General features: G+C 72.6%; 78 protein-coding genes, 2 pseudogenes and 1 riboswitch. Of the genes and pseudogenes, 33 read left to right on the forward strand and 47 right to left on the reverse strand.

Annotated features, from left to right (window positions below; translation table 11 throughout):
* Window positions 1-23: 23 nt before the first annotated feature.
* Both rimI and ACE3UN_RS06335 read left to right on the forward strand, forming a co-directional pair.
* Complete coding sequence (rimI, locus tag ACE3UN_RS06330; protein WP_374674066.1) at window positions 24-473, forward strand: ribosomal protein S18-alanine N-acetyltransferase; 450 nt, start codon at window positions 24-26, stop codon at window positions 471-473.
* Complete coding sequence (locus tag ACE3UN_RS06335; RefSeq protein WP_374674067.1) at window positions 470-1297, forward strand: uracil-DNA glycosylase family protein; 828 nt, start codon at window positions 470-472, stop codon at window positions 1295-1297. Before rimI ends, ACE3UN_RS06335 begins: the two co-directional genes overlap by 4 nt.
* A gap of 85 nt (window positions 1298-1382) precedes the next feature.
* Here ACE3UN_RS06335 and ACE3UN_RS06340 read toward each other — a convergent pair whose 3' ends face one another.
* Together ACE3UN_RS06340 and ACE3UN_RS06345 are read right to left on the reverse strand one after the other, a co-directional pair.
* Window positions 1383-1874, reverse strand: coding sequence for a GNAT family N-acetyltransferase (locus ACE3UN_RS06340; RefSeq protein ID WP_374674068.1), 492 nt, complete (start codon window positions 1872-1874; stop codon window positions 1383-1385).
* 57 nt (window positions 1875-1931) lie between these two features.
* Window positions 1932-2666, reverse strand: coding sequence for a cytochrome b/b6 domain-containing protein (locus ACE3UN_RS06345; RefSeq protein WP_374674069.1), 735 nt, complete (start codon window positions 2664-2666; stop codon window positions 1932-1934).
* A gap of 146 nt (window positions 2667-2812) precedes the next feature.
* Between ACE3UN_RS06345 and ACE3UN_RS06350 the strand changes: the two genes are divergently transcribed.
* Window positions 2813-3265 (forward strand): cytochrome c, encoded by a 453-nt coding sequence (locus ACE3UN_RS06350; RefSeq protein ID WP_374674070.1) that lies wholly within the window; start codon window positions 2813-2815, stop codon window positions 3263-3265.
* On the opposite strand, the gene egtD is transcribed toward ACE3UN_RS06350, so the two are convergent.
* The 7 genes from egtD to ACE3UN_RS06385 form a co-directional block, all read right to left on the reverse strand.
* Window positions 3266-4216, reverse strand: coding sequence for an L-histidine N(alpha)-methyltransferase (egtD, locus tag ACE3UN_RS06355; protein WP_374674071.1), 951 nt, complete (start codon window positions 4214-4216; stop codon window positions 3266-3268).
* The gene (egtB, locus tag ACE3UN_RS06360) at window positions 4213-5556 is read right to left on the reverse strand and encodes an ergothioneine biosynthesis protein EgtB (RefSeq protein WP_374674072.1); all 1344 of its coding nucleotides are present in this window, start codon (window positions 5554-5556) and stop codon (window positions 4213-4215) included. Before egtB ends, egtD begins: the two co-directional genes overlap by 4 nt.
* Window positions 5557-5620: 64 nt before the next feature.
* The gene (locus tag ACE3UN_RS06365) at window positions 5621-6334 is read right to left on the reverse strand and encodes an alanyl-tRNA editing protein (protein ID WP_374674073.1); all 714 of its coding nucleotides are present in this window, start codon (window positions 6332-6334) and stop codon (window positions 5621-5623) included.
* Window positions 6335-6344: 10 nt separating this feature from the next.
* Window positions 6345-6983: a superoxide dismutase family protein gene (locus ACE3UN_RS06370; protein WP_374674074.1), complete on the reverse strand. Its 639-nt coding sequence runs from the start codon at window positions 6981-6983 to the stop codon at window positions 6345-6347.
* A gap of 104 nt (window positions 6984-7087) precedes the next feature.
* Entirely contained in the window at window positions 7088-7933 is an 846-nt protein-coding gene (locus ACE3UN_RS06375; protein WP_374674075.1) for a PhzF family phenazine biosynthesis protein, read from the reverse strand.
* Window positions 7930-9162 carry a PLP-dependent aminotransferase family protein gene (locus ACE3UN_RS06380; RefSeq protein WP_374674076.1) on the reverse strand — a complete coding sequence of 411 codons (1233 nt, stop codon included), beginning with the start codon at window positions 9160-9162 and terminating at the stop codon, window positions 7930-7932. Before ACE3UN_RS06380 ends, ACE3UN_RS06375 begins: the two co-directional genes overlap by 4 nt.
* Window positions 9159-10166 (reverse strand): DMT family transporter, encoded by a 1008-nt coding sequence (locus ACE3UN_RS06385; protein WP_374674077.1) that lies wholly within the window; start codon window positions 10164-10166, stop codon window positions 9159-9161. Before ACE3UN_RS06385 ends, ACE3UN_RS06380 begins: the two co-directional genes overlap by 4 nt.
* Before the next feature lie 117 nt (window positions 10167-10283).
* Between ACE3UN_RS06385 and ACE3UN_RS06390 the strand changes: the two genes are divergently transcribed.
* Together ACE3UN_RS06390 and ACE3UN_RS06395 are read left to right on the forward strand one after the other, a co-directional pair.
* Window positions 10284-11744, forward strand: a complete 1461-nt coding sequence (locus tag ACE3UN_RS06390; RefSeq protein WP_374674078.1) for a PLP-dependent aminotransferase family protein — start codon at window positions 10284-10286, stop codon at window positions 11742-11744.
* Between the two features lie 67 nt (window positions 11745-11811).
* The gene (locus ACE3UN_RS06395; RefSeq protein ID WP_374674079.1) at window positions 11812-12591 is read left to right on the forward strand and encodes a hypothetical protein; all 780 of its coding nucleotides are present in this window, start codon (window positions 11812-11814) and stop codon (window positions 12589-12591) included.
* A gap of 3 nt (window positions 12592-12594) precedes the next feature.
* Here the strand turns inward: ACE3UN_RS06395 and ACE3UN_RS06400 are convergent, their stop codons facing one another.
* Entirely contained in the window at window positions 12595-14067 is a 1473-nt protein-coding gene (locus ACE3UN_RS06400; RefSeq protein WP_374674080.1) for a GSCFA domain-containing protein, read from the reverse strand.
* A gap of 261 nt (window positions 14068-14328) precedes the next feature.
* On the opposite strand from ACE3UN_RS06400, the gene ACE3UN_RS06405 reads away from it, so the two are divergent.
* Window positions 14329-14967 carry a dockerin type I domain-containing protein gene (locus ACE3UN_RS06405; protein WP_374674081.1) on the forward strand — a complete coding sequence of 213 codons (639 nt, stop codon included), beginning with the start codon at window positions 14329-14331 and terminating at the stop codon, window positions 14965-14967.
* Window positions 14968-15013: 46 nt separating this feature from the next.
* Here ACE3UN_RS06405 and ACE3UN_RS06410 read toward each other — a convergent pair whose 3' ends face one another.
* The 4 genes from ACE3UN_RS06410 to ACE3UN_RS06425 form a co-directional block, all read right to left on the reverse strand.
* Window positions 15014-16978 carry an aminotransferase class I/II-fold pyridoxal phosphate-dependent enzyme gene (locus tag ACE3UN_RS06410; protein WP_374674082.1) on the reverse strand — a complete coding sequence of 655 codons (1965 nt, stop codon included), beginning with the start codon at window positions 16976-16978 and terminating at the stop codon, window positions 15014-15016.
* A gap of 130 nt (window positions 16979-17108) precedes the next feature.
* Window positions 17109-17507, reverse strand: a complete 399-nt coding sequence (locus ACE3UN_RS06415) for a response regulator (RefSeq protein WP_374674083.1) — start codon at window positions 17505-17507, stop codon at window positions 17109-17111.
* A 15-nt stretch (window positions 17508-17522) separates the two neighbouring features.
* Window positions 17523-18107, reverse strand: a complete 585-nt coding sequence (locus tag ACE3UN_RS06420; protein WP_374674084.1) for a hemerythrin domain-containing protein — start codon at window positions 18105-18107, stop codon at window positions 17523-17525.
* An 85-nt stretch (window positions 18108-18192) separates the two neighbouring features.
* Window positions 18193-19371, reverse strand: coding sequence for a benzoate/H(+) symporter BenE family transporter (locus ACE3UN_RS06425; protein ID WP_374674085.1), 1179 nt, complete (start codon window positions 19369-19371; stop codon window positions 18193-18195).
* An 85-nt stretch (window positions 19372-19456) separates the two neighbouring features.
* Between ACE3UN_RS06425 and ACE3UN_RS06430 the strand changes: the two genes are divergently transcribed.
* A complete protein-coding gene (locus ACE3UN_RS06430) occupies window positions 19457-20749 on the forward strand; it encodes a M16 family metallopeptidase (RefSeq protein ID WP_374674086.1) in 1293 nt (430 codons plus the stop codon).
* A 122-nt stretch (window positions 20750-20871) separates the two neighbouring features.
* On the opposite strand, the gene ACE3UN_RS06435 is transcribed toward ACE3UN_RS06430, so the two are convergent.
* Window positions 20872-22758, reverse strand: coding sequence for a potassium transporter Kup (locus ACE3UN_RS06435; protein ID WP_374674087.1), 1887 nt, complete (start codon window positions 22756-22758; stop codon window positions 20872-20874).
* A gap of 167 nt (window positions 22759-22925) precedes the next feature.
* On the opposite strand from ACE3UN_RS06435, the gene ACE3UN_RS06440 reads away from it, so the two are divergent.
* Window positions 22926-26168 carry a glycosyltransferase gene (locus ACE3UN_RS06440; protein ID WP_374674088.1) on the forward strand — a complete coding sequence of 1081 codons (3243 nt, stop codon included), beginning with the start codon at window positions 22926-22928 and terminating at the stop codon, window positions 26166-26168.
* 31 nt (window positions 26169-26199) lie between these two features.
* Here ACE3UN_RS06440 and glmU read toward each other — a convergent pair whose 3' ends face one another.
* From glmU to ACE3UN_RS06465, 5 genes and pseudogenes are all read right to left on the reverse strand, one after another.
* Window positions 26200-27615 (reverse strand): bifunctional UDP-N-acetylglucosamine diphosphorylase/glucosamine-1-phosphate N-acetyltransferase GlmU, encoded by a 1416-nt coding sequence (gene glmU / locus ACE3UN_RS06445; protein ID WP_374674089.1) that lies wholly within the window; start codon window positions 27613-27615, stop codon window positions 26200-26202.
* A 55-nt stretch (window positions 27616-27670) separates the two neighbouring features.
* The gene (locus tag ACE3UN_RS06450; RefSeq protein ID WP_374674090.1) at window positions 27671-28309 is read right to left on the reverse strand and encodes a DUF4136 domain-containing protein; all 639 of its coding nucleotides are present in this window, start codon (window positions 28307-28309) and stop codon (window positions 27671-27673) included.
* 20 nt (window positions 28310-28329) lie between these two features.
* Window positions 28330-29292: a tRNA 2-thiocytidine(32) synthetase TtcA gene (ttcA, locus tag ACE3UN_RS06455; protein WP_374674091.1), complete on the reverse strand. Its 963-nt coding sequence runs from the start codon at window positions 29290-29292 to the stop codon at window positions 28330-28332.
* Window positions 29293-29303: 11 nt separating this feature from the next.
* The gene (locus ACE3UN_RS06460) at window positions 29304-29663 is read right to left on the reverse strand and encodes a dihydroneopterin aldolase (RefSeq protein WP_374674150.1); all 360 of its coding nucleotides are present in this window, start codon (window positions 29661-29663) and stop codon (window positions 29304-29306) included.
* 243 nt (window positions 29664-29906) lie between these two features.
* Window positions 29907-30710 (reverse strand): annotated as a pseudogene (locus tag ACE3UN_RS06465) (FAD-dependent oxidoreductase); the annotation flags it as partial.
* A gap of 35 nt (window positions 30711-30745) precedes the next feature.
* On the opposite strand from ACE3UN_RS06465, the gene ACE3UN_RS06470 reads away from it, so the two are divergent.
* A complete protein-coding gene (locus ACE3UN_RS06470; protein WP_374674092.1) occupies window positions 30746-31855 on the forward strand; it encodes a class I SAM-dependent methyltransferase in 1110 nt (369 codons plus the stop codon).
* Window positions 31856-31885: 30 nt separating this feature from the next.
* Here ACE3UN_RS06470 and ACE3UN_RS06475 read toward each other — a convergent pair whose 3' ends face one another.
* From ACE3UN_RS06475 to ACE3UN_RS06495, 5 genes are all read right to left on the reverse strand, one after another.
* Window positions 31886-33121 carry a multifunctional CCA addition/repair protein gene (locus tag ACE3UN_RS06475; RefSeq protein ID WP_374674093.1) on the reverse strand — a complete coding sequence of 412 codons (1236 nt, stop codon included), beginning with the start codon at window positions 33119-33121 and terminating at the stop codon, window positions 31886-31888.
* Between the two features lie 14 nt (window positions 33122-33135).
* Window positions 33136-34122, reverse strand: a complete 987-nt coding sequence (locus ACE3UN_RS06480; protein ID WP_374674094.1) for a complex I NDUFA9 subunit family protein — start codon at window positions 34120-34122, stop codon at window positions 33136-33138.
* A gap of 17 nt (window positions 34123-34139) precedes the next feature.
* Window positions 34140-36218, reverse strand: coding sequence for a transglycosylase SLT domain-containing protein (locus ACE3UN_RS06485; protein WP_374674095.1), 2079 nt, complete (start codon window positions 36216-36218; stop codon window positions 34140-34142).
* Window positions 36219-36313: 95 nt separating this feature from the next.
* On the reverse strand, window positions 36314-37000 hold the full coding sequence (locus tag ACE3UN_RS06490) for a glutathione S-transferase family protein (protein WP_374674096.1): 687 nt from the start codon (window positions 36998-37000) through the stop codon (window positions 36314-36316).
* Between the two features lie 110 nt (window positions 37001-37110).
* On the reverse strand, window positions 37111-38169 hold the full coding sequence (locus ACE3UN_RS06495) for a LysR family transcriptional regulator (RefSeq protein WP_374674097.1): 1059 nt from the start codon (window positions 38167-38169) through the stop codon (window positions 37111-37113).
* A 104-nt stretch (window positions 38170-38273) separates the two neighbouring features.
* Between ACE3UN_RS06495 and ACE3UN_RS06500 the strand changes: the two are divergent.
* Window positions 38274-38492 (forward strand): annotated as a pseudogene (locus ACE3UN_RS06500) (DUF2917 domain-containing protein); the annotation flags it as partial.
* A gap of 53 nt (window positions 38493-38545) precedes the next feature.
* On the opposite strand, the gene ACE3UN_RS06505 reads toward ACE3UN_RS06500, so the two are convergent.
* A complete protein-coding gene (locus tag ACE3UN_RS06505) occupies window positions 38546-38980 on the reverse strand; it encodes a TfoX/Sxy family protein (protein ID WP_374674098.1) in 435 nt (144 codons plus the stop codon).
* Window positions 38981-39144: 164 nt separating this feature from the next.
* Window positions 39145-40110, reverse strand: coding sequence for a porin (locus ACE3UN_RS06510; RefSeq protein WP_374674099.1), 966 nt, complete (start codon window positions 40108-40110; stop codon window positions 39145-39147).
* 228 nt (window positions 40111-40338) lie between these two features.
* On the opposite strand from ACE3UN_RS06510, the gene ACE3UN_RS06515 reads away from it, so the two are divergent.
* A complete protein-coding gene (locus tag ACE3UN_RS06515) occupies window positions 40339-40935 on the forward strand; it encodes a 5-formyltetrahydrofolate cyclo-ligase (RefSeq protein ID WP_374674100.1) in 597 nt (198 codons plus the stop codon).
* 134 nt (window positions 40936-41069) lie between these two features.
* Here the strand turns inward: ACE3UN_RS06515 and ACE3UN_RS06520 are convergent, their stop codons facing one another.
* The 5 genes from ACE3UN_RS06520 to ppk2 all read right to left on the reverse strand — a co-directional run bounded on the left by ACE3UN_RS06520 (window position 41070) and on the right by ppk2 (window position 46540).
* On the reverse strand, window positions 41070-41681 hold the full coding sequence (locus ACE3UN_RS06520) for an OmpW family protein (RefSeq protein ID WP_374674101.1): 612 nt from the start codon (window positions 41679-41681) through the stop codon (window positions 41070-41072).
* Window positions 41682-41877: 196 nt separating this feature from the next.
* On the reverse strand, window positions 41878-42729 hold the full coding sequence (gene metF / locus ACE3UN_RS06525; protein ID WP_374674102.1) for a methylenetetrahydrofolate reductase [NAD(P)H]: 852 nt from the start codon (window positions 42727-42729) through the stop codon (window positions 41878-41880).
* Window positions 42726-43511 (reverse strand): TlyA family RNA methyltransferase, encoded by a 786-nt coding sequence (locus ACE3UN_RS06530; RefSeq protein WP_374674103.1) that lies wholly within the window; start codon window positions 43509-43511, stop codon window positions 42726-42728. Before ACE3UN_RS06530 ends, metF begins: the two co-directional genes overlap by 4 nt.
* Window positions 43512-43620: 109 nt before the next feature.
* Entirely contained in the window at window positions 43621-45066 is a 1446-nt protein-coding gene (gene ahcY, locus ACE3UN_RS06535; protein ID WP_374674104.1) for an adenosylhomocysteinase, read from the reverse strand.
* A 101-nt stretch (window positions 45067-45167) separates the two neighbouring features.
* A riboswitch (S-adenosyl-L-homocysteine riboswitch) is annotated at window positions 45168-45247 on the reverse strand.
* 72 nt (window positions 45248-45319) lie between these two features.
* On the reverse strand, window positions 45320-46540 hold the full coding sequence (gene ppk2, locus ACE3UN_RS06540) for a polyphosphate kinase 2 (protein WP_374674105.1): 1221 nt from the start codon (window positions 46538-46540) through the stop codon (window positions 45320-45322).
* Window positions 46541-46695: 155 nt separating this feature from the next.
* Here ppk2 and ACE3UN_RS06545 point away from each other — a divergent pair, with 155 nt between their 5' ends.
* Window positions 46696-47547: an HAD-IIB family hydrolase gene (locus ACE3UN_RS06545; protein WP_374674106.1), complete on the forward strand. Its 852-nt coding sequence runs from the start codon at window positions 46696-46698 to the stop codon at window positions 47545-47547.
* Window positions 47538-48746, forward strand: a complete 1209-nt coding sequence (locus ACE3UN_RS06550) for a YbfB/YjiJ family MFS transporter (protein ID WP_374674107.1) — start codon at window positions 47538-47540, stop codon at window positions 48744-48746. The genes ACE3UN_RS06545 and ACE3UN_RS06550 overlap by 10 nt, the downstream gene beginning before the upstream one ends.
* Before the next feature lie 7 nt (window positions 48747-48753).
* Here the strand turns inward: ACE3UN_RS06550 and ACE3UN_RS06555 are convergent, their stop codons facing one another.
* Both ACE3UN_RS06555 and metK read right to left on the reverse strand, forming a co-directional pair.
* Window positions 48754-49854, reverse strand: a complete 1101-nt coding sequence (locus ACE3UN_RS06555) for a DNA glycosylase AlkZ-like family protein (protein ID WP_374674108.1) — start codon at window positions 49852-49854, stop codon at window positions 48754-48756.
* A gap of 108 nt (window positions 49855-49962) precedes the next feature.
* Window positions 49963-51141 carry a methionine adenosyltransferase gene (metK, locus tag ACE3UN_RS06560; RefSeq protein ID WP_374674109.1) on the reverse strand — a complete coding sequence of 393 codons (1179 nt, stop codon included), beginning with the start codon at window positions 51139-51141 and terminating at the stop codon, window positions 49963-49965.
* Between the two features lie 225 nt (window positions 51142-51366).
* On the opposite strand from metK, the gene ACE3UN_RS06565 reads away from it, so the two are divergent.
* Complete coding sequence (locus tag ACE3UN_RS06565; protein WP_374674110.1) at window positions 51367-52227, forward strand: lysophospholipid acyltransferase family protein; 861 nt, start codon at window positions 51367-51369, stop codon at window positions 52225-52227.
* Window positions 52224-53123 (forward strand): lipid A biosynthesis acyltransferase, encoded by a 900-nt coding sequence (locus ACE3UN_RS06570; protein ID WP_374674111.1) that lies wholly within the window; start codon window positions 52224-52226, stop codon window positions 53121-53123. The genes ACE3UN_RS06565 and ACE3UN_RS06570 overlap by 4 nt, the downstream gene beginning before the upstream one ends.
* A gap of 21 nt (window positions 53124-53144) precedes the next feature.
* Here ACE3UN_RS06570 and ACE3UN_RS06575 read toward each other — a convergent pair whose 3' ends face one another.
* The gene (locus tag ACE3UN_RS06575) at window positions 53145-53585 is read right to left on the reverse strand and encodes a hypothetical protein (protein ID WP_374674112.1); all 441 of its coding nucleotides are present in this window, start codon (window positions 53583-53585) and stop codon (window positions 53145-53147) included.
* A 141-nt stretch (window positions 53586-53726) separates the two neighbouring features.
* Between ACE3UN_RS06575 and dapF the strand changes: the two genes are divergently transcribed.
* The 3 genes from dapF to ACE3UN_RS06590 all read left to right on the forward strand — a co-directional run bounded on the left by dapF (window position 53727) and on the right by ACE3UN_RS06590 (window position 56438).
* On the forward strand, window positions 53727-54623 hold the full coding sequence (dapF, locus tag ACE3UN_RS06580; protein WP_374674113.1) for a diaminopimelate epimerase: 897 nt from the start codon (window positions 53727-53729) through the stop codon (window positions 54621-54623).
* On the forward strand, window positions 54620-55312 hold the full coding sequence (locus ACE3UN_RS06585; RefSeq protein WP_374674114.1) for a DUF484 family protein: 693 nt from the start codon (window positions 54620-54622) through the stop codon (window positions 55310-55312). Before dapF ends, ACE3UN_RS06585 begins: the two co-directional genes overlap by 4 nt.
* 217 nt (window positions 55313-55529) lie before the next feature.
* Window positions 55530-56438 carry a tyrosine-type recombinase/integrase gene (locus ACE3UN_RS06590; protein ID WP_374674115.1) on the forward strand — a complete coding sequence of 303 codons (909 nt, stop codon included), beginning with the start codon at window positions 55530-55532 and terminating at the stop codon, window positions 56436-56438.
* Window positions 56439-56486: 48 nt separating this feature from the next.
* Here ACE3UN_RS06590 and ACE3UN_RS06595 read toward each other — a convergent pair whose 3' ends face one another.
* Window positions 56487-57074 carry a hypothetical protein gene (locus ACE3UN_RS06595; protein ID WP_374674116.1) on the reverse strand — a complete coding sequence of 196 codons (588 nt, stop codon included), beginning with the start codon at window positions 57072-57074 and terminating at the stop codon, window positions 56487-56489.
* 211 nt (window positions 57075-57285) lie between these two features.
* Between ACE3UN_RS06595 and ACE3UN_RS06600 the strand changes: the two genes are divergently transcribed.
* Window positions 57286-58656 (forward strand): M48 family metallopeptidase, encoded by a 1371-nt coding sequence (locus ACE3UN_RS06600; RefSeq protein ID WP_374674117.1) that lies wholly within the window; start codon window positions 57286-57288, stop codon window positions 58654-58656.
* Window positions 58657-58683: 27 nt separating this feature from the next.
* On the opposite strand, the gene ACE3UN_RS06605 is transcribed toward ACE3UN_RS06600, so the two are convergent.
* Window positions 58684-60138, reverse strand: coding sequence for an FG-GAP-like repeat-containing protein (locus ACE3UN_RS06605; RefSeq protein WP_374674118.1), 1455 nt, complete (start codon window positions 60136-60138; stop codon window positions 58684-58686).
* A 715-nt stretch (window positions 60139-60853) separates the two neighbouring features.
* Here ACE3UN_RS06605 and ACE3UN_RS06610 point away from each other — a divergent pair.
* The 5 genes from ACE3UN_RS06610 (at window position 60854) to cfa (ending at window position 65745) form a co-directional block, all read left to right on the forward strand.
* Window positions 60854-61246, forward strand: a complete 393-nt coding sequence (locus ACE3UN_RS06610; protein ID WP_374674119.1) for a GntR family transcriptional regulator — start codon at window positions 60854-60856, stop codon at window positions 61244-61246.
* Entirely contained in the window at window positions 61246-62127 is an 882-nt protein-coding gene (locus tag ACE3UN_RS06615) for an ABC transporter ATP-binding protein (RefSeq protein WP_374674120.1), read from the forward strand. The genes ACE3UN_RS06610 and ACE3UN_RS06615 overlap by 1 nt, the downstream gene beginning before the upstream one ends.
* An 11-nt stretch (window positions 62128-62138) precedes the next feature.
* The gene (locus ACE3UN_RS06620; protein ID WP_374674121.1) at window positions 62139-63032 is read left to right on the forward strand and encodes a hypothetical protein; all 894 of its coding nucleotides are present in this window, start codon (window positions 62139-62141) and stop codon (window positions 63030-63032) included.
* A 135-nt stretch (window positions 63033-63167) separates the two neighbouring features.
* Window positions 63168-64361, forward strand: a complete 1194-nt coding sequence (locus tag ACE3UN_RS06625) for a class I SAM-dependent rRNA methyltransferase (protein WP_374674122.1) — start codon at window positions 63168-63170, stop codon at window positions 64359-64361.
* A 142-nt stretch (window positions 64362-64503) separates the two neighbouring features.
* Entirely contained in the window at window positions 64504-65745 is a 1242-nt protein-coding gene (cfa, locus tag ACE3UN_RS06630; protein ID WP_374674123.1) for a cyclopropane fatty acyl phospholipid synthase, read from the forward strand.
* Window positions 65746-65764: 19 nt separating this feature from the next.
* Here cfa and ACE3UN_RS06635 read toward each other — a convergent pair whose 3' ends face one another.
* The gene (locus ACE3UN_RS06635; RefSeq protein ID WP_374674124.1) at window positions 65765-66268 is read right to left on the reverse strand and encodes an Lrp/AsnC family transcriptional regulator; all 504 of its coding nucleotides are present in this window, start codon (window positions 66266-66268) and stop codon (window positions 65765-65767) included.
* A gap of 107 nt (window positions 66269-66375) precedes the next feature.
* On the opposite strand from ACE3UN_RS06635, the gene glmS reads away from it, so the two are divergent.
* Window positions 66376-68229 (forward strand): glutamine--fructose-6-phosphate transaminase (isomerizing), encoded by a 1854-nt coding sequence (gene glmS, locus ACE3UN_RS06640; RefSeq protein WP_374674125.1) that lies wholly within the window; start codon window positions 66376-66378, stop codon window positions 68227-68229.
* A gap of 208 nt (window positions 68230-68437) precedes the next feature.
* Here the strand turns inward: glmS and ACE3UN_RS06645 are convergent, their stop codons facing one another.
* Window positions 68438-68806, reverse strand: coding sequence for a hypothetical protein (locus ACE3UN_RS06645; protein WP_374674126.1), 369 nt, complete (start codon window positions 68804-68806; stop codon window positions 68438-68440).
* A 128-nt stretch (window positions 68807-68934) separates the two neighbouring features.
* Here ACE3UN_RS06645 and ACE3UN_RS06650 point away from each other — a divergent pair, with 128 nt between their 5' ends.
* Window positions 68935-69507 (forward strand): hypothetical protein, encoded by a 573-nt coding sequence (locus tag ACE3UN_RS06650; protein WP_374674127.1) that lies wholly within the window; start codon window positions 68935-68937, stop codon window positions 69505-69507.
* Between the two features lie 93 nt (window positions 69508-69600).
* On the opposite strand, the gene ACE3UN_RS06655 is transcribed toward ACE3UN_RS06650, so the two are convergent.
* From ACE3UN_RS06655 to ACE3UN_RS06665, 3 genes are all read right to left on the reverse strand, one after another.
* Complete coding sequence (locus ACE3UN_RS06655; protein ID WP_374674128.1) at window positions 69601-70203, reverse strand: hypothetical protein; 603 nt, start codon at window positions 70201-70203, stop codon at window positions 69601-69603.
* A 19-nt stretch (window positions 70204-70222) separates the two neighbouring features.
* Window positions 70223-70486, reverse strand: a complete 264-nt coding sequence (locus ACE3UN_RS06660; RefSeq protein ID WP_374674129.1) for a hypothetical protein — start codon at window positions 70484-70486, stop codon at window positions 70223-70225.
* A 244-nt stretch (window positions 70487-70730) separates the two neighbouring features.
* Window positions 70731-71243, reverse strand: coding sequence for a hypothetical protein (locus ACE3UN_RS06665; protein WP_374674130.1), 513 nt, complete (start codon window positions 71241-71243; stop codon window positions 70731-70733).
* A 137-nt stretch (window positions 71244-71380) separates the two neighbouring features.
* Between ACE3UN_RS06665 and ACE3UN_RS06670 the strand changes: the two genes are divergently transcribed.
* The 4 genes from ACE3UN_RS06670 to ACE3UN_RS06685 all read left to right on the forward strand — a co-directional run bounded on the left by ACE3UN_RS06670 (window position 71381) and on the right by ACE3UN_RS06685 (window position 77911).
* On the forward strand, window positions 71381-72001 hold the full coding sequence (locus ACE3UN_RS06670; protein WP_374674131.1) for a DUF4124 domain-containing protein: 621 nt from the start codon (window positions 71381-71383) through the stop codon (window positions 71999-72001).
* 415 nt (window positions 72002-72416) lie between these two features.
* Window positions 72417-73088, forward strand: coding sequence for a hypothetical protein (locus ACE3UN_RS06675; protein WP_374674132.1), 672 nt, complete (start codon window positions 72417-72419; stop codon window positions 73086-73088).
* Between the two features lie 49 nt (window positions 73089-73137).
* The gene (locus tag ACE3UN_RS06680; protein WP_374674133.1) at window positions 73138-76536 is read left to right on the forward strand and encodes an AAA family ATPase; all 3399 of its coding nucleotides are present in this window, start codon (window positions 73138-73140) and stop codon (window positions 76534-76536) included.
* Window positions 76537-76672: 136 nt separating this feature from the next.
* Window positions 76673-77911, forward strand: coding sequence for a diguanylate cyclase domain-containing protein (locus ACE3UN_RS06685; RefSeq protein ID WP_374674134.1), 1239 nt, complete (start codon window positions 76673-76675; stop codon window positions 77909-77911).
* 52 nt (window positions 77912-77963) lie between these two features.
* Here the strand turns inward: ACE3UN_RS06685 and ACE3UN_RS06690 are convergent, their stop codons facing one another.
* Window positions 77964-78665: a DUF899 family protein gene (locus tag ACE3UN_RS06690; protein WP_374674135.1), complete on the reverse strand. Its 702-nt coding sequence runs from the start codon at window positions 78663-78665 to the stop codon at window positions 77964-77966.
* A gap of 94 nt (window positions 78666-78759) precedes the next feature.
* The gene (locus ACE3UN_RS06695; RefSeq protein WP_374674136.1) at window positions 78760-79203 is read right to left on the reverse strand and encodes a VOC family protein; all 444 of its coding nucleotides are present in this window, start codon (window positions 79201-79203) and stop codon (window positions 78760-78762) included.
* A gap of 144 nt (window positions 79204-79347) precedes the next feature.
* On the opposite strand from ACE3UN_RS06695, the gene ACE3UN_RS06700 reads away from it, so the two are divergent.
* Together ACE3UN_RS06700 and ACE3UN_RS06705 are read left to right on the forward strand one after the other, a co-directional pair.
* A complete protein-coding gene (locus ACE3UN_RS06700; protein ID WP_374674137.1) occupies window positions 79348-79806 on the forward strand; it encodes a MarR family winged helix-turn-helix transcriptional regulator in 459 nt (152 codons plus the stop codon).
* A gap of 4 nt (window positions 79807-79810) precedes the next feature.
* Window positions 79811-80740 (forward strand): alpha/beta fold hydrolase, encoded by a 930-nt coding sequence (locus ACE3UN_RS06705; protein ID WP_374674138.1) that lies wholly within the window; start codon window positions 79811-79813, stop codon window positions 80738-80740.
* 30 nt (window positions 80741-80770) lie between these two features.
* Here ACE3UN_RS06705 and ACE3UN_RS06710 read toward each other — a convergent pair whose 3' ends face one another.
* Window positions 80771-81595 carry an arginase family protein gene (locus ACE3UN_RS06710; RefSeq protein ID WP_374674139.1) on the reverse strand — a complete coding sequence of 275 codons (825 nt, stop codon included), beginning with the start codon at window positions 81593-81595 and terminating at the stop codon, window positions 80771-80773.
* Between the two features lie 126 nt (window positions 81596-81721).
* Here ACE3UN_RS06710 and ACE3UN_RS06715 point away from each other — a divergent pair, with 126 nt between their 5' ends.
* Complete coding sequence (locus ACE3UN_RS06715; protein WP_374674140.1) at window positions 81722-82189, forward strand: Lrp/AsnC family transcriptional regulator; 468 nt, start codon at window positions 81722-81724, stop codon at window positions 82187-82189.
* A 32-nt stretch (window positions 82190-82221) separates the two neighbouring features.
* Here the strand turns inward: ACE3UN_RS06715 and ACE3UN_RS06720 are convergent, their stop codons facing one another.
* Together ACE3UN_RS06720 and ACE3UN_RS06725 are read right to left on the reverse strand one after the other, a co-directional pair.
* Entirely contained in the window at window positions 82222-83397 is a 1176-nt protein-coding gene (locus ACE3UN_RS06720) for a DUF1566 domain-containing protein (RefSeq protein ID WP_374674141.1), read from the reverse strand.
* 173 nt (window positions 83398-83570) lie between these two features.
* The coding region (locus ACE3UN_RS06725) for a hypothetical protein (protein ID WP_374674142.1) at window positions 83571-84030 on the reverse strand (460 nt) is incomplete at its 5' end.

An 84030-nucleotide genomic window follows, 5' to 3' on the forward strand; every position in this document is an offset into this window, starting at 1 on the left:
CGGCCGGCCCCCACTTCCGCCCGATGCAGGTGAGCGACCTGGACCGGGTGATGGCGGTCGAGCTGCAGGCCTACCCGTTCCCCTGGACGCGTGGCCACTTCGTCGATTCGCTGGCGGCGGGCTACCGGGCGCAGCTGCGGGTGGACGACCGCGACGGCCTGTTGGGCTACAGCGTGGCCATGGCCGGCGTGGAGGAGATGCACCTGCTCAACCTGACCGTGGCGCCGCCCTCCCAGGGGCAGGGCCATGCGCGCGCGCTGCTGGCCGAGCTCGGCCAGGCGGCGCGCGCCGCCGGCGCGGCGACGGTCTGGCTGGAGGTGCGCGAGAGCAACACCCGCGCGCGCACCCTCTACGAGCGCTGGGGCTTCGCGTCGGTGGGCCGCCGCAAGGGCTACTACCCTGCCGGCGAGGGCCGGCGCGAGGACGCCGTGGTGATGCGCTGGACGCTGGACGGTGCGGAGGCGCGCGCATGAGCTGGACCGATCGCCAGCGCGCCATGCTGCGCGTGATGGGCGTGCCGCTGTGGCAGCCGCCCGCCCACGTGAGCGAGGCGGCCTCCGACAGGGCCGACGCGTTGCCCGACGCCGGCGTCGGCACCGCCCCGGCCCCGGCCCCGGCCCCGGCCCCCCGGCCGGCCCCCGGGCCGGCACGCGCGCCGGTGCCCGTCGCCACGGCGGCGGCAGCCGCGCCGCCGTCCGCGGCCGTTCGGCCGTCCCCCGACGACCCGGTGGCCGCCCTCGGGTGGGACGACCTGCGCGCCGCGGTGGCGGCCTGCCAGGCCTGCACGCTGGCCGGCACCCGCACCCAGACGGTGTTCGGCGTCGGGCACCCCCAGGCGCCATGGATGATCGTGGGCGAGGCGCCGGGCGAGCAGGAGGACCTGCAGGGCGAGCCCTTCGTGGGCGCCGCCGGCCAGCTGCTCGACGCCATGCTGCACGCCGTCGGCCTCAGCCGGGGCGAGGCGCCGCCCGAGCGGCAGGTGTACATCGCCAACACCCTGAAGTGCCGGCCGCCGCGCAACCGCAACCCGGAAGCCGAGGAGCTGGCCCGCTGCGAGCCCTTCCTGCAGCGGCAGATCGCGCTCGTGCAGCCGCGCATCCTGCTGGCCATGGGCCGCTTCGCGGTGCAGGCGCTGCTGCGCTCGGACGAGCCCATCGGCCGCCTGCGCGGGCGGGTGCACCACTACCAGGGCGTGCCGCTGGTCGTCACCTACCACCCCGCCTACCTGCTGCGCCAGCCGCAGGACAAGGCCAAGGCCTGGGAAGACCTCTGTCTCGCGGCCAGCCTGCTGGAGTGATCCGCTGCGGCCGAGCGCCGAGCCGTCCCCAGCCGGCCGCGCAGCCTCTCGGAGGGTGGCGCCGGTACACCGGCGACGGGTGCGCCTACAACTCTGCCTTGAGGTAGTGCGCCCCGGGGATGGGGTTGTAGTAGTACGGCGGAACTTCCTCGAAGCCCAGCGTGGCGTAGAGCTCGCGCGCGGCCTCCATGTCGTCCAGGGTGTCGAGCAGCATGACCGAGTAGCCCAGCTGCACCGCGGTGTCCATCAGCGCCTGCGCGATCTGCCGGCCCAGGCCGAAGCGGCGGAAGGCGCGGCGCACGTACAGCCGCTTCATCTCGCAGGCATTGGCGTAGTCGGAATCCGCCAGTGGCCGCACCGCGCCGCAGCCCGCCAGCTCGCCGTCCACCCAGGCCAGCAGCAGCGCACCACCGGGCGCAGCGTAGTCGCCGGGCAGGGCCGCCAGTTCCTGCTCGAAGCCCTGGAAGCACAGGTCGATGCCCAGCGCGTCGGCGTACTCGCGGAAGATCTGCCGGGCAGCGTCCAGCGCCTCGGGCGTGTCGGCCGGCAGCAGGCGTATCTCGGGGGGAAGGCCCATGGTGGGGGCAGGGCACGCGCGTGGTGGCGGGGTCGACAGTCTAGCCAAACCGCGCGCTCAGCCCAGGCGCCACACCGCCCAGGCGCCCGCTGCGCATGCCGCGGCGAGCACAAGGGCCAGTCCGCGCTGTGCGACGCCGTCCTGGCTGGCCGGCGTGCCCGGCGGCAGCGGCTTGTCGCCATGCAGCATCGGTCCGACGAGGTTCTGGCGCCGGCCCAGCCGGTACCACGCGATGGCGCCCAGGTGCAGCACCACCAGCGCGATCACCACCGCCTTGCCCCATCCGGTGTGCCACGAGGTGGCCAGCGACGACGTGGCGCCGCTCACGAAACGGTACAGCGGGCCGGTGGTGAAGATCTCGTCGTCGGCCACCAGGCCGGTGGCCACCTGGGCCGCCAGCGCGAGCAGCATGGCCAGCACCGACAGGCTGCCCAGCGGGCTGTGGCCGATGTCGAACCGCTCGCCCGCCGCAGGCCGGCCGCGCAGGTAGCGCCAGGTGGCCGTGGGCGCCCACAGGATGTGCGAGAAGCGCGACCAGCGCCCGCCCACCAGCCCCCACACCAGCCGGAACGCCAGCAGCGCACCCACCGCGCAGCCCAGGCCCATGTGCCAGGCCAGGGCATCGCCCCCCACGTTGCCGGTGACCACCAGCGCCACCACGGCCATGGCCAGCAGGGCGTGGAACAGGCGCGTGGGCAGATCCCAGATGCGCACCGGCTGCAGCGGCGGCGACACCGGCTCGGGGGCGCCGGGCGGGATGGGCAGGACGGGCGGGGGGACATCGGCGGGCATGCGCGAGACCATACCCCGAGGGGCTTGCGGAATCCAGGGGGTGCACCGCCGCGGCCCGGTGTGGAATAGCGGCCGCCGGCGGCGCGTATACCGCCGGCATGCCTTGCCACCGCCGCCGAGCGCGGCCCACTTCAGGAGTCCTGCCGATGAACCGATCTGCCCTGGCGCTGCTGGCCGCTGCCGGCCTGGCCACCGCGCTGCCCGCCGCCGCCCAGTTCCAGAAACCCGAGGACGCGATCAAGTACCGCCAGTCCGCCTTCACCGTGATGGCCAGCCACTTCGGCCGCATCGCCGCCATGGCGCAGGGCAAGGCCCCGTTCGACGCCGCGGCGGCCAAGGCCAACGCCGACATCGTGGCGACCATGTCGCGCCTGCCGTTCGCCGCCTTCCCGGCCGGCACCGACAGCGGCCAGACCAAGGCGAAGGCCGAGATCTGGAGCGAGCCGGACAAGTTCCGCCAGGGCGCCACCACCATGCAGGAGGCCGTGGGCCGGCTGCAGGCGGCGGCCGGCACGGGCAACCTCGACCAGATCAAGGCCGCCGTGGGTGACGTGGGCAAGAGCTGCAAGGCCTGCCACGACAACTACCGCAAGGACTGATCAGCCGGGCCCGCCGGGCGGCGCGGGCACCAGCCAGTGCACCGCGAACCACCGGCGCGCGTCCAGCCACACCGCCTCGGGCCGCCAGCCGGCGGCCCGGGCCAGGCGCTGGAAGCCCGCCACGGTGTACTTGCACGAATTCTCCGTGTGCAGGCTCTCGCCTTCCTCCAGGCTGAAGCGCTGCCCGCACAGCTGCACCACCTGATCGCGCCGCGCCACCAGGTGCATCTCCACGCGCTGCTGCGCGGGCTGGTAGAAGGCGCAGTGCGCCCAGTCGTCCAGCACGAAGTCGGCCCCCAGCTCGGTGTTGGCGCGCGCCAGCAGGTGGCGATTGAAGGCCGCCGTCACGCCGCGCCGGTCGTTGTAGGCGGCGTGCAGCACGGCCGGGTCCTTGACCAGGTCCACGCCGATCAGCAGGCCGCCGTCCAGCCACGCCGCCCAGCGCGCCAGCAGGGCGCGTGCGTGCTCGGGTTCGAAATTGCCGATCGAGCTGCCCGGGAAGAAGCCCACGCGCCGGCCGCGTGCCGGGGGCAGCTGCAGCTCGGTGGTGAAGTCGCCCCCCACGGGGGTGACGGACAGCCCGGGGTGCGCCGCACGCAGGGCCGCGGCGCTGTGCTGCAGGTGGTCCGCCGAGATGTCCACCGGCAGGAAGCCCGCCGGCTGCCGCAGCGCGGGCAGCAGCAGCCGCACCTTCTGCAGGCTGCCGGCGCCGAACTCCACCAGCTCGGCGTCCGGGCCGATGGCCTCGGCCATCTCCGGGGCGTGGCGGGCCAGCAGGGCCGTCTCGGTGCGCGTGGGGTAGTACTCGGGCAGCTCGCAGATGGTGTCGAACAGGCGCGAGCCCTCGGCGTCGTAGAACCACTTGGGCGAGATGGTGTGCGGGCGTTCGGCCAGCGCGCGCTGCAGATCGTGCGCGAAGCCGCCGGCGCAGGTGTCGGGTGCCGGTTTCATGCGCCGGGTGCCTCCAGGTCGCGCGCCAGGCGCAGGCCGCTGAACTGCCAGCGTGCCCCGGGCGGGAAGAAGTTGCGGTAGCTCACCCGCGCGTGACCGGGCGGGGTGGCGACGCTGCTGCCGCGCAGCACCAGCTGCCCGACCATGAACTTGCCGTTGTATTCCTCCACCGTGCCGGCCCAGGGCCGGAAGCCGGGGTAGGGGTCGTAGCTGGAGCGTGTCCATTGCCACACGGCGCCGAAGCACTGCAGATCGGCCTCGCTGCGGCGCACGGGGGGGCGCAGCACCGCCGGTGCGAGGGCCGCGTCGCCGGGGGGGGCCACGCCGAGCGCACGCGCCGCCGATTCCCACTCGAACTCGGTGGGCAGCCGCGCGCCGGCCCAGGCCGCGTAGGCGGCCGCCTCGTAGAAGCTCAGGTGGCACACCGGCGCGTCGGGAACCAGTGGCTGCTGGCCGTCCAGTCCGAAGGCGCACCAGCCGCCCTCGTCGCGCCGCCAGTACAGCGGCGCCTCCCAGCCGCCGGCCTGCACGGCGGCCCAGCCGTCGGACAGCCACCAGCGGGGCTGGCGGTAGCCGCCCTCGTCGATGAAGGCTTGCCATTGCCGGTTCGTCACCAGCCCGCGTGCGATCGAGAAGGGGGCGAGGCGCACACGGTGCCGTGGGCTTTCGTTGTCGAAGCCGAAGCCCTCGCGCGGATCGTGGCCCAGCTCCACCTCGCCGCCGGGGCAGTCCCACCAGCCCGGCGGGCCCCAGCGCGGGTCGGCGGCGCCCGTGTCGGCCGCGGCGGGCGGGGCAGAGGCCGGGGCGCGGTAGGCGGGCGCCAGCGGGTGCATGGCCAGCAGGGCCAGGATGTCGGTGAGGATGAGCTCCTGGTGCTGCTGCTCGTGCTGCAGGCCCAGCTCCAGCAGGGCCGCCACCTCCGGCCAGGCGGCGTCGCCGCAGCCGGCCACCAGGGCATCGAGTGCCGCATCGACCTCCTCGCGCCAGGCCAGCACCTCGGCCAGCGGCGGGCGTGTCAGCAGGCCGCGCTGCGGCCGCGGGTGCCGCGGGCCGAGGCTCTCGTAGTAGGAGTTGAACAGCCGGCCCAGGCGCTCGTCACGCGGGCGGTAGCCCGGGGCATGCGGCTGCAGCACCACCACCTCGAAGAACCAGGTCGTGTGGGCCAGGTGCCACTTGGTCGGGCTGGCGTCGGGCATGGCCTGCGCCACCTGGTCCTCGGCCGACAGCGGCCGCGCCAGGGCAAGCGTGTGGGCCCGCGTGGCGCGCAGCCGGCGGGCCAGGTCCTCGCGGGCGACGGGTGCGCCGGCGGGCCGGGGCGGGGCAGCGGAAGGGCTGGGCATGGGGCGCCGGCCGGCAATCGGCGTTCCGGCACCCCCGCGCGCGCAGGCGCGGCCTGCGGGGACCTCAGGCGAAGCCCAGCACCACGCGCCGGGTGGACGCGCTCTTCTTCTCGATCTTGGTGACCACGACGCGGCCGATGTCGGCGGTGTTGCCCACATGGGTGCCGCCGCAGGGCTGCAGGTCCACGCCGGCGATCTCCACCAGCCGCACCCGCCCGGAGCCACGGGGCGGCTGCACGCTCATGCTGCGCACCAGCTGGGGCTGCGCGTCCAGCTCGGCGTCGCTGATCCAGCGCGTGGCCACCGGGTGGGCCGCGTCCACCAGCCGGGCCAGGCCGGCGGTGAGCGCCTCCTTGTCCAGCGGCTCGGTCATGTGGAAATCGAGCCGGGCGTAGCCAGCGGTGATGGAGCAGCCGTCCACCGGGTGCGGCACCAGGGCGCACAGCAGGTGGGTGGCGGTGTGGAAGCGCCGATGCGCCTGGCGGCGCGGCCCGTCCAGGCGGGCCGTGACGGTGTCACCCACGGCCAGCGCCGCGGCATCCGCCGGGTCGGCCAGCAGGTGCAGGATGCGGCCCGCCTCCGGCCCCTTGCGCGTGTCGGCCACCCGCAGCACCCGGCCCGCGGCGGTCAGCAGCTCGCCCGCGTCGCCCGCCTGCCCGCCGCCTTGCGGGTAGAACACCGTGCGGTCCAGCTCCACCACGCCGTCGCCGACGCCTACCACCGTGGCGGTGCACTCGGCCAGGTCGGCATCGTCGCGGAAGAGCTCGATCGTGGGCATGCGAAAACGCTCAATGTCCGGCAATGACACCGCAGGCCAGGCGGCCGCCGGCGTTGCCGGTGGGCTGGGTGGCGTAGTCGTCGGGGTTGGCATGCACGATGACCGAGCGGCCCACCACGCTGGCGGCGCCGGCGGCCACGCTGGGCCCGCCGGACAGGGTGAACTTCTGGTCGGCCATGCCGTTGGCGTCGGCCTTCAGCGACGGCATGTCGCCCGCATGGTGGGCCGCGGTCTGCGGGCCGTGCGGCTTGCCGTCGGGGTTGAAGTGGCCGCCGGCGCTGGTGCCGTCGGTGCTGGCGCAGTCGCCCTTCTCGTGGATGTGGAAGCCATGTTCACCGTTGGGCTTCAGGCCGCTGACGCGTGCATGCACCATCACCTGGCCGTCCGCCATCTGGTGGAAGACGACCAGACCGCGCACGGTGTTGCCCTGGGTGGGGCCGAGGCTGGCCATGGCCATGCGGCCCGCACCCATGCCCATGCCCATGCCCTTGCCATCGCCACCCATGCCGGGACCCTGGGCGTGGCCGTGCATGCCGGCGGCGGGCCCCGCGCCCGGGCCGGCGCCGTGGCGGTGCGCCTCGGGGCCGGCGCAGCCGGCGAGGGCGAGGGTCAGGCCGGCGGCCAGCAAGGATAGGCGAGCGGTGTGCATGAGGGTCTCCTTCTCGGTCGGATGGACGGGGTCGGGCCGCCGACTGTAGGCGCGAAGCGCTTGCCGGCCAAGCCCTCGCGCGCCGGGGGGGGCAAGGCGACGGGCTACAGGCGCAGCTCGCCGCGGATGCAGGCCGCCACGTCGCCGCCGATCCACAGGCCGTCGGCCTCGCGCCGCACATGCACCCGGCCGTGGCGGCCCAGGGCCGTGCCCTGCGCCGCCACGTAGGCCGGCGGTGCCACGCCTTCGCCGATCAGCCATTCGGCCAGGCTGGCGTTGAGGCTGCCCGTCACCGGGTCTTCCTCCACGCCGATGGGGGCGGCGAAACCACGCACCTCGAACTGCGTGCCCTCGGCACCGCCTGCGTCCTGTGCCGCCACCAGGCCCACCTTGGCGAGGGTCTTCAGGCGCCCATGGTCGGGCGACAGCGCGCGCAGCCGCGTGGCGTTCGCCACCCGCAGGCCCAGCCACTGCGGACCGTTGTCCAGCCAGCAGGCAGCGAGCAGGTCGGCAGGGGGCAGACCCAGCGCGTCCACCACCTCGGCCAGCAGCCGGTCGTCCACCGGCGTGCGCGTCAGCGGCGGTGCGGCGAAGGCGAGCCGGTCGCCTTGGGCGCGCACCGTCACGCAGCCCACGCCGCACTGCTGCACGATGCGGCCCGCTTGGCGCGGCCGGCCGCCCGCGTCCAGCCACGCTCGGCAGCTGCCCAGGGTGGGGTGGCCGGCGAAGGGCAGCTCGCCGCCCGGGGTGAAGATGCGCACCCGGTAGTCGGCGGTGGCGTCCGTGGGCGGCAGCAGGAAGGTGGTCTCCGACAGGTTCGTCCAGCACGCGAACGCCGCCATCTGCGCGTCGCTCAGTCCCTCCGCGTCGTGCACCACGGCGAGCGGGTTGCCCTGCGTCGGCACGGCGGTGAAGACGTCGAGCTGGGAGAACCTGCGGTGCACGGTCACGGCGTTTCCTCGGCCAGTTCCTCGTTGAGATGGCGGCGCAGCACGCCGCCCAGCGCGGCCACGGCGGCGCGGATGTCGTCCACGGACAGCGTCACGAACGACAGGCGCAGCGTGCGGGTGTCGGGGGCATGGGCGTAGAAGGGCTCGCCCGGCACGTAGGCCACGCCCGCCGCCACCGCCTTGGGCAGCAGGGCCATCGCATGGCAGCCGGCCGGCAGGCGGATCCAGAAGAACATGCCGCCGAGCGGCGCGGCCCACTCGCTGCCCTCGGGCAGGTGCTCGGCCAGGGCCGCGGCCATGGCGTCGCGCTGCGCCTTGTAGCGGGCACGGATGGTGGGCACGTGCTGGTCGAGGAAGCCGTCGCGGATGACCTGGTGCACCACGCGCTGGTTGAAGCCGGGCGTGTGCAGGTCGGCCGCCTGCTTGGCCTGCAGCAGCTTGGGATAGAGCTCGGGCGGCGCCACCACGTAGCCCAGCCGCAGGCCGGGGGCCAGCACCTTGGAGAAGGAGCCCAGGTACACCGTGCCCTCGGGCCAGCGCGCAGCCAGCGGGGCGGGCGGTGCCTCGTCGAACCACAGGTCGCCGTAGGGGTTGTCCTCGATCAGCGGCACGTGGGCGCGCTGCGCGGCCGCCACCACCGCCTGGCGCCGCGCCTCGGGGATCACGCGGCCGGTGGGGTTCTGGAAGTTGGGCAGCACGTAGGCGAAGCGGGTGCCCGGCGCGTCGTGCGGCAGGCGCTCGATGGCCTCGGGCAGCGGGCCGGCGCTGTCGCTGGCCAGGCTGTGGAACAGCGGCTCGTAGGGGGCGAAGGCCTGCAGCGCACCCAGGTAGGTGGGCGTTTCCACGGCCACGGGGGCGCCGGCGTCGATCAGCACCTTGCCCATCAGGTCCAGGCCCTGCTGCGAGCCTGTGGTGATGAGCACCTGCCCCGGGCTCACCTGCTGCCCCTGGCGCGCGAGCTGCGCCGCCACCCACTCGCGCAGCGGGCCGAAGCCCTCGCTGGCGGCGTACTGCAGGGCCTCCTTCGGCGTGTCGGCCAGCACCTTGGCGGTGGCCTCGCGCATGGCCTCGACCGGGAAGGTGTCGGGCGAGGGCAGGCCGCCGGCCAGGGACAGCACGCCCGGCTGCTCGGTGACCTTGAGGATCTCGCGGATGATCGACGGGTTCATGCGGGCGGCGCGCTGCGCCAGCGTCCATGGACGTTGCGGCGGGGTGGTGCCGGTGGTCATGGGGAGTCTCCTTCGTGGGGATGGGGGATCGGTGATTGTGGCGGCTGCGGCGTGCGCGGCACGGCGGCCGGTGCCGGCCGGGCGAACCGGCGGCCGATGGCCACCGTGGCCAGCACCGCCAGGGCGAAGGCGAGGGTGGAGGCGCGCAGCGGCTCGCCCAGCAGCGGCACGGCGGCCAGCAGGGCCAGGAAGGGCTGCAGCAGCTGCACCTGGCTCACGCGCAGGGTGCCGCCCAGCGCCAGCGCGCGGTACCAGGCGAAGAAGCCCAGCCACATCGACACCACGGTGACGTAAGCGAAGCCGCCCCAGGCCGCCGTGCTGGCCGGTGCCTCGGGCCAGGTGGCCAGGGCCCAGGGGGCGGTGATGGGCAGGCAGGCCACCAGCGCCCAGGAGATGACGTGCTCGGCCGGCATCTCGGCCGACAGCCGCGCGCCCCACACATAGCCCACCGCCGCGCAGCCCACGGCGGCCAGCAGCCAGCCGTCGGCCGTGCTCAGGCGCCCGCCGCCTTCGTGCACCGCGAAGGCGAGGACCAGCGCGCATCCGGCCGCGGCGCACACCCAGAAGCCGGCCCGCGCGCGCTGGTGCAGCACCCACGCCGCCAGCGCGGCGGTGGCCAGCGGCAGCACCCCGGTGACCACGGCGGCGTGCATGGCGGGCGCCTCGCGCAGGGCCAGCGCGATGCACAACGGGAAGCCGAACACCGTGCCCGCCGCGCTCAGCGCCAGCGAGGCCCACAGCCGGGGCGGTGGCAGCGGCGCCCGTGCCGCGGCCAGCCAGAGCAGGCTCAGCAGGCCGGCGCCCGCAGCGCGCCCCCCGGTCACGAACGCGGGTGGCAGCTGCGGCGCCTCGCTCGGCCCCACCGCCAGGCGCGTCATGGGAAAGGTGAGGGCGAACAGCAGCACGCCCAGCAGGCCCAGGGCCAGCCCGCGGCGCGCCGCGTCCGCCGCCGGCGCGGCGCGCCGGACGGACAGGGAGGGCAGGGGCCGCGGGGGGGTGGGCATCTGGACAGTCTAGGCATCGAACCAATACAGTGCCGGTACAGAAGGCGGGTGCACGGGACGGATCTGTACTGGCGTCCGCACCGACACACGCCCCCGGCCCGTCCGCCAGGAACGCCCATGGACCCCCTCGCCCTCACCCGCAGCCCCGGCAGCACGCTGACCGAACAACTCGCCGCCCAGTTCGGCGAGCGCATCCGCCAGCGGCTGCTGGCGCCGGGCGCCCGCCTGCCGTCGGTGCGCGAATGCGCGCGCCGGCACGGCGTCAGCCCGCACACCGTGGTGGCGGCCTACGACCAGCTGCTGGCACAGGGCCTGGTGGAGGCGCGGCGGCAGCGCGGCTTCTTCGTGCGCGAGCGGGGCCGCGACGAGGCGGGCGGCCGCGCCGGCGCCGCGTCCGCGTCGACCCACGCCGCGCGGTCCCCGGTGCCCGAGGGCGGGCCCGCGCCGCGCGTGGCGCCGGTGGACGCCACCGCGCTGATCCGCGGCATGTTCCACGGCGTGGGCGGCCGGCCCGCGCCGGGCCTGGGCACCTTGCCGCCCGACTGGCTGGACCTGCCGCTGCTGGCCAGCGCCCTGCGCCGGGTGCTGGCGCACGGTGACGCGGCCCTGGCGCTGCAGTACGGGCAGCCCGCCGGCGACAGCCGCCTGCGCGAGGCGCTGTCGGTGCGCCTGCGCGACATCGGCGTGCCGGCCGCGGCCACGCAGATCGTCACCGCCACGGGCGCCACCCATGCGCTGGACATCGTCTCGCGCGCGCTGCTGGCGCCCGGCGATGCGGTGCTGGTGGACGAGCCCGGCTGGGCGGTGGAGTACGCGCGGCTGACGCAGCTGGGCATGCGGCTGCTGCCCGTGCCGCGCGGCGCCGACGGGCCGGACCTGGCGGTGATGGCCACACTGGCGCGCGAGCACCGGCCGCGGCTGTATGTCACCGTGTCGGTGCTGCACAACCCCACCGGCCACAGCCTCACGGCGGGGCAGGCGCACCAGGTGCTGAAGCTGGCCGAGGCGCACGACTTCCGCATCGTCGAGGACGACACCTACGCGCACCTGGCACCGCCCCATGCGCCGCGCCTGGCGGCGCTGGACGGCCTGCAGCGCACCCTGTACGTGAGCGGCTTCTCCAAGATCCTCACGCCCAGCTGGCGGGTGGGCTACGTGGCGGCGCCCGCGCCGCTGGTGGAGCGGCTGGTGGACGTGAAGCTGCTGTCCACGCTCACCACGCCCGCGGTGCTGGAACAGGCCATCGCCCACTGCCTGGAGCAGGGCAGCCTGCGCCGGCACGCCGAGCGCGTGGTGGCCCGGCTGGATGCCGCCCGGCACCGCAGCGTGCGCCTGGCCGAGGCGCACGGCTGCCGCTTCGTCACGCCGCCGCAGGGCCTGTTCGGCTGGGTGGACACGGGCACCGACACCGAGCCGCTGGCCGAGGCGATGCTGGACGCCGGCTGGCTGCTGGCGCCGGGCCACCTGTTCCACGCCACGCGCCGCCCCAGCCCGCTCATGCGCATCAACTTCGCCACCTCACAGGACGCGCGTTTCTGGCAGGCGCTGGACGCGGCGCGCCGGGCCGCCAGACCTTGATCGGGAGGGGACCGGCGGGGCCACGGGCCGGCTACAGTGGGCGGCAGTCAGCCCCCGAGGACACCCCATGCCCACCCCACCCTTCCTGCGTGCCGGCCGTCTGCTGGCCATCGTGGCTGCCGTCGCCCTGGTGGCGTGCGGCGGCGGCGGCGACGAGGACGACACCGCGCAGCCCAGCGGCCTGGTGCCCACGCCGCCTGCGCTGGGGCCCACCCTGGCCGCCGCCGCCACCAGCCTGCGCCCGTTCGCCCCGGGCGCCACCTGGGTCTACAACGGCAACACCAATGGCAGCCCCTACACCAACACGGTGACCCAGACGGCCGCGACCCTGGGCGTGGACGAGCACTTCACCAACCTGCTGAACGCCGGCGCGGCGAGTGTCCAGGTGGCCGTGCTGAACGGCAACGTGGTGCAGCCGGAGCCGGTGGACATCGACGGTGACGGCGTGGTGGACCTGGCCAACGCCATCGAGCTGCGCTCCCCGGTGCGCCAGGGTGACCAGATCGTGTACTTCGACCAGCGCCTGGTCGAGGCCTTCGACGACGTGGATGGCGACGGCCGCAGGGAAAGTTTCGACCTGGCGGTCTACAGCCAGGTGATCGGGCGCGAGACCGTGGACCTGGGCGGGGCACTGCCCCACGTCCAGGGCGTGCGGGTCGACAACGTCACCAAGGGCCGCCTGGTGCTCTCCGGCGGCGGCGCCACCCAGCCGACCCTCACGGCCACCCAGTCCACCTGGTACGCCGAGGACTACGGCGTCGTGCGCCGACGCATCGACCAGCCGGACGACACCGGGATCGGCCGCGTGGTGAGCGTGGAGACGCTGGTCTCCGTCAGCGGCCTGTGAGCCTCAGGCGCCCGCCTGTCGGGCGTCCAGGGGCCCGACGGGCGCCTCGCCCAGGCTGAGCGTCTTCAGCCGCAGCGGCCCCGCCTGCACCACCAGTTCGGCGCCGGGGCGCCGGCTGGCGGGCAGCAGGGCGTCCAGGTCGAGGCGGAAGCCGCTGTGCAGGGCCGCCGGCCCGTGCGCCTGCGCCACGTCCGCGCGCTCGTCCGCGGCCGGCCGCTCGGCCACCAGTTCGCCGTCCAGCCACAGCTGCACGGGCACCGGCCGGGCCGATTGCGGGTCGAAGGCCCAGCCCGTCAGCCAGCGGCCGTCCCAGCGTTCCACATGGCCCTGCACCTGCCGGGCGGCCAGGCGGGCGGCCTGCGCCGTGCGGCGGTCGCGCCGCCAGCGGCCGAGCCGGTAGAGCCAGCGCTGCCACCTCGCACGCCAGCCCACCGCCTGCCCGGCGCCCGGGGCCCGGCGCAGCACGCGGTCGCGGCTGTCGGCCAGCAGCTTCGCCGGGGCCCCGCCGCCCAGCCCGTACTGCGCCATCACCGAGGCCATGATCAGGTCCACGAAGCGAGGGTCGACATGGCGGAAATCGTCCTCGCGCCACACCAGCGCCGGCTCGCTGAGCGTCACGAACTCGTAGCTGGGGAAGTAGCTCACGTGCGGCCGCCCGACCGTGAACTGCTCGGCGCAGGTGCGCAGCACGGCCTTGGAGTAGGTGTTCGCCAGCAGCACGTCCTGGTCGCGGAAGGTGGACCACAGCGGCACCGGTGACACGGTGAGCAGCAGGCGCCAGCCCGGGCGCAGGTGCCGGCCGAGCAGGGCATCGATGGCCTCGAGCTGCGCCAGCGTCTCCTGCGCGTCCAACACGTGCAGCGAGAACCGGCCAGGCCAGGCGGCGACCATGGCCTCGGTGGGCGCATGGTTGAGGTACAGGCCGGTGGCGGCGTCCTTCCACACCTCGCTCAGGCCCAGCGTGAGCACCACCACGTCGGCCTCGGCGATGCGCCGGAAGAACGCATTGAAGGCGTCGCGGAAGGCGTGCGCATGCACCGGCTCCTCCGCGTACCAGGGGCCGGACAGCTGCAGGTCCTGCAGCAGCGTGTCGCCCGGCAGCCCCACCAGCACGTCCTCGTGGCGGTAGGCGGGGCCCTCGCCGAAGGCCCAGCGCAGCTCGTTGAGGATGGTCGCCGTGTTGTACTTGTTGAGCATGCCCCGGTCCGACCGCTGGCGGTTCGGTGACCGGGGGAATTCGCGCATCACCGACAGCACGTCGAAGCCGAGCGCCACCAGCGCGTTCTCGATCTCGCGGGCAAAGCACGAGCCGATGCAGAAGACGCGCTCGCTGCCCGTCAGGCCGAAGACCTGGCGCGCCTGCGGCGCGGCCAGCGGGGACAGGCGATCGGGCTGCTCGCGGGTGGGCCAGCGCGCCAGCGTGTTGCGGCGGTAGGTGGCCCAGGCCTGCTCGGCGGGGATGACTTCGATGGCCATCGGCGCAGGATAGCGCGCCGTGCGGTGTGCCCGCGGCCCGATACAGTCGATGGTTTGACACCACAACACGAGGGAGCGAGCGAGATGACTCCAGCAACCGCGAAGGCAGGGCGGGCCACGGGCCGGCCCGGGGCGTGGGCCGCAGCCGCGTTGGCCGTGTGCGCACTCAGCGCGTGCGGGGGCGGTGGCGACGCCTCAGGGGACCCGCCGGCACCGGCCCCGACGGGCCTGGTGCCCGCCGCGCCCGCCCTGGGCGCCACCTTGGCCCTGCAGGCCGCCTCCCTCCGGCCGCTGGCGCCTGGGGCGACATGGACCTATGCCGGCGAGTACTTCGGCTCGCCTGACTTCAGCGTGCCGTATACCGATGTCGTCACCCACACCGGAGCGCCGCGCGGGGTCACGGAAGCGGCGAGCAATCAGTTCGCGACGGGCCCGGCGAGCGTGGTCATCGCGCTGGAGGGCGGCCACGTGATCCGGCCCGGCGGCGTCGATCTCGACGAGGACGGCACCACCGACATCGTGGATCCCGTGCTGCTGCGGTCCCCGGTGCGCGAGGGAGATCAGATCGTCTACCTCGACGAGAGGACCTTGACGACTGCGGACGTCGATGCCGACGGCCGCATGGACAGCCTGGATGCCGCCATCTTCAGCCGGGTCATCGGCCGGGAATCGGTGTCACTGGGCGCAGACCTGGGCACGGTGCAGGCGGTCCGCGTCGACCAGACGACCCTGGCGCGCATGGTCCTCACCACCGGGAGCGTCTGGCCGACGTCGACCACGGTCGTGTCCACCTGGTATGCGGAAGGCGTCGGCGTGGTCCGGCGCACCTGGCACAACTCGTCCGATGGCCAATCCGTGCCGTTCGCGGACGAGCGGCTGAGCGCCGTGACCGGCCTGTGAGCCCTGCGCCGCCGCCCTTCGCCGGCGCAGGGCGGCGTGCGCCGGCTCAGCGCGCGGGCAGCGCGGCGCGCTCCTCGGGCTTGAGCACGCGCAGGTGCAGCTCGCCGTCGACCAGCGCCAGGCCGTGCAGGTCGATCGACTTCTGCGTCTGCAGCAGGCGCACCAGGTACGACACGATCACCGGGTCGATCACCTGGCCGGGCACCAGCACCGGGATGCCGGGCGGGTAGGGCACGATCTGGTCGCAGCAGATGCGGCCCGCGAGCGAGGCGTTGGGCTGGCCCTGCTCGTCGATCAGCGGCAGCCGTTCGCCGGCCTCGTAGAAGGCGTCGCGCGGCAGGCAGGCCAGCTCGGTGAAGCGCGGCGCCTCGGGCACGCGGTGGTACACGCGCGGCGGGCGCTTCTCCTTGGCCAGGCGCAGCATGGCGTCGAACAGGCGTGACACCTTGCTGCGCGTGGTACCGATGGTCAGCAGCAGCGTCAGGGTGTTGTGGGTGTTCTTCTCGACCTGGATGTTGTAGCGGCCGATCAGCTCGGCGCGCAGCTCGTCGGCCGAGTAGCCGCTGGCGGAGATGTCGATGGTGAGCTTGGTCGGGTCCAGGCGGATGCCGTCGCCGCGCACTTCCTCGGGCAGCAGGTCGTCCAGCTCCAGCACGCGGAAGGCGCCGGTGGCGTTGATCTTCTCGCGCAGCTCGAAGGCGTATTTCAGGCAGCGGTCGAGCAGCCGGTAGCCCTCCATCACCGCCTGCCGGCGCGCCACATCGAGGCTCGCGATCAGCGTGTACTGCGGGCTGGTCGACGTGTGCATGTTGAAGTTCTCGCGGAACAGGTGCTCGTCGAAGCCGGGGTCGTTCACGTGGATCATGCTGGCCTGCGAGAAGGCCGACAGCACCTTGTGCGTGCTCTGCGTGGCGTAGTCGGCGCCGCACTCCAGCGCGGTGGGCCGCAGCTCGGGGTGGAAGCGCGCATGGCCGTACCAGGCCTCGTCCACGATCACCTTGATGCCTGCGGCATGCGCCATGGCGATGATGGGCTTGAGGTCGTAGCGCAGGCCGTCGTAGGTGCAGCTGGTGAGGATGAGCACCTTGGCATCGGCGTGCTCGGCGATGGCGCGCTCCAGCGTGGCCTTGGGCACCGGGCCGAAGATGCCGTAGTGCCGGTTCACGGACGAATCCAGGTACACCGGGCGCGCGCCCGAGAGGATGACGCCGTGGTGCACCGACTTGTGGCAGTTGCGGTCCAGCAGCAGCTTGTCGCCCGGCGCCAGCAGGGTCTGGAAGATCACCTTGTTGGAGGTGCTGGTGCCGTTGGTGGCGAAGAAGGTGGCGCGCGCGCCGAAGGCCTTGGCGGCGCGCTTCTGCGCCTGGGCAATGACGCCGGTGGGGTGCAGCAGCGAGTCCAGCTCGGGCACGCTCACCGACAGGTCGGCGCGCAGCATCTCCTCGCCGACGAAGTCGTAGAAATCGCCCACCCACGGGCTGCCGCGGAACGAATCGCCGCCGGCGTGGCCGGGGGTGTGCCAGCTGTCCTTGGCCTGCGCCACGTAGTCCTTGAGCGCGTCGTAGAAGGGGGTCTCGGCCTTCTCGGCGATCTCGGCGGCCAGGATGCGGAACCAGCCGGTGTGGTCCTGCTCGCCGCGGAAGAAGTAGCCGTCCACCGCGTTGCTGGCCAGCTGCTCGACCAGCAGCTTGTCGGCGTCGTCTTCCAGCACCATGTAGAGCGACAGCTCGGGCCGCAGGTCGATGATGCGCTGGGCCGCCAGCACGGCCTGCGCCCCCTGCGCGCCGGCGCCGCGCGGGCCGTGGTCGATCACCACCGCCTGCAGGTCCGCCTGGGTGGGGCCGGTGGCCAGCACCGCCTCGGCCGCGCTGGCCGCGTCGCAGGGGCAGCCCACGGCGACCAGGCCGAAGGGGTTGGGCAGGCGGGCCGCGGCGGCATTGAGCCCCTGCACGACCTGGGCGCGCCACTCCTCGTCCGCACTGACGACGAGCACATGGGTGGCTGGCTGCATGGGCGATTCCTCCGCGGTGAGCGCGCCGTCCGCGCGCGAAACCGCCCAGTGTAGGCACCAATCCGCCGAGGAATCCTCGGTTCGGCGCGCGTCCGGCCGACAAAGGCCCGGGCGCGGCGCCGCCGGGGCGTCAGCCGGCGCGCAGCAGCTTCAGCAGCGCCGGGATGTCCACCGGCTTGGTGAACCAGTGGTCCACCAGCTGGAAGGTGGCGTCCACGCGCTCCTCGCGCGGGCTCTGGCCGGTGATGGCCACCAGCACCACGTCGTGCCCATGCTGCTCCCGCACACGACGCGCCAGGGCCAGGCCGTCCAGCCCCGGCATCTGCACGTCCAGCAGCACGCAGTGCGGGGCATGCTCGGCCAGCACCGCCAGCGCCGCCACGCCGTCCGCGGCGGTGCGCACGTCGCAGCCCGCATCGGCCAGCGCCTCGGCGAGCGTGCTGCGGGCGTCCGGGTCGTCGTCGATGACGAGCACCCGGGTGTCGAGGGTGGCGTCTCCGGTCGAGACGGCGGGCTGGTCGGCGGTCATGGTTGGGGGGCGTCGTCAGCGGTCGTCGGACTGGCCCATGTCCTCGGTGGCCAGCTCGCCGGTCTCCTCGCCGCCGAGCTCGCCCATGAGCTCCTGCTTGCGCTGCATGAGCTGCTCGCCCAGGGCCTGCAGGTCGAGCCGGGAGGCCTTGGCCTTCTTGAACATCTCGCCCTGCTCCTCCTTCACGTGGTGCTTGACGTACTCGCCCATCACCTTGACCTTGGCGTCGTACTCCTCGCCGTCGGGCTCCGCCCCCTGCACCTGGGCGATCAGGCTCTTGAGCGTCTCGTGCTCCACGCGCGCTTCCGGCACCAGCTCCTTGTCGCGCAGGGCCTCCTTGAAGGCGGGGTAGAAGATCTCCTCCTCGATCTGCGCGTGCACGGTGAGCTCCTGGCAGATCTGCTCGACGATGCCGCGCTTGCGGTTGGCCGAGCGCGTCTTCTCGAACTGCTCGAACAGCTCCGAGACGAGCTTGTGGTCCGCGCGCAGCAGCGCGATGGCGTCGGGCGTGCGGGCGCGCGCGCCGCTGCGGGACGCGGTGCGGGTACCGGTGCCACTGCGGCCCGTGCTGCGGCGGCTGGACGAATTGCGGGTGGCCATGGGGTCCTCTCTCCTCGCCCGGCGGGGCGAACTGGTTGGATGACCCGCAGGCCTGGGCAACCGGCGTACCAGCCGGCCTGGCCGCTCAGCGCCGCTGGAAGGCCAGGGCCACGCTGCCCGCCACCACGCCCCAGAACGCGGAGCCGATGCCCGCCACGGTGAGGCCCGACAGCGTGACGACGAAGGTCAGCAGCGCCGCGTCGCGGTGCGCCTCGTGCGCCAGCGCCGTGGACAGGCCGCCGGCGATGGTGCCCAGCAGCGCCAGGCCAGCCACCGCGGCCACCAGCTCCGGCGGAAACGCCGCCAGCAGCCCGGCCACCGCGCCGCCGGCCAGGCCGAGCGCGATGTAGAACACGCCGGCCATGGCCGACGCGGTGTAGCGCCGCGCCGGGTCCTCGTGCGCCTCGCGGCCCATGCAGATGGCGGCGGTGATGGCGGCCAGGTTCAGCGCGTACCCGCCGAAGGGCGCCAGCAGCAGGCTGGCCAGGCCGGTGGTGCCCACCACCGGCGAGACGGGGATCTCGTAGCCCGAGGCGCGCTGGGCGGCCACGCCGGGCAGGTTCTGCGAGGCCATGGTCACCACGAACAGCGGCAGGCCGATGCCCACCAGCGCCGGCACGCTGAACGCCGGCATCACGAACACCGGCGCCGTCCAGGCCAGCGTCACGCCGTGCAGGTGCACGCGCCCCTGCACGGCCGCCACCACGATGCCGGCCACCAGCACCCCCGGCACGGCGTAGCGCGGCCAGGCCCGGCGCCCGGCCAGGTAGGCCAGCGCCATGGCCACCACCAGCACCGGCGCAGTCGCCGCGGCCGAGGCGGCATTCAAGGCGAAGCGCGCCAGCACGCCGGCCAGCAGCGCGGCGGCGATGGCCATCGGGATGCGGCCCATCACCCGCTGGAACAGGCCGCTGTAGCCGGCCACCATGATGAGCAGCGCGCAGGCCACGAAGGCGCCGGTGGCTTCCGCCAGCCCGAAGCCCTGCGTGGCGGCGATGAGCGCCGCGCCGGGCGTGGACCAGGCGGTGAGCACCGGCTGGCGGTACCACAGCGACAGGCCCAGGCTGGTCAGCCCCATGCCCAGGCCGAGCGCCCACATCCACGACGCCGTCTGCGCCGGGTTCGCGCCCAGCGCCTGGGCCGCGGCGAAGACGATGGCCACCGAGCTGGTGAAGCCGACGAGCACCGCCACGAAGCCGGCCACCACGGCGGGCAGGGACAGGTCGCGGAGGAAGGACGGCCGGGGCGGGTGCGGGTTCGACATGGCCGCGCAGCATAGCCGCCGCCCGGGGCATCGCCGGGCGGCTAAGCTGGCGGCAATGACCACCGCCTGCCCCGCCCGCCCCCCTGTGCCTCCTGCCGCGCCCCGCACCGCCCCCGACGCCGACACCCGCCTGAGCACCCTGCCCAACGGCGTGCGGGTGCTCACCCTGCACCTGCCGGCCATCGAGACCGCCGCCGTGAGCGTGTTCGTGCGCACCGGCAGCCGCGACGAGCCCGCCCGCCTGGGCGGCATCAGCCACATGGCCGAGCACATGGCCTTCAAGGGCACGCGCCAGCGCAGCTGCCAGCAGATCAACTGGGACGCCGAACGCCTGGGCGCCGAGGTCAACGCCCACACCGACAAGGACCACACCGCGTACCACATGCGCGGCCTGGCCGCGGACGCGCCCGAGTTCGTGCGCCAGCTCGGCGAGATCGTCCGCGACTCCAGCTTCCCGGCCGACGAGCTCGAGCGCGAGCGCCAGGTGATCCTGCAGGAGCTGGCCGAGACCGAGGACGACGCCTTCGACACCGCCTTCCGCCTGTTCGACAAGGCCTGCTGGGGCGAGCACCCGCTGGCGCGGCCCGTGATCGGCCGGCGCGCCAGCATCGAGCGCATCGGCCGCGACGACCTGCAGGCCTACGTGGCCGGCCGCTACACCGGCGGCCACACGGTGGTGGCGGCGGCGGGCCCGGTGGACCACGACCAGGTGGTGGACGCGGCCGCGCGCGCCCTGGGCAGCCTGCCCCCCGGCGCCCCGCCCACGGTGGCGGCGCCGGTGTTCCGCGGCGGCCGGGGCATCAAGCACATGGCCGGCCAGAGCCAGGCCCATGTGGTGTTCGGCTTCCCCTCGCTGCCCGTCACCGACCCCGGCCACACGGCCGTGCAGGTGGCGGCCGCCGTGCTGGGCGAGGGCATGAGCTCGCCGCTGATGGACACGCTGCGCGAGCGCCTGGGCCTGGTGTACTACGCCGCCTGCTCGGCCGACCTGGACGACCTGGCCGGCCAGTTCGTCATCGAGGCCTCGCTGGCGCCAGAGAACCTGCCGGCTTTTGCCGACGAGGTCGAGGGCCTGCTGGCAGCGCATGCGCGCCGTGTCGATCCGGCGCAGCTCGAGCGGGCGCGGCGCCAGCTGGCGGTGCGTCGGCTGCGCCAGTGGGAGCGCCCGGGGCGCCGGCTGGAGGAGGCGGTGCTGGACCTGTTCAACTTCGGCCGTGTGCGCCCGCTGGCGGAGCGCCGAGGTGCGCTCGAGGGCGTGTTGCCCGAGCACGTGCGGCAGGTGTTTGCCGGCCTGTGTGCCGGCCCGCGCGCGCTCGGTGCTGCCGGCCACCTCCCCCGCGCCGCTGTCGACCGCCTGCGCCGCCTCGGCCCCGCCTGATCCCATCTGCCGCCCTGCGCAGCCGCCGCTGCCCTTCAAGTGGCGTGCGCGGGACCGGCTCTGCCGGCCCGCTGCGCGAGCCCCCTCGGGGGGCAGGCCCCTGGCAGGGGGCCGTGGGGGCTCTAGATCTCGACCTTGGCGCCCAGCTCGACGATGCGGTTGGACGGCAGCGAGAGGAAGTCGCCCATGTTCGCCGCGTTGCGGTGCATGCTGGCGAACAGCTTCTCGCGCCACATGGCCATGCCCTCGCCGAAGGTGGGGATGACGATGTCGCGGCTCAGGAAGTAGCTGGTGTCCATGTCGTCCAGCGGCACGCCGCGGCCTTCCAGCAGGCGCAGCGCCTCCGGCACGTCGGGGTCGTTCTTGAAGCCGAAGTTCAGCGTCACCTGCCAGCAGTCGTGGCCGAGCGATTCCACGCTCAGCCGCTTGTCGAAGCCGATCCACGGGATCTCGTGGTGCTTCACGTGCACGAACACGTTGTACTCGTGCAGCACCTTGTTGTGCTTCAGGTTGTGCATGAGCGCGTTGGGCGCCAGGGTGGGCTCGGCGACGAGGAACACGGCCGTGCCGGGCACGCGCACCGGCGGGCTCACGAACACGGCGTCCAGGAAGCCCTCGAGCTCGATGGCCTCGTTGCGCACGCGCTCCTGCATGATGGCCCGGCCCTGCTTCCAGGTGAGCATGAGCGTGAACATGCCCACGCCGATGAGCACCGGGAACCAGCCGCCGCTGAGCAGCTTCAGCGTGGCCGAGGCGAAGAAGAAGATGTCGATGACGAAGAAGAAGCCCGTGGCCGCCACGCACAGCCACAGCGGGTAGCGCCAGCCGTAGCGGATGACGAAGAAGGTCATCACCGTGGTGATGGTCATGTCCATCGTCACCGCGATGCCGTAGGCGTTGGTCAGCCGGCTGGAGGTCTCGAACAGCGCCACCGCCAGCACGATGAACACGTACAGCGACCAGTTCACGAAGGGCACGTAGATCTGGCCGGTGTCGCGCACGGAGGTGTGGCGGATCTGCAGGCGCGGCAGCAGGCCGAGCTGGATGGCCTGCTTGGTCACGGAGAACGCGGCGCTGATCAGCGCCTGCGACGCCACCGCCGCCGCCATGGTGGCCAGCACCAGCAGCGGCAGCTGGGCCCAGTCCGGCGCGAGCAGGTAGAAGGGGTTCTCGATGGCCTCCGGCTGGCGCAGCAGCAGGGCGCCCTGGCCGAAGTAGTTGATGACCAGCGCGGGCATCACCACCGCGTACCAGGCGATGCGGATGGGCTGCTTGCCGAAATGCCCCAGGTCCGCATACAGCGCCTCGCCGCCGGTGACCACCAGCACCAGGGCGCCCAGCATGACGAAGGACACGCCCGGGTGGTCAATGATGAAGCCCACCGCCAGCGCCGGGTTCACGGCCTGCAGCACCGCGGGGTTGTCCATCACCTGTGGCGCGCCGAGCAGCACCAGCACGGTGAACCAGACCAGCGTGAGCGGCCCGAAGAAGCGGCCGATGCCGGCCGTGCCGAAGCGCTGCACCGCGAACAGGCCGGTGATCACCACCAGCGACAGCGGCACGATGTAGCGGTCCAGGCCGGGCGAGATGACCTTCAGGCCCTCCATGGCGCCCACCACCGTGACGGCCGGCGTGATGACGCCGTCGCCGTAGAACACGGCGGTGCCGAACATGCCCACCACCATGAGCAGCCGCCGCAGCCGCGGCTTGCCCTGCACCGCGGTGGTGGCCAGCGCCAGCATGGCGATGAGGCCGCCCTCGCCGTTGTTGTCCGCCCGCAGGATGAGCAGCACGTACTTGATGGAGACGATCACGGTGATCGTCCAGAAGATCAGGGACAGCACCCCCAGCACATTGGCCGGCGTGACGGCCAGATGCCCCGTGTGGAACACCTCCTTCAGCGCATACAGGGGGCTGGTGCCGATGTCGCCGTAGACCACGCCGAGCGCACCGAGCGTGAGCAAGGCGGTGGCGGACGGCGACCGGGCGGCGGAAGCGGAGTGGCTCAAAGGACGTGCGCGTGGCGGGCGCGGGGCGCGGTGGACCGCGAAGCCGCCTATTGTGCAGATTTGTGCGGTGCGGCGAAGAATTGGCCGAGAATCGCGCCGCCCGGCGACCCGGCCGGGCGCGGTGGGCCACCGGTGCCGCCGCTGCCCACCCCGATGCGACCCCGGAGATGACCGCCGACCCCACCGACCTGGCTCCCCCGGCTGCCCCGGTTGCCCCCTTGGCGGGCGCCATGCCGCCGGCCCACATGGAGGGCTGGCAAGGCCTGCTGCTGCGCGGCTGGGTGGCCGACACCCCCAGCGCCCGCGAGCCGCTGCGCCTGCGTGGTGGTGGCGTGCTGTGCGATGTGCCGCTGCGCCGCAGCTCGCGCCGCGACGTGGCCGACGCCCTGCACCTCGCCGACGACCAGGTGGGCGTCGAGCTGGAGGTGCCGGGCAGCCTGTGGGCGGGCGTCGGCGACGCGCCGCAGCTGGAACTGCAGGTGGAGGGCCGCGGTGGTCCCCTGGGCGGCACCTGGACGCTGCGACGCGACGAACTGGCCGGCCGCCTGGAGGACGCCCTGGCGCTGGACGACCCGGCGCGCCGCACCCACCAGGCGCTGCTGGCGCTGGAGCACATCGCCTGGGCCCGCGCCTGGCCGGCCGTGTCCCCGGCGGCGCGGCAGGCGCTGCGGCTGCTGGCGGAGTCGGCGGGCGTGGCGGCCTGGCTGCACGAGGACCCGGTGGCGCTGGCCGCGCGCGCCGAGCCGCCTCACCGCCCGGCCTGGCGCATCGCCCCGCGCGGCCGGCTGGGGCGCTGGCTGGCCCGCCCGGGCCACGGCGAGCGGGCGCTCGCCTGGCTGGCAGCGCTGCGCGCCCGGCCGGCGCTGGCCGCGTGGGCCGAGCGCTGGGAGGTGGCGCTCACCCGCGCGACGGGGCTGTTCGACAAGGCCTGCTACGAGGCCCAGGTGCCGGCGGCCGAGCACGCCGGCCTGACGGCGCTGCGCCACTACGTGCGCCACGGCGACGCGCGCGGCATGGTGCCCATGGTGCTGTTCGACCCGCGCCACTACCTCGGCCAGCTGCCGGGCCGCCGCCACCCTGGCGTGAACCGGCTGCTCCACTACGCACTGGTGGGCCGTCCGCAGGGCCTGTCGCCGTGCGCCTGGTTCGATCCGGCCTACTACCTGCAGGCCAACCCGGACGTGGCCGCCAGCGGCGTCGACCCGCTGCTGCATCTGGTGCACTGGGGCCATGCGGAAGGACGCCGCACGGCACCGCGCTTCGAGCCCAGTGCGGGCGCCCGGCCGGGCCTGCTGCAGCGCCTGGGCGCCGGCGGCGGCGGCCCCGCCGCGCCCGTCGACCCGCTGCAGCGCTACCTGCTCGACGGACTGCCGGCGGACGCCCAGCCGGCGGAGCCCGGCCGCCTGCCGTGGGCCGTGCCCTGGCGGCTGGAGGGCCGCGACTTCCTGGAACCGGCGCCCTGGCGCACGCTGCGGCGCCCGGACGGCGTGCCCACCGTGGACGTGATCGTGCCGGTGTATGCCGGCGCGCAGGAGACGCTGCGCTGCCTGTGGAGCGTGCTCAGCGCGCCGGTGGACACCGTGTTCGAGCTCGTGGTGGTGGACGACTGCGGCCCAGAGCCGGCCCTGTCGGCCATGCTGCGCGACCTGGCGGGCCTGGGCCTGCTGCGGCTGGTCGTCAACGAGAGCAACCGCGGCTTCGTCGCCAGCGTCAATGCCGGCCTCGCGCTGAGCTGGGAACGCGACGTCGTCATCCTCAACGCCGACACGCGCGTGCATGCCGGCTGGCTCGACCGCCTGGTGGCGCACGGCCGGGCCGAGCCGCGGGCGGCGTCCGTCACCCCGCTGTCCAACAACGCCACGGTGTGCAGCTACCCGCGGCCGCAGCACAGCAACTGGGAACGCCTGGAGGCGGACGACGCCCTGCTCGACGCCCTGGCCGCGCAGGCCAACGCCGGCTTGCACGTGGAGGTGCCCACCGGCGTGGGCTTCTGCATGTGGATGCGGCGCGCCGCCATCGACGCGGTCGGGCTGCTCGACGTCGAGCGCTTCGGCCGCGGCTACGGCGAGGAGAACGACTGGTGCATGCGCGCCAACGCCGCCGGCTGGGTGCAGCTGGTGGCTTGCGACGTGTACGTGATGCACCAGGGCTCGGTGAGCTTCGCCGGCGAGGCCGGCGAGCGCACCCGCGCCGGGCTGGCGGTGCTGCGCGAGCGCCATCCCGACTACCTGCCGCGCATCCAGGCCTGGATCGCCGCCGACCCGCTGGCGGCGGCGCGCGCCCGGCTGGATGCCGCGCGGCTGCGCCGGGTGGCCGAGCGCTCGCTGGGGGCCGGGCTGGTCCTGAGCATCAACCACGCCCGCGGCGGCGGCACGGCGCGGCACGAGGCCGAGGCCGCCGGGCGCTTGGCGGCGGAACGTGGCCTGGGCACCGTGGCGCTGCGGCCGTCACGCCGGCCGGGCTGCGTCGCGCTGACGGCGCTGGACGGCGCCCTGGACCTGCCCAACCTGCAGGCCGTGCCCGTGGCCGAACCGGGCGGCGGCGGGCGGCCCGGCCCGCTGCTGGTGGCGCTGCTGCGCTCGCTCGACGTGGGCGAGGTGCACCTGCACCACCTCGCCGACCACGCGCCGGCCCTGCACCGGGTGCTGCCCGCGCTGTGCGAGGCGATCGGCGCGCCGCTGCAGGTCACGCTGCACGACTACCACCTCGTCTGCCCGCGCATCAACCTGGTGGGCCCCACCGGGCGCTACTGCGGCGAGCCCGACCGGCCGAGCTGCGACCGCTGCCTGCAGAGCGACGGCCTGGCGCAGCGCTGCGGCCCCATCGCCGGCTGGCGTGCGGTGAACGCGCAGCTGCTGAAGGCGGCGCAGCGCGTCACCGCGCCCGACCTCGACGTGGCGGCGCGCATGGTGAACTACGTGCCGTCGGTGCGGGTGGAGGTGGTGCCGCACGAGCCGCTCGTGCTGCCTGCGGACCGCCCGGCGCGCGGCCCCGTGCGCCATGTGCTCGTCATCGGCGCGCTCAGCCCCATCAAGGGACTGCACGTGCTGCGCGGCCTGGCCGGCAGCCGGGCGGCCGCCGAGGCCGGCGTGCGCTTCACGCTGCTGGGCTACTCGCCGGACGACGCGGCCCTGCGTGCGGCCGGGGTCGAGGTGCTCGGCGCCTACGACGACGCGCAGCTGCCTGAGCGCATCGCGGCGCTGGCGCCCGACCTGATCCTGCTGCCGTCGGTGTGGCCCGAGACCTTCTGCTACGTGCTCACGCCGGCGGCGCAGTCCGGGCGCCGCGTGGCGGTGTTCGACCTCGGCGCCCAGGCACGCCGGCTGAAGGAAGCCGGCGCCGATGCCATCTACCTGCCCATCGCGCTGGCGGACCAGCCCGAGGCCCTGATGGCGCGCCTGCTGGCCTGACGACCGCGGGCCGCCCCGCGGCCCGACCGCGTCAGCCCTTCTTGCGCGGACGCTGCCAGCCCGCCAGGCTCACCTGCTTGGCGCGCGCCACCGTGAGCTGCCCGGCCGGTGCGTCCTTGGCGATGGTGGAGCCGCCGCCGATGGTGGCGCCCGCGCCCAGTGTCACCGGCGCCACCAGCACGCAGTTGCTGCCCACGTGCACGTCCGCCTCGATCACGGTGCGGTGCTTGTTCGCCCCGTCGTAGTTGGCGGTGATGGAGCCGGCGCCGTAGTTGACGCGTTCGCCCACGCTGGCGTCGCCCAGGTAGGCCAGGTGGTTGGCCTTGGCGCCGCGGGCCAGGGTGGAGTTCTTCACCTCGACGAAGTTGCCGATGTGCACCTCGTCGCCCAGCACCGCCCCCGGCCGCAGGCGGGCGAAGGGGCCGACCAGGGCGCCCGCACCCACCTGCACGGCCTGCGCGCCGGGGCCCGCGCCCTCGATGTGGGTGAAGGGGTGGATGACCGCGCCGTCGGCGATGTGCGCATCGCGGATCACGCAGTTCGCACCGATGCGCACGCCCTCGCCCAGCCGCACCTCGCCTTCGAGCACGCAGTTCACGTCGATCTCGCAGTCGCGGCCGTGGGCCAGCGTGCCGCGCAGGTCGAAGCGGGCCGGGTCGGCCAGTCGCAGGCCCGCGTCCATCAGCTGCCCGGCCAGGCGGCGCTGCAGGCGGCGCTCCAGGTCGGCCAGCTGCGCCGGGCTGTTGACCCCCAGCACCTCGGTCTCGTCCGCGGCCGGGCTGGCCACCACGGGCACGCCCTCGGCCACCGCCATGGCGACGATGTCGGTGAGGTAGTACTCGCGCTGGGCGTTGTCGTCGGTGAGCGCCATCACCCAGCGTTTCAGCGCGGCGGTGGGCGCGGCCATCATGCCGGTGTAGACCTCGCGGATGGCGCGCTGCGCCTGGCTCGCGTCCTTGTGCTCCACGATGGCCTGCACCGGGTCGCCCGCCGCGCCGGCGCCCGACGCGGCGCGCACGATGCGGCCGTAGCCCGTGGGGTCGTCCAGCATCACCGTGAGCAGGGCCAGGCGCTGCCCGCCGCAGGCCGCCGCCAGCGCCGCGGCGGTGTCGGTGCCGATCAGCGGCACGTCGCCGTTGAGGATGAGCGTGGTGTCGGCCGCGTCGTCCAGCGCCGGCACGGTCATCTGCACCGCGTGGCCGGTGCCGCGCTGCGGCTCCTGGCGCACACAGCGCGCGTGCTCGCCCACCAGGGCTTCCACGCGCTCGGCGCCGTGCCCCGTGACCACCACCGCGTGCACCTCGCCGAACCGGCCGGCGAGCGGCGCCACGCGGTCCAGCACATGCTGCAGCAGCGGCCGTCCGGCCAGGCGGTGCAGCACCTTGGGGGTGGCCGAGTGCATGCGGGTGCCCTTGCCCGCGGCCATGATGACGACGTTCAGCGCCATGGATTCTTTCGCCTGCCGATGGAAGGCGAATTATCCGCGGCGGCGCTGCCGCGGCTCAGGGCATCACGATGGCGATGTCGTGCGGCTCCGGCCGCGTGGCCGGGAAGTCCTTCATCGCGGCGGTGAACATGGCCGCCAGCAGGGCGTTGCTGCCCGCCGTGACGCCGTCCGTGCGTGCACGCGCCTCGTACAGCGGCTGTGTGCTGGCCTTGTCGCGGATCAGCAGCCCCACCTCGCGCACGTACTCCGGCCGGTCGGCACGCATGTGCCAGGCCCAGAACGGCGAGTAGGCGCCGGGCCAGGGGGCATGCCAGCGGTAGCCCATCGGGTGCCACCACAGCGGGTCGTCCCAGGGCGCGCGGTCATGGCGCGTGATGCGTGCGCCGATCTGCACGCTGAACTCGGCCGGCGCGCCGTCCGGCGCGGGCCGGAAGCCCGCCGCCTGCAGGCCCTGGTGGGCCGCCTGTTCCACCTCGTCCTGCTGCGGCGTGGGCGGCTGCTGGGAGGGCAGCCGCTCGATGGTGTAGGTGCCCGCGGGCCGGCCCGCCGGCCATTGGCCGTGCGTGCTGACCTCGCTGGTCACGGTGTTCAGGGCGGCGCAGCCGCTGAGCAGGGCGCCCGCGGCCAGCAGCACGGCGCCCAGGGCGCGACGGCCGGCCGAGTGGCGAGGGGACGGGGCAGCGGACAGTGGCATGGCGGGCTCCTCAGTGGGGCTCAGGGCAATTCCTTCGCCTGGCGCGACACCCATTGAACGACCTGCGGCCCGTCGGCGTTGACGCCAGCCGCCGGCGTGGCGCAGCCTTCGTCGGCGTCGTCATCGTCGTCGAAGGCCTTGTCGCCCGCGGGGTCGGGCCGGCCGGTGGCACGGATCGTCTCGAAGGGGTACAGGCGCCGGTCCATCAGGTGCGAGGGCACGACGTTGCCCATGGCGGTGAGCATGTTGTCGATGCGGCCGGGGTACTGCTTCTCCCACTCGCGGATCATCTTCTTGGTCAGCACCCGCTGCAGGTTCTCCTGGCTGCCGCACAGGCTGCAGGGGATGATGGGGAACTCGCGGTGGACGGCCCAGCGCTCCAGGTCGCGCTCGTCCACGTAGGCCAGCGGGCGGATCACCACATGCTCGCCGTTGTCGCTGACCAGCTTGGGCGGCATGCCCTTCAGGCGCGAGCCGAAGAACATGTTCATGAGCAGCGTGACCACCATGTCGTCGCGGTGGTGGCCCAGCGCGATCTTGGTGGCGCCCAGTTCCTTGGCCACGCGGTAGAGGATGCCGCGGCGCAGGCGCGAGCACAGGCTGCACATCGTCTGCCCCTCGGGGATGTGCTTCTTCACGATCGAGTAGGTGTCCTGCGTCTCGATGTGGAAGGGCACGCCGCGCGAGCGCAGGTAGTTGGGCAGCACCTCGGCCGGGAAGCCGGGCTGCTTCTGGTCCAGGTTGACGGCCACCAGCTCGAAGCGCACCGGGGCGCGCTGCTGCAGGTTCAGCAGGATGTCCAGCAGCGCATAGCTGTCCTTGCCGCCGGACAGGCAGACCATCACCTTGTCGCCGTCCTCGATCATGCGGAAGTCGGCGATCGCCTGGCCCACCTGCCGGTGCAGCCGCTTGCTCAGCTTGTTGGTCTCGAACGCGGCCTTCTTGGCCGCGGCAGTGGTGTCGGGGGTGAGCGTGTCAGTCATGGAAGAAGGGGTCACCAGAGTCCAGCCTCGCAGCGGATGGCGACTTCGCAGTCGTCGAAGATTTCCAGCTTGGCCACGCGGATGCGCACACCCAGCACGCCGGGCAGGCGCATCAGGCGCACGCACAGCTTGGCCAGCAGCGATTCGAGCAGGTCCGTGTGCTCGGCGGTGCACTCGTCGATGATGATCTGGCGCACCTTGCGGTAGTCCAGCACATGGCCGATGTCCGCGTCGCGGGGCAGGGCGGGTTGCTCGCCGAGGTTCAGCTCGGCGTCTACCTGGATGGGCTGCGGGCCCACGCGCTCGTGGTCCAGCACGCCCAGGTTGGCGCCGAAACGCAGGCCGGTGAGCTGCAGCACCTGGCTGTTCAGGGTGGCCGGCGGCGGCTTGGGCGCAAAGGCGGGCCGGCCCGCGCCGGCCGGGTGCAGCCAGGCGGCCACCTGCTGCGCGGCCGTCACGCCGTCGGCCAGGGCGGTCTGCACGCAGGGGTGCCAGCGACCGCTGGCGTCACCCGCCACGAACACGCCCAGGGCCTCGACGGGCCGGCCGGGCCGCAGCGGCCGTGGTGGGCCGGCACCGCGCAGGGCGGCCTCCAGCCAGCCCCAGGGCGCGGGCTCGGGCTCGTAGCCGAACAGCACCGCCACCGCGTCGAAGGCCTCCCGGCCGAAGGCCGCCGACTGCACCTCGAAGCCGCCCCCCGCGCGTGGACGCAGGGCGGTGGGCAGCGGCACCTGGCGGCGCTGCTCGATGCCGGCGTGGGCGTCCAGCGCGGCGATCAGCGCGGCCTGGCCCCGCCAGTCACCGCGTGTCCACAGCGTGACGGCGTGGCCGCGGCTGGCCAGGTAGGTGGCGTTCTCCAGCGCGTTGTCGCCGCCGCCCAGCAGCAGCACGCGCCCGGGCGCCAGGCTGGCGCGGCAGGCGGTGAGCGACAGCGCGTCCAGCACCGGCCGGTCGGCGCCCGGCACGTCGAAGTACGGCGCCGGCCGCACCGGCCGCACGCCGGTGGCCAGCACCAGGCTGCGGGCGGACAGGGTGGTGGCCTCGCGGCCGGCGCTGCGGTCGGCGTCGCCACCCAGCGCCACGTCCCAGCGGCCGGTGGGGCTGCCGTCCTCGTGGCGGACCAGGCCGGTCACCGTGCGGTCGAGGTGCCACTGCAGCGTGGGCAGCGCCAGGGCATGGGCCGCCAGGCGCTCGCCCACGGCGGCCAGGCTGTCGCCCGGGTGGCCGAGCACCCAGTCCTGCGGGAAATGCAGGCCGGCCAGCGAGGCGCAGGGGGCGGACGAGGCGTCCACCACGGCCGCCGACAGGCCCAGCTGGGCCAGCCAGCTGGCGGCACTGGCGCCGGCGGGGCCGGCGCCGATGACCACGCAGTCGAGCACGCCGTCGGCCGGGTGGCCCGGGTGGGGGGAGTGGTTCATGGGTGGGCAGGTGGGGGGCTTCCTACAATCCGGCCATGCCCCCTCAAGAAGCCGGCAGTGTATCGGCCGCCCTGCAGGCCCACCTCCGCCAGGCCATCGTCGCCGCCGGCGGCTGGCTGCCCTTCGACGACTACATGGCCCGGGCGCTGTACACCCCGGGCCTGGGCTACTACGCCAGCCAGCGGGCCAAGCTGGGCCGCATGCCGCAGGATGGCAGCGACTTCGTCACCGCACCCGAGCTGTCGCCGCTGTTCGGGCGCACGCTGGCCGTGCAGGTGGCCCAGGTGCTGCAGCAGGTGCCGGGCGGCGAAGTGGTCGAGTTCGGCGCCGGCACCGGCGTGCTGGCCGCCGACGTGCTGGACGGCCTGGCCGAACTGGGCCACCCCGACGCGGCCTACACCATCGTGGAGCTCTCGGCCGACCTGCGCGCGCGCCAGCAGGCGCGCCTGGCGCGCTTCGGCACGCGCGTGCGCTGGGCCGATGCCTGGCCGTCCGCCATCCGGGGCGTGGTGCTGGGCAACGAGGTGCTGGACGCCATGCCGGTGAAGCTGCTGCACCTCGATGGCCCGGCGTGGGCCGAGCGCGGCGTGGCGCTGCAGGGTGACGCCCTGGTGTTCGCCGACCGGCCGACGGCGCGGCAGCCGCCGCACGCCGGCCCCTTCGTGCCCGGCACCGTGACGGAGGTGCACCCGCAGGCCGAGGCCTTCGTGCGCAGCCTGGCCGCGCAAATGGCGGACGGGGCGGCCTTCTTCATCGACTACGGCTTTCCCGAGGCCGAGTACTACCACCCGCAGCGCACCGGCGGCACGCTCATGTGCCACCGCGCGCACCGCGCCGACGCCGACCCGCTGCAGGACCCGGGCGAGAAGGACATCACCGCGCACGTCAACTTCACCGGCATCGCGCTGGCGGGCCAGGAGGCCGGGCTGGAGGTGCTGGGCTACACCAGCCAGGGGCGCTTTCTCATCAACTGCGGCCTGGTCGACCGGCTGGCGCGCGCCGATGTGCGCGAGCGCGTGCTGGCCCAGAAGCTGGTCGCCGAGCACGAGATGGGCGAGCTGTTCAAGGTGATCGGCTTCGCCACCCCGGGCCTCGCGGTGGACGCCATCGGCTTTCGCGAGGGTGACCGCAGCCACCGGCTCTGACCCGGGGGCCGCTGCGCCGCCGGGCGGCGCTCAGCTGCCTGCCTGGAGCGCCTCGCGCTCGATGGCTTCTGCCCGCGCGGCGTGGATGGCGCGGGCGATCGCCTCGCCCCGGGCGCCGCGCGCCAGCGCCGCGGCGGCCACCTCGGCCGTGGCCACCCCACGTGCCGCGGCGAAGGCGGCCTGCAGGCGCGGCCGGCTCGGGTAGTCGCGCCCGGCCAGGCCGAGCCGGCCGCGGGCGTCGATCTCGCAGGCCCACAGCGTCTGCTCGAAGCGGTCCGGGCGCCGGAAGGCGTCGCAGCGCTCCATCAGGCGCAGCAGGGCCGCGGCGCCGAACTCGGTGGCGCGGTGGATGTTCGTGTGCTCGCGCGCCACCACGGCGGCGAGCTCGGCGCAGTCGTTCGGCGCCTTGAGCCGCTCGGACACGGCGCGCGCCAGCCGTTCGCTGCGGCCCTCGTGGCCGATGTGGCGCGGCCATTCGTCCGGCCGTGTGGTGCCCTTGCCCAGGTCATGGCAGAGGCAGGCGTAGCGCACGGGCAGCGGCGCGCCCATGGCCGCCGCCTGGTCCAGCACCAGTTCCAGGTGGTGGCCGGTGTCCACCTCGGGGTGGTGCGCCTCGGGCTGCGGCACGCCGTACAGCCGGTCCACCTCGGGCAGCAGGCGCGCCAGTGCCCCGCCCTCGCGCAGCACCTGCAGCATGCGGCTGGGGCGCGGCTCCATCAGGCCCGTGGCCAGCTCCTGCCACACGCGCTCGGCCACCAGGTGGTCCACCTCGCCCGCGTCCACCATGTGCCGCACCAGGGCCAGGGTCTCCGGCGCCACGGTGAAGTCGTGGAACCGGGCGGCGAAGCGCGCCAGCCGCAGGATGCGCACGGGGTCCTCGGCGAAGGCCTCGCTCACGTGGCGCAGCACCCGTTGCTGCAGGTCGCGCTGCCCGCCGTGCGGGTCGACCAGGGCGCCCGACTCGTCCTGCGCGATGGCGTTGATGGTCAGGTCGCGCCGGCGCAGGTCGTCCTCCAGCGTCACGTCGGGCGCGGCGTGCACCACGAAGCCCTTGTAGCCGCGGCCCGACTTGCGCTCGGTGCGGGCGAGCGCGTGCTCCTCGTGCGTCTCGGGGTGCAGGAAGACCGGGAAGTCCTTGCCCACGGGCGTGTAGCCGGCGTCCACCATCGCCTCGGGCGTGGCGCCCACCACCACCCAGTCGTGGTCGTTCACCGGCCGGCCCAGCAGGGCGTCGCGCACCGCGCCGCCCACGATGTAGCGTTGCATCGCGGCGCGGCGCCCTACAGCCGGTGGTGGGCGCGCAGCCCGTCCAGGCGGGCCACGGACCCCGGCGCCAGGTAAGTGGGCGCCACGGCCGACAGCGGCTCGGGCCGGATGCCCAGCTCGGCCAGGCCGGGCAGCTCGCCCGTGGCCACATTGGGCACGCGCATGGAGTCGAGGTTGTCGCGCGTCATCAGCGGCTCGCCCGGCAGCCACTCCATCAACCCCGCCTGCAGGCGCGCCAGCCCGCGGCCCAGGGGCCAGATGGGGCGGGGGCGGCCGCTGTGGCGGCCGGCGGCCTGCACCAGCTCGGCCAGCGTCAGGGTGTCCGGGCCCGCCAGCTCGTAGGTGCGGCCCACGGTCTCGGGCCGCGCCAGGCAGCGCGCGACGGCTTCCGCCACGTCGCACACCCACACCGGCTGGAAGCGGGCGTCGGCGCCGGCCAGCGGCACCACCGGCGCCAGGCGCTGCAGCTGGGCGAACAGGTTGAGCAGGCGGTCCTGCGCGCCGAAGATGACGGACGGCCGCAGCACCGTGAGATCGAGGCCGGCGTCGCGCAGCACGGCCTCGCCGCGTGCCTTGCTGCGCAGGTAGCGCGAGGGCGCGTCGGCCGAGGCGCCCAGGGCGCTCACGTGCACGACACGCCGCACACCGGCGCTGCGGCAGGCGGCTGCCAGGCGGCGCGGCAGCGCCACGTGCACCCGCTCGAACTGGGCCTCGCTGCCGTGCAGGATGGCCACCAGGTTCACCACCCCCGCCGCGCCGGCCAGCAGGCCGGCCAGCACGGCGTCGTCGTGCACGTCGGCCGCCACCAGGTCCACCATGGGCAGTGTGGTCAGGGTGCGGGCGCCGCCCGGCCGGCGGGTGGGCACCAGCGCGCGCCGGCCGTCGGCCCGCCCGGGCTGACAGAGCTTGTCGAGCAGCGCCCGGCCGACGAAGCCGGTGCCACCGAGCACCAGCCAATGGCCGGGGGTCTCGCGCGTTTGCTGCGGGCCGGTGGGGCGCATGGGGCGGTCCTTCGAGGTCAGGGGAGTTCGGCGTCGGGCAGCGGCTCGGCCGGGCTGCGCGGCCCGATGCGCGGCCCCAGGCGCTCCTTCAGCGAGGCGGGCTTGCCGCCCATCAGGCTGGCGTAGATGGTGGCGTTGGCCAGCACCTTCTTCACGTAGTTGCGCGTCTCGGTGAAGGGAATGTTCTCGGCCCAGATGGCCGGGTCGAGCTCGGGGCCCTGGCGCCAGCGCTGCGGCCGGCGCGGGCCGGCGTTGTAGGCCGCGGCCGCCATGGGCTGCGATCCGCCGAGGCTGTCGAGCACGAGCTTGAGGTAGGCCGTGCCCAGCTTCAGGTTGGTGTCGCGGTCGGTGATCATGGCCGGCTTGAAGTCCAGGCCGATCTTCTTGGCCGTCCACTTCGCCGTGGCCGGCATCACCTGCATCAGGCCCGAGGCGCCCACGTGCGAGCGCGCGTCCATGATGAAGCGCGATTCCTGGCGGATCAGGCCGTACACGTAGGACGGGTCCAGGTCGATCGCGCGGGCCTTGGCCACCACCTCGGCGCGCATGGGCTGCGGGAAACGCTGCTCGATGTCGATCTCGGCACGCGTCTTCTCGCTGGTGTTGATGCAGCGGTCCCAGATCTCGCGCTCGCAGGCCAGCTGGGCGGCGGCCAGCAGCTGCCGGTCCGTCATGCCGATGAGCGAGAAGTTCCATTCGCGCACGCCTTCGCCGCGCAGGCCGACGTCGATGGCGGCCACGGCCCGCTGCAGGCCCGGGTGGCTGCGCGCGGCCAGCCGCTCCTCGGCGCTGGGCGCCGGGGCGCGCGGCGGCAGCGGGGCCGGTGCGCCCAGGTCCTCGGCGGCGAGCAGGCCGTAGAAATCGAGCTGGCCGGCCAGCGCGGCCAGCGCCTGGCGCGCCTGCGCCCGCGCCGCCTCGCCGGCCTCGCCCGCGGGCGCCAGGGCCTGCTGCGCACGCGCATGCCAGTACTGCCAGGCGGGGTCGGCCCGCTCGGCCGGCCCCATGGCCTCGATGGCACGGTGCGCGTAGCGCCAGCGGTCGGCGCCGGTGCCCTGGCGCAGGGCGGCACGGGCGAGCCAGGCCAGCGTGTCGTCGCTCCAGTCGGGCCGCTCACGCCGCGCGCGGGGCAGGCTGTCCCAGGCGCTTTCCAGGTAGCGGAAGGTGTCGGGCTTCAGGCCCAGCGCGGCCTGCTTGGCCACCTGGGACCAGGCCCAGGCGCCGTGCTCCGCGCCCAGCTCGTCGGCCCAGCGGTCGGCGAGCAGCTCCGCCGTGGTGTCGGCGTCGCTGGCGGCCATGCGGGCCAGGGCCAGGGCGGCCAGCTCGATGCGCCCATGGCTGACGTTGCTGGCCTTGCTGTTGAGGTACCTGGCCGGGTTGTCGAACACGGCCGTCACCGCCTTGGCCACCGGCTCGCCCAGCAGCGCCGCCGGCTGCCGCGCCAGGGCGGGCCGGTTCAGTTCGGCGGCCAGGCGCAGGCGCCGCCAGAGGTCGTCGGCGGTGAGCAGCTTCGCGTCCCACAGCGTCTGGCCCAGCAGCAGGCAGCCGTCGCCCGGCTCCCGCTGCGCGGCCCACGCCCGCCGGGCCGCGTCGGCCGTGCCCTTGCCCTCGAGGTGGGCGGCCACCTGCGCGTAGCAGTGCACCTCGCGGTCGTCGTTCATCCGGAAGCGCGGCAGGTCGCGCGAGAAGGCGGCCCAGTCGCGGCGCCTGCCCAGCTCCAGCAGCCAGTCGTTGCGCAGGCGGTCCTCCACGTAGCTGCCCGGCCAGCGCTGGTAGAAGGCCTCGACCTCCTCCATGCGGGCCTCGCCGAGGCGCACGGTGAGCTCCCAGTAGTCCACCCACGGAGCCAGCGGGTGGCGCGTGTCCAGCACCTGCGCACGCAGCGCCGCCAGGCGCACCCGGTCCTTGCGGGCGAAGGCGTCGCGGGCGGTGCGCACGGGGTCGTCGGCCGTCTGTGCCATGGCGGGCGGGGAGGCCAGCAGGGCGCCGGCCGCCCCCAGCGAGGCCGTGGCCACGGCGAAGGCGAACGCGAGGACGGACCGGGGGCGGGCGGCGAGTCGCCGGGCGCCCCCCGTGAGGGCTGGGGCGAAACGGGGCATGCGGTCAATGTACCGCAGGGGCCCGCGCCCCTGCGGCCGCCCGGGCACTGCGCAGGCGACTCGCCCGCGTGCCCACGTCGCCGCGGCGATGGCCTTCAGCGCGCGGGGGCCTGGCGGTAGTCTTCCTCGAAGGCCAGGAAGTCGTGCTCCTGCAGCGCGTCGTGCACCCAGGCCTGCACCGCGTCGGTGGCCCACACCCGCTGCGCCCACGCCGCCGCGCCGGGTGACAGCGGCAGGCCGTAGGTGCGCGTGCGCGCCACCACGGGGGCGAAGTAGGCATCGGCCAGGCTGAAGTCGCCGAAGAGGAAGGGGCCGCCGCTGTCACGCAGCGCGTCCGTCCAGGCGGCGTCCAGGCGGGCGAGGTCGGCGCGCACGGCCGGCTGCTCGGCCAGCACGCGCTGGCCCACCTCCGGCAGCGAGGCCTCGATGTTCATGCCGCAGGTGCTGCGCAGCGCGCGGAACCCGGCATGCATCTCGGCGCACAGGCTGCGCGCGCGGGCACGGGCGGCGCGCTCGCGCGGCCACAGCCCGGCGTCGGGGAAGGTCTCGGCCAGGTACTCGGCGATGGCCAGCGTGTCCCACACCGCCAGGTCGCCGTCCACGAGCACCGGCACGGTGCCGGTGGGGCTCACGCGGGCCATGGTGCGCTTGAAGTCCGAACCGGCGTCGAAGCTGTCGAAGCGCACCTTCACCTCGTCGAAGGCGATGCCGAAGTGGCGCATCGCCACCCAGGGCCGCATGGACCAGGACGAGTAGTTCTTGTTGCCGATGTAGAGCTGCATGGATGGGCCTGTGGGGGATGGCAGAGCCTTCGCATGCTACGGGCGGCCGGGGTCGCGGCGCGATGCTTTCGGCGCATGGACCCCATGAGGGCGCGGCATCGGTGCGGCCGTCAACCGGGCAGGGCCGGCTCCTCGCCACCGGCCGGCAGGGCCGGCTCCTCGCCACCGGCAAGCAGGGCCGGCTCCTCGCCACCGGCAAGCAGGGCCGGCTCCTCGCCGATGGCGCGGCGTGTGTCGGCCGCGTGCGCCCGCACGAACTCCACCAGCGCCGTCAGCTCGGGGCGCGGCGACCTGCCAGGATGGTCCACCGCCACCAGCCAGTACGCATACGGGCTGGGCAGGCGCAGCCGTGGCCCGAAGGGCTCGACCAGCTCGCCGCGGGCCAGTGCATCGTGCACCATGGGCAGCCAGGCCAGCGCCACGCCGGGGCCCGCCAGCACCGCCTGGATCTGCTGGTGGTTGAAGTTGACGCTGTACCAGCGCCGCGGGGCGAGCTGCGGCAGGCCCTGGGCGGCCAGCCACGCGGGCCAGGCGAGCGCGCGTCCCAGGGGCGTGTCGTCCTCCACTTCCACCAGGGTGTGGTGGGCCAGGTCGGCGGGCTCGCGCAGGGCCGGCGCATCGCCGCGCGCGATGGCGTCGGCCATGCGGGCACTGACCACCGGCGTGAGCACTTCGCCGAACATGCGCTCGGCCCCCGGCGGGGCGCGCTCGGGCCGGCAGTGGCGCAGCAGCAGGTCGAGCTCCAGGTCGTCCGTGTCGGCCAGGCGGTCGGTGGCCGACAGGCGGATGTCGATGCCGGGATGGCGCCGCTCGAAGTCGGTCAGCCGGGGCATCAGCCACAGCGTGGCGAACGACGGGAAGGTGGACAGGCTGATCTGGGCCCGCCCCTGGGCCAGGCGGATCTGGCGCACGGTGGCGTCCAGCCGCCCCAGCAGCGGCTCCACGGCGCGCAGCAGCGTGGTGCCCGCGGCGGTGAGCTCCACGCGCCGCGTGCCGCGGTGGAACAGGGCGCAGCCCAGCTCCTCCTCCAGGCCCTTGATCTGGCGGCTGATGGCCGGCTGCGTGATGAACAGGTCCTCCGCGGCGGCGCTGAAGCTGAGCCGGCGCGCCACCGCCTCGAAGCTGCGCAGGAAGTCGAGGGACAGCGGACGGGAGCTGGGCTTATTCATGACGGCATGTGATCAATGCGGGGCACCGAAAGCATTGGTGTCAACCCGGAGCTGCGCGCATGATGCCTCTCAGCACGAACCCACGCCGCCACAGGAGATTGATGATGAATACGCATTCTTTCGCATCGGCGCTCGGCCTGCCTCCGCTGGCGCAGCCGGGCAGCCTGGCCCTGCCGGAAGCGCGGCGCTGGGTGGCCCGGACTGCGGGCACGGTGACCGTGCAGGCGGGTCGGGCGTGGCTCACGCGGGACGGCGACCTGGCCGACCACGTGCTCGCCACCGGCGACCGGCTGTCGCTGCGCGAAGGCGACGTGCTGACGGCCGAGGCCTGGCGGCCCGACGAGCCCACCTGGCTGGTGTGGCGCCCGGAGCCGGCTCAGCCCTGGGTGGGGCGCTTCTGGCGCGCCGGCGTGGCCGCCGCGGCCGAGGCGCTGGCACGCGGCGCGCGCGGCCTGGCGGGGGGGTTGCTCGCCCTGGCGCGCAACGCGGAAGCCAGGGCCTGGCGCGCCCAAGGCTGCATCTGAGCCGGTGACTCCATCGCCTCCGCCGGCACCGTCCAGTAGCTCATCACGGCATGCCGGCCGTCGGCGCCGGTGTACTCGAACGCATGGCCACCGGCGGCCTCGAAGGCCGGCCGGCTGAGGTCGTCGGTCTTCAGGTACAGCGTGTCGCCCGCGATGAGGGCGACGAACACCTCGTCCACGTACAGGCCGTGGCCGCCGAACATGCGGCGCACGCGCACGGGGCCCAGGGGCGCCAGCAGCTCGGCGCACCAGCCGGCGAATTCGTCACGGGGGGAGGGCGTGGCCATGCGCCGAGTGTAGGCACCGCCGGGCTGCCGCACGCAGGCCCGCGGGGCATAAAAAAGGGCTGCCCGGTCGCCCGGGCAGCCCAACATCTCGCGCCATGTGCCGTGTGCCGCGTCCCCACGCGGCGGCACGACGGAGACCTCAGAAGCGTTGCCTCACGCGTGCATCAGAAGTTGTGCTTGATGCCGATGTCGTAGCCGGTCTTCTTCAGGTTGTCGGCCATGTCGTCGCGGTTCTCGCGCACGACGTCGGCGTACACCGTGGTGCGCTTGGACAGGGCGTAGTGGTAGCCCAGGCCCAGCTGCTGGTCACGCACCACGTCGGTGTCGCGGTTCTCCAGGCGGCCGTAGGACACGCGCAGCTCGCCCTGGCCGATCGGCGCGGTGGCCGAGACCAGCCACGAACGCATCTTCTCGTCGGCGCCGTTCTGGCCGGTGCCGAAGAAGGCGCCCAGCTTGGCGAAGCCGAAGTTGTAGCTGCCGTTCACGGTGATCCAGCGGTCGTCCTCGTCGGCCGGGTTCTCGTAGCCCAGGCCCACCACGATCGGGCCGGCCGCGTAGGCGCCACCCAGGCTCCAGGCCCGTTCGTCGGCGGTGCCGGACGCGGGCGTGTTGCCATCGGCCTCGGCCACCTGCGCGCCGACGCTGAAGCCGTTGGCGGCAAAGCGGTAGTTCACCGTGTTGCTGTAGCGCGTGCTGCCGATGCGGCCGGAGATGATGCTGCCGTTGGAGGCCACGGTGTCCGTGCCCCAGGGGTCGGCCACGGTCTGGCTGAAGGTGTAGGCCGGGTTCTCCTCGCGGCCCAGGCTCACGCGGCCGAAGGCGCCCTCGACGCCGACGATGGCCTTGCCTTCCCAGAAGCGGGTGTCGTTGCTCTGCTTGCCTTCGTCGGCATTGAAGCGGTGCTCGATCTGGAACACGGCCTTCAGGCCGTCACCCAGGTCTTCCACGCCACGGAAGCCCAGGCGGCTGCCGGAGCCGTTGCGCACCTCGTGGTTCTTCACGGCGTCGGCCTGCTGCGCGACGGACAGGTCCACGCGGCCGTAGACGGTGACGGAGGACTGGGCGAGCGCGCCACCGGCCAGCGTGGCCAGGGCGAGGGCGATCGCGGTGGAGCGGATGTTGTTCGTCATGACGGTTCCAGGGGTTGGGAGCGGCCAATGTAGGCCGGCCGCTCGGGTCCGCCGGAGGCAGGACGCGGCAACTCTGAATTTCAGAAAACGAAAGAATCGTTTCACTCGATCGTCATCTGGCCGCGTTTCCTATGTGAATCAAGGGTTTACCTGGGTCATGGAGCGGGTGGTACTCAGGGAAAACCCGCTGCACAATCGGGGATTACCGTCTCTTTCGGGCGACACCTCATGAGCTTGCCGTTCCCGCTGAACCTCGAACCCGCCCGCGACAAGGCCACGCTGCGCAAGCAGCTGCAGGCCGAACGCATGGGGCTGCTGGACCGGCACCAGCGCGCCGCGCATCTGCAGGAGGTGCTGCAGGTGTGGCTCATCACGCGCAAGGAGCGCACGATCGGGGCGTACTGGCCCATCAAGGGCGAGTTCGACGCCCTGCCGGCGCTGTACCGCTGGAGCGAGGGCCACGAGGACCGTCGCATCGGCCTGCCCGTGATCGACCGCGAGACCAAGCAGCTGCGTTTCCACGTCTGGTACCCGGGCTGCCCCATGGAGGAGGACGCCTACGGCATCCCCAAGCCCAAGGACACGGAAGAGTTCCACCCCGAGCTGCTGCTGGTGCCCTGCGTGGGCTTCGGCCCGGGCGGCGTGCGCCTGGGCTATGGCGGCGGCTTCTACGACCGCACGCTGGCCGCGCTGGCGCCCCGGCCCGTGACGGCGGGCCTGGGCTATGCGCACGGCCACGTGCCGTGGCTGGAGCCCGAGCCGCACGACGTGCCCCTGGACGCGCTGCTGACCGAGGACGGCGTGTTCTGGCAGCGCAGCGCCTGAGGGCGCCGCGCCCATAAAAAACGGCTCCCCGAGGGAGCCGTGAAGCCGGCCGCCATCCCAACACGATCCGGGAGGCCGGCGCCCGGCCGCCGGTCAGGCGGCCGCACGAAAGGACGCTGTGGAGGTGGCGCGCGTCAGAAGCGCTTGCCGACGCCGATGCTCAGCAGCCACGGATCGACCTTCAGGTCGCCGATCTTGGTGCCGCCCAGGGAGACGTCGGTGCCGATCTGCACCTTCTTGACGTCCACGTTGAACAGCCAGCCGCCACCCAGGGGCACGTCGGCGCCGATCTGCGCGGCCAGGCCGAAGCTGTCCTTCTTCACCGAGGGATCCAGCGGGGCCACGGAAGCGTCCCACTCCACATCGGAGATGTGCGTGTAGTTGATGCCCAGGCCGACGTAGGGACGGAAGCCCATGCCGGTGAAGTGGTACTGCGCCGTCAGGGTGGGGGGCAGGTGCTTGAAGCTGCCGATCTTGGCGCCGGCCGACTCGATGTCGTGCTTCTGCGGGTAGGTCAGGATCAGCTCGAGCGCGATGTTCGGCGTGAAGAAGTAGCTGATGTCGACCTCGGGGAACCACTTGTCGTTGACCGACAGGTCGAGGTTCGGGTTGGTCGAGCCGCCGTTGTCGGAGACGAGGTTCAGCGCGCGGGCGCGGACGATCCAGTCGCCGCTGTCCTGCGCCTGGGCGGCGAAGGGGGTGACGGCGGCGGCCGCGACGGCCAGGGCGATGAGGGAACGCTTCATGGTGAGGTGACTCCTGGTGAGTGGGACCAATGGCTTCGTTGCCATGGCGCCATTGCACCGGGAGCGGCTCGGCTGTCCATTGCGCCAACCCCGCCTGCCACCGGGAAAGCCCTTCTATCAGCACGGGAATATGACGCAGATCAACCGGCGGGGGCCGTGGCGATGCGCCCCCGCCACACCCGCCGCGCCGGCGGCGTCACAGACCCAGGCGGCGGCAGACCTCGAGCGACAGCGCGCTCTGGTTGAGCGTGTAGAAGTGCAAGGACGGGGCGCCGCCCGCGATGAGCCGCTCGCACAGCCGCGTCACCACGTCCAGGCCGAAGGCGCGCACGCTGGCCGTGTCGTCCAGGAAGCCTTCCATCTTCAGCGCGGCCCAGCGCGGGATCTCGATGCCGTCGCGTGCCGCGAACTGCGCGATGCGCGCGTAGTTGTGGATGGGCATGATGCCCGGCACGATGGGCACGTCCACGCCGAGCGCACGCACCTCGTCCACGAAGTGGAAGTAGGCGTCGGGGTTGAAGAAGAACTGGGTGATCGCGCCCGAGGCCCCCGCCTTCACCTTGTCGGCGAAGAACTGCAGGTCGCGCCGTGCGTAACGCTGCTGCGGGTGGTACTCGGGGTAGGCGGCCACCTCGATGTGCCAGTCCGCGCCCTGCGTCTCGCGGATGAAGGCCACCAGCTCGGCCGCGTAGCGGAACTCGCCCGCGGTGGCGGTGCCGCTGGGCAGGTCGCCGCGCAGGGCGACCAGGCGGCGGATGCCCTGGGCACGGTAGGTGGCCAGGATCTCGGCGATGCCCTCCCGCGTGGAGCCCACGCAGCTCAGGTGCGGCGCGGCCTCGAAACCCAGCGCCGCGATGTCGCGCACCGTGGCCAGGGTCTTCTCGCGCGTGGAGCCGCCGGCGCCGTAGGTGACGCTGAAGAACTCCGGCTCGACCGCGGCGAGCTCGCGCACGACGGTCTTGAGCTTGTCGCTGCCCACCGGCGTGTTGGGCGGAAAGAACTCGAAGCTCACCGGCACGCGCCGGGGCAGGACAGGGGAGGTGCTCATGGGGAATCGGGTGCGGGCGAGGCCAGGCGGGCCTCGATGAAGAACTCGCGGTTGCCGTCACCGCCGGTGGTGGGGCTGTCGCGCCAGGCGACGACCTGCAGCCCCAGCCGCGCGCAGGCCTTGCGCAGCTTGGCCTCCACGTGGCCGTAGGCGGCCGGGCTCTTGACCAGGCCGTTCTTGCCGATGTCGACCGGCTGCAGCTCGAACTGCGGCTTGACGAGGAACAGCAGCGTGCCCTCGGGCGCGAGCAGCGGGATGAGCGCCGGCAGCACCAGCGTCAGCGAGATGAAGGACAGGTCGCCGGTGATGAAGCCGAAGCCCCCGGGCGGCAGCGGCGCCCCGGCATCGACCAGCTGCCCGCGCGTGAGCGAGCGGGCGTTCACGCCCTCGAGGCAGGTGACGCGCGGGTCGGCCGCCAGGCGGGGGTGCAGCTGGCCGTGGCCCACGTCGACACCCACCACGTGGGCGGCGCCGGCGGCGAGCAGCACGTCGGTGAAGCCGCCGGTGCTCTGGCCCACGTCCAGCGCGGTGGCGCCGTGCAGGTCGAGCCCGGCCTCGCGCAGCACGCCCTCGAGCTTCAGGCCGCCGCGCGACGCCCAGCGCAGCTCGGCGTCGTCGGTGACCTCGAGGGCGCAGCCGTCGGGCAGCTCGTCGCCCGCCTTCTTCGGCACCACCCAGCCCTGCGGCCCCAGCCAGCGCACGGCCCCGCGCTCGATCAGCCGCTGCGCGGCCGAGCGGCTGGGGGCCAGGCCCTGGGCGACGAGAAGTTGGTCTGCACGCATCTGTGTCGGGCGCAAAGGAGTTGCCCGGCGGCTGCCGCGGATCCGGCTTGGCCGGTCCGCTGGCAGCGCCCCCCTGAGGGGGAGGCGCCGGAGGCGCTTCGGGGGTGGGTCAGTACCGGTAGGTGTCGGGCTTGTAGGGGCCCTGCTTGGGCACGCCGATGTAGGCGGCCTGCTCGTCCGTCAGCTCGGTCAGCTGGGCGTTGAGCTTCTTCAGCTGCAGGCGCGCCACCTTCTCGTCCAGGTGCTTGGGCAGCACGTACACCTTGCCGGCCTGGTAGGCCTCGGGCTTGGTGAACAGCTCGATCTGGGCGATCGTCTGGTTGGCGAAGGAGCTGCTCATCACGTAGCTCGGGTGGCCCGTGGCGCAGCCCAGGTTCACCAGCCGGCCCTTGGCCAGCATGATGATGCGCTTGCCCGGCTTGCCATCCACGCCCGGGAAGATGACGTGGTCGACCTGCGGCTTGATCTCCTCCCACTGGTACTGCTCCAGCGAGGCGATGTCGATCTCGTTGTCGAAGTGGCCGATGTTGCAGACGATCGCCTGGTCCTTCATGCGGGCCATGTGCTCGTGCGTGATCACGTGCTTGTTGCCGGTGGCCGTGACGAAGATGTCGGCCTGCGAGCAGGCGTCCTCCATGGTCACCACGCGGTAGCCTTCCATGGCCGCCTGCAGGGCGTTGATGGGGTCGATCTCGGTCACCCACACCTGGGCCGACAGCGCACGCAGCGCCTGCGCCGAGCCCTTGCCCACGTCGCCGTAGCCGCACACCACGGCGACCTTGCCGGCGATCATCACGTCGGTGGCGCGCTTGATGCCGTCCACCAGGCTCTCGCGGCAGCCGTAGAGGTTGTCGAACTTGCTCTTGGTGACGGAGTCGTTCACGTTGATGGCGCGGAACAGCAGCGTGCCCTTGGCGCTCATCTCGTTCAGGCGGTGCACGCCGGTGGTCGTCTCCTCCGTCACGCCGATGATCTGCGCGCTCTTGCGGGTGTACCAGGTCGGGTCCACCGCCAGCTTGGCCTTGATCGCGGCGAACAGCTCGCGCTCCTCCTCGCTGCCCGGGTTCGCCAGCACGCTGGCGTCCTTCTCGGCGCGCTGGCCCAGGTGCATCAGCAGCGTGGCGTCGCCGCCGTCGTCCAGGATCATGTTCGGGCCTTCGCCGGCGCTGCCGGCCGGGCCGAAGTCGAAGATGCGGTGGGTGTAGTCCCAGTAGTCCTTGAGCGACTCGCCCTTGTAGGCGAACACCGGCGTGCCGGTGGCCACCAGCGCCGCGGCGGCGTGGTCCTGGGTGGAGTAGATGTTGCACGAGGCCCAGCGCACCTGGGCACCCAGGGCCTGCAGCGTCTCCACCAGCACGGCGGTCTGGATGGTCATGTGCAGGCTGCCGGTGATGCGCGCTCCCTGGAGCGGCTGGCTCGCGGCGAATTCCTCGCGGATGGCCATCAGGCCGGGCATCTCCGTCTCGGCGATGCGGATTTCCTTGCGGCCCCAGTCGGCCAGGCCGATGTCGGCGATGGCGTGCTCGGGGGCGGTGGTGGGCAGGGCAGCGTTCATGGCTTCTCCAGGGTCGGGGCGTGACGGGGTGACCCGCGGCGCGCGCGATGGACGTGGAGAGAACCGGATAGAAAACGCGACTCACCCACGACACCGAGCGGTGCGGGTGAGCGCCGTTGCAGAGGTCAAACGCTCCGAGCCTGGGGCCAGTGGTGTCGGCCTTGCAACGCTCCTCGGAACGAGGCCGAGATTCTAGCGCCGCGCGGCCCGGCGTGTGGCCGCGCGGCGTGAAGGAATCGAGCCGCCGGCCGGCTCAGGACGACTGGGCGGACGCCAGCTGGTCGTCGCCGATGCTGGGCACCAGCGAGGGCCGGCCCACGATCAGCGGGTCCACCGGCCCGATCGTGGCCAGGTCGCGCGCGGCGTAGGGCAGGCGGTGCAGCACGTAGCGCATGGCGTTCAGGCGCGCGCGCTTCTTGCAGTCGCTCTTGATCACCGTCCAGGGGGCGTCGGAGGTGTCGCAGTGCAGGAACATGGCCTCCTTGGCCCGGGTGTAGTCGTCCCACTTGTCCAGGCTGGCCTGGTCGATGGGCGAGAGCTTCCACTGCTTGAGCGGGTGCAGCTCGCGCTCCTTGAAGCGGCGGCGCTGCTCGGCGCGGCTGACCGAGAACCAGAACTTGAACAGGTGCACGCCCGAGCGCACCAGCTGGCGCTCGAACTCGGGCGCCTGGCGCAGGAACTCCTGGTACTCCGCGTCGGTGCAGAAGCCCATCACCCGCTCCACGCCGGCGCGGTTGTACCAGCTGCGGTCGAACAGCACGATCTCGCCGGCCGTGGGCAGGTGCTGGATGTAGCGCTGGAAGTACCACTGCCCGCGCTCGACCTCGCTGGGCTTCTCCAGCGCCACCACGCGCGCGCCGCGGGGGTTCAGGTGCTCCATGAAGCGCTTGATGGTGCCGCCCTTGCCGGCGGCGTCGCGGCCCTCGAAGACGATCACCACCCGCTGGCCCGTCTCCTTCACCCAGGCCTGCAGCTTCAGCAGCTCCACCTGCAGGCGGTACTTCTGCTTCTCGTAGGTGGCGCGCGTCAGCAGGTGCCGGTAGGGGTACTTGCCCTCGCGCCAGCCGGGCGCGAGTTCGACATCCGCCTCGCTCGGCACCTCGGCCACCTCGCGCGGGAACAGGGCCTGGCGCAGGGCGCGGCGGTCGTCCGGCGAGGCGCCTGCCAGCAGGGTGCGCAATTCGCCCAGCGGTCCGCTGCCGTCACGGTGGTCGCGCGCCAGGATGTCGGCCACCACGGCGGCCTGCACGCCGCGTGCGCCCGAGGTGGCCGCGGCCACCGTCTCGGCGGCCACGGTGGCGCGGGTGCGGCGGGGCGTGCGCTCGGCGGGTGCCGGGGTCACCGGCGTCGTCGGTGCGGCGGTGGCGGGCCGCGCCGTCGCCCGCCGACGCGGGGCGGCCGGGGGTGCCTCGGCCGGGGTGGCCGTGCGCCGGCGGGTGCGGGGGGTGGCAGCGGTGATCGGGTCCTTGGCCATGGCGGCGAGCCCGCAGAAGTGGGCCGTGGAGGGTGGTGGACCTGCCATCATCCGCCCGCTGCCGGCCGGGGCGCCTTGATGGCAGTCAACGTGACGCCCAGGTGACAGGGCCGGTGCGGGGTCAAGCCGGCCCGGCGCTGTGTGACACTGGACCGATGCCGTCGCCACCTGCCCGCCCCGCCGTTGCCTGCCCCGAGGGCGCCCGGCCGTGGTCGCAGGCGCCGGCCACCGCGCTGGCCGGCCTGGCGGGCGTGCTCACCGACATCGACGACACGCTCACCCGCGACGGCGTGGTGGAGCCCGCGGCGGCGCAGGCGCTCGGTCGGCTGGCCGCCGCCGGCCTGCCGGTGATCGCTGTCACCGGCCGCCCCGCCGGCTGGAGCGAGGACGTGCTGCACACGCTGCCCGTGGCGGCGGTGGTGGCCGAGAACGGCGGCGTGATGCTGCGCCGCGCGCCGGGCGGGCGCGGCCTGCAGCGGGATTTCGTGCAGCCCGACACCGAGCGTGCGCACAACCAGCGCCGGCTGGCCGACTGCGCCGCCGCGGTGCTGCAGGCCGTGCCCGGTGCCACGCTGGCGCGCGACAGCGCGGGCCGGCTGACCGACATCGCGGTGGACCACAGCGAGTTCGCCCACCTCGGCGAGGCGCAGATCGACGCCGTGCTGGCGGTCATGCGCGCGCACGGGCTGACGGCCACGGTGAGCTCCATCCACGTCAACGGATGGATAGGCGGCCACAGCAAGTGGACGGCGGCCGAGTGGGCCGTGCCCACGGTCACGGGCCGGCCGCTGGCGCCGGCGCAGTGGCTGTACGTGGGCGACTCCACCAACGACGAGCCGCTGTTCCAGCGCCTGCCGTGGTCGGTGGGCGTGGCCAACATCGTGCGCTTCTGGCCCGTGCTGCGGCATCGCCCGGCCTACGTGACGGCCGGCGAGCGCGGGCAGGGCTTCGCCGAGGTGGCGGCGGCCCTGCTCGCGGCCCGCGGCGCCGCGGCGGCATGCGCGTGATGCCGTCCCCCTGGCGCGCGGCGGCGGCGCTGGCGCTGGCCGCGGCGGTGTCGCTGGGCCTGGCACGCTTCAGCTACGCGCTGCTGCTGCCCGCCATGCGGGCGGACCTGGGGTGGAGCTACTTCACCGCCGGGGCGATGAACACGCTCAACGCCGCCGGCTACCTGGTCGGCGCGCTGCTCATGCCCTGGGCCATGGCACGCGCCGACGCGCGCCGCCTGATGCTGGCGGGCGGCGCGCTGGCGGCCGCCGCGCTGGCCGCGCACGGCCTGGCCCCGGGCGACACGGCGCTGTACGCACTGCGCTTCGTCACCGGCGTGGCCAGCGCAGCCAGCTTCGTGGGTGGCGGCCTGCTGGCCGCGCGCCTGGCCGCCTCGCCGGCCGTGGGCACCCGCGGCGGCCTGGTGCTGGGGCTGTACTACGGCGGCACGGGCCTGGGCATCGTGGGCGGTGCGCTGTGGCTGCCGGGCTGGCTGTCGCCCGGGGCCCTGGGCGAGCCGGCGCTGGCGTGGGGCGCGGCCGCCTGGCGCAGCGCCTGGCTGGGCCTGGCGGTGCTGGCAGCCGCCGCCACGGCGCTGTGCGCGGCGGGCACCCGGCAGCTGGCCGCCCCGCCAGTGGCGCGCAGCCCCGCGGCGCGTGCGCCCCTGGCGCCGCTGGCCGCGGGCCTGGCGGGCTACCTCTGCTTCGGCCTGGGTTACATCGGCTACATGACCTTCATCGTCACGCTGCTGCGCGAGCAGGGTGCCTCCACCGGCGTCGTGACGGCGTTCTACACCTTGCTGGGGCTGGGGGTCTGCGGCAGCTCCTGGCTGTGGGCCGGGCTGCTGCAGCGCCACCGCAGCGGCCGGCCGATGGCGCTGCTCAACGGCCTGCTGGCCGCGGCCACTGCGCTGCCGGTGCTCAGCGCGCACCCGGTGGCCGTGTTCGCCAGCGGCACGCTGTTCGGGTCGGTGTTCCTGTCGGTGGTGGCGTCCACCACCGCGCTGGTGCGGCACAACCTCCCGCCCGAGGCCTGGGCGCGTGGCATCGCCGCCTTCACCATCGTGTTCGCCGCCGGGCAGATCGTCGGGCCGGGGCTGGTCGGACGCATCGCCGACGGCGCCGGCGGCCTGGCGCGCGGCTTCCTCATCAGCGCGGCCGTGCTGGCCGCGGGTGCCGGGCTGGCCCTGGCACAGCGGGCCGGGGCGCGCCCACCGTGAAGCGCAGTCAGCCGGCCAGACCCAGGAAGGCCTCCAGGCGACCGCGTTCCTCGTCGAGCGCTGGCGGGAAGGCCGGATCGCGCGGCGCGCGGCCGCTCACGTAGCCCGCGTCGAGCGCCAGCTGGCCACCCTGGACGGCTGCATTGGCCCAGCCCACCACCTCGCCGCGCCACAGCAGCGGCAGGGCGTAGTAGCCGAGCTGCCGGCGAGGCGCCGGGGTGTAGGCCTCGAAGCGGTAGGCCCAGCCCCAGAAGAGCTCGAAGCGGCGGCGGTCCCACACCACCGGGTCGAACGGCGCCAGCAGGTGCACGCGCTCGGGTACCCGGTGGCGGCGCGAGCCGGGGTCCTCTCCGTCGGGCCAGTACCAGTCCACGCCGTCCACGCGCGCATGGGGCAGCCGGGCCTTGGCGCGCGCCAGGGCGGCCGCGCGGCCGCTGTCCCACTGCGGGGCGCCGCCGCGCAGCAGGCCCAGCAGCTGGCCCAGGCTGGCGGCGGGCAGCGGCGCGTACTTGGCCACCACCAGGTCCACCAGCGCGTCGAGGCGCGCCACGACCTCGGCCGGGTCGTCCACGGGCGGCATGGCGTCGCGCGCGGCATAACACCGCGTGCCGCCCTCACGCCGGGCCACGCGCAGCAGGCCGCGGTAGTGCATGCCGTCCAGCAGCTGCGTGCTGGCATTGGACGACCCGCCGAACCAGTTGCGCGTCTTGCCGTGGGCGAAGGCGGCGTCCACCTCACGCGGGTGCACGCAGCCGCGCGCGCGCACGAAGTCCAGCACCTCCTGCGCCTGGCGCCACCGCTCCGGTGGCCACGCGGTGCGGGCGGTGCGCGGGTGCATCAGCGCGGCATGCCGGCGCGGCAGGAAGCCGTAGTTGACGAAGAAGTCCTCCTCCACGGCCAGGCGGGCGTAGCGGCGCTCCAGGTCACCGGCAAGGTAGCCCGTGACCCGGTGGCGCAGGGTGAGGTCCTGGGCCCGGGCGGGCGCGCGGATCGGGTCGGCCTGCACGAACCCCAGCCGCTCGATGGCGCGCGGCAGGGTGGTGGGCGTGAACAGGCTGCGCGCCAGGGCATGGCGGCGCAGGTCGTCGAGCGTGAGGGGGCGCGGCATGGACCGCGCATGATGCCCAAAAAGCGACGGGCGCCCTGGGGCGCCCGTGGGGGAGGGGCGCGAGTCGAGCTGCGCCCGGGAACCGATACCGCGCCATGCGCGGCGGGCTTACAGCCCGGCGGCCGCGCGCAGCGCCGCGGCCTTGTCGGTCCGCTCCCAGGTGAACTCCGGTTCCTCGCGGCCGAAGTGGCCATAGGCGGCGGTCTTCTGGTAGATCGGGCGCTGCAGGTCCAGCATCTGGATGATGCCCTTGGGCCGCAGGTCGAACAGCTCGTTCACCAGCTCGGCGATGCGCTCGTCCGGGACCACGCCGGTGCCTTCGGTGTAGACGGTGACGTTCATCGGCCGGGCCACGCCGATGGCGTAGGCCACCTGGATCTGGCACTGGCGCGCCAGGCCGGCGGCCACCACGTTCTTGGCCACGTAGCGCGCCGCGTACGCGGCGGAACGGTCGACCTTGGTCGGGTCCTTGCCGCTGAAGGCGCCACCGCCGTGCGGGCAGGCGCCGCCGTAGGTGTCCACGATGATCTTGCGGCCGGTGAGGCCACAGTCGCCCTGCGGGCCGCCGATGACGAAGCGGCCGGTCGGGTTGATCAGGAAGCGCGTGTCCTTCAGCCACTCCTTGGGCAGCACCGGCTTGATGATCTCCTCGATCACCGCCTCGGTGAACTCGGGCTTCATCTTGGCGCCGTCGCTCATCTCTGGGCTGTGCTGGGTGGACAGCACCACGGTGTCCACCGAGTGCGGCTTGCCGTCCACGTAGCGCATGGTCACCTGGCTCTTGGCGTCCGGCCGCAGGAAGGGCAGGCGGCCGTCCTTGCGCAGCTGGGCCTGGCGCTCCACCAGGCGGTGGGCGTAGTAGATGGGCGCGGGCATCAGCTCGGGCGTCTCGTCGCAGGCGTAGCCGAACATCAGGCCCTGGTCGCCGGCGCCGATGTTCAGGTAGTCGTCGCTGGCGCGGTCCACGCCTTGCGCGATGTCATTGCTCTGCTTGTCGTAGGCCACGAGCACGGCACAGCCCTTGTAGTCGATGCCGTACTCGGTGTTGTCGTAGCCGATGCGCTTGATGGTGTCGCGCGCGACCTGGATGTAGTCGACGTGCGCATTGGTGGTGATCTCGCCGGCCAGGACCACCAGGCCCGTGTTGGTGAGCGTCTCCGCGGCCACGCGCGAGACCGGGTCCTGCGTGAGGATGGCGTCCAGGATCGCGTCCGAGATCTGGTCGGCGACCTTGTCGGGGTGGCCTTCGGAAACCGATTCCGAGGTGAAGAGATAATCGTTCGCCACTGCGGGTGTGCTCTTGCGGTTGCGGGTTCGTCGAAGCAGCCCGGGGTCGGGCTTCGCGTCGCTCCACTTGGCAACCTGGCAAGGTGGCGAACGCTTTAGCGGTATTTGGCCGCCATGGTGGCGTGCCACCCGGCAGGCAGTCGGTGGAACACCGCCTGCGTCGCCCCGCAAGTTGTCCTGTTAACTCGGCGACCGGCGCATTATAGAGACGCCTCCTTTTCCGGTATGACCCTGATTCTGCGCTGGCTGTCCCGCTGGCCGCTGGCCCGGCTGCACGCGCTGGGGGCGGCGCTGGGCTGGCTCACCTGGGCCCTGTCGCCCACCTACCGCCGCCGCATGGCGGCCAACGTCGCGCTGGCGGGCGTGGACCCCGCGGACGCCCGGCGCGCCGTGGCCGAAGCCGGCCGCATGGCCGCCGAGGTGCCGTGGCTGTGGCTCATGCCGGAGGGCGAGCGGCTGGGCGAGCGCGTGCGCTGGGAAGGCGCCGAGGTCATCCGCGATGCGCTGGCCGCCGGGCGCGGCCTCATCCTGCTCACCCCGCACCTGGGCAGCTTCGAGGTGGCCGCCCGCTCCGCCGTGGAGCACTTCGACGCCCCCATCACCGTGCTGTACCGGCCGGCGCGCCAGCCGTGGCTGCGCCAGCTGGAGGAGACCGCCCGCGCGCGGCCGCAGATGGCCACGGCCCCGGCCTCGCTGGCGGGCGTGCGCCAGATGCTGAGGGCGCTGCGCCGTGGCGAGATGGTGGGCCTGCTGCCCGACCAGGTGCCGCCGCTGGGGCAGGGCGTGTGGGCGCCGTTCTTCGGCCGCCCCGCCTACACCATGACCCTGGCCGCACGCCTGGCGCAGCAGACCGGCGCGGCCGTGGGCCTGGCCTGGTGCGAGCGCCTGCCGCACGGGCGCGGTTTCGTGGTGCGCCTGCAGGCCCTGCCCGGCCCCTGGCCCGAGGACGACGTGGCCGCCGCCACGCGCGTGAACGAGGCGATGGAGCGCGCGGTGCGCGCGCTGCCGTCGCAGTACCTGTGGGGCTACCACCGCTACAAGTCGCCGCGCCGCCTGAGGCCGGATGAAGGAATGGAGACACGATGAGTGCTGCGCTGCAGAACGCCGCGGCGAAGGGGGTGCTGGCGCTGCTGCGCGTGGTGCACCGCTGGCCGCTGGGCGTGCAGGCGCGACTGGGGTGGACGCTGGGCGCGCTGCTGCACGCGCTGGCCCGGCGGCGCCGGCGCATCGCCGAGCGCAACCTCGATCTGTGCTTCCCCGCCTGGCCCGCCGAGCGCCGGCGCGCGGTGGTGCGCGAGCACTTCGGCTGGCTCGGCCGCAGCCTGGTCGAGCGCGGGCTGCTGTGGTTCGCGCCGGCCGAGCGGCTGAAGTCGCTCATCCACGTGGAGGGCGACGTGCAGTTCGCCGAGCGCCACGACGGGCCCGTGATGTGGCTGGTGCCGCACTTCATGGGCCTGGACGTGGCCGGGGTGGCCACGCTGCTGTACCAGGGCCGCTACGCCGCGTCCATCTACCAGCGCCAGAGCAACCCGGTGTTCGACGCCGCCATGCGCGCCGGCCGCCTGCGCTTCGGCAACGCGGAGATCTTCTCGCGCCACGAGAAGGCGCTGCCGCTGATGCGTGCCATCAAGCGCGGCGCCGCCTTCTTCAACCTGCCGGACATGGACTTCGGCGCCCGGGACGCGGCCTTCGTGCCCTTCTTCGGCGTGCCGGCTGCCACGCTGCTGGCGCCGGCCCGCATGGCCGCCAGCCTGCGCATGGTGGTGCAGCCCGTGGTGGCCGAGATCCTGCCCGGCGGGGCCGGCTACCGCGTGCGCTTCCTGCCGCCCTGGACCGATTTCCCCGGCGCCGACGACGAGGTGGCCGCCACCCGCCGCATCAACGCCTTCATCGAAGGCGAGATCGCGCGCAACCCGGCCCAGTACCTGTGGGTGCACCGGCGCTTCAAGACCCGGCCGAAGGGCGAGCCGAAGCTCTACTGACGCTTCGGCCGGGAGCAGCCGTCAGTAGCTGATTTCCAGCGAATAGGTGCCGGCAGGGCCCACGGGGCCCGAGGCGTACGTCACCCGCAGGTACACGGGGCCTTGCACCGTGCAGGAGGTGACGGGGTCCATCTGGCCCACGCCGTTGCGGCTGCTGGCGATGGTGCGGTTGTTCTTGTCCACGAGCGCCAGGTTGTAGTCGCCCGACGGGTTGGGCGCGAGCGTGGCGGCGATGCATTCGCCTCCGGGGATGTAGCCGACGCGGTAGACGTCCACATCGGACGTGGACGCCATGGTGCCCTGGACCAGGGGCAGCTTGTTGGGATCGACGGCCTGGGCCGATGCCAGGGTGTTGTTCGGTTCCCGTTCAATGACCACGGTCATGGCATGCACCGCGGTCGCGGCCAATGCCATGGCGCCGGCAAGTGCCCAGGTACGCTGGAAGAAGCAAGAATGGATCATGGTGGTGCAGATAGGTCTGCGCCTTGTTGTTGTCGCCGGCAGGCTCGCGCCATGGCCCCCGGTCATCCCTCCCACACGGGCATTGTGCGGACGGGTCGCCCTGGCGCAAGCGTGAGAACGAGGGGGGTCGATAATCCCCCCATGCGTGTCCGCTTCACCAAGATGCACGGCGCCGGCAACGATTTCGTCGTGCTCGATGCCACCCGTGCGCCGCTCGACCTGAACCCCGCCCAGCTGCGCCGGCTCGGCGACCGGCGCTTCGGCGTCGGTGCCGACCAGATCCTCGTCGTGGAGCCGGCCTCCCGGGCCGATGTCGACTTCCGCTACCGCATCTTCAACGGGGCCTCGGGCGCCGAGGTGGAGCATTGCGGCAACGGGGCGCGCTGCTTCGTGCGCTACGTGCGCGAGCACGGCCTGACCACCCGCGACACCGTGCGCGTCGAGACCCTGAACAACCTGCTGGAGCTGCATGCGCAGCCCGACGGCCGGGTCACGGTGAACATGAACCGGCCCGTGTTCGAGCCGGCGCAGGTGCCGTTCGACAGCGAGGGCCTCACGCCGCGCGAGCTCGGCGGCATGCCGCTGTGGCCGCTGGAGGTGCCCGACGACCGGCGCAGCCGCAAGGCCGGCACGCGCCAGGTGGAGGTGGCGGTGCTGTCCATGGGCAACCCGCATGCGGTGCTGCGCGTGGACAACGTCAACGAGGCGCCGGTGGCCGAGCTCGGCCCGCTGCTGGAGGCCCACCCCCGCTTCCCGCGCAAGGTGAACGTGGGCTTCCTGCAGGTGCTGGGCCGCTCGCAGGTGGCGCTGCGCGTGTTCGAGCGCGATGCCGGCGAGACGCTGGCCTGCGGCACCGGCGCCTGCGCGGCCGTGGTGGCCGGCATCCGCCTGGGCTGGCTGGACAGCCGCGTGGACGTCGACATGCGCGGCGGCCGCCTGACCATCGAATGGGCCGGGGCCGAGGCCACCGGCGACTGGGCCCCGGTGTGGATGACGGGCCCGGCCGAGACCGTCTTTGAAGGAGAGATCGAGCTGTGAACGCAACCACCTCGCTCGGCGTGCAGGGCATCACCGAGGACGACATCGCCACCTACCTGGCGCAGACGCCCGGCTTCTTCGAGCGCCATGCCGAGCTGCTGGCCTCCATCCAGCTGGCCAGCCCGCACGGCGGGCGCGCGGTGTCGCTGCAGGAGCGGCAGATGGACATGCTGCGCGAGCGCATCAAGGGCCTGGAGCGGCGCATCATCGAGATGATCCGCGCCGGCCACGACAACGAGGCGCTGGTCGGCAAGATGCACCGCTGGACCTGCGCCGTCATGCTCGCCCGCAGCGCCAGCGTGATGCCGCAGGTGCTCATCGAGGAGCTGAAGCACGAGTTCATGATCCCGCAGGCGGCGCTGCGCGTGTGGAACGTGGCCGAGCCGCATGCCGGCATGCCGTGGGCCCAGGCGGTGAGCGACGACCTCCGGACTTTCGCGGCCAGCCTGGCCCAGCCCTACTGTGGCCTGAACTCCGGCTTCGAGGCCGCCGCCTGGCTGGCCGCCGACGGCGCGCCGCCGCAGTCGCTGGCCCTGGTGCCGCTGCGCCTGGGCTCGGCGGCGGGCGAGTGCTTTGGCCTGCTGGCACTGGGCTCGCCCGACGCGTTGCGATTCCAGAGCGACATGGGCACCGAGTTCCTGCAGCAGGTGGGCGACATCGCCAGCGCCGCGCTGGGCAAGCTGCTGTGAGCCCCCACGCCCCCTCCCGGGGGCGCCTTGCAGGCCGCGCCGGGCACGGAGGCCCGGCCCCTCGGCAGGCACGGACAGTCCTCAGGACTGTCCATGTCCGGCCTCGGCCCCCCGAGGGGGCTCGCGCAGCGGACCGGCGGAGCCGGATCCGCGCACGCCACTGGGGGTGCGACGGCTGCTGCGCAGCGCCGCCGGCCCATCGCGGTTAGGCCCGGCTGTGGTTGTCGAGACCTACCTTACCCACCTGCGCGCGGAGCGCCATCTGGCGCCGCGCACGCTGGCGCTGTATGCCGATGCGCTGCGGCGGCTGGTGGAGGGTGCGCAGGGGCTCGGCGTGGCGCTCGCCTCGCTGCAGCCGCACCATGTGCGCGCGCTGATGGCGCAGGCGCATGGCACGGGGCTGTCGCCCCGCAGTCTGGCGCTGCTGCTGTCGGCCTGGCGCGGCTTCTACCGCTGGTGGGGCCGGCAGGGTGGCGTGGCGCTCAACCCGGTGGACGGCGTGCGGCCGCCCAAGGCGCCCAAGCCGCTGCCCAAGGCGCTGGCGGTGGACCAGGCGGTGGCCCTGGCCGAGCAGGCGCCCGCCGCCGACGACCCCGCCCTGGCCGCCCGCGACCACGCCATCGTCGAGCTGCTGTACGGCAGCGGACTGCGTGTGGGCGAACTGGTGGGGCTGGATGTGCAGCCGGGTGCGGCCTCGGCCGGCTGGGTGGACCTGGCCGGCGCCGAGGCCCAGGTGCGCGGCAAGGGCGCCAAGTGGCGCAGCGTGCCGGTGGGCGGCCCGGCGCGGCAGGCGCTCGCGGCCTGGCTGGCGTGGCGCGCGGGCATCGCGCGGCCGGAGGAACCGGCCCTGTTCGTCAGCCAGCGTGGCACCCGGCTGTCCGACAGCCAGGTGCGCTCGCGGCTGAAATCACTGGCGCTGCAGGCCGGCCTGCCCACGCAGGTGCACCCGCACATGCTGCGCCACAGCTTCGCCTCGCACCTGCTGCAGTCCAGCGGCGACCTGCGCGCCGTGCAGGAGCTGCTCGGCCACGCCGACATCCGCACCACCCAGGTCTACACGCGGCTCGACTTCCAGCACCTGGCCAAGGTGTACGACGCCGCCCACCCGCGCGCGCGCAAGCGCTGAGCCCGCCGGTGTGCGTCCGCGGCCGCGCCGCGGGCCCGGCGCTGGGCGTCACTTGCCCGTGGAATGCATCAGCGTGATGGTGCTGCCGCCGCCTTCGCTGGCGGGGCCGACGTGCACCTGCATGCTTTCCTGCACCGGCTTGTCGCGCACGATCATGAGCTGCAGCTCGCCGTTGCTGGAGGAATCGACCACGGTGGCGCCTTCGCCGCGGCCCTTGAGCTGGCCGCGGTACCACTCGGCCACCTTCTGCGGCGCCGCGTCCGAGCTCAGCTCCACGCTGGCCATGCTCATCTCGCCGTTGCGCATGCGCGTGCCCTTGTCGGCCACCGGCTGGGCGCCCGGGTAGAAGGGCAGGCCCAGCTCCTGCTCGGTGACCTTGGCATTGCCCATCTCCATCTTGAAGGCCTTGCCGTTCTCGTCCGTGCCCTCGGCGGTGACGCCGCCGGAGGACAGATCGACCTTGGCGTTGCCGCCGTTCTGGTTGATCTGCGCCTCGATCATCTTCTCGGCCGCCTTCTCGGAGGTGGCCTCGCTCACGCTGTCGGCCACCTTGCCGCAGCCGGCCAGCAGGCCGGTGGCGAGCATGGCCGCCAGGGCGGTGGTGAGCAGGGCGGTGCGGGGCGAGTGGGTGGACATCGGTTCTCCTCCAAAGGTGTGTCGTGGCGAAATTGTCCGTGCCCGCAGGGCAGCGGCGGGCACGCTGCACCTGCAGATTAGGGATGCCGGCCGCCCGTCCCGCCGCTGACGCCATCCATCGCGCGCGTGGCGCCATCCGTCGCATGGGCAGCTGCCACGCCCGGGGGGCCGCACAGAATGCCGGCGGCCGCCCCGGCCGGAGGAGAGTCCCGTGCGCCCTGTGTTCCTGCGTACCGCCTGCGTGGCGGCGTGTCTGGCCGCTGCCACCCTGGCGGCGCCAGCGGCTGCCGCCGATCCCACCCCTGCGCTGCCGTCCGCGGCGCCCGCCTCGGCGGTGGCCAGCACGGTCGACGCCGTGCCCGCCATCCGCCCGGTGGACGACGCCTGGCGCGCCGCGCTGCCCCTGGACGCGCAGGCGGCTACCCGTGCCTACCTGGACCGCCTGTCCCCTGAGGCCAAGGCGCGCTCGGATGCCTACTTCGAGGGCGGCTACTGGCTGCTGCTGTGGAACATGCTGCTGGGCGTGGCCATCGCCGCGCTGCTGCTGTGGACGCGACCGTCCACCGCAGTGCGCGACTGGGCGCGCCGCGTGGCGCCCTGGCGCTGGCTGGCCGATGCGATGTACGGCGGCGCCTATGTGGCCGCCAGCTCGGTGCTGGCCTTCCCGCTCACCGTGTACCAGGGCTTTGTGCGCGAGCACGCCTACGGCCTGGCCACCCAGGGCTTCGGCGCCTGGCTGGGCGAGCAGCTCATCGGCCTGGCCGTGGCCGTGGTGATGACGGCTGTCGGCGTGGCCGTGCTGTACGCGGTGCTGCGCCGTGCGGGTGAACGCTGGTGGATGTGGGCCACGGGCGTGGCCGTGGGCCTGATGGCGCTGGGCGTGCTGGTGGCGCCGGTGTGGATCGACCCGCTGTTCAACACCTACCGGCCGGTGGAGGACGGGCCGGTGAAGCGCGCGGTGCTGGCCATGGCGCACGCCAACGGCGTGCCCACCGACCAGGTGATGGAGGTCGACGCATCACGGCAAACCACGCGCGTCAGCGCCAACGTCTCGGGCATCGGCGGCACGGCCTCCATCCGCCTGAACGACAACCTGCTGCGCCGCTCCAGCGAAGCCGAGATCCGCGCCGTGATGGCGCACGAGATCGGCCACTACGCCATGGGCCACGTGCCGCAGACGCTGCTGCAGTTCGGCGTGCTGCTGTTCGCGGGCTTCGGTGCCTCGGCGTGGGTGATGCACCGGCTGCTGCGCCGCTACGGCGAGCGCTGGCGCCTGCCAGGTGGCGCGGCCGCGGTGGCCGACGTGGGCTCGCTGCCGCTGCTGGTGGGCGCGCTCGGCGTGTTCATGTTCCTGGCCACGCCGGTGACCAACACCATCGTGCGGACCATGGAAAGCCACGCCGACCTCTGGGCGCTCAACCTCGCCCGCGAGCCGCATGGCGAGGCCGAGGTGCTGCTCAAGCTGGCCGAATACCGCAAGACGGAGCCAGGCCCCTGGGAGGAGTTCATCTTCTTCGACCACCCCAGCGCGGCCACGCGCATCGGCATGGCGATGCGGTGGAGGGAGCAGCAGTTGCCGTGATCGACGGCTGAACGTGTCGGCCCCGCCCTACTGTGTCGGGATCTGGAAGAGGATCTTGAGACCTTCTCCATCATTGACGACGATGTCCGGCCACCGATCGCCATTGAGGTCGGCCAGCGCGAAGGATTCGGCGTGGACATAGGCAATTGGGAGCATGTACCTCAACTGTGAAATCACCTGTCCGTCGGCCTGAGGCAAGTACGCTGAAATCGATTGCCAACCGTCATGGAAAACGACCAGATCGCGAACGCCATCATCGTTCATGTCCGCCGTGTCCATGGCTCCCGGAGCATGGTCGGCAGCGAGCAGCTCGACGGGCTCGGCGAGCAGACCGGAGGCATCCTGGTAGTAGATTCCAAAGACTGCACGTTCGTAGTTGCCTCCCGTGGAGGCCACGATGTCGAGCCGACCGTCGGCGTTGGCGTCGAACAGCTCGGCGTCTTCCCAGGCGGTCGCCCCGAAATACGGCACCTGCACAGTGGTCAGGGGCTGGGTCTCGCCGAAGACGCCGGGGGCTGACTGCTCGATCCACACCTGCTCCGGCCCGCGCCCGCAAGTGCACCACGCCACGAAATCCACGAGGCCGTCACCACTGAGGTCACCCACGGTCATGCCCGCGGCGCCACCCCCGGTCAACACGGGCCGTTCGTGCGTCTTCGAGAACGACCCATCATCTTGCTGCGTCCAGACCACCAACGTGGGTGGTTGTGATCCTACGTCGCTGCGGCCTAAACCCACCAAATCCTGTAGCCCGTCGGCGTCGACATCGGCGATCTTGATGGCAATACTGAAGTCAGTGGTGACCCAATGGGCCGATGGGGCCAACTGCGAGCGTGCCCCTTGCGCCGAAAGGATGGTCACGCCGCAGTTTTCCCAGTAGCCGCTCTCGCTATAGGCACTGATGACCAGTTCCTCCCAACCGTCCCCGTTGATGTCGCTGGATCGCATAGCCGAGTGGCGGCAATACGATTCGTTCATCGGCACGTCATACGCTGGCGCGAACTTGCCGTGGCCCAAGCCGCGCAGCACGCTGGTCCGGGTCGGAAACTCGCGCGCCACGGCAAGATCGAGCAAGCCGTCACCGTCGAAGTCGCCCACCGCCACCGGCGCGTCGGACCCATGGGTCTCGAATTCGACCAGGGTCTCGAGGCGCATCGGCCACGACTCGGTCGTGAACTCGAGAAAGGGTTGCTGGGCGGGGGGGATCACTCCCAACTCTCGGCCGGACTGGCCGCGCACACTGGGCGCCAGCATCACGCGGTAGTGGGTACCTGGCCGCAAGCGATCAACGGGCGTCAGAGTGATGAGATTGCCGGAGACCTCCGTCCTCGTCGCGACCACCTCCGCGTCCGTCGTGAGGGCGACGGAATCGGGGGTGACGCTCGCCGCGTCCAACGGCTCACCGAATCGGATCACAACCGCACTCAGTATTGAAGCTTCGGCCCGCTCAGGTGAAGTCATGCCTTCCAAGTAGAGGGTCATGTTGGATCCATCACCGCCGCCCCCTGCACCGCCGGCCCCTGCACCGCCGCACCCGGCGAAGAGCGTCACGACAGCTAGACAGGCAAGCCAACAACGAGCACGTTTGCGGAACATGTTTCCCTTCCCTTCTGTATCCACACCCGGCGCCCCTGGCCGGTCACTTTGAGCCACATTCTGCATGTGTCCTGTCGGCGTCCGCTGACCTGCGGCGGCAGATTCCGCTCGGATGGTGGCGCGCCGGGCCAACGACTGGCACAGCCCGATGCGATCAGCGGTGGGCTCAGGCCAATGGCCTTCAGAATGGCATCGCGGGAAGGCCACCCATAGTGATTCCCCAGATGCGGGTCAGCGCCCGGCCTGACACGCCCTTCGTCACCTCGGGGGCCTTCACTGGGGAGCCCTCCAAGGCCGATCCGGACAAGCCGTTGGATGCGCGCACGACGGCCGGGATCGAGGTAGTTTCGGACTTGGCCTGTGCCCGGGAGGTGCTCTCGCCAACGTGGCCCATGGCAACTGTGAAACGCTTTGCGCTACAGATGGGCACCTGAGTTGACGCTACTGGCCACCTTGAGCGAAAACCGACAGGGCCGCTGGGACCGCCGCTGCCCCCTCTGCATCCTGTCGCCCCATCCCGCAGCCTGTCGCATCCCCCGCGACGCCCCGGCGGGCAGCCCCTACAGTGTCTTACATCACCAAGACACCACGAGGTGTGCCCATGACCACCTGGGATGACCGACAGCCGATCTACCGGCAGCTTGCCGACCGCCTGGCCGGTGCGCTGCTGGACGGCGAGCCGCCGGAGGGCGAGCCGATGCCGTCCGTGCGGGCCCTGGCCGCGCGCTTCATGCTCAACCCGCTCACGGTGGGCCGGGCGCTGCAGGCCCTGGCCGACGACGGCCTGCTGGACAACCGGCGCGGCGTGGGCCTGTTCGTGCGCTCCGGTGCGCGGGACCGGCTGCGCGAGCTGGAGCGCGAGCGCTTTCTGGCCCACGAATGGCCGACGCTGCGCACCCGGCTGCGCCGCCTCGGCCTGCGCCCCGCCGACCTGCAGCTGAACGACCTGCGCCCGGACGACACTGCCGGCGACGACACGAGGAGGACCGCCTGATGACCGCGCACCAAGACCCCCTGATCCAGGCCCGTGGCCTGGGCCTGCAGTACGGCCGCAAGCGCGCGCTCGACGGGCTGGACTTCACCATCGGCCGTGGCCGCGTGGTGGGCCTGCTGGGCCACAACGGCGCGGGCAAGACCTCGCTGATGAAGGCGCTGGTCGGCCTGGCCGACCACGAGGGCTCGCTGCAGGTGCTGGGCATGCAGCCGCGGCGCGACCGCGTGGCGCTGCTGCAGCAGGTGACCTACATCCCCGACGTGGCCATCCTGCCACGCTGGGCGCGGGTGGAGCAGCTCATCGAGCTCATGGCCGGCCTGCACCCGCGTTTCTCTGCCGAGCGCGCCCGCACGCTGCTGCGCCGCACCAGCGTGAACCCGGCCGACAAGGTGAAGTCGCTCTCGCGCGGCATGGTGGTGCAGACGCACCTGGCGCTGATCGCCGCGGTGGACGCCAGGCTGATGATCCTGGACGAGCCCACGCTCGGCCTGGACGTGCTCAGCCGCAAGGCCTTCTACGAGATGCTGATCGACGAGTGGTGCGACGGCGAGCGCAGTGTGATCATCTCCACCCACCAGGTGGAGGAGATCGAGGGCCTGCTGTCCGACGTGATGATGCTCAACGAGGGCAAGCTGGTGCTGGACATCCCGCTGGCCCAGATCGACGAGCGCTTCGTGGCCCTCAAGCACGACCCGCATGCGGCCGAGGCCATCGCCGCCGCGCACCCCATCCTGCGCTACCGCCAGCAGGGCGAGCCGGCCGCGCTGTTCGACGGCCCGCCGCCCGAGCAGGTGGCCGCGCTGGGCCGCCCCATGCGCCCCAGCCTGGTCGACCTGTTCGTCGCGCTGACGCGCGCCCCCGAGATCAACCCGCAGCGTTGAAAGGCCCCGCCATGACCGCGATGTCCACCTTCCCCACCCTGCTCCAGCGCGAGTGGATGCAGCACCGCCTCGGCTGGTGGCTGCTCGGCGCCGTGCCCCTGGCCGTGATGGTGCCGCTCATGCTCTTCGGCGAGATCCGCATGGGCAACGACCGCCCGTCGTCGCCGGAGACCGTGGCCCTGATGATCGGCGCGGGTTACACCTTCTTCGTCATGGTGCTCGTGCTCGGCGCCGTGGCCATCCAGGCGCCCGGCCTGGCGCGGCGCGACCAGCAGGACCGCTCGATCGAGTTCTGGCTGTCGCTGCCCATCGGCCACGTGCCGGCGCTGGGCGCCACGCTGCTGATGCACTGGGTGCTGCTGCCGCTGCTGGCGCTGGGCCTGGCCGCCGCCGGCGGCGTGGTGGCGGCGCTGATCGCCGTGGTGCGCGTCAATGGCGTCGACGCCCTGGTGCACATGGAAGGCGCCGCCCTGCTGATGCTGTGGCTGGGTGTCACCGCGCGTCTGGCGCTGGGCGTGGTGCTGGGGGCGCTGTGGCTCTCGCCCTTCCTCATGGGCGGCATGGCGGCCTCGGCCTGGCTCAAGCGCTGGGGCGTGCCGGTGGTGGGCGGCGGCCTGGTCCTCGTGGCCGTGCTGCTGGCCAACCTGTACGGCCAGCCCTGGCTGCTGGACCAGCTGGGCGCGCAGCTCGAGCACTTCGGCTGGGCCGTGGTGCCCAGCCAGCAGGGCAGCGACGACATCGACCAGATCCCGTTCCCCAGCGAGGGCGCGCCGGCGCTTGGCGGCTGGCTCTGGCAGGACACGCTGCTGGCGCTGGGCGACCTGGCATCGGTGCGTTTCGTGGCGGGCCTGGCCATCGCCGGCGCGGCGTTCGCCCTGCTGGTGTGGAAGCGCCGCCGCGGCTGAGCCGCACCCCGTTGCGGTGGGGCCTCCGACAGGCTCAGGCCGAACGGACCTCTCCACCGTTCGGGCTGAGCCTGTCGAAGCCCCGGCCGCAGGCCGGCGCCACCCCGCCCACGGCGCCAAGGCGACAATCACGCCATGAAAGTGATTCGCCTGCGTGAAGGCAAGGAACGTTCGCTGCTGCGGCGCCACCCCTGGGTGTTCGCCGGCAGCATCGCCAAGGGCCAGGCCGATGCCGGCGAGACGGTGCGCCTGGAAAGCCACGACGGGCGCTTCCTCGCCTGGGCGGCCTTCAGCCCCAGCTCCCAGATCCGCGCCCGCGCCTGGACCTTCGACGAAAACGAGCGCGTGGACCACGCGTTCTTCAAGCGCCGCATCGGCGCCGCCGTGGCCCTGCGCCAGCGGCTGGCGGTGGCCAGCGACGGCGTGCGCCTGATCCACGGCGAGGCCGACGGCCTGCCCGGCCTGGTGGTGGACCGCTACGGCGACCTGCTCTCGGCCCAGTTCTCCTCGGCCGGCACCGAGCGCTTCAAGCAGACCATCGCCGACGTGCTGCTGCAGGCCACGGGCTGCACCCGGCTCTACGAGCGCTCGGATTCCGGCGTGCGCGGGCTGGAGGGGCTGCCGCCGGTGACCGGCTGGCTGCGCGGGGCGGACGTGGCGGGGGGCGACACCACCGTCACCATCCGCGAGCACGCCTGGCAGCTCACGCTGGACGTGCACGAGGGCCACAAGACCGGCTTCTACCTGGACCAGCGCGACAACCGCGCGCGCCTGGCCGACTGGGTGCGCCGCTTCGGCTGCCGCCGCGTGCTGAACTGCTACAGCTACACCGGCGGCTTCAGCGTGGCCGCGCTGGCCGGCGGCGCCGAGCAGGTCACCAGCGTGGATTCCTCCGCGCCGGCCCTGGCCCGCGCCACCGCCCACGTGGCGCTCAACGGCTTCGACCCCGCGCGGCACCGCGCGGTGGACGCCGACGTGAACGCCTTCCTGCGCGAGGCGCTGAAGAACGGCGAGACCTACGACGCCATCGTGCTGGACCCGCCGAAGTTCGCGCCCACGGCGTCGCACGCCGAGCGCGCGGCGCGCGCCTACAAGGACATCAACCGCCTGGGGCTGAAGCTGCTGGCGCCCGGCGGCCTGCTGCTCACCTTCAGCTGCTCGGGCGGCGTGGGGGCGGAGCTGTTCCACAAGATCGTCGCCGGCGCCGCCATGGACGCGGGCGTGGACGGCGCCATCCTGGCCCGCCTGGAAGGCGCGCCCGACCACCCCACCACGCTGATGTTCCCCGAGGGCGAGTACCTCAAGGGCCTGGCGATCCTGAAGAGCTGAGCCCGCGGGTCGGCCCCGACCCCCGGCCCCGAAACCCCCGGGCGTGCCCGGTGTTTGGTCCGGGGCGGCTTGCGGGCGGCCGGCGGCTGGCCCACCATGCGCGCATGCCGGCGTGGTGGTCCTGCACAGAGGGGGTCTGTCCATGGAGGTCGACGCGTTCGAACTGACGGGTGCCCGCGCGCAGCACCCGGTGTCCCACGACAAGCGGCGCGGCCGCAGCGCGCAGGCGTGGTTCGAGCGCCTGCTCGCCCGGGCGGACATCCGCGTCGGCGGCGAGCGCCCCTGGGACATGCAGCTGCTGGGCCCGAACGTGGCCGAGCGTGTGCTCGCGCAGGGCACCGTGGGCCTGGGCGAGAGCTACATGGACGGCCACTGGCGCGCCGAGCGGCTCGACGAGTTCTTCCACCACCTCGTGCGGGCGCAGATGACGCTGCGCGAGCACGGGCCTGCCGCCGGCACCCGGCCACCGGTGTGGCACCTGCTCAAGGCGCGCTGGCTCAACCGGCAGACGCGGCGGCGCGCGTTCCAGGTGGCTGACGCCCACTACGACCTGGGCAACGACTTCTACGCCGCCATGCTCGACGCGCGCATGGCCTATACCTGCGGCTACTGGGCAGACGGCGCCAGCACGCTGGACGCCGCGCAGGAGGCGAAGCTGGAGCTGGTGTGCCGCAAGCTCGGCCTGCGGCCCGGCATGCGCGTGCTGGACATCGGCTGCGGCTGGGGCAGCTTCATGCAGTACGCCGCCGAGCGCCACGGTGTGCAGTGCGTGGGCATCACCGTGTCCGCCGAGCAGGTGGCGCTGGGCCGGGAACGCTGTACCGGCCTGCCGGTGGCCTTCCACCTCATGGACTACCGCGACCTGCCGGCCCGCCTGCCCGGGCTGCTGCCTGCGCCGGGCCCCGGCGACGGCCGCTTCGACCGGGTGGTGAGCCTGGGCATGTTCGAGCACGTGGGCCACAAGAACTACGCCGCCTTCATGGACGTGGCGCTGCAGGTGCTGGCGCCCGACGGCCTGCTTCTGCTGCACACCATCGGCCGCAACGAGCAGGGCGAGGGCACCGACCCCTGGATCGACAAGTACATCTTCCCCAACGGTGAGCTGCCCACGGTGGCGCGCATCGGCCGCGCCTGCGAGCAGCGCTTCGTGGTGGAGGACCTGCACAACTTCGGCGCCGACTACGACCGCACGCTGATGCACTGGCACGCCAACGTGGAGGCGGCCTGGCCGCGCTTCGCGGACCGCCTGGGCGAGCGCTTCCACCGCATGTGGCGCTACTACCTGCTGTCCTGCGCCGGCGCGTTCCGCGCGCGCGACATCCAGCTGTGGCAGTGGGTGCTGTCACCGCACGGCGTGGCCGGCGGCTACCGGCGGCCGGCCTGAGGCCAGCCCCGCTGCCGGCTCACGGCGTCTGCACGCGCGGGTCGAACTTGGCGCGCTCCAGCGCGAAGAAGGTCTTCACGTTGCGCACGTTCGCGTCGGCGGTGAACAGCCGCTGCGTGAAGGCATGGAAGGCCGGCATGTCGGCCGCCCAGGCCACGAGCACGAAGTCGGGGCCCGGCGACACGCGCCAGCACTGCTGCACCGCGGCGTCCGCCACGGCGCGCGCCTGGAAGGCCGCCTGCGCTTCGGCGCCCTGGCGGTCCAGGCTCACCTCGCACAGCGCGCTCAGGCCCCGGCCGGCGAAGCGCGGCGCCAGCAGGGCGGTGAAGCGCTGGATCACACCCGCCTGCTGCAGCCGCTTCACGCGGCGCAGGGTGGTGGCCGGCGAGGCCCCCACCGCGTCGGCCAGTGCCTGGTTGGTGAGGCTGGCGTCGCGCTGCAGGTGGTCCAGCAGGCGCCAGTCCAGGGCATCGAGTTCGACGGAAACTTCCGCGATGGAACCGTCTGTGGAAGAAGATTGCATGGTGCCATGATGATGGCAGAAGATTTCATTCGCGTCCGATGATTGGAAGCCTTCCCCATTGCCTCCTGCCTAAGATGCCGCCATTGCCTTGAATCGGAGCTTCTGCCATGTGCGGCATCGTCGGCGCGGTCAGCGCGAAGAACATCGTTCCCGTCCTCGTCCAGGGCCTGCAGCGCCTGGAGTACCGGGGCTATGACTCCTGCGGCGTGGCCGTGCACCAGGGCGGCGCGCTGCGCCGCAGCCGGTCCACCGCCCGCGTGGCGGACCTGCTGGCCCAGGTGCAGGCCGACGAGGTCATCAGCGGCACCGGCATCGCCCACACCCGCTGGGCCACCCACGGCGCGCCGGCGGTGCACAACGCGCACCCGCATTTCTCGGGCCGTGATGCCGCCAGCCCCCGCATCGCGCTGGTGCACAACGGCATCATCGAGAACCACGACGAACTGCGTGCCGAGCTGCAGGCCAAGGGCTATGTCTTCGAGAGCCAGACCGACACGGAGGTGATCGCCCACCTGGTGGACCACCTCTACGACGGCGACCTGCTGGAGGCGGTGCAGCGCGCGGTGGTGCGCCTGCACGGCGCCTACGCCATCGCCGTGTTCTGCCGCGACGAGCCGCAGCGCGTGGTGGGCGCGCGCGAGGGCTCGCCCCTGGTGCTGGGCGTGGACGAGGCCGGCGGCGCGCGCTTCCTGGCCAGCGACGCCATGGCCCTGGCCGGCGTGACCGACCGCATCGCCTACCTGGAAGAAGGCGACGTGGTGGACCTGCAGCTGGGCAAGCACTGGGTGACGGCCCGCGACGCGCGCGACGGCCAGTTCCGCCCCGTGCAGCGCGAGGTGAAGACGGTGCTGGTGGCCAGCGGCGCCGCCGAGCTGGGCCCCTACCGCCACTACATGCAGAAGGAGATCTTCGAGCAGCCGCGCGCCATCGCCGACACGCTGGAGGGCGTGGAAGGCATCACCCCCGAGCTCTTCGGCGACGGTGCCTACCGCATCTTCCAGGAGGTGGACCGCGTGCTCATCCTGGCCTGCGGCACCAGCTACTACGCCGGCTCCACCGCCAAGTACTGGCTGGAAAGCATCGCGAAGATCCGCACCGACGTGGAGATCGCCAGCGAGTACCGCTACCGCGACAGCGTGCCCGACCCGAAGACGCTCGTCGTCACCATCAGCCAGAGCGGCGAGACGGCCGACACCCTGGCGGCACTGAAGCACGCCCGCTCACTCGGCATGGTGCACACGCTGACCATCTGCAACGTGTCCACCAGCGCCATGGTGCGCGAATGCGCCCTGGCCTACGTGACGCGCGCCGGCGTGGAAGTGGGCGTGGCCAGCACCAAGGCCTTCACCACCCAGCTGGCCGGCCTGTTCCTGCTGACGCTGGCCCTGGCCCAGGTGCGCGGCCACTTGAGCGACGAGCAGGAGGCGGCCCACCTCAAGGCCATGCGCCACCTGCCCGTGGCCCTGCAGGCCGTGCTTGCGCTGGAGCCGCAGGTCATCGGCTGGGCCGAGGCCTTCGCGCGCAAGGAGAACGCGCTGTTCCTGGGCCGCGGCCTGCACTACCCCATCGCCCTGGAAGGCGCGCTCAAGCTCAAGGAGATCAGCTACATCCACGCCGAGGCCTACCCCGCCGGCGAGCTGAAGCACGGCCCCCTGGCCCTGGTGACCGCCGAGATGCCCGTGGTCACCGTGGCCCCCAACGACACCCTGCTGGAAAAGCTCAAGAGCAACCTGCAGGAAGTGCGCGCCCGCAAGGGCGAGCTCTTCATCTTCGCCGATGCCGACACCCGCATCGAGCCCAGCGAAGGCCTGCACGTCATCCGCATGCCCGAGCACTACGGCCCGCTCAGCCCCATCCTGCACGTGGTGCCGCTGCAGCTGCTGGCCTACCACACCGCCTGCGCGCGCGGGACGGACGTGGACAAGCCGCGGAACCTGGCGAAGAGTGTGACGGTGGAGTGAGCCAGGCGGCGGGCGCTGCACGTGTTCCTTGCCATTAATGTCTGAGACATGCCATTGGAGTCTGAGACATGACATTAAAGTCTGAGACGCTGTACGGCCAAGACTTTGAAGCAACTGCGACTCATGCGACGTGATCCATTCGGCTCGTGGGACCGCGGCCGAATCGAGGGCCCCGCCTGTATGCAGCTGGTAGCTGCTGGAGCCAATGTCACTGAGCTGGGCCGAACCCTGTCCAACCGGGAAAGGCAGCTTTGAGCCGGTCCACGGTGTGCCGCCACTTGGGCGTGGTCGGCTGGCATACCGTGTTCTGATTGCCGAACAGGCCGACTTCATTGACGGCCTTGTTCTCCGGCACGGTGTCAAGCCATCGTACGCGAACGAAGTACTCGGCACGCTCAGGATCCTCAGCCGTGAGTCGGTATTTCTCGGCGTGCTTCAGCCGGCTGTGCTCCCGGTCAATCCAGATCATTCGTCTCGCTCCTCCTCGATTGCGGCTACCGGCGTTCGACGCTGGCACACAAGGCGAGAGCGCATCCAGCTGCTGGATTTCGTCCGGAACCGACTTCTCATCACTCATTCACTGCTGTGCAGTCGCCCGGGACATCCTCAACTGAACTTGCCGAACCCGGGCGAGTGAGCGGCCGACGGGCCCGCATCCAATTCAGCCCAGGGCTGGTGTCGAGCGAGAAGCTCACGGCCGGTGTCATGCTGCAACTCCTGGACGGCTCGGTCGTTGGCCGAGCATTGGTCGGCGATAGGTCCGGGTCCCTGGTTCCCCCCTTCGAGACTGCCGAACTCGTGCGCGAGGATGCCTTCACGGCTCAGAGCGTCGAAGCTGCGGCCGCGTTCCTGCTCCAGGAGCAGAGCGCCTTGCACCAACTGCTGTCGGCTTACTCGTTGCCGCCTCAGCAGCGGGCATCGAACATTGCGAGGCGTGTCAGGCAGCAGGTGAAGGGCAATCCGCGCACAGAGCACTTGGTGCCGCGCTTCAATCGGCCGCTGAACATTGTCGACAACAGCCAGCCGCTTCGCGTCGACTTCCTCGGTCGGAACCTCGCGTGCTACTTCATGCAACTGACCGAGAGCCAGCGAGGCATCGAAGGAAGTGCCCAGCGGGCCTTCGGCAGGCTCTACGAGCTTCAGGCACTACGCCGTTTCGTGAGCCAGCGACCCAAGGTCATCGGGCTGCTGCTGGAAGAGAGGCCCGGGTCGTTCGAACTGGTCCTGGTCGGCAATCATCGCCATCGCCGTGAGGCGACAGGTACTCGCGCAAATTGAGGCCCTTGCCGATCAAAGAGACGTCCGGATGCGCCCCGTACCCGACGTCAGTGCTGCGGCGGCGCACGTGGCGCGTGCCGAGCGGAAGTAGAGCTACCCCTCGATGGGCCGAAAGTACCCGCGGATAGAGCGCTCGTCCCGTACCACCAACTGGATGTGGCTCTTCTCGGTAAACAAGGTTCCCGGGTAAAGGTTATCGCCCTCACTGAACACCGACCGGATGGTGTCGTACGGCGTCAAACCTTCTGTCTCTCGGAGCGTGTGCATGAACTCGATCACCGCGCAGTCCAACTGGCGGCGAGGCTTGTCTTGTCCTCCGGCGTTCGTCGGCATCGGAACCCCGGCAGACGTCGAAGCTTGGGTCAGAAGGTCATGGGCCTGGCGAAGTTCGCTGAGGAAGGCGCGGTCGTGCAGCGTGCCGCAGTAACCGAGGTCGATGATCGCGCCCACCACCGCGGGCGTCTCTACTTTGCCGCTCGAGACGGACGGGTTGTCCCGAACGAACTCGGCCCATTCCATGGCACGCTTTGGACTCGACTCCCAGAAGTAGATGCCGTTGCCGAGCCAATCGTAGCGGTTCGTGCTGTGGCGAAGATGCGGCTTGCCGGCACCTGCGAGCACTCGCTCTGCAACGGATTTGTCGCAGCCGTGAAACCCAAGGACAAAGCTGGGCTGGAACTTGTAGAGGTCCCACATACGGCCGGGCCAGCGCTATTCAGCCCTTGAACCGTTTCGTAAGTTTTCCAGTTGCAGTCGCGATGCCAGCGCTCTGCAGCGTCTTGAGGGCGAACGCCGGGTCACTGCGAAGCTTCGCTTTGAGCTTGGCAATGTCGGGCTTCAGGGCCGGATCGCTGAGGCGCATCACACCAAGGCCGGTCTGCGTTTGGACCCCGAGCGACCCCAGACCAGCAGCTTTCCTGCTAGACAGCACTTTCAGTCGGGTCTTCGTCGCGGTCTTGGTGGCGGTCGTCATCGTCATGGTCCCCGTTCAGTCCTCCGCTGCGGCGCAGCATTTTTGACATGGAGAGTGTCACACGAAGGCGAGCGCCAAGGCGATCCTGTCGTTAACCGGATGGGCAGTACGCACGGGACTGCCCGCCCCAGCTGTTGTAGGCGCCCGTCGGCGACCTCGGTGTGCGGGCGGGCGGCAGCTCTGCCCCCGACCAAGGCCCAAGCACGCTCCTGTCCGAGGCGGGAGCGTCATAAGGACGTCCCGAGCGCGTTCACCTTCGTGCTCGAGCCAAGGCTGCAACTTCCGCCAACCGCTCGACGGAGAACTTCCATGACGCCGGAATCTCATCCACGGTTCCCGCACCGTGGGCCCGGGAAGTCCACTGCTTACGTTCATAGAGGATCGTGTCGCCGCGGCCGGCGGCGGTGGCCTTCATGCGATCCGCGATGTCCTGCGGGGTGGCAAGGTACATGCGCGGGAGTTCGTGGATCGCCGTGCCCTTGAACTGCACGAGGCAGAAGACGGTCTTCTTGCTGTGCTTCAGCAGCCAGGCGTCGATCGCCGCGTGGTAGTCAGCATTGGAAAGGTGGGATTGGGTCAGGCCCCAGCTCCCGTCTTTGCTGCCCTTCACGGACACCTTGAGCATCGTGTCGCCGTCGACGGCCACCAGGTCGTACTCGGGCTGGTTGGCGCCGTACTGGACCGAGATGTCCCATCCACAGCGGCAGAATTGAGCGGCAGCGAAGGCCTCCGCTGCTGTCGCGACTTGCCAGGAACTTTTCATGCAGGCGATGCTAGCCGGCGTCCATACGCGTGTCTCAGTCTTTGCCGGCGCAGGCATGAAGGCCTAGCCTGTCGCATAGAGTTGCCCAAGGACCGCCGAAGAGCGGCGAATTAGGAGGGAGATGGACTATGGCCCCCATGTTCACGCTGCCGGCGCTCGCAGCGGCGATTTGCCTGAGCGCCCATGTAGGGGCAGCTTCGCAGAATGTCTACCAATGCAAGGACAAAGCCGGAAAGACGGAGTTCCGGGACTACCCCTGCGATCAATCTCGCCCGGCCACACGAACTTCGCCCCCATCTACTTCACCGCATATTGAGGCCGCACGCTCCAACCGGCAGGGCTTGGATCCCCGCACAGGTCTCCCAAGGAACCGGGCTGATTACGAGCAACTGCTCAAGACGTGCGAGGGATTGCTCGGCAGGGACGCAAAGGCTAGAACGCAGGCCCAGTGGGCATCCATGAGGTGCGATCGGGTAGAGGAGTTTGAGATCTGGCGGTCTCGAAATGGAGCTGCGCAGCGACCTCCGCAGCGAGCGGCAGTTGCGGACGACGATTGCCACAAGGTGGGCATTCAAAAGCCGCAGCCATTCATGGGTACAGCGAAAGAAGTCATTCATTTCACTGACGGCTCCATCTGGAAGGACGTCAGCTACAAGTACCTGTACCTCTACGCCTATTCGCCCACAGTGATTCTTTGTCGCACTGAGGGCAAGATGATCCTGGGCGAGCACACGTTCACACTGATTCGTTTGAAGTAAGGCTGCGTGCGCGCTTTCGACCCGCGTCGCGGACTTTGTTGCCGCCCGCAAGTGGCGGCTGAACTCGGAAGGCCGTTTGTCGCCGACTTTGGCAAGTCGCTACCGCGCTAGCTTCCCGGGAGCCCTGTCGCAGACTTTGTTGCCCGTGAACACACGCCCGTCCGCCGCCTACCGCGCATGCATCGGGGTACCCCCCCATCCTGTCGGGCATGAGGCGACGCTCCTCTGGCGCCTGCGCGTGCCACCCTCGCACGCCTGAGTTCGCACAGGCGACTGCCGTCGTGGCATGCCCCTGCCGTCCCGTGCCGCTGACGCTGTGCTGACGCACGCTGCCTAAGCTGATGCAGCAGGTCAATGGCCTGCCACCCGGGCCGTCTGGCCGGGCGTTTCAGCCCTTCCCATTAGGAGACGCGTGATGAGCCGTTCGACACTGCCGATGATCTTCCGCGCTGCGGCGCTCGCTGTGGCGGCGGGCATGGCCCCGGCCGCCTGGGCCGACGACGATGCCAACGACTGGCGTAAGGGAAAGTGGGTGCAATGGATCTACTCCATCCCCGCTTCGGTGAACCCTCTCACCGACACCACCGGCGAGCACTGCATGGTCGGCCAGAACGGCTCGACGTGGTACCTCGCCTCGCACTCGGGCGGCGGCACGGTCAGCCGCAGTTGCACCATCCTGCAGGGCGTCAAGTTGCGGTTCCCGGTCGCCGGCAGCAACTACGTCTATGCACCCGGCCACTGCGGCGACGTGGACGGCATCTCGGACAGTGAGCTGCGAGCCATCATCGCATCGGTCACCGACAAGCTGAAGGTCACGGTTCGGCTCAATGGCCAGCCGGTGAAGACCCAGCGGGTGCGCAGCAAGGTGTTCGCCACCGCGTTGCCGAGCGACAACCTCTTCGGGCCGGTCTGCGGGTCCAGTCCGGTGCCCGCCGGCCTCTACCGGACGGTGGACGACACCTACTACGGCGAGATCGACGACCTGCGGCCCGGCGTGCACACGCTGGAGCTGCTCGCCACCAACGACACCCACTTCAACCAGAACCTGGTGTATACGCTCAACGTGGTTCCGCGGCCTCGACACTGAGCGCCGCGGCGGCGCGCTCCTCCGGCCCCTTCCACTGAGGTGGTCCCACATGCCAGACGTCACGGCGGCCATCGCATCCGCGGTCGATGCGCCACGCTGGAGCCTGCACCTGTGTGGCCGGGCCCGGGTGGTGACGCCGGCCGGCGCCTGCGTGGGGCTGGAGCGGCGCGACGCCGCCATGCTGGCCCTGCTCGCCATCGAGGGGCCGGCCGCACGCAGCCGGGTCACCGCGCTGCTGTGGCCAGACGAACCGCCGCAAGACGTGCAAGGGCGCCTGCGGCAGCGCATCTACGCGCTCAAGCGCAAGCTCGGCGTGGAGGCCATCTCGGGGTCGTCGACGCTGGTCCTCTGCCCAGCGCTCGCCTGGCCCGGCTTCGACGGCGAGCCGCTGGACGCGGCCTTGCTCGGCGAGGACGACTATGCCGAACTGCCCGAGTTCGCTGATTGGCTGAGCGCCGCACGCCAGCGCCTGCAGGGCCTGCGGCGCGAGTGCCTGGCCGGCGAAGCCTCGGCGCTGGAGCGGCAGGGCCGCCTGGCCGAAGCCATCGCCTGCGCGGAGCGCCTGCTGGCGCTGGAGCCGCTGCAGGAGCATGCGCACCGGCGGCTGATGCGTCTGCACTACCTGCGAGGCGACCGCGCGTCGGCGCTGCTTGCCTTCGATCGCTGCGAGCGGGCGCTCAAGGACGACGTCGGTGCCACGCCGTCGGGCGAAACCCTCGAGCTGTTGGCGCAGATCGAGCGCTCGCAAGCGCTGGCTGCGCCCGCGCCGCGCCGTGTGGTGCCGGTGTCGGTGCTGCGCCCGCCGCGGCTCGTGGGCCGGGATGCCGAGTGGTCGGCGTTGCAGGCAGCTTGGGAGCGCGGGGACGCGGTGGTCATCGTCGGCGAAGCGGGCATGGGCAAGACGCGCCTGGTCGGCGATCTGCTGCGGGCGTGCGCCCCGGCGCCGGGCCAGGCGCTGCAGGCGTCGGCGCGTCCGGGCGACGACCGGGTGCCCTATGCCCTGCTCTGCCGCCTGCTGCGCCATGTGCTCGCGACCCGGGCACAGGCCCTGCCCGATGGCATCCAGGCCGAACTGGCGCGCTTGCTGCCCGAGCTGGCCCCCAGCGGGCCGACCGGTGCCCACGATGGCGGCGCCGAGGCGCGCTTCGTCGGTGCGCTCGAAACGACCTGGCGCGATGCGGTGGTGGCCGGGCTGGAGGCGGTGGTGCTGGACGACCTGCACTTTGCCGACACGGCGAGCCTGGAGATGGCGCAACACCTGGCCGGTGTGCCCGGGGTGCGCTGGGTGACCGCCTTTCGCGCGGCGGAGATCGGGCCGGCGGCCCAGGGGCTGGTCGCCACGCTGACCACCCGACTGGGTGCCGCGCCCCTCGTGCTGCAGCCGCTGACCCGCGCCCAGGTGGCCGAATTGCTCGACTCCCTGGGGCTTGTCGGCGTGGGAACGCTGGATGCGGACGACGCCACCGACTTCGCCGGGGTCCTGCACCACCGCACAGGCGGCAACCCGTTGTTCCTGCTGGAAACGATCAAGGCGTGGTGCCTGCAGCGCGAGCCGGCCCACCAGCGGGCGACGGACGCAGGCCTGCTGGCGCGACTGGCGCCGAGCGCGAGCGCCCTGCGGTTGATCGAACGGCGCATCGGCCTGCTCTCGCGCGACGCCGTGCGCCTGGCGCGCTGTGCGGCCGTGGCGGGCCAGGACTTTTCGGTGACGCTGGCGGCTCAGGTGCTCGATGTCCATCCGCTGGATCTCACCGACGCGTGGGCTGAGCTCGAATCGGCCCAGATCCTGCGCGACGGTGCCTTCGCCCACGACCTCATCTTCGAGGCTGCGCGCGAATCGGTGCCTCAGCCCATCGCGCGGGCGCTGCACCGGCGCATCGCCGAGCTGATGGCGCGCCAGGGCGGTGTCGCGCCTGCTCGATTGGCCGAGCACTGGCTGGGCGCGGGCGAGGAGCTGCGCGCGGCGCCGCACCTGGCCGAAGCGGGCCGGCAGGCCCTGCGTGCACTGCGCCTGCGCGAGGGCATCGCCTACCTGGATCAGGCCCAGGAGATCCACGGACGCGCCGGAGACGCGGACGCCCAGTGCGCCTTGATCGACGAGCTGATCTCTCCGGCCATGATGGCCAGCGCGTTCGACAACGTGCAGCGTCTGGTCGAGCAGGCGGCGCACAGCGCCACCAGCGATCGCCAGCGCGCGATGACGCTGCGCAGCCTGGCGTCGCTGCTGGAGCAGCGCTGCGAGTACCAGCGCGCGACCGGCACCTGCAGGCAAGCGCTTGCCGCGGCACTCGCCGCGGGTGATCGCGCCTGCGAACTGGGGGCGCGCGCCCTGCTGGCCCAGCTGCTGTGCGAGCAGTGCCAGGCAGCGGACGCCGAGGAGATGCTGCGGCCCATCGAGTCCTGGGTGAATGGGCATGGCTGCGCGAAGCAGCAGATCGTTCACGCGGATGCGATGGCCAAGGTACTGCAGGACAGAGGGTGCCTGGCACAGGCGCTCGAGCAATGGCAGCGCGCCATCGACATCGCACGCACCAACGGCGCCAGCCACGTGCTGCCGCACCTGCTCATGGCGCGCGCGACCGCGCTCATCTTCACGGGCCGGGTCCAGGACGGGCGCGACGCGATCGTCGAGGGAAGGCAACTGCTGCAGGACATCCCTGAAGACGCGATGGTCCTCAGGTCCTTCACCATCCGCCTTCAGGTCATCGACCGGATGCTGGGCCACTACGCCTCCTCCTTGACGCTCGGCGAGCGCGTGCTGTCCGATCCGGGGGCGGGGCCGGCGGAGTGGGAAGAGGCGCGCCTCCCGCTGGCCTTTGCCTACTGCGACCTGGGACAACCCATCCGCGCGCGTCGTCTGCTGGCGCAGGCGCAGGCGCCGGCGGGGTCCTACATGGCCCTGTTCTGGAAGGAGGTGGGTGCCCAGGTCCCGCAGCCAGGTGCACGGCTCGAAGAAGCCTGTCGCCAGGCGCTCGATGCCGCGGCCGAGGCCGCCAGCCATTGGGCGGGTCGAACCCTGCTCACCGCCTGGCGGATACAAGCCCGCCACGGGCAGGACGAGCTCGCCGTGGCGGCGGCGCGGCTCGGCGTGGAGTTCACGTCGACCAGCGGCATGCACGGCCAGCAACTGGTGTTTCAGGCACTGCTGGCGCAGCGCCTGGCCAGGCTCGGGGACACGGCGCAGGCGGTGTGGCTGGCCCGGGACAGCTGGCGGTTGATGGCCGACCATTGCCCTGGCCTGGTCTACCGCGGGGTGGTCTGGCGCGCGCTGATCGAGGTGCTCGAGCCCCGCGACACCGCGCTCACCCGTGAAATTGCCCACCACGCGGCCGACTGGATCTTCCGGACCGCTGCGGATCATGTGCCGCCGGCGTACCGCGAGAGCTTCCTGCACGGCAATCCGTTCAACGCGTTCCTGCTCGCCAAGGTGCGCGAGCCATCGCGCTGAGCGCTTCTCTGGCGCGCGGAAGCACTCGCCTTCCGTGACTGGCCGTCGGCGCCTAGGCGCCGGCTGGCCTCGGCATTCGCCGCCCAACGGCCGGTGCGACACTGGCGCAGCCCCAAGAATCCCCCCGGCGGACACCATGCCACTGCCTGTGCCCCGACTGCTTGCCACCCTCGAGCAACGGCTGTGGCGGACGCTTGCCCGGCGCGCTGCGCAGCGCTCGGGACAGCAGCCCACGGCCCGACCAGACGAACCCGCCCCCCGTGACGGGCAGGCGGAATGGATGCGGTGCCACGATCCGCTGACGGGCCTCTACTGCCGTTCGGCGTTCATGGAGAGCGTCCAGCGGCTTCTGGCGCGCGGGGTCTCCGGCTCCATGGCGATCGTCGACCTGGACCACTTCAAGAAGGTGAACGACGAGCACGGGCATGATGTCGGCGACGCGGTCTTGCAGTGCATGGCGTCGCGGATACAGGCCAGTGTGACGGCGGATGTCACGGTGGCGAGATGCGGTGGCGACGAGTTCATCCTCTTCATGCCGGGGACCGTGGTGCACGCCCGGTCGGGGCTGGAGCGTGCGCTGGCCGCTATCCGGCAGCCCGTTGATGTCGACGGCAAGGAGATCAGAGTCACCGCCTCCATCGGCCTGACGCCGCTGCGACTGGTGGCCGGCGCTCCGGACGCGTCGCGGCTTCACGCCCGGTTAGACCGGACCTTGTCCTCCGCCGACATGGCGATGTATGTGGCCAAGAGCGAGGGCCGGGATCGTCTGCGGGAGTTCGACGACGAGATCGCGGGCGTCGCCACCGCGCGGCGGGAACTGGCCAAGACCGTGGCGACGCTCAGCGAGCGCAATCGTGCGCTGGAAGAGCAGGTGGAACTCGATGCACTGACCGGCCTGCGCAGCCGCCGCGCGCTGGATGCGGTGTTGCCCACGGCGTGTGGCGGAGCCGGGGCGCAGGCCCGGCGGTTTGCCGTGATGTTCCTGGACATCGACCATTTCCACGACTACAACCACCACCATGGCGATCACCAGGGCGACGAGGCACTGCGCCGGGTCGCTCAGCTCGTTCAGGCGGCCGCTCGGCGGGGCGATCTCGTCTTCCGCAAGGGCGGGGAGGAGTTCGTGGTGGTGCTGCCGGACACAGGTGACGCGGAGGCGCGCCTGGCCGCGGAACGGATCCGGTCCGCCGTCGAGCAGGCGGGCATTCCGCACCGTGCCTCGCCCACCGCGGCGGTGATGACGATCACCGTGGGCGTGGCAGCGTCACAGGAGGGGGACCAGCCGGTGACGGTGCAGGCGCTGATGGTGCGCGCCGCGCAGGCCGCGATGCGGGCCAAGGTGCAGGCGCAGCGCAACCGGGTGCACGCGGCCTGACCTGCGTCGGGCGCAACCCCACGCCGATGGCTGGCCCGGCGCCGGGGGGCGGCTAGTAGCTCAGCTTCGGGTACCAGTCGGTCCCGCGTCCCTCGGGCGTCAGGTCCAGCACGTTCCACAGCGGCGCCAGGTCGGGCGCGCCGCGCGGGTCCTGGCCGGGGTCGGCCATCTCGCCCGTCATGCCGCCGGCCCAGAACAGGCGCACGCGGTCGCCGTCGCGCTGGAAGACCACGAGCGCGGGGTACTCGCTGCCATCGGGCTGCAGCGCGCCAATGTCGAGCGCGTAGTCGTCGCCCACGGTCTGCACGAAGCTCAGGTCGCGCCAGCCGCGTTCCACCGCGAAGGCGATCTGGCGCTCCACCGTGGAGCGGCCCAGCACCTTCAGGGCGACGCGCTGGCGGATGTCCGCGGCGTTGCCGTTCAGGCCGCCGAGCAGGTTGGTGCACATCGGGCACGGGCGCGCGCGCTGCGGCCCGAACATCCAGAAGTAGGTCACCAGCGTGTCGTGGCCGTCGAAGAGGTCGATCAGACCGACCTGCTGGCCCTGGCTGTCGATGAAGCGGTAGTCCTTTCTGATGACCGGCCCGGGCGGCAGGGCGCGACGCTGCTCCGCGACGCGGGCGAGGTGGCGGCGCAGCTCGATCTCCTCGGCCAGCAGGCGGCGGCGCGCCGCCTCGTACGCGTCGGATGCGCCGGGGAAGGGCGCGTGGCCCAGGGCGGCCAGCTGGTCCGCGGGGGTGAGGGTCGGGGGCATGGGAACTCCTGGCAGTGCACGGTGGCGTGTCCCTCACGACGTTCGAGCCGCCGCTGTCTCGACATCGGCGATCGCCGTGGTCGGCCGGGCCCCCTCACTCCGCGAACAGGGCGGTATAGCGGCGCTGCATCTCGTCCGGATCCAGCTTCTCGATCGAGTGGCCGAGCAGCCACGCATGGCCGAAGGGATCGCGCAGCCGGCACGAGCGCTCGCCGTAGAACTGGTCGGTGGGCGGCATCAGCATCGTGGCCCCGGCGGCGACGGCGCGCTCGGCCATCGCATCGGCGTCATCCACATGCAGGTGGAGCGTGCAGCCGGTGAACTGGTCGGCCTGAGGCGCGACCATGCCGTACTCGGGGAACTCGTCGCACACCATCAGCACGGCGGGGCCGAGCTGCAGCTCGGCATGGCCGATGCGGCCGGACGGTTCGACGAGGCGGAACAGTTCCACCGCACCGAACGCCTGCTGGTAGAAGGTGATCGCGGCGGGGGCGTCGCGCACCATCAGGTAGGGGAACACTTCGTGGATGGAGGGCATCGAATGTCCTTTGCTGCAGGGCGCGATCCGGTAGGCGGGCAACTGTCGTGCCGATGCGACGAGTCGCACGCCGCTGCATGCCAACAAGAAAAGCGGGGATACTTCGCACGCGAAATAATGACATCCTGTGTCGTCGGTGCCCCCATGAACCCCGCGCCCAGCCGCCCCCGTCTGGTCTTCCTTCTCACCAGCGCCCAGCGCCGCCTGCAGGCGTGGATCGCCGCCGAGCAGGCACGGGCCGCGCGCCAGCTCGGCGCCGCGCCCAGTGCCGCCCAGGGCGGCGTGCTGTTCCTGCTGGCTGAGCAGGACGGCCGCACCATGGGCGAGCTGGCCGACGCGCTGGACCTGGCGCCGTCCGCCCTGACCGGCCTGGTGCAGCGCATGGAGACCGCCGGGTGGGTGGAGCGCCGGGTGTGCGAGCGCGACACGCGGGCGCAGCGGGTCTGGTTGCGCGACGCCGGCCGGGCGGCCCTGCGGCCGCTGGGCCAGGCGGCGCGCCGCATCCAGCAGCGCCTGGCCGAGGGTTTCACCGACGACGAACTGCAGACGGTCGCCCGCTGGCTGCGCCATGTGCAGCAGCTGGGCGACCCGCCCGTGGAGTGAGCGCATGAACGACCCCCGCACCGACAACACCGCGGCCACCGCCATGCGGGACACGGCGGCCGACGCCCCGCCCGACGGCGAGCCGCTCGACATCGTCTGCGAGGACGGCACGCGCCTGGCGGGCCGCTTCTTCCCCCGCACGGGCGGCGCCGAGCCCGCGCCCCGGCCGGTGCTCATCGCCGGTGCCACGGGGGTGCCGCAGCAGTTCTACCGCCGCTTCGCGGCCTGGCTGGCTGAGCAGGGGCACGACGTGCTGACCTTCGACTACCGCGGCATCGGCCTGTCGTTGCGCGGCCCCCTGCGGCAGTGCCGTGCGCGGCTGCTCGACTGGGGCCGGCTGGACATCCCCGCCGCGCTGGACGCGCTGCTGGTTCGCACGGGCGCCGCCCAGGCGGTGCTGCTGGGGCACAGTGCCGGCGCGCAGATGCTGGGCGTGATGCCCAACCACGACAAGGTGGCCCGGCTGGTGGGCGTGGCCGCCTCCACCGGCTGGTTCCGCACCATGCGGCCGGCCTTCCGGGCCAAGGCGCACCTGGGCCTGCGCCTCATCGTGCCGCTGGCCGCGCGCGTGGCCGGTTATGCGCCCACTGCCGCGCTGGGCCTGGGCGAGAACCTGCCGGCGCGCGTGGGCATCGACTGGGGCCGCTGGTGCGCCGCGGGCGGCTATGCCCGCCATGGCGTGCGCCGGCATCCCCAGTGGGACCGGCATGCGCAGGTGCGCGCGCCCGTGACCATCTTCCACGCCAGCGACGACGACATCGCGAACCCGGGCAGCGTGGCCGATCTCGTCGCCGGCTGGCCCGGCGCCCGCAGCACGGTGCGGCAGTTCCAACCGCCCGAGTACGGGTTGCGTGCCATCGGGCACCTGGACTGGTTCCGGCGCTCGCACCGGGTCCTCTGGCCGGCCCTGGCCCAGGCGGTACGCGCCGAGTGAGTGCCCGGCCGGGCCGTGGGGACGAGGACGCTACGCGGCGGCCAGCAACGTGACCAGAAGCGGACGCAGCGCGTCAACCAGCGGCGCGGGAGAGACCGGCTCACCACCCGGGTGCCAGGCGTTCTGGAACTCCGCGATCTCCAGACCGATGACCTCGGATGCGGCCAGCGCCTCGGCGGCTTGCCGGAGGTCCTCCAGCGACAATCCGGCGTCGTGCACGTAGTCCGTGGGCACGATGCCGGGGTTCAGCACATCACAATCCAGGTGCACGTACACGGGGCGCCCGGCCACCGCGTCACGCAGCTCCCGCGCGAGGCCGGGGCCAGGTGGCAGGTGGACGATCCGTCGTTGCGCGATCAGGTCCGACTCGAACGGGTCGAGGTCCCGCTGGCCCACCAGGACCAGGCGATCCGTGTCCAGACCCGCGCCGAACCCGGAGTGCCACAGCCCCAAGGGCGCGGCCAACGCCAGCCCGCCGAGATAGCCCGACAGGGTGGAGTCGGGGGTGTTGAGGTCGGCATGGGCATCGAACCAGACGACGCAGGCGCGCGGGTGGTGCCTGGCGATGACCGGCAGCGTAGCGATCGAGGCCGCACAGCGGCTGGTGGCCGCCACCACCCGGGCGCCCCGGGTGCAGACCCGCTCGAAGTGGGCGTGCAAGGCCTGCAGTGCCGGCCGGGCCGCGGCCAGTTCGGTGGCCCAGCCTTGGTTGAGGGCCGGCTCGGGCGCCCCGATCACCCGGGCGCACAGGCCGTGGGCGGCGGCCAGCGCGTTTGCCAACGCGCGCGCGCCGGGCAGGGCCAGGTCGTTGCGGTCGCCCACGCGCCCTTGAAATAGCACCAGCTCAGTTGGCATGGAGAAGGCTCCTGAAAGAAGCCGAGATCATCAATGCGCTGCGCCGGGCAGTCTTTGCATTCGCGAGTGTGCCAAGCCGCCCGCCACGCAAAATCAGTTCAGTCTTTCCCTTGCCAATGGAATGTCATGTCGAACGACGAGCTGGATGCGGCCGACCGCGAGATCCTCAGGCTGCTGCAGGGCGACGCGAGCCTGTCCAGCGCCGCCCTGGGCGAGCGGCTGGCCTTGACGGTGACGGCGTGCTGGCGCCGACGAAAGCGCCTGGAGGAACTCGGCTACATCACCGGCTACCGCGCCGCGCTGAGCCGTGCGCGGCTCGGTCTGGGGGTGCTGGCCTTTGTCGAGGTGAGGTTTGGTGACCAGTCCGGCCAGTCCCCTGAGAAATTCGAGCGTGCGATGCAAGGCCACCCGGAAGTGCTCAGCTGCCACGAGGTCTCGGGCGAGGCCGACTATCTCCTGACCGTCGTGGCCCGCGACCTGGAGGCGTATGGACGGCTTATCGAGCGGGCCGTGCGTCGCCAGCCGGGCGTGGTGTCGATCAAGTCGAGCCTGGCGCTCCGGGAAGTGAAGGCGCATGCCCAGCTGCCCGTGTGACCCCGGGGCCGCCAGGCGCCGGCAGACGCAGCTCAGTCGCCGTCGCGCACCAGCAGCAGCTTGCCGCCCCAGTGGTCGCGCACCATGCCGCCGTCGGCGAAGTTGATGCGCCAGCTGTACACCGGGTTCTCGGTCCAGTGCGTGCCCGAGTGGTAGGCCTCGGTCTGGAAGCCGCGGAATGCGGCGGTGTCGATGGCGGGGCGCTGCACGCCGGCTTCGGCCAGGCTGGCGAGTTCCTTGATGTTGGGCACGCGCCAGGCCTGGCCGGCCGAGAGGGCCTGGCCCTGCGCGTGGGCCACCGCGTCGCGGATGGTCAGGAAGGTGGTGGGCGAGCCGTTGCAGGTGCTGCCGGTCCAGGCCTGGCCTTCGGCGCAGCGGCGCCATACCAGGCCCGTGGTCCGGTCACGCAGCTCCGCGCCGGCGGCCTGCCAGCGGCGCTGGGGTGGCGTCGCGCCGCCGCGCACCAGGCGCACGGCGAACTCGCCGTACTGGCCGCCGTACCAGAGCGTGCCGCCGCTGTAGAAATTCACCGCCCAGCGGTAGGTGGGGCTGCCGCCATGCACCTCGGCGGGCGTGGACGTCCAGTGCAGCGCGGGCGGCGAGTGGGGGAACCACGCGCGGTCGAGCAGCGGGCCGCCCTCGGGCACGCTGAAGTCCATCAGGCTTTCGAGCTCACGCCGCGTGGGCAGGCGCCAGTCGGTCGCGCCGCACAGGGCGGCGGCGTTGGCCTCGGCCACGTAGGCGCTGGCGTCGCCCGCCTGGCCGTCGCCCTGGTTGCGAAAGCGCCGGCCGGCGTCGCGCGGGCCGCCGTCGCCGGTCTTGACCTCCCACATGAGACCGGTGACGCGGTCGCGCACGCAGGACCAGTCCGCGGCCTGGCGCGGCAGCGGCTCGCCATGGGCACCGGTCTTCTCGAAGCTGAAGCCGGCGTGGCCATCGCGCGCGTTCGGGCGCGCCGGGTCACGGCCGAATTCGCCGTCGTGCCCGCTGCCCGTGCAATCGGGCGTGAAGACGTAGCCGGCGTGCGGGTCGAAGACGACGCACCGCGTGAGCCCGGTGTCGTTCAGGCGCCAGCTGCCGGTGGCCGTGCCGGCCAGGGCCGGTGCGGCCGGCAGTGCGCCGCCGCACAGCGCCGCCAGCAGCGGCAGCGCGGCGCGGCACCACGCGGGGGCAGGGGATCGTCGGGGCAGGGCGTGCAGGGCGGGCATGGCGGCGTCTCGGGCAGTGGGCGGAAGGCTCGCCGCAGTATGGGCGGCCCCCGCCGTCTGCCCGCGATGCGCCGCCCCCTAGCCCAGCAGGGGGTGGCGGCCCGCCCTGTGGCAGGTGACACACCTGGCGTGTGCGGGCCTGCCGGTGCGCCCGGTCGCCCGGGCGCGCAGGCTCAGCGTCCGTCGCGGTCCGAGTCGCCGGGCATGGCGCGCTCGGCGGTGTCCTTCACGCGCTGCCAGGCATCGCGCGTGGCATGGCGGGCGTGGTCCCATTCGAGCGAGGAACCGCCGCGCGTGCCCTGCCAGTCGCGGCCGAGGTCGCCCTCGATCTCGTCGTACGGGCGGCCCGGGTAGCGCGTGTGGGCGTCCAGGCCGTGGCGGTAGGCGGGCTCGTAGTCCTCGAAGCGGGCGCCGGGCTGCACATACGGGCGGCTGCTCCAGTTGTCGCGCCAGTAGTCGTCGTGGTCGGCACGCGAGCGGCCGGCCAGGGCGCCGACGACGGCGCCGGCGGCGGCCCCGATGGCGGCGCCCACGGGGCCGGTCACGCCACCGGCCAGGGCGCCGGTGGTGGCGCCGGCGGCGCCGCCGCCCAGGGGGGCGCCCGCCCCGGCGCCCGGGGCGGGGGCAGGGGCG

It is taken from the genome of Ideonella sp. (genome assembly GCF_041918995.1).
In the GTDB taxonomy this organism is placed as follows: Bacteria; Pseudomonadota; Gammaproteobacteria; order Burkholderiales; family Burkholderiaceae_C; genus Ideonella.

What these genes read in the sequence shown, in the direction of transcription:
- rimI (WP_374674066.1), top strand. Translation starts at nt 24, where the DNA reads ATGCAGGTGAGCGACCTGGACCGGGTGATGGCGGTCGAGCTGCAGGCC.
- ACE3UN_RS06335 (WP_374674067.1), top strand. Translation starts at nt 470, where the DNA reads ATGAGCTGGACCGATCGCCAGCGCGCCATGCTGCGCGTGATGGGCGTG.
- ACE3UN_RS06340 (WP_374674068.1), bottom strand. Translation starts at nt 1,874, where the DNA reads ATGGGCCTTCCCCCCGAGATACGCCTGCTGCCGGCCGACACGCCCGAG.
- ACE3UN_RS06345 (WP_374674069.1), bottom strand. Translation starts at nt 2,666, where the DNA reads ATGCCCGCCGATGTCCCCCCGCCCGTCCTGCCCATCCCGCCCGGCGCC.
- ACE3UN_RS06350 (WP_374674070.1), top strand. Translation starts at nt 2,813, where the DNA reads ATGAACCGATCTGCCCTGGCGCTGCTGGCCGCTGCCGGCCTGGCCACC.
- egtD (WP_374674071.1), bottom strand. Translation starts at nt 4,216, where the DNA reads ATGAAACCGGCACCCGACACCTGCGCCGGCGGCTTCGCGCACGATCTG.
- egtB (WP_374674072.1), bottom strand. Translation starts at nt 5,556, where the DNA reads ATGCCCAGCCCTTCCGCTGCCCCGCCCCGGCCCGCCGGCGCACCCGTC.
- ACE3UN_RS06365 (WP_374674073.1), bottom strand. Translation starts at nt 6,334, where the DNA reads ATGCCCACGATCGAGCTCTTCCGCGACGATGCCGACCTGGCCGAGTGC.
- ACE3UN_RS06370 (WP_374674074.1), bottom strand. Translation starts at nt 6,983, where the DNA reads ATGCACACCGCTCGCCTATCCTTGCTGGCCGCCGGCCTGACCCTCGCC.
- ACE3UN_RS06380 (WP_374674076.1), bottom strand. Translation starts at nt 9,162, where the DNA reads ATGACCACCGGCACCACCCCGCCGCAACGTCCATGGACGCTGGCGCAG.
- ACE3UN_RS06385 (WP_374674077.1), bottom strand. Translation starts at nt 10,166, where the DNA reads ATGCCCACCCCCCCGCGGCCCCTGCCCTCCCTGTCCGTCCGGCGCGCC.
- ACE3UN_RS06390 (WP_374674078.1), top strand. Translation starts at nt 10,284, where the DNA reads ATGGACCCCCTCGCCCTCACCCGCAGCCCCGGCAGCACGCTGACCGAA.
- ACE3UN_RS06395 (WP_374674079.1), top strand. Translation starts at nt 11,812, where the DNA reads ATGCCCACCCCACCCTTCCTGCGTGCCGGCCGTCTGCTGGCCATCGTG.
- ACE3UN_RS06400 (WP_374674080.1), bottom strand. Translation starts at nt 14,067, where the DNA reads ATGGCCATCGAAGTCATCCCCGCCGAGCAGGCCTGGGCCACCTACCGC.
- ACE3UN_RS06410 (WP_374674082.1), bottom strand. Translation starts at nt 16,978, where the DNA reads ATGCAGCCAGCCACCCATGTGCTCGTCGTCAGTGCGGACGAGGAGTGG.
- ACE3UN_RS06415 (WP_374674083.1), bottom strand. Translation starts at nt 17,507, where the DNA reads ATGACCGCCGACCAGCCCGCCGTCTCGACCGGAGACGCCACCCTCGAC.
- ACE3UN_RS06420 (WP_374674084.1), bottom strand. Translation starts at nt 18,107, where the DNA reads ATGGCCACCCGCAATTCGTCCAGCCGCCGCAGCACGGGCCGCAGTGGC.
- ACE3UN_RS06425 (WP_374674085.1), bottom strand. Translation starts at nt 19,371, where the DNA reads ATGTCGAACCCGCACCCGCCCCGGCCGTCCTTCCTCCGCGACCTGTCC.
- ACE3UN_RS06440 (WP_374674088.1), top strand. Translation starts at nt 22,926, where the DNA reads ATGACCGCCGACCCCACCGACCTGGCTCCCCCGGCTGCCCCGGTTGCC.
- glmU (WP_374674089.1), bottom strand. Translation starts at nt 27,615, where the DNA reads ATGGCGCTGAACGTCGTCATCATGGCCGCGGGCAAGGGCACCCGCATG.
- ACE3UN_RS06450 (WP_374674090.1), bottom strand. Translation starts at nt 28,309, where the DNA reads ATGCCACTGTCCGCTGCCCCGTCCCCTCGCCACTCGGCCGGCCGTCGC.
- ttcA (WP_374674091.1), bottom strand. Translation starts at nt 29,292, where the DNA reads ATGACTGACACGCTCACCCCCGACACCACTGCCGCGGCCAAGAAGGCC.
- ACE3UN_RS06470 (WP_374674092.1), top strand. Translation starts at nt 30,746, where the DNA reads ATGCCCCCTCAAGAAGCCGGCAGTGTATCGGCCGCCCTGCAGGCCCAC.
- ACE3UN_RS06475 (WP_374674093.1), bottom strand. Translation starts at nt 33,121, where the DNA reads ATGCAACGCTACATCGTGGGCGGCGCGGTGCGCGACGCCCTGCTGGGC.
- ACE3UN_RS06480 (WP_374674094.1), bottom strand. Translation starts at nt 34,122, where the DNA reads ATGCGCCCCACCGGCCCGCAGCAAACGCGCGAGACCCCCGGCCATTGG.
- ACE3UN_RS06485 (WP_374674095.1), bottom strand. Translation starts at nt 36,218, where the DNA reads ATGCCCCGTTTCGCCCCAGCCCTCACGGGGGGCGCCCGGCGACTCGCC.
- ACE3UN_RS06490 (WP_374674096.1), bottom strand. Translation starts at nt 37,000, where the DNA reads ATGCAGCTCTACATCGGCAACAAGAACTACTCGTCCTGGTCCATGCGG.
- ACE3UN_RS06495 (WP_374674097.1), bottom strand. Translation starts at nt 38,169, where the DNA reads ATGAATAAGCCCAGCTCCCGTCCGCTGTCCCTCGACTTCCTGCGCAGC.
- ACE3UN_RS06505 (WP_374674098.1), bottom strand. Translation starts at nt 38,980, where the DNA reads ATGGCCACGCCCTCCCCCCGTGACGAATTCGCCGGCTGGTGCGCCGAG.
- ACE3UN_RS06510 (WP_374674099.1), bottom strand. Translation starts at nt 40,110, where the DNA reads ATGACGAACAACATCCGCTCCACCGCGATCGCCCTCGCCCTGGCCACG.
- ACE3UN_RS06515 (WP_374674100.1), top strand. Translation starts at nt 40,339, where the DNA reads ATGAGCTTGCCGTTCCCGCTGAACCTCGAACCCGCCCGCGACAAGGCC.
- ACE3UN_RS06520 (WP_374674101.1), bottom strand. Translation starts at nt 41,681, where the DNA reads ATGAAGCGTTCCCTCATCGCCCTGGCCGTCGCGGCCGCCGCCGTCACC.
- metF (WP_374674102.1), bottom strand. Translation starts at nt 42,729, where the DNA reads ATGAGCACCTCCCCTGTCCTGCCCCGGCGCGTGCCGGTGAGCTTCGAG.
- ACE3UN_RS06530 (WP_374674103.1), bottom strand. Translation starts at nt 43,511, where the DNA reads ATGCGTGCAGACCAACTTCTCGTCGCCCAGGGCCTGGCCCCCAGCCGC.
- ahcY (WP_374674104.1), bottom strand. Translation starts at nt 45,066, where the DNA reads ATGAACGCTGCCCTGCCCACCACCGCCCCCGAGCACGCCATCGCCGAC.
- ppk2 (WP_374674105.1), bottom strand. Translation starts at nt 46,540, where the DNA reads ATGGCCAAGGACCCGATCACCGCTGCCACCCCCCGCACCCGCCGGCGC.
- ACE3UN_RS06545 (WP_374674106.1), top strand. Translation starts at nt 46,696, where the DNA reads ATGCCGTCGCCACCTGCCCGCCCCGCCGTTGCCTGCCCCGAGGGCGCC.
- ACE3UN_RS06550 (WP_374674107.1), top strand. Translation starts at nt 47,538, where the DNA reads ATGCGCGTGATGCCGTCCCCCTGGCGCGCGGCGGCGGCGCTGGCGCTG.
- ACE3UN_RS06555 (WP_374674108.1), bottom strand. Translation starts at nt 49,854, where the DNA reads ATGCCGCGCCCCCTCACGCTCGACGACCTGCGCCGCCATGCCCTGGCG.
- ACE3UN_RS06565 (WP_374674110.1), top strand. Translation starts at nt 51,367, where the DNA reads ATGACCCTGATTCTGCGCTGGCTGTCCCGCTGGCCGCTGGCCCGGCTG.
- ACE3UN_RS06570 (WP_374674111.1), top strand. Translation starts at nt 52,224, where the DNA reads ATGAGTGCTGCGCTGCAGAACGCCGCGGCGAAGGGGGTGCTGGCGCTG.
- ACE3UN_RS06575 (WP_374674112.1), bottom strand. Translation starts at nt 53,585, where the DNA reads ATGATCCATTCTTGCTTCTTCCAGCGTACCTGGGCACTTGCCGGCGCC.
- dapF (WP_374674113.1), top strand. Translation starts at nt 53,727, where the DNA reads ATGCGTGTCCGCTTCACCAAGATGCACGGCGCCGGCAACGATTTCGTC.
- ACE3UN_RS06595 (WP_374674116.1), bottom strand. Translation starts at nt 57,074, where the DNA reads ATGTCCACCCACTCGCCCCGCACCGCCCTGCTCACCACCGCCCTGGCG.
- ACE3UN_RS06605 (WP_374674118.1), bottom strand. Translation starts at nt 60,138, where the DNA reads ATGACCCTCTACTTGGAAGGCATGACTTCACCTGAGCGGGCCGAAGCT.
- ACE3UN_RS06610 (WP_374674119.1), top strand. Translation starts at nt 60,854, where the DNA reads ATGACCACCTGGGATGACCGACAGCCGATCTACCGGCAGCTTGCCGAC.
- ACE3UN_RS06615 (WP_374674120.1), top strand. Translation starts at nt 61,246, where the DNA reads ATGACCGCGCACCAAGACCCCCTGATCCAGGCCCGTGGCCTGGGCCTG.
- ACE3UN_RS06620 (WP_374674121.1), top strand. Translation starts at nt 62,139, where the DNA reads ATGACCGCGATGTCCACCTTCCCCACCCTGCTCCAGCGCGAGTGGATG.
- ACE3UN_RS06625 (WP_374674122.1), top strand. Translation starts at nt 63,168, where the DNA reads ATGAAAGTGATTCGCCTGCGTGAAGGCAAGGAACGTTCGCTGCTGCGG.
- cfa (WP_374674123.1), top strand. Translation starts at nt 64,504, where the DNA reads ATGGAGGTCGACGCGTTCGAACTGACGGGTGCCCGCGCGCAGCACCCG.
- ACE3UN_RS06635 (WP_374674124.1), bottom strand. Translation starts at nt 66,268, where the DNA reads ATGCAATCTTCTTCCACAGACGGTTCCATCGCGGAAGTTTCCGTCGAA.
- glmS (WP_374674125.1), top strand. Translation starts at nt 66,376, where the DNA reads ATGTGCGGCATCGTCGGCGCGGTCAGCGCGAAGAACATCGTTCCCGTC.
- ACE3UN_RS06645 (WP_374674126.1), bottom strand. Translation starts at nt 68,806, where the DNA reads ATGAGTGATGAGAAGTCGGTTCCGGACGAAATCCAGCAGCTGGATGCG.
- ACE3UN_RS06650 (WP_374674127.1), top strand. Translation starts at nt 68,935, where the DNA reads ATGCTGCAACTCCTGGACGGCTCGGTCGTTGGCCGAGCATTGGTCGGC.
- ACE3UN_RS06655 (WP_374674128.1), bottom strand. Translation starts at nt 70,203, where the DNA reads ATGTGGGACCTCTACAAGTTCCAGCCCAGCTTTGTCCTTGGGTTTCAC.
- ACE3UN_RS06660 (WP_374674129.1), bottom strand. Translation starts at nt 70,486, where the DNA reads ATGACGATGACGACCGCCACCAAGACCGCGACGAAGACCCGACTGAAA.
- ACE3UN_RS06665 (WP_374674130.1), bottom strand. Translation starts at nt 71,243, where the DNA reads ATGAAAAGTTCCTGGCAAGTCGCGACAGCAGCGGAGGCCTTCGCTGCC.
- ACE3UN_RS06670 (WP_374674131.1), top strand. Translation starts at nt 71,381, where the DNA reads ATGTTCACGCTGCCGGCGCTCGCAGCGGCGATTTGCCTGAGCGCCCAT.
- ACE3UN_RS06675 (WP_374674132.1), top strand. Translation starts at nt 72,417, where the DNA reads ATGAGCCGTTCGACACTGCCGATGATCTTCCGCGCTGCGGCGCTCGCT.
- ACE3UN_RS06680 (WP_374674133.1), top strand. Translation starts at nt 73,138, where the DNA reads ATGCCAGACGTCACGGCGGCCATCGCATCCGCGGTCGATGCGCCACGC.
- ACE3UN_RS06685 (WP_374674134.1), top strand. Translation starts at nt 76,673, where the DNA reads ATGCCACTGCCTGTGCCCCGACTGCTTGCCACCCTCGAGCAACGGCTG.
- ACE3UN_RS06690 (WP_374674135.1), bottom strand. Translation starts at nt 78,665, where the DNA reads ATGCCCCCGACCCTCACCCCCGCGGACCAGCTGGCCGCCCTGGGCCAC.
- ACE3UN_RS06695 (WP_374674136.1), bottom strand. Translation starts at nt 79,203, where the DNA reads ATGCCCTCCATCCACGAAGTGTTCCCCTACCTGATGGTGCGCGACGCC.
- ACE3UN_RS06700 (WP_374674137.1), top strand. Translation starts at nt 79,348, where the DNA reads ATGAACCCCGCGCCCAGCCGCCCCCGTCTGGTCTTCCTTCTCACCAGC.
- ACE3UN_RS06705 (WP_374674138.1), top strand. Translation starts at nt 79,811, where the DNA reads ATGAACGACCCCCGCACCGACAACACCGCGGCCACCGCCATGCGGGAC.
- ACE3UN_RS06710 (WP_374674139.1), bottom strand. Translation starts at nt 81,595, where the DNA reads ATGCCAACTGAGCTGGTGCTATTTCAAGGGCGCGTGGGCGACCGCAAC.
- ACE3UN_RS06715 (WP_374674140.1), top strand. Translation starts at nt 81,722, where the DNA reads ATGTCGAACGACGAGCTGGATGCGGCCGACCGCGAGATCCTCAGGCTG.
- ACE3UN_RS06720 (WP_374674141.1), bottom strand. Translation starts at nt 83,397, where the DNA reads ATGCCCGCCCTGCACGCCCTGCCCCGACGATCCCCTGCCCCCGCGTGG.